The sequence below is a fragment of the Enterococcus sp. AZ179 genome, assembly GCF_050498885.1.
GTDB lineage: Bacteria > Bacillota > Bacilli > Lactobacillales > Enterococcaceae > Enterococcus_D > Enterococcus_D entomosocium.
Genome location: NZ_JBMHEO010000001.1, coordinates 2,523,700 through 2,639,042 on the forward strand (window position 1 = coordinate 2,523,700; position 115,343 = coordinate 2,639,042).

Sequence of the window (115,343 nt, forward strand, 5' to 3'; positions counted from 1 at the left end):
ATTATACCCACTTTACATCACCGATCCGTCGTTATCCCGACTTGATCGTGCATCGTTTGATTCGATCTTACAGTGAAGATGTCTCAGAAGCCAACCAAAACAAATGGGCTGAAATCTTGCCGGACATCGCGCTGCACAGCTCCCAAATGGAACGACGAGCAGTCGATGCAGAAAGAGAAGTCGATGCGCTTAAAAAAGCTGAGTATATGGCCGATAAAGTAGGAGAAGAGTTTGACGGTATCATCAGTTCCGTCGTTAAGTTTGGCTTGTTTATTGAATTGCCTAACACGATTGAAGGGTTGATCCATATCAATAATCTGAAGCAAGATTACTTCCATTATTTGGAAAACCATCTGGCACTTGTGGGTGAACGGACAGGCCTGACCTTTAAAATTGGTCAGAAAGTTCGCATCAAAGTCGTAAAGGCTGATCCAGAAACAAGAGAGATCGATTTCGAACTGGTAGCAGCAGAAGAAGTTGAAAAACTGCAAGCACCAAAAGCCAACAAACGTAACAACAATCAAAAAAATGAAGCTAGCCGCCGTGGAAAAAAACAACGAAACCCTGAGAAAAACCAAGGGAAACGCTTTGAGCAATCAGGCAAAGGCAAGCCGAAAAAAGCTGGCAAAGTGAAAAAGAAAAAACCTTTTTACAAAGGAATCAAGAAAAAATAATTGGAGGGATGGCCCGTGCCTAAAGGAGAAGGGAAATTAATCGCCCAAAACAAAAAGGCCCGCCATGATTACACGATCCTCGATACGATCGAAGCGGGGATCGTCTTACAGGGAACAGAGATCAAAGCGATCCGTAACAGCCGGATCAATTTGAAAGACGGCTTTGTACGCATTCGTAACGGTGAGGCATTCTTAGTCAATGTGCATATCAGTCCTTACGAGCAAGGAAACATTTTTAATCACGATCCATTGCGGACGAGAAAACTGTTGCTACACAAAAAGCAGATCGCTCGTCTGATTGGCGAAACAAAAAATACCGGTATGACGATTGTGCCATTAAAGGTGTATATCAAGGATGGTTATGCCAAAGTTTTGATTGGTTTAGCGAAAGGAAAACGCGAATATGACAAGCGGGAATCCTTGAAACGCAAAGATCAAGAAAGACAAATTGACCGAGTTCTTAGAAATTTCTAATTTTCTAAGAACTTCTTTTAGAATCCGATAGAGGTTATTGCTTTGAAAATCACGCTAAATTTGGTAGCATTTAAGGGAAAGCTGTTGATATAACAGGCTTTTTCTTCCACATAGCGACACGAGGATTTTTCAATTAATTTAGGATTTTTGGCATTGTGAGTTTTTTGTCTAATTTTCTTGAAAATGCTTTGAAATTTTCCATTCGTGGTGGTATGATACCGATTGTTATGAGAGGAAACGCATTGTAACACCAGATTTTTTCTGGAGATGACAGGAAAAGAGGTGAGAAAGATTGGAAGATAAATCGCTTATGTTTCATATCGGTCCTATATGGTTTGATGGAACTGTAGCTATGATGACAATCATTTCTTGTATTATTGTTTTTTTGGTGGTCTTTATTTGTACACGTAACCTGCAAATGAAACCGAAAGGGAAGCAGAACTTCATTGAATGGGTCATTGACTTTGTTCGTGGCATCGTGGCGGACAATCTACCAGGATCTCAAGTGAACAACTTTCATTTGCTCGGTGTAACAATGTTTCTTTTTGTGTTTGTGGCAAATGAGATCGGCTTAGTCACAAAAATCGTGACGACAGATGACATTACCTTATGGAAAAGTCCGACAGCAGACCCGTTTGTTACATTGACACTTGCACTTATGGTTATTTCCTTGACACATTTCTTTGGGATCAAGTCGTTGGGCTTCAAAAATTACTTGATCAATTCGTATCTGAAACCGGTGGGCTTTTTATTGCCGCTAAAAATCATCGAAGAATTTACGAATGTCATCACGTTAGGCTTGCGTTTATATGGAAATATATTCGCTGGTGAAGTGTTATTAGGATTGATTGCCAACATGTTTATTAGTCTTGGTTGGTGGTCATTGCCGATCGTGATGCCGCTAGAAATGATCTGGATTGGCTTCTCGCTCTTTATTGGAGCGATCCAAGCTTATGTATTTGTTACATTGACCATGGTATTTATGAGCCACAAAATCGTGGCAGAACATTAATCGAATCGACATACAATTAGGAGGAAAAAAGAATGAACTTTATTGGAGCAGGATTAGCAATTATCGGAGCAGCAATTGGTGCAGGGTATGGTAACGGACAAGTAATCGCAAAAACGATCGAATCAATGGCACGCCAACCTGAAATGTCAGGTCAACTACGTTCAACAATGTTTATCGGGGTAGCGTTAGTCGAAGCTGTACCGATTCTAGGGGTAGTTATCGCGCTGTTATTAGTCTTCCGATAAGACAAGCACGAAAAGGCAGAAACGAACAATTGCACTCGTTTTTGCTTTTTTCTAATGAAACAATGACTTTCAGAAAGGAAGAATCGTTATGCTAAATCAGTTGGTTATAGCGGAAGTTCAAAATCCAATGCTTGGCAATATTATCGTTGTCAGCGGATCAATTCTTCTTTTGCTATTCTTATTGAAACATTTTGCATGGGATGCCATCAGCAGCATGATGCAAAAACGGGAAGATAAAATCGCCAATGATTTGGATTCAGCGGAACAATCACGCTTGAATGCAGCAAAATTAGAAAAAGAACGCCAAGAAAAATTGGCACGTTCTCATTCTGAAGCTGCGGAGATCATCAAGAGCGCCAAAGACAGCGGGGAATTGAGTCGACAAAATATTTTGAGCGAGACCAAAGAAGAAGTGGCTCGTTTGAAAGAAAAAGCAAACTCAGATATCACCCTTGAAAAAGAAACTGCGTTAAAAGAAGTGAAAGATGATGTTGCAGAACTTTCGCTTCAAATCGCAGAAAAAATCTTAGGACGCGAATTGACTCCCGAAAATCATGAATCCCTAATCAATCAATATATCGAAGGATTGGGTTCAGTTAATGAAACTCGATAAATTCACAGTGGGAAAACGCTATGGAAAAGCCTTGTTCGAATTGGCGATGGAAGAACAGCGCTTGACAGAAGTTTACCAAGAATTAATGACCTTGCGTCAGATTTATCAGGAGATTCCAACATTCGGTCAGATCGTGACGGATAACCGCTTGGATCTCCATGAAAAAAGACAATTAGTCGATCAATTGCTGAAGGGCTTTGAAGGCTTGGTCAGAAATTTCTTAGAGATCGTTTATGAATATGATCGCATGGATGATCTATTGCTGATCATTGATGAATACGAACGTCGTTACGATGAATATCAAGGTCTTGTTCTCGGAACGATCACAACGGCTGTTGCTTTGTCAGCAGAACAAAAAAGCAAAATCGAAAAGCAAATCGCCGATAAGCTTGGGTACAAGCAGGCACAATTGAAAGAAACGATCGATCCAACGATTTTAGGCGGTGTCATCGTTGAAGCAAATCATCAAGTGATCGACGGTAGTATTAAGAGCCAACTGGATTATCTGCGACAAAAAATCGGCAGATAAACAAGAGATAAGAGGTGAATCGGATGGCCATCAAAGCAGAAGAAATTAGTGCCTTGATCAAAGAGCAAATTAAAAATTATCAGAACGAACTTTCTGTAGAAGAAATCGGTACTGTCACATATGTTGGGGACGGGATCGCCCGCGCCCACGGTTTAGAAAATGCCATGAGTGGAGAACTGCTTGAGTTTTCAAACGGTTCTTATGGGATGGCACAAAACTTAGAGTCAAACGATGTCGGAATCATCATCCTAGGTGATTTTGAAACCATTCGTGAAGGGGACAAAGTAAAACGAACCGGTAAAATCATGGAAGTTCCTGTCGGCGATGCATTAATTGGCCGGGTAGTAAATCCATTAGGGCAACCAATCGATGGTTTAGGTCCGATCGAAACAGATAAATCACGCCCAGTCGAAGCAGCTGCACCAGGTGTTATGCAACGGAAATCCGTTTCGGAACCAATGCAAACAGGGTTGAAAGCTATTGATGCTTTAGTACCAATCGGTCGTGGCCAACGGGAATTAGTCATCGGTGACCGGAAAACCGGAAAAACAACGATCGCTATTGATGCGATCATCAACCAAAAAGGGCAAGACATGATCTGTATTTATGTCGCAATTGGCCAAAAAGATTCAACTGTTCGTGCACAAGTGGAAACATTGCGGCGTTACGGGGCCCTTGATTACACGATCGTGGTTTCAGCAGGTGCTTCACAACCAGCACCACTGCTTTATATCGCACCTTATGCGGGGGCTGCGATGGGGGAAGAATTCATGTATAACGGCAAACATGTTTTGATCGTCTTTGATGACTTATCAAAACAAGCGGTCGCTTATCGTGAACTTTCTCTACTTCTACGTCGTCCGCCAGGTCGTGAAGCATACCCAGGGGATGTCTTCTACTTGCATTCTCGTTTATTGGAACGTGCAGCGAAATTAAGTGATGAACTAGGTGGTGGATCGATGACGGCATTGCCGTTTGTTGAAACACAAGCAGGGGATATTTCAGCCTATATCCCAACCAACGTGATTTCTATCACAGATGGACAAATTTTCTTAGAAAACGACCTTTTCTATTCTGGTGTTCGTCCTGCCGTAGCGGCTGGATTATCCGTTTCACGGGTTGGGGGGTCTGCGCAGATCAAAGCAATGAAAAAAGTTGCCGGTACCTTGCGTTTGGACTTGGCTAGCTATCGCGAACTAGAGGCCTTTACGCAGTTTGGGTCTGATCTAGATGCTGCAACACAAGCCAAATTAAACCGCGGTCGTCGAACCGTTGAAATCTTGAAGCAAAAACTGCATGAACCACTGGCAGTAGAAAAACAAGTCGTGATTCTTTATGCCTTGACGCATGGATTCATTGATAGTGTACCAGTCAATAAACTATTGGACTTTGAAGCAGAATTATTTGAATATATCGAAGCAAATGCAGCGACGATTTTTGAAACCATTCGGACAACGAAAGATTTGCCAGAAGAAAGCTTGTTAGATGACACCATTAAAGCATTCAAAGATATTTTCATGGCATCCAACGGTTCTCGGGTGACACCCCAAGATAAAATATCGACAATGCAAAACGCATAAAAAGAGGTGAGAGAAAATGGCTGCTTCATTAAATGAAATCAAGCAACGAATTGCCTCAACAAAAAAAACCAGCCAAATCACAAAGGCCATGCAAATGGTTTCAGCTGCAAAATTAACAAAATCTGAAGCTCATTCGAAACAGTTTCAAGTGTATGCCAACAAAGTACGTGAAATCGTTACGCATTTAACTGCGCAGCAGCTTTCCGATCTTGCAGGTTCTGGTCCAAAAGATGGTGTGAACTATAACAGTATGTTGGTTAGTCGTCCGGTCAAACGCACAGGCTACATCGTCATCACTTCTGATGGCGGTCTAGTGGGCGGCTACAATAGTTCCATCTTGAAGCAAATGATGACCATGCTGGATGAAGACCATGCAAAAGAAGAAGAGTATGTCATGATTGCCATTGGTGCAACTGGCGCTGACTTTTTCAAAGCACGGGGCATCAATTTGGCGTACGAGCTAAGAAACCTTTCGGATCAACCAAGCTTTGACGAGGTGCGTAAAATCGTAACATTGGCGACAACGATGTACCAAAACGAAGTCTTCGATGAATTATATGTGTGTTATAACCATCACATCAACTCATTGACTAGCCAATTTCGTGTGGAGAAAATGTTGCCGATTTCCGATCTAGATCCTGAAGAAGCCGAAAGTTATGAACAAGAATACTTGTTTGAACCTTCCAGAGAAGCAATTTTGAATCAATTACTGCCTCAATACGCTGAAAGCTTGATTTATGGTGCGATTGTTGACGCAAAAACAGCCGAGCATGCTGCCGGAATGACAGCGATGAAAACAGCAACAGATAATGCCAAAAATATTATTGGGGACTTGACGATCTCTTATAACCGAGCGCGCCAAGGAGCGATCACCCAAGAAATTACTGAAATTGTGGCGGGGGCATCCGCGTTAGAATAGTTTTAAGAACGAATGGAGGAATACGAATGAGTTCAGGCAAGATTGTTCAAGTCATTGGTCCCGTTGTTGACGTGGAATTCTCTCTAGACCAATCATTACCAGATATCAACAATGCGTTGATTGTTTACAAAAAAGATGAGCAGAAAACAAAAGTTGTGTTAGAAGCTGCCTTAGAACTTGGCGACGGCGTTATCCGTACGATTGCCATGGAATCAACAGATGGCTTACAACGAGGAATGGAAGTAATCGATACAGGCGCCTCCATTTCTGTTCCAGTTGGGACAGAAACCTTAGGACGGGTGTTTAATGTCTTAGGGGACACCATCGATTTAGAAGCACCGTTTCCTGAAGAAGCACCCCGCAGTGGGATCCACAAAAAAGCTCCTGACTTTGATGAATTGTCAACAAGTACCGAGATCCTTGAGACTGGGATCAAAGTTATCGACTTATTAGCCCCTTATTTAAAAGGGGGGAAAGTTGGTCTTTTCGGTGGTGCCGGTGTTGGTAAAACTGTCTTGATCCAAGAACTGATCCACAACATTGCCCAAGAGCATGGGGGGATCTCTGTCTTCACAGGTGTTGGTGAACGGACACGTGAAGGAAACGACCTTTATAATGAAATGAAAGAATCTGGCGTTATCGAAAAAACAGCCATGGTGTTTGGACAAATGAACGAACCACCAGGTGCCCGGATGCGGGTTGCCTTGACTGGGTTGACCTTAGCGGAGTACTTCCGCGATGTAGAAGGACAAGACGTGCTCTTGTTTATCGATAATATCTTCCGATTTACTCAAGCTGGTTCTGAAGTATCTGCCTTACTAGGTCGGATGCCTTCTGCCGTTGGATATCAACCGACACTAGCAACCGAAATGGGACAATTGCAAGAACGGATCACTTCAACAAAAAAAGGATCGGTTACTTCTATTCAAGCAATCTATGTTCCTGCCGATGACTACACGGACCCGGCACCAGCGACTGCTTTTGCCCATTTGGATGCAACAACCAACTTGGAACGTAAATTGACTGAACAAGGGATCTATCCAGCTGTTGATCCGCTAGCTTCTTCTTCTAGTGCGTTAGCACCTGAAATCGTTGGTGAAAAACACTATGAAGTAGCGACTGAAGTACAGCATGCGTTGCAACGTTATCGCGAACTACAAGACATCATCGCTATCTTAGGGATGGATGAGTTGTCTGATGAAGAAAAAACGTTAGTGGCTCGTGCGCGTCGGATCCAATTCTTCTTGTCGCAAAACTTCCACGTAGCGGAACAGTTTACTGGACAACCTGGTTCTTATGTACCAGTTGAAGAAACGATCAAAGGCTTTGCTGAGATTCTTGAAGGAAAATATGATGATCTTCCAGAAGAAGCCTTCCGTAGTGTAGGACGAATTGAAGACGTCATTGAAAAAGCGAAAAAAATTGGCTATTAATTAACCAGCCTTGAAGAAAGAGGGGAACCTCATGGATCAATTTTTAACAGTCAATGTGGTGACACCTGCTGGTTTGGTTTACGATCATCACGCGAAAATCGTGGTTGCACGTACGACAGATGGTGAGATCGGTATTTTGCCGCATCATGCCCCAATCATCGTTCCTTTGACGATTGATGAAGTCCGGGTCAAACGGATCGATTCAGATACTCACGTCGACTGGGTCGCCGTCAATGGCGGTATCCTTGAAGTGCGGGACAATGTTGTCTCCATCGTAGCCGATAGTGCGGAACGTGATCGTGATATCGACGTTTCACGGGCAGAAAGAGCAAAACAACGTGCAGAACGTCAAATCGAAGAGGCCAAACAAGTCGAAGATATCGACCAGCTTCGTCGCGCAACGGTTGCTTTGCACCGCGCCATTAATCGAATCAACGTGTCAAAACATTCCTAAAAAAACAAGGGCATCTTGCCTTTGTTTTTTTTTATTCGAGAAAACGTTTTAAAAACTTTTTAAAGTCTTTTCATGAAGGTTTCAAGAAAGATTATTTTTTATCTTGACATCTTTGTGGTATGATAGGAATGTTCAATTATGAAAAAGGAGCAGGAAGTATGCAAGTGTATGGAATTGATGCAATCATTCGAATCGTGAGTCATTTAGCGTTCATCTATTTAGCATTTTGGGCATTGCAATCTGTGCGGATCGATGCTTTTTTTAAAGCCTTACGAACGACTCAGATACGAATGGTCATGGTGTTTCTTGCGATTGCATTAGGCTACACCGCCAGTACTTTTTTCCTTGAGTTGATTGCGTTATGTCGTAATTTATTTTTAACAGGTTTTTAAGAATTTCATTAATATATGCAAAAACACCGAATATTATGCTATAATTGGCAAGATTTGTGTGAGTCACTGCATTATTTGGAGGGAACATAAATGGAAGAGATGATCGTTCAAGGTGGTAATCGATTAACTGGAACAGTGAAGATCGAAGGGGCAAAAAATGCTGTTCTACCTATCTTAGCGGCAAGCTTATTAGCGGAAGAAGGAACAACGACATTAACAAATGTACCGATCCTTTCCGATGTATTAACAATGAAAGAAGTGATTCGGCATTTAAATGTCGCAATCGATTTTGAAGAAGAAAACAATACGATGACGATCGATGCATCACAAGAGTTAGCGATCGAAGCACCTTATGAGTATGTAAGCCAAATGCGCGCTTCAATCGTAGTCATGGGGCCTTTGTTAGCCCGTAATGGTCATGCCAAAGTGGCAATGCCTGGCGGCTGTGCAATCGGCAAACGACCAATTGATTTGCATTTGAAGGGATTTCAAGCACTAGGCGCTCAAATCATCCAAAAAGATGGATACATAGAAGCGATCGCCGATGAGTTAAAAGGCAATAGCATTTACTTGGATTTCCCAAGTGTCGGCGCAACGCAAAATATCATGATGGCTGCGGTAAAAGCTAAAGGTATCACCATCATTGAAAACGTCGCTCGTGAACCTGAAATCGTCGATTTAGCAAACATTTTAAACAAAATGGGTGCCAAAGTCTTTGGTGCAGGAACCGAAACGATGCGTATCGAAGGGGTCGATCACCTTCATGCGGTGGAACATTCGATCGTCCAAGACCGTATCGAAGCAGGAACCTTTATGGTTGCAGCAGCGATGACCCAAGGAGACGTCATTATTAAAGATGCGATCTCAGAACACAATCGTCCATTGATCTCAAAATTGATCGAAATGGGCGCAGAAGTGACTGAAGTAGCTGAAGGGATTCGTGTCGTTGGACCTGAACAATTGAAGGCAACAGATGTGAAAACAATGCCTCATCCAGGTTTTCCTACGGACATGCAAGCGCAAATGTCTGCTATTCAACTTTTAGCAGCTGGAACGAGTGTTGTGAACGAAACTGTATTTGAGAACCGTTTCCAACATTTAGAAGAAATGCGTCGGATGAATGCTCATGTCAAAATAGACGGCAACGTAGCAGTGATCGAAGGCGGCCATGAATTGCAAGGTGCGCTGGTCTATGCAACGGATTTACGTGCAGCAGCAGCGTTAATTTTATTAGGTCTACGTTCAACTGGTCGGACACGTGTCCGCAATCTAAAATATTTGGATCGTGGCTATTACAAATTCCATGAAAAATTGCAGCAATTAGGTGCTTCTGTGGAACGAGTTTCTGAAGCAGTTGAAGAAACCGTACCAGTAAACGCATAGTAGGAGTAGGAGAGAATAAAGTGAAGTTGAACCGTTACATTCTAACTAGCTTGATAAAAATTCTAATCGTCATATTATTAGCTATTTTATTGTTCTTAGCCGGAACGATGATTGGCTATGGGGTGATTGGCGACGGTAGTCCTTTTAAAGTCTTCTCTCCAAGTCTTTGGAATCATATCTTTGAGTTTATGAAGTAACCCCAAACTAGGACTTATGCCTCGTGCTGAGTCCTAGTTTTTTCTATCTATCTTCACTGAATCGTGATCATAAAAAGAAAGGTTGGCAAGAAATGAGTAAACTTTTGATTGGCTTTGTTCGTTTCTATCAACGTTTTATTTCCCCATTATTTCCTCCTAGCTGTCGTTATTATCCGACTTGCTCAGGATACATGATCCAAGCGATCCAAGTCCATGGCGCAGCCAAAGGAGGTTTGATGGGGGTAGCTCGTATCTTACGCTGCCATCCCTTTGTAAAAGGCGGTATAGATTACGTACCCCAGACGTTTACTTTAAAACGAAATACGCAAGACAAAGTCAAACCAACGTACCGTTATCGGAAAAGTTAAAAGGAATCAACAAAAATGTAAAAAAGGAGCCAAAAAGCCATGATTCGTCCAATCGACTCTAATGAAGCGTATCCTTGGGCGTTGCTGCTGGATGCAGATCCTGAAAAAGCAGTCGTAGAAAGCTATCTATATAATAGCCAAACACTTGTTTATGAAGAAGCTGGAGAAATGATTGGTGTGCTAGTTTATCAAAATCAAGGCAACAACTGGGAGATTATGAATGTGGCCGTTTCTCCAGAAAAGCAAGGAATGGGCATTGGTCGTCAATTGCTGCAAGCTGCCGAAGAAGCGATCCTCAGTCAACACCTTGGGGCAAAACGGCCGATTGTAGTGATCAAAACTGGTAGTCTGCCCTCTGCAGCCCTGACTTTGTACCAAACGCAAGGCTATGTTGAAAAAGACCGGATGGAAAATTATTTCACCACTCACTATGCTGAACCGATTTTCGAAAATGGGCAGCAGTTGATCGATCAAGTTATTTTGGAAAAGCAGCTCTAATCCCATAGAGACAGTCTATGGCGATTTTAGGCTGTTTTTTTTATTGTTCTCGGAAATCGCTTTCTTCAAGTGGGGACTTACGGTAAAATAGATAGTATCAGAATAATAAAGGATTGAGGGAAAAAAATGGCGATTTTAGTCTTTGATATGGGTGGTTCAGCAGTAAAATATGGCGTCTGGGCACAGGATTCTTTGGTGAGTAAAGGCAAATTTACTACACCAAGCACGTGGCAAGAAATGAAAGCCCAGTTGCAGCAAGTAAGAGCAAGCGTAAACGAAGAGATCGAAGGGGTCGGGATCAGTGCTCCAGGTGCAGTCAATGCCCAAGAACGTCGAATCGACGGTATCAGTGCGATTCCTTATATCCATGGGTTTGACATCTACTCTGAACTCGAAGGAGTGTTTGGGGTACCAGTAACCATCGAAAATGATGCTAATTGCGCTGGGATGGCTGAATTCTATCAAGGAGCGGGCAAAGAGTATCAGCAAGCAGCTTTCGTTGTGATCGGAACAGGCGTTGGCGGTACCCTGTTTCAAAATGGTGAGCTAGTCCGTGGGGCACATTTATACGGCGGTGAATTTGGGTTGATGATTTTGGATCAAGGCAAAACATTTTCGCAACTAGGGACAGCGGTTCAGATGGCTTGGCGTTATTGTGATCGAATTGGTGTAGATCGAACCACAATTACCGGCGAAGAGGTCTTTCAACGTGCAGAAGATGGGGATGCCATTGCGATCGAGGAAGTCAATAAATTTTACCGCTATTTAGCGCAAGGACTATTCAGTATTCAATTTGCTTTTGATCCTGAAGTGATCATTATCGGTGGCGGTGTCAGTGCCAAAAATGGCTTGTTAGAAGAAGTGAATCAACGGTTGAAAAAAATGTTGGCAGATCAAGCTTTAAATGATTTTGTCCCACTGATCAAGCTATGTGACTATCGCAACGATGCCAATCTAGTTGGGGCGGCAGCCAATTTTCAAGCATTGTATCCACGAATAGCCGCTAACATCTTGATGTAATGTTTTCAAACGTCCTTTTGACAAAAAATGAAGCAATTCGAAACGATCAAAAAGTAAGCAAAGGAAAAAAAACTTTGCTTGCTTTTCTTTTTGTTCAAAAAAATGAAAAGCGATTCCATTATTGATGGAACAGTGTTTTAAAAACACCATTTTTTCCTAGTAAAAAAAATAAATTCTGAATAGGTGAAATATTCTGATAATTCGTTGACATTTTCCAGATTTTTCAGTATATTGGATAACATATTCAGGGGAAGTGAAGGAGAGGAAAATTATGAAAAAGAAATTTGCGTTTTTGTTTGCGAGTTTGTTTTTGTTAACAGCATGTAGCGCTGGACCAACAGGTGGATCAACGGATGGCAGCGGGGGTGCTGAAGGTGGCAATAAACAAGAGGGAGATACCATCAAGATCGGAACCAACTTAGAGTTGTCAGGAGCCGTAGCTGCTTATGGGACGGCTGAAAAAGAAGGAATCGACTTAGCAGTAGAAGAAATCAATGCTGCCGGCGGTATTCTTGGAAAACAAATTGAAATTATTTCGAAAGATAACAAATCAGATAACAATGAAGCTGCAACGGTAGCAGCCAACTTAGCTACAAATGATAAAGTTGTAGCCATCATTGGTCCAGCAACTTCTGGTGCTACGAAAGCGGCTTTGCCTAACGTGACCAGAGCACAAGTACCAATGGTTACACCTTCAGGTACTGACGATGCGATTACTTATACTAGTGGGAAAGTGCAAGAATTTGCCTTCCGTTCTTGTTTCCAAGATAGCTTCCAAGGAACGATCTTAGCGAAATATGCGGCTGAAAATTTGGATGCATCAAAAGCTGTGATCTTGGGAGACAACTCAAGTGATTACGCAATTGGATTGACGGAAGCATTTAAAGAAAGTTACCCAGGCGAAATTGTCTTAGAAGATAACTTTACTGAAGGCGACAAAGATTTCCAAGCAGTTCTTACAAGAATCAAAGATGTCGACTTCGATGTCTTGTTCATTCCAGGCTACTACACAGAAGCTGGTTTGATCATCAAGCAAGCGCGAGAATTAGGAATTGATCAAGCAATCATTGGTGCCGATGGATTCGGTGATGAAAAAATGGTTCAAACAGCTGGTGCAGAAAATGTCAGCAATGTTTACTATACCGGTCACTTCTCTACCAAAGCACCAGCAAACGACAAAGTTGAGCCGTTTGTGGCAGCTTTCAATGAAAAGTATGGCAAAGAACCTTCTGCTTTTAATGCGTTAGCCTATGATGCAGTTTACATGATCAAACAAGCAATCGAAGATCAAAACTCAGCAGATTCATTGGCAATTGCAGCTGGTTTGTCTGAACTGAAAGACTTTGTCGGCGTGACAGGTGAAATCACAATGGATGAAAATCATAACCCTGAGAAATCAGCAGTTGTTTTAGGATTGACTGACGGCAAGGAAACCTCAGCAGACACTGTGGAACCTTAAAAACCTGTAGTTGTTTGGCAGTGAAAACTGGGACAGACCTGATGTGTTTGTCTCAGTTTCTTTTCTCTAATGAGAAGAACCATAATAAATGATATTGGAAGTGAGTATATGGAAATGATGATCCAACAATTGATCAACGGCTTGTTTCTAGGCAGTATCTACGCCTTGTTAGCGTTGGGTTATACGATGGTGTATGGCATCATCAAGCTGATCAACTTCGCCCACGGAGAAGTTTATATGATTGGTAGTTTTATTGGTTACTTTTTGATCAATCAATGGCAATTGGGCTTTTTCCCAGCGTTATTCATTTCGATGATCGCCAGTGCAGCACTTGGGGTAACGATTGAATTTTTAGCCTATCGTCCTTTGAGAAATTCCACGCGAATTTCGGCATTGATTACGGCAATCGGGGTTTCTTATTTTTTGCAAAATGTCATGATCTTTTTCTTTTCTGCCAATGTGCGCCCGTTTCCGCAAGCAATCGAACGAAAAACCTATTCCATCGGGTTTGTTCAAGTAAGTAATGTCCAGTTATTGATCTTGGCTGTTTCGGTTACCTTAATGATTCTCTTGCAATTGATCGTGAAAAAGACCCGTATGGGAAAAGCGATGCGTGCAGTAAGTGTTGATGCAGATGCAGCGCGTTTGATGGGGATCAATGTTAATCGAACGATTTCCTTTACCTTTGCCTTAGGCTCGGCTTTGGCTGCAGCTGGCGGGATGCTGATCGGTTTGTATTATAATTCCATTGATCCATCAATGGGGGTCGTTCCTGGTCTGAAGTCTTTTGTTGCGGCGGTTCTCGGTGGGATCGGGATCATTCCTGGTGCAGCTTTAGGCGGCTTTGTGATCGGTTTAGTGGAGACAGCAGCGACAGCGCTTGGTTTTTCTGATTACAAGGATGCTTTAGTGTATGTCATTTTAATAATTATATTGTTGGTTCGTCCAGCTGGGATTCTCGGCAAAAATATCAAAGAGAAAGTGTAGGTGGCAGAAATGAAAAAGAATTTACGTTACAACTTAATCTGGCTCGCTCTGGCAGCTATTCTTTATTTTGGATTATTTGCAGCCTACAATGGCGGAATGATTAATCTGTTCTCTGATGCGATCATCGTCAATATCGGAATCAATATCATCTTGGCAGTCAGTTTGAATCTAATCATCGGCTTTTCAGGGCAATTCTCCTTAGGACATGCTGGGTTTATGGCAATCGGTGCTTATGCTGGCGCGATCCTGTCGGCAAGCAATCCAACCTTTGGCGGCTTTTTAACTGGTTTACTGGTGGGGATGCTGGTTTCAGGTGCAGTCGCATTAGTGGTTGGGATCCCGACCCTCCGTTTAAAAGGCGACTATCTAGCGATCGCTACCCTAGGTGTGGCAGAGATCATTCGGATCTTGTTGGTGAACCTACGAGGCTTGACCAATGGTCCTGCTGGAATTTTCGGATTGCCCCAATTCAGTAATTGGCAGATCGTCTTTCTCTTTGCCGTTCTATCGATTCTTGTCGTTTCAAACTTTATCCATAGCGGACCAGGCAGAGCGACTTTAGCGATTCGGGAAGATGAGATCGCTGCAGAGTCGATGGGGGTCAACACAACGAAATACAAGGTAATTGCGTTTGTGATGGGGGCAGTGATGGCAAGCATTGCTGGTACCCTTTATGCCAGCTATCAGCAGTCGGTTTTCCCACGAGATTACGGTTTTATGAAATCGATCGATGTGTTGATCATCGTCGTTTTTGGAGGGCTTGGGAGTACCACAGGAGCGGTTGTTTCGGCAGTAGTGCTAGGAATCTTAAACATGTACTTGCAAGGCTTCTCTGATTTGCGCATGATCATTTATGCATTGGCTTTGATCATCATCATGATCTTTAAACCAAGCGGACTTTTAGGGACCTGGGAATTCTCCGTAAAAGGACTGTTGGACAAATTTAGAAAAAAGGGGGATGACAACGATGCCTCTATTAGAAGTTAAAAGCTTAACGAAAAACTTCGGTGGTTTAGCTGCTGTTTCTCATGTAGACCTCCATCTAGATACCAATGAGCTGGTCGGGTTGATTGGACCAAACGGTGCCGGCAAGACAACGCTCTTTAACCTCCTGACAGGTGTTTATGAGCCTAGTGAAGGCGAAGTGCTTTTTGAGACCCAAGGTAAGCCAAAACGTTTAAATGGCGTGAAGCCTTATAAAATCGCGGATTTAGGCCTTTCAAGAACCTTCCAAAATATTCGCTTGTTTAAAAACTTGTCCGTAATGGATAACGTCTTGATCGCTATGAACAGTAAGCATAAAGAAGGACTACTGACGAGCATCTTGCGTTTGCCAAAATATTACAAAAACGAAGAATCCATGAAGAAAAAAGCCTTAGAGCTGTTACGGATCTTTGATATGGATGGCAAAAGCCAAACGTTAGCGAAAAATTTGCCTTATGGCGAGCAACGCCGTTTAGAGATCGTACGCGCATTGGCTACAGAGCCAAAAATTTTGTTTCTTGACGAGCCGGCAGCGGGGATGAATCCTCAGGAAACAACAGAACTGACAAAGCTGATCTATAAGATCCAAAAAGATTTTCAATTGACGATCCTCTTGATCGAGCATGATATGAGTTTGGTCATGGAAGTGTGCGAACGGATCTATGTACTGGAATACGGGCAAGTCATCGCCCACGGTGAACCAGAAGAGATCAAAAACAATCCACGGGTAATCGAAGCCTATCTAGGAGGAGAAATCTGATGCTGGAAATTCAAAATTTAAGTGTTCACTACGGCATGATCCAAGCAGTTCATGATGTTTCCTTCCACGTCAATCAAGGAGAGATCGTTTCGCTGATTGGTGCCAATGGTGCCGGAAAAACCACGATTTTACGGACGATTTCTGGATTGATCCGTCCTTCAAAAGGCTCCGTCACTTTTGAAGGAAAGCAAATTGAGAAAGAAGCACCGCAAAAAATCGTCGCAAACGGCTTGTCGCAGGTGCCAGAAGGGCGGCACGTCTTTTCCGGTTTGACGGTTCAAGAAAACTTAGAGATGGGCGCCTTCTTGCGTAAAGACAGTGGTGTCAAAGAAGACTATGAACAAGTTTACCGCAAGTTTCCTGTATTGAAAGAACGCCTCTCGCAAGATGCGTCGACATTATCTGGCGGTGAGCAGCAGATGTTGGCAATGGGGCGGGCATTGATGTCAAAACCGCGCTTGCTTTTGCTGGATGAGCCATCGATGGGCTTGGCGCCAATTTTTATCAAAGAAATTTTTTCCATCATTCAAGAAATCAAGCAGCAAGGAACGACTGTGCTGCTGATCGAACAAAATGCGAAAATGGCTTTATCGATTGCTGATCGCGGCTATGTATTAGAAACCGGGAAAATCGTTTTAGAAGGTACCGGAGAAGAATTACTAGCAAGCGATGAAGTAAGAAAAGCGTATCTAGGAGGTTAAATAATGAGCGTAAGTGATTTTATGACGAAGACGGTCATCACCGTCGATTCACAAACACCGATCTTTGATGCAATAGATGTGATGAAGCAGCACGATATCCATCGTCTACCTGTCGTTGATGATGGCAAATTAGTAGGGTTGATCACGGAAGGAACGATCGCTGAAGCAACCCCCTCAAAAGCGACAAGTTTAAGTGTTTATGAAATGAACTATCTCTTAAATAAAACGACAGTCGCTGATATCATGTTGAAAAAAGTGACTACGATTGAACCAGATGCACTATTAGAGGACGCCATTTCCGTCATGCGTAGTGAGAACGTGGGAGTTTTACCAGTCATGGATGATGATGACCTAGTGGGAATCATTACCAACAATGATATTTTCGATGCCTTTTTGAAAATCACTGGCTACCACGATGGCGGAACCCGAGTATCGATCGAGATCACGGATGATCATGTGGGGGTTTTAGCAGACGTGACGAAACTCCTTGCGGATCATCAGATGAGTATTTTGACGATTGTGGTAAATCGGATGGCACTAAAAACAGTTGTTGAGATCCAAGTAGAATCACGGCAAGTCGCAGCAATCGAGAAAATTTTAAGCGAAGCAGGCTATACCGTGACGAGTGCTGTCTTGACGAACCAGAAGTGATCTAAGAAAAAGTAGCTGATCGTAAAGATTGGCTACTTTTTTTATTTCCAGAAGAGATTTTCTTTTTCTTTTGTTGCTTTTCTGTTAAAATAGGAAGGTGCTGTAAAGAAAGAGGTGCAACCATGTCTAAGAAAAATAAAGATATCGAAGTACGTATTGAAGAAACAACAAAAGCCATTCATGGCAAAGACTATACCGTCAATGAATTATTTATCGGAAAAAAACGCATTGGTGAGATTTTAACAACTGGACCAAAAGAATTTCAAAGCTTTTTAGGGGATGAAGATCTAGGTTCGAGCAGAAGCTTAGAAGCTGCCATCGAGATGATTATTCGTCAATGGAATTTACATGAATAATTTCTAGAAAAATTTACTTTTTGCTCTTGCAATTTGTTATCTTTTTCGGTATTATAACTATTGTCAGGTTTGAGAAAAACCTTTTGGAGGAGTAGCGAAGTGGCTAAACGCGACGGACTGTAAATCCGTTCCTTAGGGTTCAGTGGTTCGAATCCACTCTCCTCCACCATTATTGGGGTATAGCCAAGCGGTAAGGCAACGGACTTTGACTCCGTCATGCGTTGGTTCGAATCCAGCTACCCCAGTCAAAGAGATACGTAGAAAAAAACAGCAAGCACTCTTGCTGTTTTTTTGTTATTTAAAAAGAATCGTGTTTTTTTATAAGTACTTAAAGAAACAGGAGGCTGATATGGAAGAAGCCACTTTCAACAAGCTAGTTTCTACGAAATTGAAAAAAGCAATGGTTGCTTTGGGGCATTTCTATGAAACAGGTATGGAGTGGAACGGAAAATCACAGTCGATTCTTTCACAGAAATTTCTTTCAGAGAATTTAAAATATTTGGGCATTTTTGGTTCTGTTTGGTATACTTAGGCAAATCAGTTCCTTTGAGAGAACCATTTTATAGCATGAGAAACGAGCGATGACAGGAATATTGCCGATTTTCGGAAGTGATAACTTTACTAGATGGGGGCTTAACGAAGATGGGAAATGAAACGACTTGGGAGAACACAGACCGCCTTTATCTGTTGTGTCAACCAATCATGCAGGTAAAATCGCTAAGTCAGCAAGAGGTGAATGGCTATGAAGTCTTGCTACGTAGCGAGAAGAACAACCGATTTCCACAGCAAGAATTCAGCACAATGATTCAAACTGAAAGTGGCAATCAGCAATTGATGAGATGGTATGCCAAGGAATTGCGGCGTTTATGCAAAAAAAAGCCGGAAACCCGCTTTAGTGTCAATATACATCCACAACAGCTGCTGTGGCAGTCTACGTGGTCCTTTTTTGAAACGATGGCTGTTTATAAGGCGCAGTTGCAGATTGAATTGACGGAACACCCCGTACGCATACAGCAAGAGTCATTTGATTTGTCTGTAGCCATTGCAAAAATTAAAGCTTATGGTTATGTGATTGCGGTCGATGATATCGGTTGCGGACAAAATACCCTCTCGTTGGTCTTTGCCAATCTTGCCAGCGTTGATTGTTTGAAATTTTCGTTGTTACCGTTTATTCAGCTTGATGAGGAGATTGGCTTCAGCTTTTTGGCTTGTTGGTTGAAGGTTGCCCAAAAATATCAGCTTGAGCTGATCGTTGAAGGGATCGAGAACCGCGAAAAAATGGTCCAGTTGCTTGAGATGGGGGTGCATTTGCAACAAGGATATTTATGGTCTAAAGGAGAGCGATTGTGATGGAATGTTAGAACGAGGCGTGCTTTTGGCGTTTGGTTTGCCGCTGATGATTGCCAGTTTACTGGTGACCGCAGATGTTTTTGTACGAAGTGTGCAAAAAATATCGGTTTCTCGTCCATTTAAGTATTTTATTATTGGTATTCTGACGTTTACGCATTTGTATTTTATTCTTTCTTTCTCAATGAATTCAGTTGGGTTTATCTGTTATCAATACACAACTGCTTTTATTGCGAGTCATTTTTTCTATGGTGATCGTGGCAAGATCTTGATTTTGATAACGCCGTGTATGGTCGTTTTCTATTTACTGTTTGTCGGTTTTTCTGACATTGGCAAAGCCTTTTATTTACCGCTATTAGGTGTCGGTGTCTTTGTCCTTGATTTTCTCTTATCAAAAATCAAGTCGCTGCGTCCGCAACAGCAATTTTATATGATGTATTTTTTGACCTGCCTGCTCTCACCGCGTTTTTCGATGCTAGTCCATCATACGACGACCTATGACTGGGAAGCGATGCTGGCAGTATTTGTTGGTTCTTTCGTGCTGCTAGGAAGTTTCATGTGGTTGCATCGATTGATTGAGGGGCAAGAATACCAAGTACTGGCAGAGTTGGCGAATAGTAAGATCGATGCGTTGACCGGCTGCTTCAACTATGGGACCTATAACCACGATCTGCTTCAAGCCGTTTCACAGAAAAAGACTGTGACGATCGCCATGATCGATCTCGATCATTTCAAAAAGGTCAACGACCGTTATGGTCATATCGCTGGAAATGAGCTGTTGAGAACCTTTGCCACACGGACGACTACTTTTTTAGAGGCGCATTTTGCCGAGACCTATTCCTTTTATCGTTATGGCGGCGAAGAGTTTTGTGTCGTGATCGAAGGGGATGTCAAAGAACAGACCGTAGCTGCGATGACGACGCTGTGTCAAACCATTTCCAGCAGTATGTTTCCTGTCGCCAATTTTGAAAAAGGGACGATGTCTTTGTCTTGCGGCGTTGAAGCGAGCACCGTTTGTCATGGGGATATCTTGGCAGCCGTTGAAAGAGCCGATCAAGCACTCTATCTCGCAAAACAAAGTGGTCGAAACCGGGTGTGCACCTTGCCTGAGACGTAAAAAAATAATGGAAAAATAATTTACACAAATTCACAAAGAATTAAATGTTTATGCACAAAAAGTTAGTAATAATAAAGAAATAATGTTATTTATTTACAAAATATACATTTTGATTATTTTATTTATCTTGAGAATCTTCGCATATCAACAAAAAGATTGAAACTATGTATAATTTCTGGTAAATTATTCTAAATCAAGAGTGATAAAAACTGTCAATAATAAATAGTGATCCTTACTTGATGCTTTGTCCGCTTTTCCAATGAAATGTCTCTGGAATTGTCCCGTCGAATCAGCAAGTAAGGGTTCTTTTTTTTAGAAAGGAAGCACAGGAAATGGCAAATACGCTGGTTGTCAATACACTCGCAAATTTAGGCGCAATTATCATCAATATTTATTTGTTATTCAAAATCAGTGATGGCTTCGTAGGTCAAGGGACATTCAAAACGAAACAGATCGCAGCGGCGATTGCTTGTGAAACCGTGGTGGGGATGCTGATGATGAATTTCTCTTACGTCGTATACGAAACGCGATTTGACCTGCGCTTTTTACTTTACGCTTTTTCCATGAAATATCTGGGGTGGAAGGTGACCGTACCGACGATGGTCAATCTAGCGTTAGGGCGTTTCTTGTTTGAAGTATCAAAATCTTCTTGGCTGAACTTATATCTTACGTTTTTTTTGATGGTGACACTGACATTTCTGCATGCCTGGGCCAAACGGCGATTTACTGACAAACAAGAGTTGTTCCTATCAATAACCTACTTGATCGCTATCTCCTTTCTTTTTGGTTTTTATTTGACGGGTGATATTCAAAAAACGACCCTAATTTATATAGTTTATGGCATTCTCGCCTATACGTTGGCGTTTTTCCTTTATTCGATAGTCAATGATATGCAGCGCATTTTGGCATTGGTCAAAATCGATGATCTTACGCAGTTGAACAACTTTCGTAAATTTCAAGATGACCGCCAACGCCTAGATACGACCGAGGTGGACTTATCGATCGCTTTGATCGATATCGATCATTTCAAAAATTACAATGACCGTTACGGACACCGTGCCGGGGATGTGATTTTGCAAGAAATCGCTCGTATTTTTTCGACCTACTGTACGGCGAGCAATCCGGTCTATCGCATCGGTGGGGAAGAGTTTGCGATCTTGATCCAAGGAGACGCACAGGCTGCTGCTTATCTCCTTGAAAAAATTCAAAAGCGCATCCGTTACCAAGAAATCATCTTGGATGCCGGTGATTCGGTCAGCATCACGTTGTCGATTGGGATCGCACAACGGCAAAGGGGTGAGTTGCTACAGCAAACGCAAGAACGTGCGGATCAAGCATTGTATCGAGCCAAACGCAGCGGTCGCGACCAACTCTGTCTTTACTGATGGGGGTGGCTTCTTTTCTTTTTTTGTTTTCAAAAATACTACCTTAAATGAGGAACGCATATGGAAAATAGTTTAATCATGATTCCTTCGCTAGAACCGGACCACAAACTGCTGGCTCTGGTGGAGAAAATTCGTTTGCATAACCAGCACCTGCCGATTTTGGTCGTGGATGATGGCAGTGGGGCAGCTTATCAGCCTGTCTTTTCGGCATTGGCACAGCAGTTTGGCTGTCAGGTTTTGACCCATCCAAAGAATCTTGGAAAAGGCGCAGCCATCAAAACCGCCCTCACCGAAGTGCTGACAAACCAGCCAGCTGTTGAATTTATGGTGACCATTGATTCGGATGGGCAGCATGAGTATACCGATATGATGGCTTGCTTAGCAAAGGCCCAAGCCCATCCCGACAGTATTATTTTAGGGACCCGATCCTTTGGCAAAGAAGTGCCTTTGCGGAGTAAGTTCGGCAACATTTTGACCCGAAATATCCTACGTTTAGCGACTGGTCTTGCCATCGAGGATTCGCAGACGGGCTTAAGGGTTTTCCCTCGGAAATTCATGACAGATTTGTTGGCGATCTCAGGTGAGCGCTTTGAATATGAAACGCGGATGCTGATCGAAGCCCAGAAACGGGGGTGGCCGATTCTCTCGCAACCGATCGCCACCATCTATATTGAAGAAAATGCCTCTTCCCATTTTCGGGTCTTGGCAGATTCCGTCGCTATCTATAGCGTCTTTTTGAAGTATTTGTTTTCATCTGTGGTCTCCTTTTTTGTCGATGTGATCGCCTATGCGTTATTGATCCATTTCTTGTCTGTCATCGATCTGTCCTCCATCGTGATCGCTTCGTTGGGTGCCCGCTTGATTTCGGCGATCGTCAATTACTACATCAATCGCGAGCTTGTTTTTGGTCAACGGACAAAGAACAGTATGTTGCAGTATTTCTTATTGGTGATCGTACAGATTTTGCTGTCCTCTTTTCTCGTCTACCTGATTTATTTGATCCTACCGATCGGAGATTCTGTGTTGTTAAAAATAGGCGTCGATTGCCTGCTCTTTTTCTTTAGTTACCATGTGCAAAAAAATGTCATCTTTAAGGAGTGATTGAGGTGGAACAAAAACGTTTGCCTTGGGCGAAAAAAGTCGTTTATTTTCTGGCGTTTGTCTTTTCGCTGATCTATTTATCATGGCGGGGGCTGCATACATTGCCATGGCACGAGTCTTGGTTTGCCTTGCTGTTTGGTTTGCTGCTTTGGGGCAGTGAGATCGTATCGAACTTTACGGGCTTGCTGTTGATTTGGAACAAAAACAAAGCAAAGCCCTTTGAAAAACCGGTCGTGCCAGAAGCCGACTATCCGGCGATCGATGTGTTGATTGCTACTCATAATGAAGAAGTGTCGCTTTTATTAAAAACGGTCAATGCGGCAGTTCATATGAAATACCCCGATCCCAAAAAAGTTCACATCTATTTGTCAGATGACACCAACCGTCCAGAGGTCAAAGCACTGGCAGATAAATTTGGCATCGGCTATATCGGATTGATCGGCAATCAGCATGCCAAGTCAGGCAATCTCAATCATGCATTATCAAAAACCAATTCGCCGCTAGTGGCGACCTTTGATGCAGATATGATTCCTTACTCAGATTTTTTGCTGGAAACAGTGCCATATTTTGTGGCAAATCAGCAGGAACGCCGCAATGACCAGACCATCAAACCGTTGGGCTTTGTTCAAACACCGCAAAGTTTTTACAATGCGGATCTTTTTCAGTACAATCTTTTTTCAGAAGCGGCGATCCCTAACGAGCAGGACTTCTTTTCCAGAGAAGTCAATGTTTTGAACAACGCCCATGATACCGCTATTTATACAGGTTCCAATACGGTGATTGCACGAGAAGCGATCGAAGCCGCTGGCGGATTTCCGACGGACACGATCACGGAAGATTTTGAATTAGGCGCCTTGATCAATTGCCAAGGTTATCGCAGTTTATCAACACTGCAGCCAATGGCCAGCGGTCTGTCTCCAATTGATATCCCAAGTGCCTTAAAGCAGCGGATTCGCTGGGGAAGAGGAGTGGTCCAAAGTGTCCACAATCTCCATTTTTTTAAGAATAAGACGTTGTCTTTGGCGCAAAAAATGGTTTTCTTAAACAGCTATTTGTATTGGTGGTCGTTTCTACGACGGCTACTATTTATTTTCGCGCCGATTTTGTACACCGTCTTTAATGTAAGGGTCGTAGAGACCAACTTTTGGGTCTTGCTGCTGTTTTGGCTGCCAAGCTATACGTTCTTGCATTTGGCGATGCAGGATTTGAGCAGTGATATTCGAACGCAGCGTTGGGGCGAGATCCAGGAAACGATTTTTGCACCTTACCTAGTGATTCCTGTCTTTTTGCAAGCCATTGGCATCAAAGAGACCCGCTTCAAGGTGACTAATAAAGCAGCAACTCAGTCTAAAAAAGACTTGTTGTTTGTGGTGCCGCATTTGTTGCTGTTGATTTTGACGATTATCGGCTTAGTGAAGTTTAATTACGGCAAATTCGGCTCAGAGATTTTCTACGGCAGTGTGTTGACCTTTTGGCTGCTGACCCATTTCTTTAACTTAACCTTTGCGGTCTTATTTTATCTCGGTCGCCCGATTTATCGAACGACGGAACGGTTCAGAGCCCATTATCCTGTTGAAGTTTCCGACCAAGACGCCAGCTATTCTTTGATGACAGAAAATATCTCAGAAAATGGCTTGTCCTTCGTTTCTGACGTTCCTCTTTATTTTCCGCCAGATGCGCCGCTGACTTTTAAAATCACCCGTAATGGCTACCAAGCAGAGATGACTGGAAATATTGTCCGCGTCTTTTCTGGAAAAGATCGCTGGGTCTATGGCGTTGCTTTAAACCAGTTGACAGAAAAAGATTACTTAGCCTATCTGCAGATCATTTATGATGGCTTCAATCAAAGCCTGCCGGTTCTGCGGGATCCGTGGATGACCTTCTTTGACAGTCTTTTTGAAAATCTCGGTAAGCATCTGCTGCAAGCCAAACAAAAGCCATTGCCGCCTCAACGAGTGCCCATACTGACCATTGATCAAAAATGGCACTTTGATGAAGGAACCTATGCGGTCACAACATTTGGTTTTGATCAGTTCACGTTGGCAAAAACAGAAGAGGTCGAGATGCCGGTCCATCTAAACTTACCGATCAGTAATCTTGTGCTTCACGCTGAAAAAGCGACGCTTCAGCCAAAAGAAAATCAAGTGATATATCAAGTAAGCAATCTTTCAGAGCTGCGTTCCACAGTAGCCCTCCAAGAATGGGTAGACAGCTTGCTGAGAAAGGAGGCAGACGATGATCGAGATCCTGCTGCGATTTAGTCTATTTGGTTTATCATTAGCTGGCTATGCCTATCTTTTTGTACGAGTTTGTCATTTTACCAAATACATTAGCTGGATCGCTGCCTGCTGTTTGCCGATCCTCGTTCTTTCCTTTGTCGCATATGGTCCCAAAGGATGGTTGATCTGGGGGGCCTGGTTTTTATTTGGTCTTGGCTTACTATTATGCGTTTGGCGTTTTTGGCAGGAGCGCCATCAGGTGCGCTGGGGTTTACAAGAGCCCATCATGCTGTGGTTTTATGGCTATTTTACTTTGTTCGTTTTAACATTGCTTCACAGTCATTTGACCCACTATGACAACTTCTCTCATTGGGCGACGATCGTTAAATTCCTTTATACGCAGGGACAATTGCCAACGGCAACCGATGCCATCATCAGTTTTACTTCCTATCCTTTAGGCAGCTCACTGTTTGTTACTTATACAGCAATCATCGTTGGTTATCATGAGAATGTCTTGCTGATTGGTCAATTGATTTTGATTTTCTGTAGTCTGTATAGTTTTTTTGCGATTATTCGTGATCCGAAAAGAAAGCTGGCTTTTGTCTTGGTCTTCACCAGCATGGCCGTATTCAATTATTTTAATATTGCGATTCGAATGAATAATTTGCTGGTAGACTTCATTCTTCCCGTTTTAACTTTGGCAGGCATCTCCGGGTTATTTTCTTTAAAAGGCAAAGTGCTGCCTTCAATCAGCTACTTTCTTTTGATTGGCGCCTCTCTTGATTTGGTCAAAAATAGTGCCGTCTTTTTTCTGCTGATTTTAGGTGGCTATTTACTAGTCTGCTTATGGCAGGCATCAATTCGTTGGCGGCAACGGCTAGGCTTGATGATTGTAGGATTAGCTGCCATTGGGCTATCTGTCCTGCCGGCGATTCTTTGGAACCTGCATGTCAAAGCGAATTTTCCTAAATCAAAGCATGAAGTCAGCGTGACCGCTTATAAACAGATTTTTGGCGAAAAGGATTCACAGATACTAAAACAGATTACGGATGTTTTTGTCAAAACTATTACGGATATTGCGACGGTTTCCACGCAGGGGATTCTTTTGATCGAAGTCATCCTGTTGGGCAGTTGGCTATTTGTCCGATTTATTATAAAAAAACGCAATCCATTTCTAAAAGAACTGCTGTTGATCGATGGTATTATTGGTCTCTATTACTTGGGTATTTACGCCATGTTCTTGTTCTCGATGCCCACTGATGAAGCACTGTCTTTGGCAGGGTTCGATCGCTATGCTTCGAGTATTGTGATCTTGGCATTAGGTTTGATGACCTTTTTCATGGTCCGGGGCATTGATCATTTGTATCATGAACAAGCGATCGATCGGCGAAACTACCGTAGTTTTGCCAGCTTGACCACAAAAAAAATCTATCAATACAGTACCTTGATTCTGTTATTTTTTGCGACATTGCTGATCCTTTCAGAAAATAATGGCATGCGTTATACCAATCGTGAATATGCTGATTCGATTCCAGCACAGGTTTCAGCCGTTACTGGCGATCACTTTGACCTGAACCAGAAAAAATATTTGGTGGTCAGTACCAACAAAGAAGCAGTAGACAGCTACTTAGTTGGCTATGTCGGCAAATATTACTTGTTTTCACCCAATGTCGATGGCCGAGAGAATTTCCTCTTACCAGATGCAGATTTTCGCACGCTATTAAAGCAATACGATGAAGTCGTCATCTTAGAAGAACACTACACCTTTAATGCCATGACGAAGAAGCTAACAGGCAAGACCTTTGCCCCTGGTGTTTATTCGGTGGCGGAGGTGTTGGGGCAATAGATGAAGGAATTTCTCAAGCGCGTCTCCTTATTAGAGAATCAATAGTAAAAATACCAATGAAACAGACGTATCGTTTGTTCATTGGTATTTTTTTTCTGTTCCCACTGAGTAATATCCTCTATACTATGAAAATACCAAAAGACATGTAAATAATCTGGATTAAACGAAAGGGTACACATGAATAAAAAAACGGCGCAATATTTTCAGTGCCTATGATTTACTGTAATCAATGCAGTAAAAGTAAGTGTTTTCATTTTTTTGAGAAAAAGCTACCATTAGAAATGTAGACGAGGTGAAAGTTTCATGATCAGTGAACGGGAAAAAGCAATTATTCGATATCTCTTAGAGAATGGACCAACAACGGTTGCTAAAATTGGGTTGCATATGTCGCTTTCGCAAAAGACAGTTTCGCAATCGCTAAAGAGAATTGATGAATTTTTGCAGGAAACAGCAATAAGGCTTGTTCGCAAACCTAGAGTAGGTGTATTTCTTGATGGCGATTCAGCTGAAATTCTAAAGTATCTTGATGGGAACGAGGAATCAAACTTACCGACGAGCAAAAAAGATCGTATTCAGTTTCTTTGCTTTGAAATACTGAAACAAAAAACGTATTTTACGCGTCAACAACTGCAAGATGCACTCTACATCAGTAAATCAACTTTAGAAAATGACATGGGGCAGGTAAGCGAGATCTTTCGTCATTTTAACGTTACGATTGAAGTTTTACCGGGGAAGGGTTCCTTTTTGAATTTGTCAGAACAAGAAAAACGTCGTTTAGCATTTGATTTGATCTACTATTTCTGGGGTGGAAATTGGAAAATAACACAAGAGCAGCAACGCTATTTGCATTCGATTCAAGGAATTCCTCAGTTTGTTAATGATTTTATTGACCTGACAAAAATTTCTTTAGTTGATACGCTCTTACAAGAGTATTTGAAAAAAGAACAAATTACGCTTAATGATGCTGCCTATCACTCACTATTGCTTCATCTAATCATCATGATTGATCGGGTCAAAGAGAAGAATTATCTGACTTTCGAAGAAAGAAGCCATCCTTTGATGGAGAATAGAGCTTTTTATCGATTTATCGCATCAATAGAAGAAACGTTTTCTCTGTCGTTGCCAGTTTCGGAAGTTTATTATATTTCGCTTCATATCTATGGGGATTCGTTGATGAAGAAGAATGACTCCGATGATTTTCTTGATGAAACGATACGAAAATTGATTCATGAGACGATCTCCCTACGCAATGAAAGTCTTTTGTTAGGATTGGTATCACATATCAAAGAAGCTATTTATCGCATTCAAAAAGGATTAGTCATTCATAACCCGTTTCTAAATGATGTGAAGAAGAATTTCCCTTTGTCTTTTGAGGAAGCGCTTCGATTAGCTCATGCCTTAAATTGGCAGTTTTCGATTTCGATCCCCGAAGATGAGGTTGCTTTTCTGGCCGTACACATCCAAGTGATGAAAGAACAGCGAGAAGAAAAACAACCGCAGAAAGTGAGTGTCTTATTAGTTTGTAGCAGTGGGAAAGGCACTTCACAACTATTAGCTGCTCGCATTCGGAGAAATTATGAGCAAATCGATATTTCCAGAATTCTTTCTATTCAAGAGTTGATTCAGACCAATATTTATGAGGACTTGATTTTATCGACAGTGGATTTAAAAATCGATTCGATTCCAACAATCAATGTTTCACCTGTACTGAATAAAGATGAGCAGCGAAAAATAGAAACCTTTTTAAAAAATGTCGAAGAAAAGCAAAATGGTTCTTTCAGTCAGTTTGCGAAACTGATTCACGAGGACTTGATTTTTTTAGATCATCATTTTGAAAATTATCAAGAGGTGATTACATTTATTGGTGAGCAGTTGGTTACTCGTGGGTATGTGATCGAGGAAATGATTGATTCTTCCCTAAAAAGGGAACAGCTTTCCTTTACTTCTTTTGGACGATTCGCAACGCCTCATGGGACGCCAGAATACGTGAAAAAATCAGCGATTGTATTTTTACGTCTTAATAATGAGATCCACTGGGGAGAAACAAAGGTGAAATATGTCTTTTTCATCTGTATCAAGGATGAAACTGTACAAGACCTTGAGGAAATCTATGACACGATGCTTAATGTGATGGAATCAGATGAACGAACCTTCCTCCTTAAAGGGACGAAAGATGAATTAAAAAAGTATTTACAAGGGGGAACATAAAATGAATATAGAAACACTACTACCTTTTGAACATATTGTTCTTGGTCTAGAGGCAACCACTAAAGAAGAAGTGGTCCGTCAATTAGCAAAAATATTAGTAATTGAAGGAATCGTTCAATCCGAAAATGAGTATGTTCAATCAGTCATGGAAAGAGAAGATCACTCGACCACAGGAATAGGCAATAATATAGCTATCCCTCATGGAAAAAGTCGTGCAGTTTCTGAACCCGCAATCGTTTTTGCTCGGTTAAAGGCACCATTAGAATGGCAATCTTTAGATGATGAACCGGTAACGGTTGTGATTATGCTTGCTATTCCTGAAGAACATCAAGGAGACACCCATTTACGGATTTTATCAGAAATTGCCATGAAATTGATGGATGAAGACATCACAGAAGCGCTGAAAAGCGAAACAGATAAAGAGATTATCGCGAAATTATTAAGCGAATAAAATGGAGAAAAGGGGAAAGACGAATGAAGAGAAAAATTATTGCAGTAACGGCGTGTGCCACAGGAGTTGCTCATACCTTTATGGCGGCACAGGCGCTAAAAAAAGCAGCAGCGAAACGTGGCGATTTAATCAAGGTTGAGACACAAGGAGCAACAGGTATCGAAAATGAATTGAACGAGCGGGATTGTCAAATTGGGGAAGTCGTGATTTTTGCCGTTGATACGAAAGTGAGAAATGAGGAGCGTTTCAATGGCAAAATGATTCTCAAAGTCCCGGTAGCAGCCCCTATAAAAAACGCAGAAAAAGTAATTGAAGATGCATTAAAGCTGATTGATCAATAAAGAGGAGGAAAATCAGATGAAAAAGTTGGCAAGTGAAATGAAAAATCATGTTTTAACAGGAATATCTTATATGATTCCTCTAGTGATTGCCGGAGCAGTTATCATGGCGATTTCTCGAGTAGGTGGATCAATATTTGGGATTGTCGATATTTGGGACGCCTCTCATGGAGAAAGTGCGAATACGATCATCCGATTACTCCATAGTTTAGATGGATTCGGAGGGATTGCGTTAGGATTGATGTTTCCCGTAATATCGGCATTTATTGCTTATTCGATTTCCGATAAGCTAGGGATTGCCCCTGGTCTTGTTGGAGGTATGTTAGTAAAAGACATTAACGCAGGCTTCTTAGGCGCAATTGTTTCAGGGTTGATCGCTGGGTACATCTGCTTGTGGATCAAAAACCATATCAAACTGCCAAAATCGATGGCATCGGTAGTTCCAGTGTTCTTAGTTCCTGTTTTAGGTACTTTAGTCACTGTCCTACTTGTGAACTATGTGATCGGTACACCATTTGCAGCTATCAATGTGGGCTTAGAGTCATGGTTGAACGGATTGAGTGGCGGAAATGCGATCGTGATGGCGGCAGTTGTAGGGGCAATGGTTGGATTTGATCTTGGAGGGCCAGTAAATAAGGCAGCTGTGACAACCGCGATGGCTTTATTGACAAGTAACGTTTATGCACCAAACACTGCAGCACAAGTGGCGATTATCATTCCGCCAATTGGTTTAGGATTAGCGACTGTTTTTGCAAAGAATAAATACAATAACGAACTAAAAGAAGCAGGAAAATCGTCGATCATTATGGGACTAGTAGGTATTTCAGAAGGAGCGATCCCATTTGCGGTGGAAAATCCACTAAAAGTGATCCCAGTGAATATGATTGGTTCAGCGGTTGGTTCTGCAATGGCTGTAGGTCTAGGAGCTGTCAATACAGCGCCAATCTCTGGTTTTTATGGTTGGTTCACCGTAGAAAAATGGCCACTGTATGTTTTATCGATTGCTACTGGCTCATTATTCATTGCGATTTGTACAAGCTTGCTACGTTCAAAAGATGCGGGGAAAGAAACAGATGCCACGATGGAAGAGTTTGACGAAGCGGCTTGGGAAGAGCAGTGGGAAGCATAGCTATGACAAATGTACACATAGTAAACCACACCCATTGGGATCGTGAATGGTATTTTACTTCGATGGACTGTGTCGTTTTGAGTGACCAATTATTTAGTGATGTACTAAAAGAACTAAAGAGGCAACCGACTGCATCTTTCGTGCTAGATGGACAACTGTCTATTCTGGTCGATTATTTAGAACTCTATCCTGAGCGCTTGACTGAGGTCAAAGAGTTGATCGCCAATGGTCAATTGTTCATCGGGCCTTGGTACACCCAAACAGATGCCTTTTTCGCTTCTGGTGAGTCCATCATTCGAAATGCCATGATTGGTATATTTGATAGCAAAAAATATGGCAGCTATATGCCGATCGGCTATTTGCCAGATACATTTGGTTTTAATGCTCAAATGCCAACCATATTGAACGAAGTTGGACTTGATAACATTATCTTTTGGCGAGGCATCGATTTAGGGGAACAGGTCAAATCCCCTTACTTTAAATGGACGAGTTTAAGTGGGCAAGATTCACTGTATGCGGTGAATTTTCCTCAAGGATATGGTGCACAGCAGCAATTGGAGCCAACGAGCAGTTATGTAGATGGCAGACTCGATAAAGGTGTCGATTTTATTAAGAGCTACGCGAATGAACCTGAAATCTTGATTCCAACTGGAAATGATCAGTTAGGCATTGTTTCTGCCATAGAAGAAAAACTAACGAAAATCAATCAGCTTGGAAAATACAAGTATCAATTGAGCACCTATCCAGCATTTATGGAGATCGTCCGTCAAAAAGAACTGGAAGTTTATCAAGGAGAGTTTCGTGCACCGGTTTTTGCACGGGTTCACAAAACGATTGGTTCTGTACGAATGGATCTGAAACGTGAGATTTTTCGATTAGAAAACAAATTAGTTTTAGAAATTGAACCAATGTTAGTTATTGCGAAAGATTTAGGGATCGAATTAAGCAATCGCTTGCTAATGAAAGCTTGGAAAAAGTTATTTGAATGTCAAGCCCATGATAGTTTGGCAGGCTGTGTATCAGATAGTGTTGCACAAGATATCAGTCATCGATTAAAAGAAATCAGTGAGATTTGTGAGAGCATTGAAAATTTGATTTTAAAAAGAATCAGTGAAGGACTCGCTTTACAAGCCAACCAATTTCTGATTCTTCATCCAACACCAGTGCCATTTCAAGGAGAGAAATTAGTTAAGATCGTATCCAGAACCAACAATATCAAGGTTATTGGAGCTGATTCATCTGTACTTGAAGCAGTGTATATCCCAAGCAGGAAAAATATTATGGAAGAAACTCCGGCTGGCAACCGTTTTATTGAAGAAGAGGGGTATTATCTGTTAACCGTTCAAGTGACCTGTGCCTTTTCAGGCCTTGGTTATCAAGTCCTTACATTTGAAGAGCAAGAGACAACTCCCGAATCGTCTTTAGATCAAAACACATGGATTAGAAATGGAAAATACATGCTTTCCTTTGAAGACGGCCACCTGATTTATTCAGATGGAAAACAACAGATCGTGGATTTCTTGTCGATCATCGATGATAGTAATGCCGGTGATACGTATGACTATTCGCCTATTTTGAATGATCAACCGATCACGCTTCGTTTTTCCAGCTGCAAAGGGAAGCAAGAAACATTGGTTTTGGAAGGAAGTTTACAGCTACCGTATACGATCGAAGAACGGATGAAAGGAATCGCCACCAAAACATTCGCTTATACATTGACCCTCCAACTGACAAAAAATGGTGAGGTAAACGCAAAGCTACGTTTTAAAAATACGCTTTTAAATCATCGGATTCGAGTGAAAGCTCGATTAAACAAGCCGATAGAAAGAGCGGTTGCGGCCATTCAATTTGGCTATCTTGAAAAAAGAAATCAAACACTGGAAAATTGGCAAGAAAAATATGCAGAAAAACCTGTCAATATTGAACCATTTGAAAAACAAGTGGTTGTTTATGATCAAGAGAACGCCCTCGTTTTTTATAGCGAGCAGAGCAAAGAGTATGAATATATCGATGACTCCTTATATGTAACGGTACTAGCTACAACCGACTCTCTAGGAAAACCAGATTTGTTGTATCGACCAGGTCGTGCTTCTGGCGATACAACCAAAAAGGGACATATTATGATGGAAACACCTCTTGCTCAAATGGAAAACTATGAGATGGTCTTCGATTTTTCCCTAAGGGTCGCATCAACAGCTATTTCTGAAGAGTTGTTGGCTACTTGGAAAACTGTTAAAGAACAGCCATCGATTTCTTATCAATTGCAAGATTTGAATTACTTTATTTATCGTATAGACAATAAAATTCAAAAGCGCATTGATCCATTATCTCTGACCGACATGTCTCTTTCTTTGTTGTCTTGCAGCTTAGAACCAGGTGTGGGAGTCAGTGCGCTCCATAATGCTTATTACTCTGAGGGAATCGTTGTCCGTTTCGTCAATTCAACGAACAAAGAGCGTCCTCTTGAGCCCAAAAAATTATTTAATGGGTACGAATATCAGCGAATCAATGCCTTAGAAGAACCGCTTGAAGCGGATCATATCATCCACGCTTATGGAGTAGCAACCTATTTATTAACTAAAAACTAGGAATAAAGAACACAAAATTTGTCGAGAAGGAATTGCTTCTGTAACGTTTTCCTCTACAAGATTTTGTGTTCTCGCTTTTTTACAATATTTAGAAGGAGTTTTTATGTCCGTACAACTTTTATTGCTTGCCTCACTTCCTGCACTAGGATGGGGCTTAATGCCAATCGTCTCTAAATTGATGGGAGGAAAATCAGAGGAACAACTGCTAGGAACAACAATCGCAGCCTTGATTTTCGGTAGTGTATTTGGTTTCTTGAATCAAGTGAGTTATGCCATGGTGCCATTTTTCATCAGTTTATTATCTGGGGTTTTTTGGGCTTGCGGACAATACTTCCAATTTCTCGCTTTGGAGAAAGCGGAGGTTTCTAAAGTAATGCCCGTCTCCGTCGGGACCCAATTATTATTTGTTACATTAGCATCTGGCTTCTTTCTCAAAGAATGGACAGATTTAACGACTGTAATTTTCTCAATCATGGCATTAGGAGTCATTCTAACAGGTGTTTTCCTTGTAACTAAGACAACTCATCAGCAAACAGGCTTAACACAGCAAGTACTTCTTTATCTATGTTGTTCTTCAGCTTTTTTGATGCTATATGTGACAGTCACTGGTCTGTTTCAGATAAGTGGCGCACAGATTTTCTTGCCTCAGGCAGTAGGGATGTTTCTCGGGGGAAGCGTAATTTCCTTGAAAAGTAAGCAACAGTTGCATTTCCGCAAAATAATCCGCAATTTAGGTACTGGTAGCACATGGGTTATCGCGAATACTTCGTTATTCGCTGTATCGTCTTCTTTAGGTGTAGGCGTAACCTATTCATTTTCTCAAATGAGCTTACTTGTTGCTACTTATGGAAGTATTATCCTCTTAAAGGAACAAAAAGTTGGCAGAGAAAAGCAATTTGTAGCTCTTGGTAGCTTGCTCTATATTGTTGGTGTATTAGGGATGAGTTGGTTGAAATAACTTTGCACCTGAGCAATTTTAGTTAGTGATCAATAAAGTAGCAGATAACAGTTTAACCAATAAAGAACTTATCTTAAAAATCAAAGAGTGGGTAACCACTCTTTTTTTTGTTTAGAACATGAATATTTAACTTATGCCACATTTTTTTATTTAAGCAAGTAGCGACATAGAATCATTTTTTCTTTTTTGGCGTATGCCCATAATACAGTTTGTATTTTTTATAGAAAAAAGTGATATTGGTGAAACCTGCTTCAGCCGCACATTGGGTGATTGGTTTGGTGGAGGAAGCAATTAAGTTGTGGGCGAGATTCAATTTCTTTTCGATAATCAATTCGGTCAAATTTTTACTAGTTTCTCGTTTGATCAATGCACTTAAATAGGAAGGAGAATAGTTAAAAAGGGTGGCGAGTTTTGGCAAAGTAACCGTTTGGAAGTTCTCTTCGATATAGGTCAAGATCGCTAGAATGTGCTGTTTTTTTGCCGCTTCTTGCTTGTTGGTCTGATAGTCGAACTCACGTACGAGAAAAGTGAAAAGAATGGCTATTAGATTGCTGATGATTCGTTTACTACCAATGGCTTTTTCATAAGTTTCTTTCAGCATTTCTTGAATCACAGCATGGATCCGATCATCTTTATTGTTCTTAAAGACAATATATTGGTCATGCGCGTGCTTGTCTGACAATGCAGTCAGAACAAAATCAAGCACGACCCCTTCATTAAACTGTTCTCGACTAATCAATTGAGCGAAATAATCCCGCTTGATCAAAAGATTGATCAAAACATCGTCTTCACCAGTCATTTCAATCGAATGGGGAATTCCGGTATCAATCAGACAAATTTGTCCTTTTGTCAGCGTAACTTTCTGATCATCGATCAATTGGGTGCATGTTCCTGAGTAGATATAATTTAATTCGATAAAACTGTGGTTATGATAAGGAACTGGACTGAAGCGGCTTTGCTTTAACAGAGTAAAGTTTTCTTGTTCTTCCATCAGATTATCGAATAAGTAAACTTGTCGGCCATTGATCATCACTTTTTCCAGCTGTTGATAATAGTCAGAAAGGTGATTTGGATGGTCTCTGTGATAGCATTCCCGCTCAGATAACTGAAAAAGCTTTTTTTCCATTTCTTCGGTTGTCATTATGATCTCCTCCTTTCGTAAATCTAAAAATGTGATAATTATCTGCAAAGAAGATGACATTGTTTCAATCTGCAGAATTGCTTATGATACATTTGAAAGCGTATTTATTATGATTTTAAATGAAGTTGAATGAGAAAGAAAGAGGAATTTGTATGAAAAAGATAACGAATTTATTGAACGAAAAATATGATAATCATATTTTTCCGTTTTTATGGATGCATGGAGAAGAGAAGGAGACGATTCAAACTTACATCAATAAAATTTACGAAGCCGGCATCCGATCTGTCTGCATCGAATCACGCCCTCATGAAGAATTTTTGAAAGCGCAATGGTGGGACGAGTTGGCGATCATCATTGAAGAGTGTGAAAAAAGACAAATGACACTTTGGATTTTGGATGACAAGCACTTTCCAACAGGCTACGCCGCAGGAGAAATTGAGAAGAATCATCGACATTTGCAGAAAGAATTTTTGAATTTTCGACAATTTGATTTTGTAGGCCCAAAAAAGAATGCTGGAATTATGTTGGATTGGTGTTTCAATGCAGAGCGACCGAATATTTTGAATTCCGAAGGGGAAACGGTTAACGAGAGTGGCAAATCATTTTTTTCTGCTGAAATCATCAGCGCCGTTGCGGTCAAAAAAACTGGATTTAAGCAGATCAGCGAGGAGGAGTGGATCGACCTTACAGACTCAATGATTGATGAGACATTGTATTGGTCTATTCCTGAAGGAGAGTGGAGTATCTTTGTCTTTTACACGACACAAGAAGGAGGGGAAGCTTCGACACAAGGGTACTTGAATCCTTTGGTACCAGAAGCAACGGATGTTTTGCTGGAAACGGTTTATCAAAGTCATTATCAACACTTTGGAGAGAAATTTGGCACAACGATCCAAGGATTTTTCTCAGATGAACCGCGGTTTGGGAATATCAAGGGTCCTGATGCAGTCCTTGGAAAAGTAGATATGCCATTGCCGTGGCGGTATGATTTGTTGACTTTGTTAGCAAACCAGCTAGCCATATCTGAAACTGAGCTGCGAGGGCTGTTGCCGGCTCTCTATCGTGGTGAATCAAAACAGATGGCTAAGATTCGTTACAATTATATGTCGTTGGTTTCTGAGCTATATAGTCAACACTTTTCTCAGCGGATCGGACGCTGGTGTCGGGAACATAAGGTCGACTATATCGGACATGTGATTGAGGATAACAATGCCCATGCACGTTTAGGCTATGGGGCAGGTCACTTCTTTCAATCGATGAAAGGACAATCGATGGCAGGGATCGATGTCGTTTTGCATCAATTGATGCCGCAACAAAATGACGGATACTTTGAAGCCATGACATCTACTGGCTGGGATGGCGAATTTTTCCATTACGCATTAGGGAAAATGGGGGCATCTTTAGGAAACTTAGACCCTGTGAAACAAGGTCGAACGATGTGCGAAGTATTCGGTGCATATGGTTGGTCAGAAGGAACCAAACTGATGAAATGGCTAACCGATCACATGCTGGTGCGAGGGATCAATCATTTTGTCCCTCATGCTTTTTCAATGAATGACTTTCCTGATGCCGATTGCCCGCCACACTTTTATGCGCAAGGCCATAATCCACAATTTGAGGGCTTCAAACAGCTGATGACGTATATGAATCGTTTGAGTTATCTATTTAGCGACGGGAAACATCAAGCGGATATTGCTGTGCTGTACCATGCTGAAGCGGAGTGGGCAGGCGCTTATATGCCGATTCAAAAAGTTGCTCGTGAACTGATGGAACATCAATACGAATTTGAAATCGTTTCGGTTGAGATGATGCTTGATGCGCAATTTACGGATCAAACGTTTGTCATCAATGAGTATGCCTTTCAAACACTAGTCATTCCATATACTGAGCGAATGTCTGGTCCATTGATCAAAAAGCTGACAGCTCTCGCAGAATCTGGAATTCAAATTATTTTTGTTGAGGAAATGGTGAAAGAAGCCCTTGAACAAACTCTGCTTACCCATGAACTGCGGCTTCTCGCTCGCCTTACGGAAGTAACACCGCTCACAGCACTTACTGATAACGTTGGCTTGAAGGTAGGGGATCGTTTAGAAACATCAAAAGCTCTGCCGTATTTGCGCTACTATCATTATCAGCAGCAGACAGATGAAATATTCATGCTTTTCAATGAAAATGACAGTGAATCGCTGCAGTTTCAGGCTGTTTTTCCTGCTAAGAAGCCTTTAGTTCAATATGATCCAGTAGAAAATAAACTGAAACCTGTGTCATATAAAAATGGCAGCTATGAGATTCATTTAGCACCAGCAGAGAGTATGATTCTTTTTGAAGCTACCTCGGAACAACCATTGCTTATTGATAGAAGCAAACCAGTGAAAGAAGTTCATCTAAACGATCAGCCATGGCAAGTCACTTTCGAAGGAATCGGGAAAGAGCAAGCGGTAGTTGCCTGTCAAAAACAATATTCGTCATTGCCTTTACTGGGAGTCGGTGATGACTTCAGTCGGTTTAGCGGGAAAATCACTTATACCGTGGACTTCCCTAAAGCAGCAGGAGAGGTTTTATTAAGTATTGAAGATGCTTCAGAAGTTGTGACTGTTTCAGTGAACGGTCATTGTGTAGGCACAAGAATCAGTACACCGTATACATTTGAGTTGACGGACCTGCTTCAAGAAACGAATAATTCCATCCAGATTGAAGTGATCAATAATTTAGGTCGCAGTATGAGGGATTATCTTTCACAGTTTGTCCTGTTCGAGCCTTTGGGGATCACTGGCGAAATCAAACTTTTTATTGAGGAGGAGCAAAAATGAACAACCAGCAGTTGGCAACAGAGGTTTTAAAGGAAATTGGTGGAAAAGCCAATATCGAATCGGTGACCCATTGCGTCACACGTCTGCGTTTTGTATTGCATGATACAGATACCCCAAGTAAGGAGACCATTGCTAGTCTTGACGGAGTGATTTCAGTCGTTGAACAGGGCGGACAGTACCAGATCGTTTTAGGAAATCGTGTAAACGATGTCTATGAAGCGGTCCTGCAACAAGTCGGCGAATTAATAGAAGACACTACCCATGAAAAAACAAAAAAATCTCTTTTTGATCAGTTTACCTCCACGATTTCAGGGATTTTCACGCCAGCTTTAGGCGCTATGGCTGCGTCAGGAACGATCAAAGGGATCTTGACGATTTTATCAGTAGCAGGTATTTTGTCAGAAACTTCGGGAACCTATATCGTTTTGTATGCATTGTCTAATGCTTTCTTTTACTTCATGCCAATCTTATTAGGTGCTTCGGCGGCAAATTATTTTAAATTAAACAGCTATGTCGGAATGTTGATTGGGGCATCATTGATCTATCCTACTTTGCTGCCGTATGCGACAGAAGGTAGTTTGACCTTTTTGTCGATTCCCGTGAATATGATGGACTATACTTCTTCCGTTTTTCCGGCAATCATTGCTGTCTGGGTGGCAGCCAAAATCAATGGCTTCGTTCAGAATTGGCCGTTGAAAGATTTGCGATTCATGGTACAGCCTCTTATCGTGTTACTAGTTTCTGTCCCTCTTGCCTTGCTGGTCGTTGGTCCAATTATATCCAACTTATCCAGTCTACTGGCAACGCTTGTTAATAATGTTTATCACTTCAGTCCGGTTTTGGGCGGGCTGGTGATTGGGGGACCATGGATCTTGATGGTCATGTTCGGATTGCATTGGGCATTCATTCCAATTTTTCTTAACAACATGGCGATGCAAGGATTCGATCCTGTGATGGGTCTGCTCTTAGCGAACCAAATGGCAATGGCTGGAGCTGTCGTGGCGGTTGGTCTACGAACGAAAAACGATAAAACGAAAGCACTCGCATACTCAACAGGTCTGACAACCCTGATTGGTGTCAGTGAACCAGCATTGTACGGAGTATTACTTCCTTATAAACGTCCGTTGATCGCTGCTGTCATCGGTGGAAGTTTAGGTGGTGTTATTGCAGGATTTATGCAGACAGTGCAGTATTCTTTTGGTGGTTCAGGATTGTTGGGTATTCCTTTGATTATCAATCCAGCAGGAATCGATGGTGGATTTTATGGTGGGATTGCTTCGCAGGTAGTAGGGCTTGTTGCGGCATTTCTAATCACCTATTTTTGGGGAATTGTAGAACCTGAAAAAAGGAAAGCAGTCAATTCAAAAGAGCCAGTGAATACAAAAATCAATTTTCAAGAAGTCGTTCAAGGAGAAGTCGTTCCCTTAACAGAGGTTCCTGACAAAGTTTTTTCAGAAGGCTTGATGGGGCAAGGGAAAGCAATCAAACCACAATCAAACACCTTTTATGCCCCTTTTGATGGCGTGGTCACTGCTTTATTTCCAACAAAGCATGCGATCGGCTTGACCAGTGATCAAGGCGTTGAACTTTTGATCCATATCGGTGTTGACACAGTAGAGCTAGAGGGAAGGCACTTTACGACCCTTATTGAAGCAAATCAAGCAATCAAAAAGGGCCAGCCGCTGATAAAAGCCGATCTCGCAGCTATCCAAGCAGAGGGATATGCGACCATTACGCCAGTTGTGGTAACGAATGCGTCAGCATTTGAGAAGATCATGAATGAAAAAGAGTCACTTATTGTTGCCAACTAAAACCTTAGATTCAATGAAAAGAAACATGAAATCAGTGAATGATTTCATGTTTCTTTTTTACCGTCCATTCTCCGTTTGTCGATAATCACTAGGTGAAATGCCGACTTTTCTCTTGAATAAACGGCTGAAATAGGCGGTGTTTTCGATGCCGATCGCCAATGAGATCTCTTTGATGGAAAGACGAGAATAGCGCAAAAGGTCTTTCGAGTAAGAGATGCGTTTGCTGATCTGGTACTCGATGGGGGGCAAGCCCATGTATTTGGAAAACTCCTTGACGATTTGATACTTATTGATATGGTACCTTTCCTCCAAAGATTCCAAGGTGATCCCTTGACGGAAATCCTCTTCTAGCTGGTTACGAATCTGCAAAATATAAGGCGGGATCTCACTATCCGAAAAATCGAGATGATATTTTTGCAGGAGCAGTTCATTGAGTAGCTGATGGATCAAAACAGAGCTTTGGAAGGCAGTTTTCGCATTTGGTTCTGGCTGTAACATCAATAAATCTTGTAAGACCAAATGGATCGGATTTTGGCGGCTGCTGGCAGGATTTGTGTGAAAAACTGGACTGCCATTTTTGAGAAATTCATCATAAAACGCTGCGACGTTGGCGCCATATAGATGGATCCAGTCCATTTCCCAGGGCTCTTGACTAACGGTGCGGTAGTACTGATAGTCTAGGCAGTCGATAAAAAACACATCACCTGCTTTTAATTGATAGCTTTTTCCTTTGTAGCGCAATTCACCGCAACCGGACAATGTATATTTGATCAAATAAGAAGGCAGGTTCTCTCGTTCTGTAAAGTAAGGTTTGCTGGCTTTGAAATAGCCGATTTCTTGAATGTAATAGAAAAGTTCACGCTGCTTTTGGGTTGAAGTATTGATGTAACGCAGTGAATCGGTTGACCATGAGTGGTTGGCTTTTTCCCAGTAATCCATCGGATCCTCCTTTTTACCAAGATTGTGCAAGTCTTTATCAAAATTGTGTGATGAAACTCGTTGATTGTCAAGCTAAAATTGAGGCAACAAGAATGAATCAGTAAATTGTAATCGATTTATTTTTAACCAAGATAATGAAAGGTGGAGACCAGTGAACACATTTATCGCAATCGATATCGGCGCATCAAGCGGTCGTCTGATGTTGAGCCGTTGGGAAAATGAGCAGATCACTTTAGAAGAGATCCATCGCTTTAAAAACGGCTTTCGTCCCCTTGAAGGCTTTGACCGCTGGGCGATCGATTATTTGATCCAAGAGATTTTAGTAGGACTGAAAAAAGTGAAACAAGCCGGTATCAATGACTGCTTCGTCGGAATCGACACCTGGGCAGTGGACTACTGTTTGATCGATCAAGCAGGCGAACGTTTAGGCGACCCAGTCGCTTATCGAGATAGTCGCACCAATGATGCGATCGCGGCTTTTGGCCAGCGCTATTCTTTGCAAAAACTGTATGAGAAAACAGGCATTCAGCTGCAGCCCTTCAACACGATTTTTCAATTAGCTACAGAAGAAGCGCAACTGTTGCAAAAAGCCGACAAACTGCTGTTGATTCCAGATTATTTGGGCTACGTTTTTACCGGCAAGATGGTCACGGAAAAAACCAATGCCTCGACGATGCAGCTTCTAAATGCCAATACCCAAACATGGGATGTAGAATTATTAGCTGAGATTGGCGTAACAGAAGGACTGTTCCCACCATTGGTTGATGCTGGAACGGTTTTAGGCACACTGCAAACTCAGAAGTTTCCAGCCTATGATTTGCCACAAGCGACCTTTGTCACTGTCGCTAGTCATGATACGGCGTCGGCGATCATCGGTACACCCGGAGAAGGGTCAGAGTGGGGCTACATCAGCAGCGGGACATGGTCATTGCTGGGGATCGAAACCAAAGTACCCAACGTTTCCCTTGCCGCCTTCGATGAAAATTATACGAACGAATGGGGTGCCCACAACACGATTCGCTTTTTAAAAAATATCATGGGCATGTGGCTGATCCAAGAAGTGGCTCGGCAGCAAGATTATCAGTATTCCTATGCAGAATTGGCGGAATTGGCGCAAGCAACGCCTGCTTTTCAACAGTTTGTCGATGTCAATGATCCTCGTTTTTTGAATCCAGAAAATATGATTACTGAACTGCAAGCGTATTGTCGAGAAACCCAGCAGAAAGTTCCAGAAACCGCAGGGGAACTGGCTCGCTGTGTGTATGATAACTTAGCGCTTTGTTATGCCAGCGAATTGCAAAAGCTGGAACAGCTGACAGGTACGACGAACAAGCTGCAAAAACTGCATATCGTGGGGGGCGGTTCCAACAATCGCTTTTTAAATCAACTGACGGCTGATGCTGCGCAGCTGACGATCGAAGCTGGCCCAAGTGAAGCAACGGCGATCGGCAATCTTTTAATGCAGATGATGAGTGCTGGCATCTTCACGTCGCTGGTTGAAGCACGCCGCGCGGTCAAACACTCATTTCCTTGCAGTGTTCATGAACCACAGCCTTTTGATCACAAGATTTTAAGCAACTATCAACGTTTTATAGAAGGAGAAGGAAAAAATGACAACGATTCAACAGCGTTATGAAGAAGCTAAGACAGCATATGCCAAATTAGGCGTCGACACGGATGCGGTTTTGAAAAAATTAGCCGATGTGAAAATCTCGATGCATGTTTGGCAAGGGGACGATGTCCAAGGATTTTTGAGTGATGAAGCATTATCTGGTGGGATCTCTGTAACGGGGAATTATCCTGGTGCTGCCCATACCCCAGAGGAGTTGCGCCAAGATTTAGAAAAAGCCTACTCTTTGATTCCTGGAAAACACAAATTGAACCTTCACGCCATCTATTTAGACACCGAGGAAGCAGTGGATCTAAATGAATTGGAGCCGAAGCATTTTGAAAAATGGGTTGCTTGGGCGAAGGAACAAGGCTTAGGTTTAGACTTCAATCCAACCTTTTTCTCACATCCCATGTTCAAAGATGGCTTTACCCTTGCTTCACCAGATGAAGAAGTTCGTCAGTTTTGGATCGAACACGGCAAACGTTCGCGTCAAATCGCTGCCTATATGGGGAAAGAAACTGGGCAAGTCTGTGTCAATAATTTCTGGGTGCCAGATGGCTACAAAGACAACCCGATCGATCGTTTTACACCACGGGAACGCTTGATGACAGCATTAGATGAGATTTTTGCTGAAGAATTGCCAGCGGAATACACGGTAGATGCCGTGGAAAGCAAGTTGTTTGGTCTTGGTGCCGAAGCCTACACCGTCGGCTCTCATGAATTTTATATGGGCTATGGCTTGACGCGCGATAAATTGATTTGTTTGGATGCTGGACATTTCCATCCAACCGAGGTGATCTCCAATAAATTGTCTTCATTGGCACTATTTAGCAAAGGCATTTTGCTGCATGTCAGCCGTCCTGTACGCTGGGATAGTGATCATGTCGTGATCATGGATGATGAATTGCAAGAGATTGGCCGCGAATTGGTTCGCAATGACTTATTGCCAAAAACCAACATTGGGTTAGATTTCTTTGATGCGACGATCAATCGGGTCGCTGCGTGGGTGATCGGGACGCGCAATACTCAAAAAGCGTTGCTAAAAGCGATGCTAGAACCGATCGAAGAACTAAAAGCAATCGAATTGTCAGGTGATTTCACCACTCGTTTAGCCATGACGGAAGAATTAAAAGACTATCCGTATGCAGATGTTTGGAATTACTTCTGTGAAAGCCAAGGGGTACCAGCAGGTCTGGATTGGCTATCAGAAGTGAAAGCCTATGAAGAAACCGTCTTAAAAGCCAGAAAGTAGGAGAACGATGAAAAAGATTGATATTTTACAAGCGAATTTTGTACAAGAAATGATGGAAACAACAGCAAATCTTTACCGTTTAGGGTGGGATGAGCGCAACGGTGGCAATATTTCTTACTTATTAACAGAAGAAGAGATCTTGCCTTTCATCGATCCGCAAAGCGTCTTGCGGGAAATTCCCATGATTTTTGATGCTACGGCACTAGCCGGCAAGTACTTTATTGTGACAGGTTCAGGAAAATACTTTAAAAATGTAGCCGCACATCCAGCGGAAAACCTTGGTGTGATTCGGGTCAAAGAAGATGGGCAAACATTGGAATTGCTTTGGGGCTTGGAAAATGGTGCGGTGCCAACGAGTGAATTGCCAAGTCATTTCATGAGTCATATCGCTCGCTTGTCGGTCGATCCAGAAAACCGAATCATCATGCATAACCACGCATCGCATCTTTTGGCCATGAGTTTTACCCATGAGTTGGATGAACGCAGTTTCACGAGGACCCTGTGGCAGATGTGTACGGAGTGCTTGGTGGTCTTCCCAGAAGGTGTTTCCATCATTCCTTGGATGGTTCCAGGAACGAACGAGATCGGCGAAGCAACAGCTGCTAAAATGAAAGAAACCCGTTTGGTACTTTGGCCGCAACATGGCATCTACGGTGCTGGCAAAGATATGGATGAAGTCTTTGGCTTGATTGAAACGGCAGAGAAAGCTGCGGAAGTGTACACCTATGTTAAAGCGCAAGGCCCAATCTTACAAACCATTACAGATGAAAATCTGAAAAAATTGGCTGACGCTTTCAAAGTCACTCCCCGAGCAGGCTATCTTGAGGTATAAGTAATGGTAGAAGAATAGAAAAGGCTCTCAGTCTTTTCTATTTAAACTGTATTGTGAATAAACAAACAAATGGAGGTAGGAAGAATGGCAAATAGAATGATTTTGAATGAAACATCGTATTTTGGAAAAGGAGCGATCGAGAACGTACCGACCGAATTCAAAGCACGAGGGTTCAAAAAAGCGGCTGTGATCACCGACAAAGATTTGGTGGAATTTGAAGTAGCAACCAAAGTGACGAAATTATTGGATGAAGCAGGTGTCGACTATGCGTTATATGATGGGATCGTGCCCAACCCAACGATCCAAAATGTCAAAGACGGCTTAGCCTTTGTCAAAGAAGCCCAAGCCGATTGTATCATTGCGATTGGCGGTGGTTCACCGATCGATACGGCAAAAGCGATCGCAATCATTGCTACGAATCCTGAATTTTCAGATGTGATTAGTTTGGAAGGCGTGGCAGACACGAAAAATCCATGCTTGCCGATTTTAGCGGTACCGACAACTTCTGGGACTGCAGCCGAAGTAACGATTAACTATGTGATTACAGATGAAGAAAATCATCGGAAATTTGTTTGTGTAGATCCTCACGATATTCCTCTAGTAGCCTTTGTGGACAGCGATATGATGATGGGGATGCCGAAGAGCCTGGCAGCTGCAACGGGGATGGATGCCATGACCCACGCCATCGAAGGCTTCATCACCAAAGGCGCTTGGGAAATGACTGACATGCTGCACATCAAAGCAATCGAGATCATCGGGCGCTCATTGAGAGATTCCGTGAATGGCGATCAAGCAGGACGAGAAGCGATGGCACTAGGGCAATACATTGCCGGTATGGGCTTTTCAAACGTCGGCTTGGGCTTAGTCCACGGCATGGCACATCCATTGTCCGCTTGGTACAACATTCCTCACGGAGTAGCGTGCGCGTCTTTGTTGCCAACCATCATGAAATACAACAAAGACTTTACGGGTGAAAAATACCGTGAGATCGCGATCGTTTTAGGCATTGAAGGGGCAGAAACGATGTCACTTGAAGACGTCCGAGATGCTGCTTGCCAAGCAATCGATCAGTTAAGCAAAGATGTGGGCATTCCAGCGACCATTTCTGAATTAGGCGTCAAAGAAGAAGATATCCCAGCCATCGCCAAAGATGCCTTGAACGATGTCTGCACACCAGGCAACCCGCGGGAAACGACTTTAGAAGAGATTATTGAGCTTTATCGTTCGTTGATGTAAAAGCTCAAATCGTTCCTTTCAATGAGCGTGCTTATTTCGCTTGCTGTATAGGCGCTCAAACCTGGATTGCTCCTTAACGACGGTTGAAGGGTTTCGATAAACGGCGTTTTCCTTCTCGTTTCATGGGAACTAGCAGCTTTTCTTATTCCAACAGTTGAATAATGAACATTGATGATAACACTGACTTTGTTACAGCCATTTTGAAAAATGGCTGTTTTTTTTGTCCTTAACGTTGTATTGTAATTCTTATTATTGATCATCTTTGTCCCATGAAGGGGACAAAGAATGATAGAACGCTTACATTTCCTAGTGCTATGATAAGTGTGTAGAAAGGAGAACGGTTACATGACTGTTATGGAACAACGAAAGAGAAAAATCATCCATATTCTTTCCAATACGAGAGAATTTGTCACGGCCGATGAACTATCCGCAGCGCTTCGACTTTCTACAAAGTCGATTTATCGCATCGTAAAAGCAATCAATGAGGATGCCGCGATTGACTATGTGATTCTCTCAGAAAAAGGGAAAGGCTACCGCTTAAGTTTCCATCATCAAGAAAAGTCCCAGAGTCAGAAAGCGGAAATGCCGAATGCGCTGACACCAGTGGAACGCCGGAACAAGGTGATGGAGGAGCTATTGCTTATTTCCCCAAAAAGAAAGAATATTTTTTCCCTGTATCAGCCTTTTTATGTGAGTGAAACGGTCATCAACAGTGATGAGAAATTAATTTCTGAAGCTTTGCAGCGTTTTGAGCTGACGGTTTCCCGCAAAAATAAAATGATCGGGGTGAACGGTGCAGAAAAAAATATCCGTCGTGCATTGCAGGAGTATATCCAACAAACCCGCAATATCCGCTTGGATGATCTGCATGTGACGAATGAGGCGTTCAACCGCTATGATGCGGAGTTTGTTTTGCGACAGCTGAATTTGATTGAAAATCACCTAGGCTTAGTAATTCCTCATCCATACAACATCAATCTTTTTTCTCACCTGTATATCTTATTGCGGCGGTTTCGCAAAGTAGGGAATTCGTTTAACGAGGATATTTTAGATGAGAAAGAGAAACAGCAAATGCAAGAAAACCCAGAATTAGCTACCATCGCCAAAGAGATCATTGGCAATAGCGAACAGTACTTGCATACGAAATTACCGGAAAACGAAAGCTATTATATGTATCAATACCTCGTCTCCTCACGGATGCAAAAGGCCACGGATGAATTAGAGGATCTGTCAGAACAAGTAAAACTAATTTCTAATGCATTTATAGAAAAAATGAGCACTCAGCTGCAGCGGTCATTTGAAGACGAGGAGTTATTCGGTAAATTGGCTCGCCATTTCAAACCAATGATCAATCGGTTGCGACATGGGATCGAAGTCAAAAACAATCTTTTGGAGCAAATCAAATTAGAATACACAGATTTGTTTTTTGCTACCGAAGAGACTGCAAGAGAAATCTGTCAAGTGTATGATTTGCCAGTGCTCACAGAAGATGAAATCGGCTTTGTCACCCTTTACTTTGCTCAAGCGATCGAAGAACATCCCCAACAACTCAAGGTCATGATCGTCTGTACTACGGGAATCGGGACCTCCGAATTATTAAAAGTAAAAGTGCATAAGAAGTTTCGTGAGTTGGCAATCACGGCTGTCCTACCTTCTCGTGATGTGGAATCGGCTTTAAAGCAGCACCCGGATACGGAGATGATCATCTCAACCGTTCAATTAACGATCGATAGTCCGATTCCGGTCGTGATCGTGAGTGCCATGCTGACGATGGAAGACCAAAAACGCCTTGAAGCGATGATTGGGAGGGTGAGAAATGACTAAATTCCCTTTGTCCCTTACTTTAGTTTCAACAGAAGCTGGAGAGACGAAAGTCGATGTTTTAAGGAAGATTGCAGCAGTTAGCCAAACAATCGGGCTGACGGAGAGCAAAACCTTGCTATTTGAAGCTCTGCAAGCCCGAGAAGCGAGCGGCAATACGATGATTACTGAAGATTTTGCGCTACCGCACATTGAAAGTGCTGTGGTGAAAAAAAGCGGAATCGTCCTCGTCAGAGGTGAAGAAGTCCTTTGGCAGGGAACGCTGCAAGCAAAAACGATTTTTGCGATCCTGATGAAGACTAACGAAACAACCGCGGTGAAACAAGCAGTCATCCGTTTAATGAAATGTTTCGCCTATGAAGAAAATCTGCACTTCATTGCAGAAAAATCAAAAGAAGAAATCGAAGCCTTCCTTCTCAACCAACGTGGCTGATAGGAATGAATGGTCAATTCAGTAAGGTAAAAGGTAATCAACTAGAGGAGGAAAACGAATGGATATTTCAACAGTGATTGATCCAAAAATAATCAAAACCAACATGGATGCCGCTTCTAAAGAAGAAGCCCTGCAGCAATTGAGTCAGCTTTTATATACCAATGAGTACTTGACGGATCAGGCAGCATTTTTAAAAGATGTCTATGAGCGGGAAGCAGTCGGTCAAACAGGGATTGGCAATTACATTGCCATTCCCCATGGAAAAAGTGCTCATGTGAAGGAGATCGGCGTAGCAATCGGGGTTTTAAAAGAAGAGATCCCTTGGGAAACGTTAGATGGCAAGGGAGTGAAAGGAATTATCTTATTTGCCGTCGGTGATGACACGGAAGGGGCGCAAAAGCATTTGAAACTACTCTCTTTGTTCGCTCGGAAATTAGGAAATGACGAGGTGACGGCTGCCTTGTTGAAAGCAAAAGAGCCGCAGCAAGTGATTGAAGCATTTCAAGGATAACAGAAAATTTAAGGAGGAATTATTATGAAAATTGTCGGAGTATGTGCATGTACAGTAGGGATCGCTCACACTTATATTGCGCAAGAAAAGTTAGAAAATGCGGCTAAAAAGGCAGGTTACGAGATCCATGTGGAAACACAAGGAACGATCGGCCGTGAAAATGAATTGTCACCTGAAGCGATTGCGGCTGCAGATGTCGTGATTTTAGCAGTTGACGTCAAAGTAGCAGGACGTGAACGATTTGAAGGGAAACGGATCATTCAAGTGCCGACCGAAGTTGCCATCAAGTCCCCAAGCAAATTGTTGGAAAAAGCCAAAGAGGTCGTCCAACAGCAGGCGGTCTAAGCAAACCGAAGGAGGAAGGAAACTATGGAAAAAATCAAAGCATTGAATTTAAAAGGACATTTATTGACAGCCATCTCCTATTTGATTCCGATCGTCTGCGGTGCCGGATTCTTGATTGCCATTGGCATGGCTTTCGGCGGCACCAGTCAGGGACAACTGGTGCCAGGTGAATTTACGATTTGGGATGCTTTAGCTACGATGGGAGGTGCAGGACTCGGGTTGCTTCCGGTGGTCATTGCGACAGGAATTTCTTATGCGATTGCCGAAAAACCGGGGATCGCGCCAGGGTTTATTATTGGTTTGACAGCCAATGCCATTGGTGCAGGTTTTATTGGGGGAATCTTGGGCGGCTACTTAGCTGGATATCTAGTAATTGCTATTTTACGATATATTAAAGTACCAAATTGGGCGAAAGGCTTGATGCCGACATTGATCATTCCCTTTTTGACCTCTTTGATCGGTGGTCTGATCATGGTCTATATTATCGGTACACCGATCACTGCCTTTACGAACTTACTGACGAACGCATTAAATAGCTTAGGCTCCTCTTCATTATTGGTTTTTGGTGCCGTCATCGGCTTGTTGAGCGGCGTTGATTATGGTGGACCAATCAATAAAACGGTCTTTGCTTTTGTTCTGACGATGCAAGCAGAAGGGATCAATGGACCGATCACTGCGTTGCAATTAGTCAATACTGCAACACCAATCGGTTTTGGTTTAGCATTCTTTATTGCAAAATTGTTCGGCAAAAACATCTATACGCCTGTAGAAGTGGAAACGTTAAAATCTGCCGTACCAATGGGTGTGATCAATATCGTTGAAGGGGTGATCCCAATCGTTATGAACGATATCGTCCGAGGGCTGATCGCAACAGCTATCGGTGGCGCTGCTGGCGGGGCTGTTTCAATGGTCTTAGGGGCAGATGCAACGGTACCGTTTGGTGGTGTGCTGATGCTGCCGACTATGACTCGTCCATGGGCTGGGGCAGTAGCTTTGTTGGTAAATATAGTAGTGACTGGGATCACCTTGGCTTTGATCAAGAAAAATGTCACTGAAGAACAAGTAGCCGCGCAAGCAGAAGTGGAAGAAGAAGAAATCGATTTAGATGATATTCAAATTTTCTAAGAAAAGCGATTCAATTGAAAGAAGAATCGTTCCTCTCAGTACAAGACTGATCGAGGAGAAAGGATAAGTCTATGAAAAAAGTTGAATTTTCACCGTCACTGATGACGATGGATCTAGATAAATTTAAAGAGCAAATCACTTTTTTGAATGACCAAGTGGACTCCTATCATATTGATATTATGGATGGTCATTACGTACCCAATATTTCCCTATCCCCATGGTTTATTCAAGAGGTCCGCAAAATCAGTACTTTGCCTTTGTCCGCTCATTTGATGGTCACTGAACCTGCCTTTTGGGTGCAGCAGCTGATCGATATCAACTGTGAATGGATTTGCATGCACGCTGAAGTTTTGGATGGGTTAGCATTTCGTCTGATCGATCAAATCCATGATGCCGGATTAAAAGCCGGGATCGTCTTAAATCCTGAAACGCCAGTATCGGTCATTTTGCCTTATATCGATCGTTTGGATAAAGTCACGATCATGACGGTTGATCCAGGGTTTGCTGGCCAACGCTTTATTGAAGCGGCGTTAGATAAAATTGTTGAACTGCGGGAATTACGGGAAGAATACGACTATCACTATGTCATTGAAATGGATGGTTCCTCCAATCGGAAATCCTTCAAACGGATCGATGAAGCCAATCCAGACATCTATATTGTCGGACGCAGTGGATTGTTTGGTTTAGATGATGACATTGCCAAAGCATGGTCGATCATGGTCGCAGATTATCAAGAAATGACTGGAAAAGTTTTGAGTAGCTAAGCAAAGCCGAAAGCAAAAGAACCGGACGACTCAAGTTGCGGACTGTTAAAAAGAGGAGCATTAGATGCCTCCTAGCCTGTAAACTTTGGGTGTCTGGTTCTTTTCTATTGTGAAAAGGCAGTGAATAGAAACATGCTGGCTGAAGAAAGTGAAGGAGGCAATTTAATTGAAAAAATTATTTGATAAAATCGATCAATTAGGAGTGAACACCCTTCGTACATTAAGTATCGAAGCCGTACAAAAAGCCAATTCAGGACATCCAGGATTACCGATGGGGGCAGCACCCATGGCCTATGCCTTGTGGACGAAACACTTGAAAGTCAATCCAACGACTTCTCGCAACTGGGTGGATCGTGACCGCTTTGTTTTGTCTGCTGGACATGGTTCGGCTCTATTGTACAGCTTGTTGCACGTGTCTGGTTACGATGTGACCATTGAGGATCTAAAAAACTTCCGTCAATGGGATAGCCGCACGCCAGGACATCCAGAAGTCGATCACACAGACGGCGTGGAAGCAACCACTGGACCTTTAGGACAAGGGATCGCTATGGCAGTCGGTATGGCGATGGCCGAAGCCCACTTGGCTGCAACCTACAATCGCGACAAGTATCAAGTCATCGATCACTATACCTATGCCTTATGTGGCGATGGGGATTTGATGGAAGGTGTTTCGCAAGAAGCTGCATCCATGGCGGGTCACATGAAATTAGATAAACTGATCGTCTTGTACGATTCAAACGACATTTCCCTAGATGGTCCGACCTCAAAAGCTTTTACAGAAAATGTCGGTGCGCGTTTTGAAGCGTATGGCTGGCAACACATTCTCGTTGAAGACGGCAATGATTTAGAAGCGATCTCGAAAGCGATCGACGAAGCAAAAGCTGAAAGCGACAAACCAACCTTGATCGAAATCAAGACTGTGATCGGATACGGTGCGCCAAATCAAGGCACCTCTGCCGTTCATGGTGCGCCGATCGGTGCCGAAGGCATTTCTGCAGCTAAAGCGATTTATGGCTGGGAATACCCAGAATTTACCGTACCCGAAGAAGTTGCCGCGCGCTTCAAAGAAACCATGATCGATGAAGGACAAAAAGCTGAAGCCGCTTGGAACGAAACTTTCCATGCCTATGAAGCAGCCTACCCAGAACTTGCGGCGCAATTCAAACAAGCCTTTGCGGGTGAATTGCCAGCAGATTGGGATGCAGCATTACCAAGCTACGAAGTTGGCAGCTCACAAGCTAGCCGGGTATCCAGCAAAGAGATGATCCAAGCCTTATCCAAAGCCGTCCCTGGTCTCTGGGGCGGATCGGCTGACCTTTCTGGTTCCAACAACACGATGGTGGCAGCAGAAAAAGACTTTGAACCTGGCCAATACGAAGGCCGCAACATTTGGTTTGGTGTCCGAGAATTTGCGATGGCGGCAGCCATGAACGGCATCCAATTGCATGGCGGTACGCGAATCTATGGCGGGACCTTCTTCGTCTTCGTTGATTACTTGCGTCCAGCGGTGCGCTTGTCTGCGATCCAGCATGCACCTGTGATCTATGTCTTGACACATGACTCCGTGGCGGTGGGAGAAGATGGACCGACCCACGAGCCGATCGAGCAATTAGCTAGCGTCCGTTGCATGCCAAATGTCCAAGTGATTCGTCCAGCAGACGGCAATGAAACCCGTGCTGCCTGGAAATTGGCCATGACAACAACGGATAAACCAACGGTCTTAGTCTTAAGCCGACAAAATCTACCAGTGATCGAAGGCACGCAAACCGGTGCGGATGAAAATGTCGCAAAAGGTGGTTACGTGATTTCAAAACAAGCTGGTGAAACACCAGCGGGTATTTTGATCGCCACAGGTTCTGAAGTGAATCTTGCGGTCCAAGCACAAGCTAAATTGGCAGAAGAAGGCATCGATGTATCGGTGGTCTCCTTACCAAGCTTTGATTTGTTTGAAGCACAAAGTTCAGAATACAAAGAAAGCGTCTTGCCAAAAGCAGTGAAGAAACGCGTAGCGATCGAAGCGGCTTCCCCATTTGGTTGGGAACGTTACACCGGTTGCCATGGAAAAGTGATCGCGATCGATCATTTCGGTGCATCCGCACCTGGTGACAAAGTCTTAGCGGAATTCGGCTTCAGTGTTGAGAATGTCGTGAATACCTTCAACTCACTATAATCAAAAAACAGGCGATCTTTAGAGGGAACATTCCTTTGAAGATCGCCTGTTTTTGTTTACTAAAGAAGCATGGCCAAATCTGCGCTTAATTTTTCTCTATTGTTAAAAGGAGCCATGAAATCATCTCTCGATAGCAGTCATCAGCGATCGCATTTGGTGTCTGATCAAAGTCATGCTGTTCTAAGTCGAGCCAAAGTGTTTTGGCACGGGGGACTTGTGCAGCGAAAGCTTCGGAGGCGCTGAAGGGAACGTCTGGATCTTTTTTGCAATGAACGACAAAGCAAGGAGGAAAGTCTTTGTAAGCGGCAGCAGGAATCGCCAAGGCTGCCAGCTGTTCCCGATTGCCTAAATAACGCTGCCAGTTGCCATATTGACGGGCGGAAAGGTACAAAGGGAATCGTTTTTCTAACGTGCCGTGGGTGATTGGTTGGCTTTCGATCATAGCTTCGGCGTCGAGTGGCGGGACTTTCGGAAATTGCGTGTAAAAGCGTGCCGGCTGCAAAAATTCTTTATAAAACAACTCTTGGTATCCGTAAAATCGGATCAAGCCTTTTTGCTCCGGATGCTTTGTGCGTGCGGTCAGTAAGGTCGCTAAAAAACCGCCGGCGGAGCGACCGAATAGAATGTACTCATTTGCACCAACGCCGCTGAAGTGCCAGCCCTCTGTCAAAAACCATTCCACTGCCTTTTTTGTATGAAGGTAAATGTCGTTCAGCGCTACTTCGGGAGCCAGTGGATAATCAAAGAGATAAAGGCTAACACCGGCAGCCAGCAATTGGTGGACATAATCCTGCGGAAGGTCTTCCCGCTGACCATAGAGGAAGCCACCACCATGAAAATACAAAAGGCTGATCCGAGGCTGCGCTGCTTTTAGGATCGTCACTTCTAACGGCAAAGTGCCGTAGGTGTCAAATTGGATTTTTTCTGTTTGCGCAAAGGCATTTTTAGGATAAACCATTGTTTTCTTCCTTTCTCTTCTTCGATAGTATAAGGAAGAGTATAGGAGAAGGAAGCGGTTTAGAAAACAGCGTTATGACTAAAAATAGAAACGGTTTTGTCGAAAGTGAACAATGATGTCCTTCAGTAACACGCTTACAATAACCGTATAAATCAAAGGAGGCAGAACAATGGAGTTGAAAAAAGAAGTAGCGGCAATGATCGATGCATTATCTCAGATTGGGAATGATCCAACTGGAGGAATGACTAGACTGCTTTATACCGATTCATGGAAAGAAGCGCAATCATTTGTAGAAAAACAATTAAAAAAAACTGGCTTAACGACGTCCTATGATGCAGTCGGCAATCTCTTCGGCAGAATGGAAGGCAGCCAGTATCCAGAAGAAACGATTCTTTCAGGGTCACATATCGATACCGTCGTCAACGGGGGCACATTAGACGGTCAATACGGGGTCGTTGCTGCTGCTTTAGCGATCAAGTATTTAAAAGAGACCTATGGGCAACCTTTACGCTCCTTGGAAGTCATCTCAATGGCAGAAGAAGAAGGCAGTCGTTTTCCAACCGTTTTTTGGGGAAGTAAAAACTTTGTCGGAGAGGCCAAAAAAGCCGATGTTGAAGCGATCGCAGATTTTGAAGGCAATCGCTTCGTGGCAGAGATGCAACGCCAAGGCTTTGACTTTCGCGACCCACAAGAACCGGTTCGATCAGACATCAAAGCCTTCGTGGAAATCCATATCGAACAAGGCAGTGTTTTAGAAAAAGAAAACTTGCAGATCGGTGTCGTCAATAGTATCGCTGGTCAAAAGCGCTACACCTTTGTCTTAAAAGGACAAGCCAATCATGCAGGCACCACACCGATGGGCTATCGTCAAGATGCTGTGTATGGTTTTGCCAAAATGTGTGCCGCAGTGATCGACCGTGGCTTAGATCTTGGGGATCCATTAGTTGTGACATTCGGTAAAGTTGAGCCAAAGCCGAATACGGTCAACGTGGTTCCTGGTGAAGTGTTGTTTACGATGGATTGTCGCCATACTGATGGGCAGCTATTGGATGCCTTTACTGCTGAAGCAGAACAGATCATTCAAGCGATCGCCAAAGAGCACGACCTGACAGTGGAGATGGACCTATGGATGGATGAACGCCCAGTGCCGATGGACGATACGATCGTTGCCACGGTGGAACAAGCGGTGAAGCAAACCGGCAAACGCTACAAAGTGATGCATAGTGGGGCGGGTCATGATTCCCAAATCATTGCACCACATTTTCCAACGGCGATGCTGTTTGTACCAAGTATTGATGGGATTAGCCACAACCCAGCCGAAGCAACAACTATCGAAGATTTAACAGCTGGGGTAGAAGTTTTAGCAGCTTCCCTTTACGAGCTAGCATACAAAGAATAGAAAGCAGGGACACACATGGGATACAAAAATAATAATACGGGCTATTTAGATGGATTGCTGCAATCACGTGCAGTCATTAGAAAAAATAATTTTGCGATCTTGCCGCATGACGGGTTAGTGAATAATGTCATTCCAGGATTCGAAAACTGTGAATGTTCGATACTCGGCACACCAAAATTAGGGGCGTCTTTTGTCGATTACATCATTTCATTCAAAAAAGATGGCGCCAACCAATTGGGCTTCGGCGGACCAGAGATCGAGAGTTTCTTGTATGTCATCTCGGGCAAACTGGAAGTGAGTGATGGTAAAGAAACCCATACATTGACGGACGGAGGCTATATCTATCTGCCTGCTGGAGAAAAACTGTATATGAAAAATCTCCAAGAAGAAGCGACAGAAGTGTTCTTATATAAGAAGCGTTACCAACCGTTAGAAAATCACCAAGCCTACAAAGTAGTGGGGAATCTTTCAGAGTTGATACCGATCCAATACGAAGGGATGGAAGACGTCCTGCTTTGGGATTTCTTACCGAAAGAGTTGGGTTTTGACATGAATATCCATATCCTTTCCTTTGAACCAGGGGCAAGTCATGGCTACATTGAGACCCACTACCAAGAACACGGGGCGTACTTACTGTCAGGTAAAGGGATGTATAACTTAGACAATGAGTGGTTCCCAGTGGAAAAAGGCGACTATATTTTCATGAGTGCCTATGTACAGCAAGCGGCCTATGGTGTCGGTCGTGATGAACCATTGACCTATATTTATTCCAAAGATTGCAACCGCGATCCGGAAATTTAAAGGAGTTTAGAAAATGGAAGAGACGGTTATTGTACAGTCACAAGAGTTACAGCAATTGATCCAAAAAAAATTAGCGGCTGCTGGTTTGTCTGAAGCGCACGCAGCCATCGTTGCAGAGCATTTGGTCTTTGCCGATGCCAGCGGGATCCACTCTCATGGGGCTGTACGGGTAGACTATTACGCAGAGCGGATCGCTAAAGGTGGAATGAATCGCACTCCACAGATCACGTTTGAAGAGACTGGGCCTAGCAGCGGGATCGTTCACGGTCAAAATGGCGCAGGGCAGGTCGTTGTATTAGAAGCGACTAAGCATGCCATTGAGATGGCCAAACGTTCTGGGATCGCGGCGGTTGGTGTACGGAAAACGAGTCATAGTGGGGCGCTATCCTATTATGTCAAAAAAGCTGCAGAAGCTGACTTGATTGCATTATCTATGTGCCAATCAGATTCAATGGTGGTTCCTTTTGGCGGCAAAGAAAATTATTTTGGTACCAATCCAATCGCATTTGCCGCACCAAGAAAACAGGGGGCACCGGTGGTCTTTGACATGGCAACGACGGTCCAAGCGTGGGGCAAAATATTAGACGCTCGCTCCAAAAATAAAGAGATTCCTGCGACATGGGCCGTGGATGCTCATGGCAAGCCAACGACGAATCCACATCATGTCCACGGCTTACTGCCGATCTCAGGGCCAAAAGGCTTTGGGTTGATGATGATGGTGGATATCTTATCAGGAATGCTCCTTGGGCTGCCTTTTGGCAAGCATGTTTCCTCTATGTACAACGATCTGACGAAAGGTCGCGACTTAGGGCAATTTATTTTGCTGATCGATCCGCAACGCTTTACAGATTTAGACACATTTAAAGAGTCGGTGGAGACGATGGTTGCCGAACTGCATGACATACCGGCTGCTGAACAGTTCCAGCAAGTCTATTATCCAGGCGAGATCAATCAACTAACCTATGAAAAATATATGGCAGAAGGCATTCCCATCGAGAAGAACATTTATCGCTATCTCATTAGCGACACGGTTCATTTTGACCAGTATTCTGGGTCAGATGCCTTTGCACAGACAGGAACAGGAGAGTGAGGAGACCCATGTTACACACTATTATTCAAAAAAACAATTACCAAGATTCCATTGTTTTAATGCTTTTGACCAATCGTCTACTGACGATCGAAGGGATCAACAACGCTTCGGTCATGATGGGCACACCTGCCAATAAGGACATTTTCAAGACGGGTGGTCTTTATACCGAGGAGATGAGCAATGCGACATCCAACGATATGGTGCTCGTTTTAGACATCGAAGAGGAAGAAATCATCGAAACAGTCCTGTCAGAAATCGATGCCTTCTTATCGGACCAAAGCAATAGCGCAGGAGAGGAAACCCAAAGCGTCAAAACTTGGGAAAAAGCCTTAGATCTTGGAAAAGATGCGAAGGTCGCTGTCTTATCGATTCCCGGTACTATGGCAGCACCAGAAATTGAAACCGCATTAGCAGCGGGCAAACATGTATTTTGTTTCAGTGATAACGTTTCATTGGAAGAGGAAGTTCGGCTAAAGAAACTGGCGCATGAAAAAGGACTTCTTTTAATGGGACCAGATTGTGGCACAGGGATTCTCAATGGGATACCAGTAGCCTTCACCAATGCCGTCCGTAAAGGGAAAATCGGTGTTGTCGGCGCTTCGGGTACTGGTATCCAAGAAGTCACCACTATTATTCATAAATTGGGTGCCGGTGTAACACAAGCCATCGGAACCGGTGGACGAGATCTCAAAGAAGCCGTCGGTGGGATCACCATGAAAGATAGCATTCTTGCCTTGGAACACGATCCTGATACGGAGGTGATCGTGGTGATCTCCAAACCACCTGCACCACGTGTCCGAGATGAAGTGTTGGCACTTTTAAGAAGAGGAACAAAACCTGCAGTCACGATTTTTCTTGGGGAAGAGCCAACGGACCACGAAGAAAATCTTTACCGAGCCTACACGCTGGAAGAAGCGGCTCAATTAGCCGTGCAGCTGCTACGCCAAGAACAGATTGGACTAGAGCCAGTGAAAGAGGAAACAGCAGCTGCCACTTTTGGACCTGAACAACAAAAAATCAAAGCTTACTATTCTGGCGGAACATTGGCGTACGAAGCAGCGATGCTTGTTAAAGCAGGATTAAATCTGGAACAAGAAGATACCCATCAGGAAGGGTACATCTTAAAAGCAGCTGGCCATGAGATCATCGATTTAGGTGATGACATTTATACTCAAGGCAAGCCCCATCCGATGATCGACCCAACAAAGCGGATCGAACTGTTGAAACAAGCGGGGGAAGATCCTGAAACGGCAGTGATTTTGTTAGATATCGTTTTAGGGTACGGCTCTCATCAAGATATGGCGAGTGAATTGGCACCGACCATCAAATCATTGAAGGAAGAAGCACAAGCAGCTGGTCGGGAGTTAGCGGTGATCGCTACGATCGTTGGAACTGATTTAGACCCCCAAGATAGCAACGAGCAAGCAGAGATTTTAACCGCAGCTGGCGTGATTTTGTGTCAAAGCAATGCCCAAGCAGTCAAAAAAGCTTTAGCAATGCTCGGCCATCCCTTTTCCCCAATTAGTCGTAAGCTGTTGCCAAAAGCAGTGACAACTGCCGATGGGTTGCCAGAGCCATCTGAAAAGAGCCGCGAATTGTTGTCGAATGACGCGTTCATCAATGTAGGATTGCGTAGCTTTGCAGAAGCGATCCAGACGCATCACGGTCAAGTCGTTCAATATGACTGGCAGCCAATTGCTGGTGGGAACGTAACGTTACAAAAAGCCTTACGTTTCTTAGCACAAGTGTCACTATCAGAGTAGGAGGAAGTTATCGTGTACGAAACTATTGAAGAAGCAAACCAAGCCGTTATTGCCAAGATCGTTGCCGGTTCGCCTTTTTTGTTGGATGTCGTTCCAGCAGTCAGTGTCATTCCAGAATTAGGTGAAGGAAAAGTCCTATTGCACGCAGGACCACCGATCCGCTACGACCAGATGATCGATCCGATTCAAGGCGCTTGTGTTGGAGCGGGACTTTTTGAAGGTTGGGGCGAAACGGAAGAAGAGGTACGTCATTTATTAGCATCTGGGGAAGTTCAACTGATTCCTTGTCACCACGTGCAAGCGGTTGGCCCAATGGGGGGCATCACCTCTGCCAATATGCCGGTTCTCGTGGTGGAAAACAAAACAGACGGCAACCGAGCGTACTGTACGATGAACGAAGGGATTGGGGCAGTTTTACGTTTTGGCGCCTATTCTCAAGAAGTCATTGATCGCTTGCATTGGATGAAAAATACGTTAGCACCAGTTTTAAGTGCTGCACTACAAACAAAACCCGATGGCTTGAACATCAATGTCTTAGTCGCAAAAGCAATCGCCATGGGGGATGAGTTCCATCAACGGAATATCGCTGCTTCGTTGGCGTTCTTAAAAGAAGTAGCACCAGCGATCGTTACCCTTGAAGGATTTGAAAAAGAAAAACCAGAAGTCATTCAGTTTCTAGCAGACACGGATCAGTTTTTCTTGAATATCATGATGGCTTCTTCAAAAGCGGTGCTTGATGGCGCCCGGACGATTGAAGAAGGAACGGTTGTGACAGCAATGTGTCGCAACGGGCATGAATTCGGTATCCGTATTTCTGGTATGGGGGACGAGTGGTTTACCGGTCCTGTCAATACACCAAAAGGGTTGTATTTCTCAGGATTCAGTGAAGAAGATGCCTCTCCAGATATGGGCGACAGTGCCATTACGGAAACCTTTGGTGTTGGGGGAATGGCGATGATTGCTGCCCCAGCTGTGACACGCTTCGTTGGTTCCGGCGGATTTCACGATGCGTTGAAAACCAGCAATGAGATGTTAGAGATCTCCATTGATACCAATCCGAATTTTCCCGTTCCTACATGGGACTTCAAAGGGATCTGTTTAGGGATCGATGCTCGGAAAGTCGTGGAAACAGGGATCTTACCGGTGATCAATACAGGGATCGCCAACAAACAAGCTGGACGGGGACAAATTGGGGCCGGGACAGTGACACCACCAATGGATTGCTTTGAAAAAGCTGTCTTGGCTTATGCAAAAAAATTAGGATTTGAAGAATAACTCAGGGTCTGAAAACGTGAAAAGGAGCAACCTAGCGATGATACAGGCAAAATGGATCGACCAAGCTTTATTTGAACCCGCATTTATCAATGGCACCTGGCTCGTTCACAGTGTGTTTCAGCATAGTTTCAATCTGCAAGATCCTCGTCAGGATCAGCTGATCTGTGTCTCCAAACAAGCGGCTCGCGTGCCCAAAGGAATGATTTTAGCTGCCGACGATTATGCAGCGTTGGCGACCGACTTGCTTGCTGGTACCACTCTTTTGGTTCAGCAACGAGTGATCCATTTTCCGCATCATCGTCTGTCTTTTCAAAAGGCAGCCATGTTTACAACCACCTTCCCAGCTGGCACAGTCCCATTTGATCGAGAACTGTTTTGGTCAACCCTCCAACATGTCACGGAAAAGACGGGGATTCAAGAAGCTGTTTCACAAACCATCAGCAGCAATCATCCGTTTTATGACGCAATCGATCAGCTATGCACGCCTTCATTTAAAGAACAACGTCAAGCAGTCGCTTATTTAGTCGGACGGGGTGTCGGATTGACCCCCACAGGCGATGATATGCTAGTTGGCCATTTACTGGCTCGCCGAGTGATGGGGCAAGAAGATACCCGCTTGGTGGCTTATCTACAAAGAAGGCTGTTGACAGTCAATGATTTGACGACTGACGTCAGTAAACATTATCTTCTGCATGCACTGACAGGCGCATTCAATCAATCGGCGTTATCCTTGACCAGGTGTACCGATTCAGCGGCTTTTTACCAAGTAATCAAAGAGATACTAGCGATCGGTCATACCTCGGGGGCTGACTTTTTGGCAGGGTTTGCTCGCAGTATCAATCAATTTCAAAACAATAGAAATGAGGAATTCATATGGCAAAACGAGTGGTCATCGCTCTAGGGGGCAATGCAATTTTAAAACCGAATCAACCAGCGACCGTAGAGACACAGCTTGCAAATATCCAGTTAAGTGCAGAACAGATCGCTAAAATCGAGAAACTTGACCATCAAATCGTTGTGACGCATGGCAATGGGCCGCAAGTCGGCAATATTTTACGACAAAATGAAGAAGCCAAAGAAGTCGTGCCGCCTTTTCCACTGGATGTCTGCAATGCAGAGTCACAAGGCTTTATCGGTTATTTGATGGAGCAAAGCATCAAAAATAAAATCGATCAAGAAGAACTGACCAGCAATGTCGTGACCTTATTGACTCAAGTGGAAGTGGCAGCGGATGATCCCGCGTTTGAAAAGCCAACGAAGCCGATCGGCTTGTTCTACTCAGAAGAAGAAGCAAAAACAATGGCTGAGGAAAAACATTGGGTGATGGAAGAAGATGCTGGACGTGGGTACCGTCGCGTCGTGCCATCCCCACAACCTGTGACGATCCACGGCGTGGAATCAATGGTTCATTTATTGAATCAAAATACCATCGTGATCGCTGGTGGCGGCGGTGGGATTCCAGTCGTAAAACAAGCGGAAGGCTTGAAAGGGATCGAAGCAGTCATCGATAAAGACCGAACTGGGAAAAAATTGGCAGAACAAGTGGATGCCGATGTATTTATGATGCTGACCGACGTCAGCAACGTTTATATCAATTACGGAACACCGGAGCAAGAAAAATTAACGGGATTATCCGTAAGTGAAGCGCAAGCATATTTTGATGCGGGGCATTTTGCAGAAGGCAGTATGGGGCCGAAAATGGAAGCAGCGATTGCGTTTGCCAAGCAAGGAAAGACGGCAATCATCTGCTCATTGGAAGAAGCAGACTTAGCATTGTTAGGTGAAGCAGGCACAAGGATCGCTGGGTAACACCAGCGATCCAACTGCTTGATTCGCCTATTAGTCGCCTTCTTCGGACAGCTCAAGGGCTAAGCGCAGATCCAGGCTAATGCTAGGATCATGCACGTTTTTTCCTAGTAGCTTTTGGCACTGTTCGATGCGGTATTTGATCGTATTGCGATGAACGAACAAGGCTTTGGCGGTGCGGGTGATCTCACATTGATAATCCAAGTAAGCCCGTAAGGTTTTGCGCAATTCGATGGTGGCATCTTCTTGCGGAAACGCCAATTCTTTGAGGATCGTGCGGCAGAAATAATGGATATCTTCAGGGCTCATTTTTTCAAATAGACTCCGCATTCCCCGTTGATGGTAGAAAGAGACGATGGGAGAATCATGTTGGCCTCTTCGTTCTTCATAAGCAGTCTTTGCTTCAATGTAGGAGCTGGCTAAATCATTGATGCTTTCACAGACACTCCCTACACCAAAGGCCATTCGAAAAGGCAACCGATTGGTCAAAGCATTGGCGGTCTCAATCAAATGGTCTTCTAAGGCATCACACTTATGCTGCACGAAAATCGCAAAGTGATTGCTGCCCTTTAAGCGAAAGAGACAAACATCTTTGATGCGATAAGGCAGTTGTTCACTAAACCACTGATAGACCAAGTCACTTTCTTCTTTTAGGTATTTGTCTTTGTCTTTGGTTTCTTTGGTTGGTTCACAGGCACCATAGATGACACGATAATGGCGGGCTTTGACCAACCCGTAAGTCTTTCCGAGATCTAACCAATCTTTTTGTTCCTGTTTGGAAGATTGCTGGTATTCGATCATCCGTGTTAAAAAGTCACTTTTTAAATCTTCAAAAGATTCTTGCACTTTTTGGTTTTTGTAGAGCATAAACGACAAGACCAATGCTGCTTGTTCCAGCGCAAAATCCGAGACAGGATAAGGAATCGCCTCAGGATTCAAAATGACTAAATAATGGGGGAAATAAGTGGAGGTTTCAATGGCATAATAAGAAATTTGTGACGTTTTTTCATGGAGATCTTTGATAGGGATCGCCCCGCTTTTTTCACCAGTAAAAACCCCTTTCGTTTGTCCTAATTGATGGATGTAGTACTCCGCGGGTTTTGACATGCGGGTGAAATGCTTGGAATGGGCAATCACTTGTTTGAAAGGATTCAACAAAATGATCGGTGTATTGACCATTTGGCCAAAATCAGCGATAAAGCGAGCGATGCTGACATCCTTCATCAAGGAAGCAGAGAACCGTTTTTGGATATCTAAGGCATAACTCAGCTGCTCGGTTTTGGTGTTCCATAGTAAATTCAAAAGCTGGTGCATCAAACGGCCCAGCGGCATCGTGGCAGGTACTTCTACGATGGGGAAACCTAAACTATCGGCGTAGGCGATGACTTCAGGATCGATGACATCCAAAAAACGACCGATCTTGATGCCTAATCCAGCGGCATTTTTGGCTACGAGGGAATCGATCAGTTCAAGCAGTGCTCCTTGATTATCTTTATAAACCATCGCCGTGCTTAAGATAAAGGTATGCTCAGGAATATAGTGTGCGATATCGGGGGTCTCAGTGATTTCGATACTGTCGACGGGAATTTCCGCGGTAATGGGATCTGTCAACAAACGCAAATTGGAAAAGCGTGGTGTAGCAAGCAATTCAGCAACTAACTTCATAGAGAAACTCCTTTTAGAATTGAACAAAACAAACAAAAACATGTCCTTTTTTAGCTTTATTGTACAACAAACTTGGAAACGTTGACAAGGCGTTGGGCAGTGAAATCAAAAAGAGAAATGAGGGGAAAAGATGTATAAAGAGTTAACGATCGCACAACGTACGATCATGACACCTGGGCCTGTAGAAGCACATCCAGCTGTTCTTCAAGCAATGACCAATCGTATTTTGGGACAGTTTGATCCGAATTTTTTGGCGATCATGGATGAGGTCAAAGAAATGATCAAACAACCGTTTGGAACCAAAAACAAAGAGGCATTTGCCATTGATGGGACTTCCCGAGCTGGTTTAGAAGCGGCGCTGATCGCTTTGATCGAACCAGGGGACAAAGTCTTGATCCCCGCCTATGGGCGCTTTGCTTTCTTACTTGGAGAAATCTGTGAACGTGCCCAAGCGCAAGTCAAATATGTAGAAAAAGAATGGACGGCTCCTTTTGCACCCGCAGAGGTCATCAAAGAAATCGACGCATTTCAACCCAAGATCGTGGCGATGGTCCACGGGGAAACTGCCAATGGGCAAATGCAGCCGTTAGCAGAAATCGGGCAGTATTGTCGCGCAAAAGATATTTTCTTTGTCGTTGACATGGTGGCGACTTATGGTGGCGTGGCCCTGTCAGTCGATGATTGGTGTGTCGATTTGGCAATTGCCGGTACACAGAAGTGTTTAAGTGTGCCGTCTGGTCTTTCATTAGTGACCTACAACGATCGAGTCGAAGCCGTCCTTAATGCCCGTTACCAAAAAGAATTAGGCTTGAGCAAAACGGATCGAAACAAGCGGCACATTATGAGTAATTACTTGGATTTGAGTCAATTGCAACGCTACTGGAACAAAGAGCGAATCAACCATCACACAGAAGCGACGAGTATGATCTATGCGCTTCATGAAGGATTACGGATGTTGCTAAACGAAGGCCTCGATGCAGCCTATCAACGTCATTTGACGAATGAAGGGGCGTTGGTCGCTGGACTGGAGGCAATGGGGCTTTCGATTTATGGCGAAAAAGCAACCAAAATGCCGACAGTTACCCCCATCTTTATTCCAGAAGGTGTTGATGGCGAAGCTGTCCGAGAAGAGATGCTTCACTCCTTTGGTGTAGAGATCGCTAGTTCATTTGGTGATCTAAAAGGAAAAATCTGGCGGATTGGAAATATGGGCTACAGCAGCCGCAAAGAAAATATTTTACATGTCCTAGCCGCGTTAGAAGGGGCACTATTGTACCAGCAAGCACCAATTTCTGCCGGCAAAGCGCTCATCGCTGCGTTAAATTACTACCAAAAAACGACTTAAAATTTTAGCACAAATGCACAACGACTGAAAGCGCTTTGTGAAAAATGACAAATGCAATAGTCGGCAAAAAAACGTACACTAAGACTATCTTAAAGCGCTTTCGTTGGCGTGCTTCACAAACTTTACTTGTGTAACTGATGGAGGGAAAAAAATGGAAATCAATAAAGAACGTGGTGGGCTTGCCTACTGGAAACAAATTATTATCTTAATGTGTTCAGGCTGGGTCACTATCTGGATTTATCGCGCTGCGTTATCACCGGTCTATCCGCAAATCAATGAGTCACTTGGTGGCAATATTTCTGATACAGCATTAGGATCGATCGCCAGCTTTTACTTTTTCGGCTATGTGATCATGCAGATCCCTGCCGGCTTTTTAGTGGATAAGATTGGGAAGAAAACAGTTCTGCTTCCGGGATTTGTGGTATTTGCACTGGCAGCTTTACTGATTTCACAAGCCTCTTCAATCTCCATGATCTATACCGGTAGCTTTTTAGCAGGGATCGGCTGTGGATCATTTTATGGTTCCGCGTATTCTTTGACCTCACAGAACATTCCGAAAGAAAAGAAGAGCTTCTCAACAGCGATCGTCAATAGTGGTTCTGCCGTTGGTTCAGGGTTTGGGATGATCTTATCAAGCTTTATCGTTATTCAGATGAATATGCCTTGGCAAACAATGATGTATTTATCCGCTTTCTTGATCGTATGTATGACGATCGCTTTCGCATTGGTGATCCGCAGCAACAAAGAAGACGTAGCTTTCTTGGAGAGTCAAGCAGCAGCTGAAGAAGAAACAACGGATCAGCCGAAAGAAAAAGTTTCCCTTTCGACCTTGTTCTCCCTGCGGATGCTCTTTACGTATGTGTTATATTTTGCGACGTGTTATGCCTACTATATGACGGTTACTTGGCTACCAAACTTCTTAGGAACAGAACGAGGCTTCCAAGGAGTCGCAATCGGATTCTCTTCTTCATTGGTGGCATTTGCTTCGATTCCTGGGGCCTTGTTCTTTAGCCGCTTGGCAGACAAATACATGCATAAAAAAGTTACCTTTATCGTTATTTTAGAAATATTAGCGGCGTTGATGTTATTAGTAACGGTGCAAGCAACAAATTCGACCTTCTTAATGATCGCGTTGATCTTGTACGGGTTCCTTGGAAAACTAGCGGTTGAACCAATCATCATTTCTTGGCTAGGGGAAAATGCACCAAAAGTTGGGGTCGGTACGACATTAGGGGTCTTCAACTTTTTCGGCATGATGTCTTCCGTTATCGCACCAACATTGACCGGATCGATCTCGGATGCAACAGGGTCAAAAGTAATGGGCTTTTATATCGCAATTATTTTGTTGATCGGTGGTACATTCTTATTCTTGACTGTAAACTCTAAGAAAACAGCAAAGTAGAAAAGTGAGGAACAACAGATGAAAAAACGATCCTTAAAAATCAGTTTGACCAACCAAATCATGATTGCAACGGTATTGGGGATTTTTTGGGGCGTTTCCTTTCCCGGTTTAGGTGATCAAATGCAGCTAGTCGGGGACTTCTTCTTGCGACTGATTCAAATGTCTGTGGTCGTGTTGGTCATGGGCTCGGTGATTGAAGCGGTGGGGGGACTTGATCCAAAAGAATTAGGTGGGATCGGCGGGAAAGTCTTCCTCTGGTTTACCGGTTCGACCCTCGTCGCCGCTATTTTCGGTCTCTTGTTCGCCTTGATCCTCAAGCCCGGCGCAGGCCTTGACCAGTCGCTGCTGCAAAGTACAGAAACTGCATTAAGTACCAGCAGTATAGAAGAAGTCATCTTGAACTTTGTTCCACTGAACATTATTCAAGCCATGGTGGAGCAGAATATGATCCAAGTGATTATTTTTTCGCTCTTCTTTGGCCTTGCCTTGAGCTTAATCAAGCATGAAAAAAAGAATCAGCTGTTTCTAGATATGATCAGTAGTTTTAATCATATTTTGTTAAAAATGGTCAGCATGATCATGAAGTTGGCGCCGATCGGGATTTTCGGCCTTGTTGCTTCCTTGGTAGAAGATACCGGCATTCGTGTGTTGGGAATGTTAGCCAGTTTTTTATTGACGTTAGCAGCGGCATCTTTGCTCTTTTTGTTTCTTTGGTTTCTCTTGACGTCGCTCTATTGCAAAGTTTCCTTGTTTCGTTTGATAAAGAATATGTGGCGTCTATCGGTGATTTCCTTTACGACCACCTCTTCTGCTGTTTCATTGCCGTTTCAAATCGAAGATGGCAAAGAACGATTTGGGATCAGTGATCGAATCAATAAGCTCGTGATGCCTCTAGGCATGACCTTAAATAGCAATGGGCTCTCCTTATTTTTAGCCCTGGCAATCGTAACCGTTGCTCAGGCGTACCAGATCCAATTGAGCTGGGGGGATCTTTTGCAAGTGGTCTTGTTGTCCTCGTTGGCATGCTTGGGAACGATCGTCGTTCCAGGCGGCGGATTAGTCACACTGGCTACGGTTTTACCTATGTTAGGACTGCCTAATGAAAGCATCGCCTTACTGGCAGGGATCGATTGGTTTTCTGGGATGTTTCGGACCCTCTTGAATGTTGACCCTGACGTCACGGTGGCGTTGATCGTTGCTCATGATGAAGGAGAACTGGATCGTGCAATCTTCAATGGTGAAAAAGCCCAGGTCAAATTAGCAGAAAAAATCACCGATGGCGTATAAGACCAATCATTCTTGTGATGAAACTTTACTCTTTTTTGGAAACGTGCTACGATTGATTCGTTGATAGACTAAAGAAGCTTCCTGAAATACCGTAAACGGTAAACAGTAGCGGCTGATTTTCCGCTTGTCATTCAACAGACAAATACGACAAAAAGAGGAGGAAAAAACATGACAGCATCGATGAAATTGTGGATTGACCTTTTGAATAGCTAATTTAAATCTATTTCAAAAGTCTAGGCAATCGTGATTTCAAGGGATGAGTGTCCTCTTTTTTCCAATTTCTTATTAAAATCAGGGTATAGCGGTAGGCTATGCCCTTTTTTTGTGCTTGCGTTTTCCTAGACGGGAAGGACAGACTGATGGAACAATTAAGTGTAAAAATAAACAATCTAATCAAAAATTATGGGGCCAAAGAAGTACTGAACATTGAAGAACTGAGTGCCTATCAAACGGATCGTATCGGGATCGTGGGCGCAAACGGGCAAGGCAAGTCTACCTTGCTGAAGTTGATTGCGGGAGTGGTCGATCCTGATTCAGGAACGATCCAAAAAGAAAATTCGTTTCACTATTTCCCGCAAATCGCTGAGGTGACTGAAAAGACAGAGGCCCTTGACTGGGCGCTGTTCGGTCGTTTTTCGATCCCAACAAATGAATTGGCGACACTAAGCGGCGGGGAGGAGACCAAATACCGGTTGGCACAAACGTTATCTTCCTATCAGTTAGGACTTTTGCTCGATGAGCCAACGACCCACTTGGACCAGCAAGGAATTCAAGTCTTGATTGATGAACTGCAGTATTATTATGGCACCCTGATCGTGGTCAGTCATGATCGGTATCTATTGAATCAGCTGGCAACGAAAATCTGGGAAGTCGATCAAGGAAAAGTCACCGAGTATTCTGGTAATTATGACAGTTATCGACAGCAAAAAGAGCAAGCGGCACAGCGTGTTGCCTGGGAGGCTGCGCAGTATCAGCAACAAAAACAGCAGTTGACCCAAGCGATCCAAAAGAAAAAAGAACAAGCGATCAAGAGCAGTCGCATTTCTGAAAAAAAGCGGCAGCAGAACATCCGACCAGACCGTTTGTCGTCATCAAAACAAAAAGACACGGTGCAAAAGTCATTGCAAAAAACAGTCAAAGCCATGGAAAGCCGCTTGGATCAGTTGGAAGAAGTGAAGGGTGTTGCCGGGCAGCAGGTGATTCGTTTTCCAGTAGTCCCTGCAGTGGAGCTGCATAATAAACGACCGATTCGTGGGGAGCAAGTAACCATTCAAAGAGGGGCGAAACGTTTGCTAGACAGCAGCAGTTTCCAGTTTGCTGCCGGGAAGAAAATCGCTATCGTGGGTCCGAACGGTTCGGGGAAGTCGACTTTACTAAAAGAAATCATCGCAGGTGGAGAGGGAATCTATGTATCACCGAAAATCGTCTTTGCGGTCTACGAGCAAATGGGCTATCGAAAAAACAGCACCACACCGCTTTTGACGGAATTGATGGCTCAAACAGACTATCAGGAACCACTGGTCCGCAGTATTTTACACAATCTGGGATTTAGCCAGATTGACGTGATGAAGCCAGTCAATGTGCTAAGCGGCGGGGAAGCGACACGGGTCGAGCTCGCACGCATCTTTACTCAATCTGCCAATGTCTTGATACTTGATGAACCGACGAACTTTATTGATCTACCGACAATCACCGTCTTGGAACAATTGATTCGCAGCTATCGAGGCATCGTTTTGTTCACATCTCACGATCAAGCGTTTATCGATGCCGTCGCGGATGACGTGTATCTAATCGATCATGGGAAATTAACATTGGTTTCTAGTAACTAGCAGCATAGTCGCTTTTATACCTGTATAGAGAAAAACAGCGCGGGAAAGGAAGCGACCGCCCAACGTTCGATCAACAATCGGCCGTTGAGCGGTCACTACAAAACCCGCGCTGTTTTTTTCGCAATCATCGGTATCGCCTAGCTGTTGCTACATCGCTTAATAAATCTTTTTCGTAAAGTATTTTAAGATCAGGGGAGAGATCAAGGTACTCAACAAGACAACGATCACCAAAGGGGAATACAATGCGGACGAAATCAATTGGTTTTGTTGACCAATCTGTAAAATGATCAATGCCATTTCACCTCGGGAAATCATTCCAGCTCCCACCATCCAAGCACTGTTGTTTGAGAATTTCGCGATTTTCGCCCCGACATAGCCGCCGACCAATTTGGTCATGATCGCGACCACGGTAAAGGCAAGAATAAAGAATAATTGCTCATTTAAGCGGGAAAAATCAACTTCTAAGCCAACGCTGACAAAGAACACCGGAATGAAGACGGCGTAACCTAATGCTTCGACACTGTGTTCCACTTCCTCACGAACCTTCGTTTGACTGACAGCGATCCCTGCGAAGAAGGCACCAATGACCGAGCTTAACCCAACGAGGTCAGCAAGATACGCCATTCCTAAGCAGATGATCAGTGACATGATGATCACCGCGGAATTTGCAAATAGCTTTTCTGCAAGTGCCAATAAGAACGGAGCAATCCATTTCACTAATAGAAAAATCAACACAAAATAAATCAATTCTACCAATAAGGTGACCGGCAGTGGTGTTGCTTGGCTGCTTTCGCCGCCTAAAAAGGAAAGGCTAAGACTCAAAACCAACACGACCAAAATATCATCCACGACGGAAGCACCAAGAATCGTCGACCCTTCTTTCGTATTCACCACATTCAACTCTTTCAATACTTCGACAGAAATACTGACTGAGGTGGCAGCTAATACGATCCCGAAAAAGAACGCTTCTGTGGGACTGCTTTGAAAACCGACCCCCGTGGCATACCCGAAGAGCATAGGGAACACGATCCCCAAAAGGGCAACGAGCATCCCTGGACGAAAATAGCGTTTCAATAAAGAAATATCACTTTCCAATCCCGCTAAAAACATCAGCAAAATAACACCAATCTCTGAAAAATCATGAACCAGAATATCTGGATGGACCCAATTGAGTCCTGCGCCTCCTAATAAAACCCCCGCTAACAACTGCCCGATAACAGCAGGAACGCCCATCCGTCTCGCCAGATGCGAGAAGAGGGTCGTCGTGATTAGGATCAAACACAAAATCCCGACAAAATGCATAAAACCTCATCCTTCTTTCCTATAACATACTCCCCTTTAGTATAGCATTCTCTCTTGAATTGAGCCTGTATCAAGCCTTTTTTTATTAAAAGAGTTTCATTAAACCACACGTTTTTTGAGATAAGGAGGAAGCGAAGGCAATCAGAGTTTTTCTGTGCACTCGTCGAAATAAAAAAACATTATTTTCACTTTACTTGTAACAAATTATTGTTCGAGCCAACGGGCAAGCCGTTGAAAAACCATTTGGACTTGCGGCTCCTCGACGTTTTTCAAAAAGTCGTGGGGCAAATCATAGACAGGGACAAATTTGCTTTTAGGCACTTTCTTCAAGCCTTTGCTGTAACGAAAAGGAACTTCCTCATCGGTACTGCTGGCACTGCTGAAAATTGGAGGAAATTGAGCAAGCAGCTCAGGATCAATGGCATAGTCAGAAAGAGCTTCAGCTGTTAGACCATAGATCGTTGTGAGTTCTTGCTGTTGAACCCAATAAACATAAGGCAAATAGCGCTGAAACTGCGGATCATCCCAAACGATCTCGGTTTGATCCAAAGAAGGGACTTGCTCTTTGCTTAAGAGCGGCTGCTGCAAGACTCGTTTGTTTTCAATAAAAGAAAGATCGGTATACCCATAAAAATTGACCAGTTTTTCAGGCAATCTCTGTTGTTCCTTCAGTAATTGCTGGGTAAGCGCCAGCATCAAATAACCGCCAGCTGAGCGTCCGCAGAAACAAAACGGGTTATCTTTAAGCACAGTTGCTTGCAATTCTTGAAAATTTTGCCAGTTCAGCGCCAAAATCTCCGCTAACGAGGAATTGGGCGCCAGTAAATAATCGACTGTGAGGACGCTGTATTGCTGCGCTTGAAATAGTGTGATCAGTGATGCGGGAATGTCTTGGCGGGTTCCATAAACAAAACCGCCGCCGTGAAAATAAATCAGGTATTTCTCCGAAGCCGGATAGAGGGTCACGGAAGCACCGGTGGTCAATTGCCATTCTTTTTTCATTTTGCTTGACTCCTTTTCTGAAGCTCTAATAAATAGGTGCCGATCTCGTAATTGACTAATTGGATCGGACTTGTCAGATCGATCTCTAGTAGCTGTTCGATTTTGCTTAGCCGATAACGAATCGTTTTGGCATGAAGAAACAAGGTTTCAGCCGTATTTTTGTAATTGCGATTCGTGATAAAAAAGGTATATAGCGTTTTGAACAGCTCTTCATTTTCTTCCGAGAGTTGATACAGCTTCGGGGGAATGCTTTGCTGCAGCTTTTCCAGTTGGTTCTCCTTGATAAAGGAACTAAAGATACCTAAGTCGCTATAGGCAATGATCGGCGCCAAATAAAACTGCCGATTGAAGCGGATCGCATCCAAACACTCTGGCAGGATCTCTTTGATCTGTTCCTTGCGTAAGACTTCGCTGACCACCAAGCAGCCATGTTCATCGGCTAGCAGGGCATCATCAAAATATGTCTGCAGCATCTGTTTCGTCACCTGATGGGCGATCGATTGGAAATTATAGAGGATCACCAAATAATTGTGGTGTTCAAAAAAGACGTGGGGTGTTTTCAACGCCCGTAGCTTGTGCAAAACGACGGACTTACGCTCCTTATCTTTAAAGCTGTTGGAAGCAAAGGCGATGCCTTGGTAGAAATCGTAGCGATCCAGTTGCGCTTCTTCTAACAAAAGATCCAGCTCAGCCAAATTGCTAGGAGTGTTTTGCAAGATCGCATCGGCAAGATTGTTCATGCGATTGTAGCGCTCTTTCTTCAACAAATACGCCATTTGGAGGCGTTCATAGATGACGTCGATCACATTTTCAATAATCATGACTTTTGCCTCAGGGATCTGCGAATCTTTCTGATAAACGATCAAGGTACATAAATCATTGTAAGGATTGATGATCTCTACTTTGATGGCAGTCACATATTGATTGTTCTCATGAGAAAATAATTCTAAATATTCGTAGTGGTTCTTGGTAAACTCGACGGTTTTCATGGGTTCTTGTTTGGTCACCACGAAATTCTTAAAGGATTGACCGACGGACACATGCACATCTAAATGGGGGATGCGCAAAGAACAAGGCTTTTCGATCAATTGATAGAACTCTTGCATGATCTGATCGAAAGAAGAGTGGTTGCGCTCGACTTTCATGAAGCGCTGGCGAACTTCGTAATAGGTACGCAGCAGCTGGGTTTGGTGATTCAGCAATGGTTCGTAAACCGCTAGCATGATGGCTTCATAGCTGACTTCTTGCTGTACTTTGATCAAAGGGATCTGATAAGCAAAGCTAAGCTCAATCACCCAATCTGGAATCATAGGAATCAAGCGATCCACTTTGATCACTAAACCGCTGACACCGATTTGCTGCATTTTTTCAAAAAAAACACGCAGTTCCTCAGGCGATTGGTCTTTGAAGGCATAAAAAGAAGTCAAAATCAATTGATGGGCTTTGCTCCATTTTTCGATATCCATCGCTTCCAACACCATAACGGAACCAACGGAATTTGTTAAACCAATGGAGCCAGTCAGGACTTTACTTTTTTCAAAAAGCGGCAGTTCAACCAATTCTTTTAATTTCATAAAATGCTCCTTTTTTCTCTTTTGGATAAAAAGTATAGCATTTTTTTAGAACTTTATCCAATGAAAACGCAAACAAGGCTCGTTAGAATGAGAGTATAAGAAAAGGAGGAGAACAAATGCTGCACACAGTAATCTTAAAGAATAACTACCAAGATTCCATTAACTTAATGCTGCTGACGAATACGATCAATGATCTAGGCGATGTCGAAATGAGTCAAATCATGATGGGGACGGATGCAAACAAAGACATATTAAATAACACTGGATTGCTTTCTAAAGAGGCAGAAGGTGCTTCACCCAACGATATGATGATCGTGGTCGATAGCCAAAACGAACAGATCATGGATCAAGTAATGCCAGCGATCGATTCATTTTTAGCTGATCTTTCAGCAAAAGATCAAGGCAAAGAAACGCCAGCGGCGGCTTCATGGCAAGAAGCCTTGAGCGCAATGCCAGATGCCAATGTTGCATTATTTAGTATTCCTGGGGAATATGGCGCAGCCGAGATGGAAAAAGCGCTAAAAAATGACTTGCATGTTTTCTCGTTTACGGACAATGTCGCTATCGAAGATGAAGTGCGTTTGAAAAAGCTGGCTCATGAAAAAGGCTTATTGATGATGGGGCCTGACTGTGGGACTGGTATTATTTCTAGCATTCCGATTGCCTTCACGAATGTCGTGGCACCAGGAAACATCGGCGTCGTTGGTGCCTCTGGTACGGGGATTCAAGAAGTGACGACGATCATTGACCGATTAGGCGGTGGTGTCGTTCATGCCATCGGGACCGGCGGACGTGACTTAAGCGACAAAGTTGGGGCGATCACTGTCAAAGATGCCATCGTTGCTTTAGAAAATCATGAACCGACAGATGTGATTTGCGTGATCTCGAAACCACCTGCAAAAGAAGTGCGGGATGAAGTCGTTCAATTGCTGCAAAGTATCAGCAAACCTGTGGTAGCGATTTTCTTAGGAGAAAAACCAGAAGCCCATGAAGGAAAAGTCTATTTGGCACATACGCTGGAAGAAACAGCGCGTATCGCTGTTGATCTTGCCAATGAAGAACCCGTCAAAGCGAACTATTTTGAACGCGTGAAATCCCCAGATGTGCCCAAACTCGCTGAAGACAAAGTGGTCAAAGGTCTTTATTCTGGCGGTACATTAGCTGCCGAAGCAGGAATGCTGATCTCCGAAGCCTTGAATCTAGAAGGCCTTGTAAAACAAGAAGGCTATATCTTGCATTCCCACGGCTATGATGTGATCGACCTTGGTGATGATATCTATACCCAAGGCAAACCGCATCCAATGATCGATCCTGAAGTGCGCATCAAAAAAATCGAAGACTATGCGCAAGATGAGCAAACCGGGGTCATTTTATTTGATGTGGTGCTAGGTTACGGCGCGCATACAGATATGGTAGGAGCTTTGTTACCAGCTATCGAAGCTGCACAGCAAACAGCCCAAGCAGCTGATCGCGCGTTGTACTTTGTTGCTACCGTCTGCGGAACTGAAAAAGATCCGCAAAACTACCAAGAAGCAGTCAACCGTTTGAAAGCAGCTGGCGTCTATGTGGCACCGAGCAATGCTCAAGCAGTGCAATTAGCCCTCGCTTTAAAAGGGGCGACTCTTTCTGAAGCAGACAAAACAGTCAATGACTATACTGGTAGCAAGGTTGAGGTGCCGACTGTCAGCGAGAAAGTAATGGAGCTGTTGACCACCAAACCACGGATCATCAATGTTGGCTTGCAAAGCTTCAATGAATCGATCCTGCAATATGGCGGGAAAACAGAACAATTCAACTGGCGTCCTCGTGCTAACGGCAACAAGAAAATGATCCGTATTTTAGACGCGTTAGAAGAATTTGACGAAAAAATCACAGCTGAAAACCAAGCAGTGACGGATAAAATCAAAAATGCCCAACCATTCTTGATCGATGTCGTTCCAGCTAAATCAGTGATCGCTGAATTAAACGAAAGCCAGAAAACCTTGCTGCATGCAGGACCACCGATCCAATGGTCGGAAATGACGGGACCGATGCAAGGATCTTGTATCGGCGCTGCCTTGTTTGAACGCTGGGCGAAGGATGAAGACGAAGCCCGCCGCCTACTCGAAAGTGGGGAAGTCCGCTTTATGCCATGTCACCATGTCCAGGCAGTCGGTCCAATGGGCGGGATCACTTCAGGGAATATGCCTGTCTTTGTGGTTGAAAACCGCCTTGTCGGCAACAAAGCCTACTGTATTTTGAACGAAGGGATCGGTAAAGTCTTGCGATTCGGTGCTTATTCACAAGAAGTCATCGATCGTTTGGATTGGATCAAAGACGTCTTAGGACCAACCATTGCCAAGGCATTAAAACTAACTGAAGAAGGCATCAATTTGAATGTATTGATTGCCCGGTCGATCACAATGGGGGATGAATTCCATCAACGAAATATTGCAGCATCATTGAACTTCTTGAAAGAGATCGCGCCGTTGATCATCCAAACAGAAATCGATGAAAAGCAAAAATATGAAGTGATCAAGTTCTTAGCAGATACCGATCAGTTCTTCTTGAATATCATGATGGCAACCGGCAAAGCCATCGTTGACGGTGCCCGTGTCGATGCCAAAGGAACGATCGTGACCACCATGACGAGAAACGGCGTCAATTTTGGGGTTCGTGTCGCCCAAACAGAAGACCAATGGCATACTGCACCAGTCAATACGCCGAAAGGTTTGTACTTTACTGGGTTTACCGAAGCAGATGGCAATCCTGATATTGGGGACAGTGCCATTACTGAAACCGTCGGTGTCGGAGCAATGGCGATGGTAGCCGCACCAGGTGTAACACGCTTTGTCGGCGCTGGTGGCTTTGAAGATGCGCTAGAAACTTCCAATGAAATGGCAAAAATCTGTTTCGGTCATAATCCGACCTTCTCGATCCCAACATGGGACTTCCAGGGGACTTGTTTGGGGATCGACATCCGGAAAGTCGTTGAAACAGGCATCACCCCAATCATCAATACTGGGATCGCCCATAAAGAAGCAGGTGTCGGTCAAGTCGGTGCAGGGACGGTGCGTGCACCGTTAGGCTGTTTTGAAAATGCCTTGACGGCTTATGCGAAGGATCTGGGGATCGATGTTGACTGAGAAAATCAAAATCAGTGATTATCTAGACCCATTGCAACGATTCGGTCGTACCGGTCGGGTGCATAGCGTGTTTGATCGTTCATTCAATGTGATGATCGGGCAGCAGCTGGTCAATATCAACAACTATCGCAACTATTTGACTGGCTTCGGGGTCTTTTTACCCGATGCATTGTTTGAACAAGTCTTGCCTTTGATTGAAGTCGGCAATCGCGTGCAAGTCCGAGAGCATGGTCTGACCTTTTACAGCACAAAAGGAACATTTTCTCTTTCATTAGAGGAGAAAGAATTGGTTTCGCTGCAGGTGAAGGAGTTATCCTTCACCTCAGCGGAATTGCAGCTTTTGAAAGAAATACTGCTTCAACAAGAACTAGAAACCAAGATTGGGTTGCCAGAAGATGAGAAAACCCAAGCAGTGTTTGCGGCATTGCGGCAGTCTGTCTCAGATTGGGAACCAATCATTGACCACCTGATTGGTCGCGGCAAAGGATTGACACCTAGCGGCGATGATCTTCTCGTTGCCTATCAAGCGATGCTCTATGCCTTGCAGCAGCCAGAAGCCGAAACGTTAGCGCAAGCATTGGCAAAACCGCTGTCTACGACGGATGTCAGCCTTGCATATATTCAAAGTGCCAGTCAAGGATATGTCAATTCTCTGATGCTGCAATTATTCAAAGACTTAAAAAAGCAAAACCCACAGGTGATTGAAAAAGATGTGCAGCAGTTGATGTCCGTTGGTCATTCGTCAGGCAAAGATCTTAGTTTTGGGTTGTTGTTAGCGTTGGAGTCATTGTCACTTGAGGAAAAAGAATAGAAATGGGGAGAAATCATGGAAATCAGTAACCAGAAAGATGCGGTCAAAGTAAGCAATTCTTACTGGAAAAAAGTCGTTGCTATTTTCTTTGTCGGCTGGATTTTAATGTACGCCACACGGACGATCTTCAATCCAATCATGGGTGTGATCGGAGAAGAATTCAATTTAAGCAACACACAACTAGGACTTGCCAATAGTATTTTCTTTTTGACATATGCCGTTGCGCAAATTCCTTTTGGCATCATCGGCGACAAAATCGGTCGCAAATTGGTGATCGCCCTAGGTTTTGTTTTATTGGCGGTGACTACTTACTTCAGTGGGCTAGCCACAAGCTTCGTTTTGTTCTTAGTGATTCGTGCCATTGCAGGGATTGGTCAAGGTGCCTATTACGGTCCGCAATACGCATTGTCTACCGAAGCGATTCCCGACAACAAACGGACCGTCGGAAATGCCATTATCAACAGTGGGATGGCGTTTGGAACGTCTGGCGGGTACTTGCTTTCTAGTAAATTGGTCTTGGATAACGGGGGCCATTGGAGCCAACCCTTCTTCCTAATGGCGTTTCCGACCTTGATTGTCGGTGTCTTGTTCTATTTTGTTTTGAAAGAAAAAGTGATTCGTCCAGAAGATGAAGGACAAGAAATAAAAGAAGAGGGGCCAAAAGAAAAGATTTCCTTGAAGCAGATTTTTTCAAACCGCAATCTCGTGGCAGCCTTTGTTCTATGCTTTACCAGCATTTATGCAAACTTTGTGATTATAACTTGGCTGCCGCAATTCTTGATTGCCGAGCGTGGCTTTGAAGGGGCGAGTGTCGGCTTTATTGCTTCCTTAGTCCCATGGGCATCGATTCCAGGTGCGTTGATTTTTGCTCGATTGAATGATAAAACTGGCGCGACGAAAAAATTAGTCTATTTATTGGTCCCATTGGCGACCCTTTCCGTATTTGCCATTGCCTTTGTAACGGATCGTACCTTATTGATCACTGTTTTGATTTTGTATGGATTGACTGGCAAGCTGGCGCTTGATCCAATCGTCGTGACCTTTGTGACGAAAAACGCACCAAAAGGCGCCTTAGGAACGACCTTGAGTGCCTATAACTTTATCGGGATGTCGGGGTCGATCTTAGCACCTTATGTTACTGGCTTTTTAGCCGATTCTTTAGGATCGATGCAGGTCGGGTTTTACCTGTCTTGTCTATTACTGCTGATCGGATTAGGTGTTTTTGCCGTATTAGCAAAGGAAAATCAGAAGGAGAGCATAAAATGAGTTTGAATGTGATCGCGTTAGGCGGCAATGCTATTTTAGATAAAGACCCTAGTGATGAAGGACAAAAAGCAGTTGTTGCGCAAGCAGCACGTTATATTGCCGATTTTGTCGAAAAAGGGGAAAAAGTCATTGTTTGTCACGGCAATGGACCACAAGTCGGCAACTTGCTGTTGCAGCAAAAAGCCGGGGAAAGTGAAAAAAATCCCCAATTGAAATTAGACAGCTGCGTAGCGATGACCCAAGGAAGTATCGGTTATTGGCTGCAAAATGCCTTGATCAATGAGTTTGCCACACGTCAAGCACATCCATCGGTAATCTCATTAGTCACCCAAGTTCGTGTCGATCCAGCAGATCCATCGTTTGAGAAACCTTCCAAACCAGTCGGACCTTTTTATAGTGAAGAGGAAGCCAATGCTGCGATGGCAGCCAATGGCGGGGTGTATCAAGAAGACGCTGGGCGTGGTTACCGCAAAGTGGTTCCATCGCCGAAACCGCAAGAAATTGTTGAAAAAGAAGCCATCAAAACATTGGTCGATGCAGGTGTGATCACGATTTGTGCCGGTGGCGGTGGCGTACCTGTCGTTCGCAACGATAATGGGTTTACTGGCGTGGAAGCCGTCAACGACAAAGACTTTACCGCCAGTGTCTTAGCAAAAGATGTGCAGGCCAATCGCCTGATTATTTTGACCGGTGTCGACAATATCTACATCAATTACAACCAGCCGAATCAGCAAGCCTTAGGAGAAATCAGTGTGGCACAAGCCAAGGGCTACATCGAGGAAGGCCATTTTGCAACGGGCAGTATGTTGCCAAAAATAGAAGCTGCGATTGATTTTGTTGAAGAAGATGCAGCCAGAACCGCGATTATTACCTCAATCGAAAAGTTAGCTGAACTGGATCAGCATACAGGAACCATACTTCGAAAATAAAGAGGGGATCAAAGTGAAAGCAAAAAAACTACCGATGGTGACGCAGATCGTTATTACCGTTCTTCTAGGGATTCTTTGCGGTTTGTTCTTTGGGCAAGCCGCTTCATTCCTAAAAATCTTGGGCGATCTTTTCTTGCGTCTGATGCAAATGGCGATCCCGTTATTGATCGTTGGACAAATCATTCAAGCAGTTGGGGGGATTGCCCCGAAAGAACTCACTCGTTTGGGTGGAAAAACGATCGCTGTCTTTGGGATTTCCTCCTTATTCGCTGCTGCATGGGGCGTGCTGATGGCGCTCTTCTTTGCTCCAGGCAAAGGGATCGACTTTTCACAAGCTGCCGGCGAACCTCTGCAAGCACAAGAAATTTCTATATCAGAGACTGTGATCAACTTTATTCCCACGAATATTTTCGATGCGTTGAGTAAAGGGTCAATTATTCAAATCATCGTTTTTGGGTTGTTCTTTGGTGTTGCTCTCAATCGCTTTATGCAAAAGAAACCTGAGTCAGCTCTTTATGGGTTGATCGTGGATCTGAATGAGGTCGTCATTGCCATCATTCGTTACGTGATGATCGTGGCACCAATCGGTATTTTTGCTTTGATCGCTTCAACGATCAGCTCCCTGGGCTTGCAGATCATTTTGCCATTAGGCAGCTATTTGCTTGTCTACGGTCTAGCCACCGTCACGTTCCTTGGGCTGTGGCTAGTCTTGTTGACCGTGTATTGTCGGATCAATCCGTTACGATTGATCAAAAATATGAAAAATATGTCGGTCATGGCATTGGCGACAACCTCCTCTGCCATCACGCTGCCGATCGCTATGGAAGAATCCCAGAATAAATTAGGACTCAGTAGCCGCATCACCAATTTGGTATTGCCGTTAGGGATGTCTTTGAACAGCAATGGGTCAGCGATGCATATGGCGATTACCGTCATGACAATCGCCCAAATGTATCAAATCAACTTTGACGGGATCCAAATGGTGACGGTAGCTGTAACTGCGACTTTCGTTTCTTTAGCCAATGCAGTTGTTCCCGGAGCGGGGTTAGTTTCCTTGGCAATCATCATTCCCCAGCTTGGTTTACCAATCGAAAGCATTGCGCTATTTGCTGGTGTCGAATGGTTTGTTGGCATGCTGCGGACAATTTTGAACGTGAACTCAGACGTCTATTCAGCGCTGCTGATCGCTAAGTCAGCCGATGAACTGGATTATCGCGTGTTTAATCAATAAGAGAAGCCGTTGCCAAGCGTGCTTCTCTTTTTCTAAGGAGGAGAAAAGATGGAAGAAATGAGCAGACGTTCTCTGCTGGAATTAGAAGCATTGATGAAAAAGAAACTATTGGCTGCTGGTTTGCCAGAAGCCGCTGCCAGTGAAACAGCGGCGCATTTGACCTTTGCGGATGCTTGCGGGATCCATTCTCATGGTGCCGTGCGGATGGACTACTATGCCGAGCGTTTAGTAAAAGGTGGCATCACGCTGGAACCAAACATGTCTTTTGAAAAAACAGGCGCCGCTACCGGAATTTTCCACGGAGATAACGGCATGGGGCATTATGTGTGCAATGAAGCGATGGCGATCGCCATTCATCTGGCGAAAGAAGTCGGGATCGCTGCAGTAGGAATCGAGCAGACCAGCCATAGCGGGACGATGGCGTATTACGTCAAACAGGCTGCTGAAGCCGACTTAGTGGCGATCGCCATGTGTCAATCGGATCCGATGGCGGTGCCTTTTGGTGGGATCGAAAACTATTTTGGCACCAATCCAATCGCGTTTGCAGCACCACGAGCCAATCATCCGCCGGTGGTTTTTGATATGGCGACGACGGTTCAAGCGTGGGGCAAAATTTTGGACGCTCGCTCGAAGAAGCAGCAGATCCCCGATACTTGGGCCGTAGACGAGCAAGGCTTGCCTACCACCGACCCCTATGCAGTCCAAGGATTATTGCCAATCGCTGGTGCTAAAGGATATGGCTTGATGATGATGGTGGATATTTTAGCTGGCTCGATGCTAGGCTTGGCTTTTGGTAAACAGGTCACCTCCATGTATGCGGACTTGACGGAAAAACGCCGCTTAGGACAATTCCTTCTTGTGATCGATCCATCTCGTTTTACCAACACCGAAACCTTCAAGCAAAGCATCGATCAGATGGTGACTGAGCTGCATGCAATCCCGCCAGTAGAAGGGCAATCACAAGTCTACTATCCTGGAGAGATCAGCCAAATACACTTTGAAAAAGCCCAGCAAGAAGGGGTCATGATCCCCAAAGCGATCATCGATTATCTCGAAAGCGAAACCCTCCATTTTGATCGCTATGGTAGTCAAGATTCCTTTGCTAAATAAAAATCCGCAAAAGGCAGTTGGTTCAGAGGGGGATTGAACCAACTGTTTTTTTGCTGTGTGGAGCAAAGAGAAGTTTTCAGTCAGAAAATCGCACATTATTGGCAGGATCAGACGAATTCTTTGAGTTGGTTCATTTTGTTCAAAGCATTTCTTAAGCCATTCGACCTTTGATTGCTTGTTTTTTGGAATGTGGTAGAATAGGTCGCATAAGTTAAGATCACTCAAGAAATGAGAGAAAAGCGAGGATGCAACGTGGCAATGAATAAAGTGGTTCTTACTGGGAAAATCGCAGAGATGCCTAGTAAAGAAGCGTTTGATGCGGCGGACGATCAGGGCGTACGTTTTGATCTTGTCATTGTGTCTCAATGGCAAAACAGTGAAGAAGTGCACCATGAATGGTTTGCTTGCGTCATTCATGGAAAGCAGGCAGAGACCTTTTTACGGTATACTCAAAAAGGGGCAAGTATCAAAATCAATGGACACTTGCAAGGCTGTCCTTATGAAACACCAGAAGGTCAGAGACTTTGTGCGGCAGAAGTGGTGGTGGATAGCTTCCAAATCTTAGAGTTGGCAGAAGAACCAGCGGCGCCTTTTCCTAAAAAGCGGCCATCGACACTTGATGAAACAACGCAAACAAAGTCGATCCGTAATGAAAAAGATCCCCTAAAAACACAGATGCTGGAGTTTTTAAAAGACAATCGATTATTTTAATGATGAAACATGCGGAAAGCAACGGCTTCTCGCATGTTTTTTTACGTAGAGAAAGTATTGGTAAAATTCAACTATATCTGACTAGCGGTGTTCTTTATTGCTTATCAAAGAGGGGGTTAAATAGAATGGTGATTGTAATAAATGATCGCGAAAGTGAAAATAGTGTTTCACAAAAAGTGCGGATTGGTTTAGAATAGTTGAAACATATCTTGAGAAAAAGTGCGGCGCTTGCCTTGTTCAACTGCTAGATACCGCTTTTTTCTGAAAAAATCGTTAATCAGGGAGGGATGTCGATGGGCAAATCAATTATAGGGATCGCTGCGAATGAAGTGCAAGATGCTGGCGATGTGCTGCATCATTTGCCGATCGCCTACACACCATTAGGGTATGTGCGAGCGATCCAGCAAGCGGGCGGACTGCCATTGCTCGTGCCAATCAGTGAGCCAGCTGCAGCCAAGGACTATGTTTCACAGATCGATAAACTGGTATTAGCTGGTGGACAAGATGTTTCACCCAAGTTTTATGGGCAGGAGACCCATCAGGCAACTGGAAGCGGCTTGTTGGCACGGGATGAGTTTGAACTAGCGCTGATCGATGAAGCGCTGCTGCAAAAGAAACCAATTTTTGCGGTTTGTCGGGGAATGCAGCTGGTCAACGTGGCATTCGGTGGCACGCTGCAGCAAGACATCAGTACCTTCAGTGAGATCATTCATATGCAGGCGCCGATTCCGAAAGAAGTGCCGACCCATGCCATCGTGACGGCTGAAAAAAGCATGTTGGCTCGTGTTTACGGTCAAAAAACAAAGGTTAATTCCTTTCATCATCAAGCGGTGGATCGATTGGCTCGTCCATTGCAAAAGACAGCTTGGAGTCCTGATGGCATCATTGAAGGCATTGAACACGTGGGTCAGCGCTTGTTGGCGGTTCAATGGCATCCTGATTTTGCCTATGATGCGCTTATACAAGAACAAGCGGTTTTCAAGTATGTCGTTGACGTATTGTAAGAAAGAAGATCACGCAAGGAGGAGAAAAATGAAAAAGAAAATGATGGGTATCACTGCTTTCACAGTATTGGTTTTAAGTGCCTGCAGTACCACGAGCCCCACGACGGATTCTGGACAGCAAGAGGAGCAAGGAGCCGTTGCGCAAGAAATTCAAGTGTCAACCGCTGGCGCCTTATCAACCCTTGATAGCGGACAATACACGGATGTCAATAGTTCCGATATGATCGGACAAGTGGCAGAAGGGTTATACCGTCTTGATCAAGAGGGGGATCCTGAGCTTGCGATGTCCGCTGAAGAGCCTACGGTATCAGAAGACGGACTGGTTTATACCTTCACCATTCGTGATGCAAAATGGAGCAATGGCGATCCTGTTACTGCGGATGATTTTGTCTACGCCTTTCAATATGTTGCTAATCCAGAGAATGGTTCTAGTAGCAGTAATCAAATGGATGTGTTGAAAAATGGCAGTCAAGTGCGTCAAGGGGACGCTGAGGTGAGTGAGTTAGGTGCAAAAGCATTGGACCAGCAGACGTTAGAGCTGACATTGGCAAGTCCAATCTCGTATCTGGATCAAATTTTGGTCGGGACACCTTTTATGCCAAAAAACCAAGCGTTTGCTGAAGAAAAAGGTGCCGATTATGGGTTATCAGCGGAAAATTTTGTCGGCAATGGCCCATTCTTGATCGAAGGGTGGAACGGGACCAACGAATCATGGACGTTAACGAAAAATCCTGATTATTGGGATGCTGAGAATGTCCAATTGACCAAGATCGACGTGCAAGTAGTGAAGGAAACGGCGACTGGTGTCAGCCTTTTTGAAACAGGAGAACTGGACTACACCACCTTAACGGATACTTACGCGCAGCAATACCAAAACTCAGCTCAAGCCAACTATGTGCCAAAGGCGCTGGTGGGGTATTTAAGTGCCAACCAAAAACGAGAAGTCACAGGCAATGTCAAAGTACGTCAAGCAATTTTACAAGCCATCGACAAAGAGGCATTTGCCGAAAATATCTTAGGTGATGGGTCCACTGCATTGAACGGCTTTGTGCCAAGCAACTTTGCCAAAGATCCTGAAACAGACCAAGATTTTCGTGAAGAAAATGGCGATTTACTGCCGTACGATTTAACAGCCGCACAAGAGCTTTGGGCACAAGCCAAAGAAGAGTTGGGACAAGACGAAATCACTTTGGAACTGTTGTCAGCAGATACAGCAGCAGCCAAGAAAACCATCGAGTTTGTCCAAGGGCAGTTAGAAACCAATTTGCCGGGATTAACCATCGATGCCAAGTCGATTCCTTTACAAAACCGTTTGGACTTGCAATCCCAAGGTGAATTTGATCTCGTTTTTGGGACTTGGACACCAGATTACGCGGACCCGATCAACTTCTTAGAATTTTATGATTCAACAGGTGGCTTGAATACGTCTGGGTATGCTAGTGAAAGTTACGATCAAGGGTTAGCAGAAGCACGGACGACTTTAGCAAACGACCCAGCTGCCCGTTGGGACTTATTGAAAGAACTGGAAAAACAATTGATCGTTGAAGATACAGCCGTTTTGCCGTTATATCAAGGGGCGGTGGCGTATTTGAAAACAGATCGTTTGCAAGGGGTGCAAGTGTTTCCTTTTGGACGAACAGTATCCTATCGCCTAGCATCTGTCACAGAATAAACAGGTAGTAAGAAAACAGAGGAACTTTTTTTCAACTAAGTGTGCTGATCAAACAGCGTTTGTTGAAGAGAAGGGCATCTGTTTTTTTATTTTAGCCAAAATCGTTGCAACTCTTGGGGTAAAACAGGAATTCGTTTTCAAAAAAAGGTTGTTAAAAAGGGCTGTTTTCACATCTGTGTTTTTAGAAAAGTCAATCTTTTTTAAAGAAAATTAATAAAAGTTGTTGCATTCTCAGAAACTTATCTGTAAAGTGTTAGGTGTAGTCAGCAAAATAAAAAGAGAAGGAGGGATTACGATGCAAAAAGTATTTGATAAAAAAACAACCAAATTGAATAAAGTGAATCCCTCATTCGGTAACCATTAGTGTACAGATAATGTCTATAATAACGACGTTTATGCTCTGTCCTTTTTCCGAAGGGACAGAGCTTTTTTGTGTACTTTTTTAGAATGTGAGGGATAAAACATGAAGTATGTATTAAAACAATTAACAACGTATTTTAAAGAACATAAGGTGCGCTATACCTTCGTATTCGTCTTTATGGTGATTGCTAGTGCGATGTATGTCGCACCAATCTATATCTTGCGCTTATTCATTGATGCGCTGATCCAAGATAATTTTGATTATTCGGTACTGGTCCAATACGTGACCCTCTTTGCCGGAGCTATCTTGTTAGGATATCTGGCCGAATTTGTTTGGACGTTTAATTTATTTATTGGTTCCTACGATTTGCAAAAACAATTACGGGAACAATTGATGAGCCACTTTCTTAAAATGGGGGCGCCGTTTTACCATCGTTTCCGAACAGGCGATTTAATGACTCGTTCCAGTGACGATGTCCAAGTGATGGGGATGACCGTTGGGTATGGACTGATGGTTTTCTTAAATACTAGTTTGTATCTAAGTTTTATCGTAGCGATGATGGCTGGGACGGTTTCTTGGCTATTGACCTTGATTGCCTTGATTCCAATGCCGCTTTTAGCCTATTACATTTTCAAATGGGGCTCACAAGTCGATAAGGCGTTTACGGAAGCGCAGAATTCTGTTTCTGAGATGAATAGTGAAGTGTTGGAGATCATTGATGGCATTCGGGTCGTCCGAGCTTATGGACTAGAAGGAGCTACCACTGAACAGTTTCAAAAGAAAACACTGGAAACAAGAGCAAAAAACAATATCGTTTCTGAGATCGATTCCCGTTTCGGGCCGCTGATTACCATCATCTTAGCGATCAGTTTTGTGATGAGCTTTGGTGTCGGGGCGTTTCTTGTTGCCAACCAAACAATCACCATCGGTGCGATGGTCTCTTTCCAAGTGTACTTGACAATGGTCGTTTGGCCGATGATCTCAGCAGGAGATCTTGTGAATGTGATGCAACAAGGTGCCGCATCCTGGCGTCGGATCAATGAAGTGCTGCAGACGGGTGATGAATTAGAAACTCCTGGTGAAGCCGACCTGCAAGCCATCAATACGATCCGTTTTGAAGCATACCATTTCCAATACCCACAAGCAGCTCGTTATGTGTTAGAAGGACTGGATTTGACGATCACTCGTGGAGAAGTCTTAGGGATCGTTGGGAAGACCGGTAGCGGAAAAACGACGCTGCTAAGACAATTCGGTCACCGCTATCCATACTCTGATCAAGTACCCTTGATTAACGAGCAGCCGTTGACGACCTATCAAACAACAGCAGTGCGCAACCACTTTGCAGAAGTGCCGCAAGAACATACCTTGTTTTCACGAACAATTCGCGAGAACTTGCTATTCGGACAGCCAGATGCTTCCGAAGAAGTGTTGTGGGAAGCACTGGAAGCCGCTTGCTTTAGTGAAGACATCAAGCGGATGCCAGAAGGGCTCGAAACGGTCGTCGGTGAGAAAGGCGTTTCCCTGTCTGGTGGACAAAAACAACGCTTGTCCTTAGCACGGGCGTTTTTACGAAACAGTGAAGTCCTCTTACTGGATGATGCCCTTTCGGCAGTTGATGCCAAAACGGAACAAGCCATCATCACGAATTTGAAAACGATGAAGCAGGCACCGACCTCCATCATCGTGACCCATCGATTGTCCGCCATCACCGAAGCGGATCAAATCATCGTCTTAGAAGACGGACGGATCACACAGCGTGGTACCCATCAGGAGTTGATCGAAACGCCAGGCTGGTACCAAGAACAGTATTACCATCAACAGTTAAAGGAGGACGATACAAGTGTTCTCAACGATTAAGCGTTTGCTCACGTATTTGAGCTATTATAAAAAACAATTTACCGTGGGCGCAATCTTGCTGTTGTTGGCAGCAGCGCTCGAACTGACTTCACCACTGATTGCCAAACAGCTGATCGACCGAGTGATGACACCGGCGGTTGACAGCAGAAACCTAAACACGATGCTTTTGATCCAATTACTCGCTGGGTATTTGCTGGTCAATTTGATTGGTTCCCTCTTTCGTTATATCAGCTTGCTGCAATTGCGAAAAATGTCCAACAGTATTGTCAAAAAAATGCGGGATCAGCTTTTTGACCATATGCACAAATTACCGGTTTCTTACTTTGACCAGATTCCAGCCGGCAAGGTCGTCGCACGGATCACGAATGACACCGAAGTCTTGCGGTCTAATTTCTACGTGATCGTGATCAGTAATTTGTTAAGCAACATTATCCAAATCATTGGTGCGTTTATTGCATTATTTCTTTTGAACCGCACCTTAGGAGCAGCGATGCTGATCCTGATCCCGATTTTAGGAATCTGGCAGCATTTTTACACCAAATATGCCTCTCGTTACAATTTAGCAATGCGGGAATACATCTCACAAATCAGTGGGCAGTTAAATGAATTTGTCCAAGGAATGGCGATAATCCAAGCCTTCCAACGAGAAAAGCAGTTGCAGAAAGAATTTAATGAAACAGTAGAGAAATGGTTCAAAACTGGACGTAAATACCTCTTACTCGATTCAAGTATCGCTTGGGGATTAGGCAATTTGTTGCGAAACTCAACGATCTTGCTTTTGATCACGACCTTGGCCGCCTTTTTCCTTGATGGCCGCTTGGCGATCTCAGCAGGCTTGCTGTATGCCTTTATTGATTACATCAACCGCCTGTATGATCCCATCGAAGGGCTTGTCCAAACCATCACCAATGTGCAGCAATCATTGGCTGCCGGACAGCGGGTCTTTGAGTTTGCTGATCAGCCGGTTGAAAAACAACAAAGTGAGCAGCTGACTGTCACGAATGGCGATGTTTCTTTCCAACAGGTGACCTTTGGCTACGATCCTGAGCAAGCGATCTTGCACGATATCAACTTTGACGTTGCCGCAGGAGAGACCATTGCTCTAGTCGGTCATACTGGTTCTGGAAAATCGAGTATTTTGAACCTGTTGTTCCGTTTTTATGATCCGCAGCACGGAAAAATCGTTGTGGATGGACAAGTGATCGCTGATTTTGATCGTCATAGTTTAAGAGATTCAATGGCGATCGTCATGCAAGATCCCTATCTATTTACTGGAACGATCGCCAGCAACATCGGAATGAACGATCCAACGATCACCGAAGCGATGATTATCGATGCCTTGAAACAAGTCGGCGCTGACTACCTTTTGAGCCGCTACGAAAAAGGCATCCATCATCCAGTCGTTGAAAAAGGCAATGAGTTTTCTAGTGGAGAACGCCAGCTGATCAGTTTTGCCCGTGCATTAGTGTTTGATCCGAAAATCTTGATTCTGGATGAAGCGACGAGCCATGTGGACACTGAAACAGAATCCATCATTCAAAAGGCGATGACCATCTTGCAAAAAGGACGGACGACCTTTATGATCGCTCACCGTTTGTCAACGATCAAACAAGCAGATCAAATCTTGGTCTTGGATCAAGGGAAGATCGTGGAACGGGGAACCCATTCGAGTCTTGTCCAAGGGCAAGGAATCTATCAGCAAATGTATCAAATGCAGGCAGAGCAGCTGTAATCAGCGGTGATTGCCGACAATGTTAACCGTAAAAGAAAATCCTTGAGCCTCCTGCATGGGAAGTGGCTCAAGGATTTTTTATATAATGCGAAGGAGCAGCCAATCATCTATGGGGAGTTGGAAGAGGAGGCCTTCGCTTATATATCACTAGGAAAAGCTGTAAGATGATGCCGTAATTTTGCTAAGAAACGCTCGCCGATCACTGATAACGGGCGATCGTTCTTTTTAATGAGGATGATCTCACCCTCGGACGCGTCGATTAAAGGAAGAAAAGCCAAGCCTTGGCGTTCTGGTTGGGCAACGATCCCCGAGCCGGTTCCATAAAGATCCGTCTGTTGTAATAGCTGGACCATCGTGCCTCGATCGCTGACATGCACCACTTGAGGGCTTTGAGCGAAGTCGATCAAATCTTCTGAGAAGAACGAATAGCGTTCATCTTCTTGCAAAAAGCGTACTTGTGGATAAGGGGCGAGATCTCTTAAGGAAAGCTGCCTTTTTTCTGTCAAGGGATGAGCTGCTCGCAAAAAGACATGGGGGCGAAACCGTCCCAACGCCTCGAAGGACAATTGGGCGCCTTGCAGCAGTCGTTCCAATCCTGCTTGGTTTTGCTCATTCAAATAAAGGATCCCAAATTCACTTCGATATTGTTGCACGTCCGTGATCACCTTTAAGGTCGTGGTTTCTAATAAGCGAAACTGGCGGCAGTCGGGAAATTCCTGCAGCAGCTCACTGAAAATTCCAGCCGTGAAATCATAGTGCTGGCTTGCGATAGCGAAGGTTTGACTCGCTGCTTGCTTGCTGGAAAAACGCGTTTGCAGCTGCGCCACTTGACTCAAGATCGGCTGGGCATGGTCTAGAAATTCCGAGCCTTCGGCAGTCAAGCGGGCGCCTTGATTCGTACGCTCGAAAAGCTGGACCTCCAATTCTGTTTCCAACTCTTTCACGGCTTGGGAAAGACTTGGCTGCGAAAGATACAGCCGTTTGGCTGCTTCACGAAAACTTCCATGGTCAGCGATCGCTTGCACGATGCGCATTTGTTGAATATTCAATTTTTGACCTCCTTTACAAAGATTCAGACGGGGAATGGTCCACTAATCAATAGTAGTCATGTCTTTTCCTTCTATAGTAATAGAAGCTTCTTTAAAAAATACGACGATATTTGCTGCTTATTGCTACTTGTGAAGCGGTCATTGCAATTCTTCAGGAATAAACCAATAACCCGTTTGATTCTCTTCTGCCAGCAGTTCTTTAAAGGCTTCAGAATGATAAGCTGCCACCACTGCCTGTGCCCAGTCACTATCTTTGTTGGCTTTTTTTACCGTTGCCACCAGTTCATATTCTTGCAAAATGTCTTCACTTAATAGGCTTTCCTCTGCAGCGATTCCAGCACTATAAACGATGCTGCCGGGAATCACCGCATAGTCTAAATCTGCTAAGCTGCGGGGGATTTGGGCAGAATCCATCTCGACGATGTCCAGGTCATAAGGATTGTTAGTAATGTTTCTCAAAGTCGCGTCAATGGGCGCCACTTCGGAGTCAAGCTCGATCCAGCCGGCTTTTTGTAGCAGCAACAGGGCCCGGGCACTATTTGACGGATCATTGGGGATCCCGATGGTATCGTTTGCTTCAATCGCTGTTAAACTGTCCTTTCTGCCAGGATACAAGCCGGCTGGAACGGTAGGAATTGGTGTGATACCCACTAAATCGGCATCCGTGTTTTCATTGAAGTTTTCTAAATAGGCGGTGTGCTGATCGACGTTTAAGTCGATCTCGCCATCGTTCAATGCAATGTCCGCTTCCAAGACCCCAGTAAAGCCAATATCCGTCACAGTATAGCCAGCTTCTTCTAAAATCGGTTTGATTCCTTTGAGAAACAGTTCGCTGTAAGGCCCTGGTGTCGTCCCCAATCTGATTTCTGTCTGCTGTTCCTCGGCATTTCCCGTTACTTCTTCTTGATTGCCACAACCGGCAAATAAAACTAAGGACAATAAACCAATGCCCACACCCAATCGAATCTTTCGTTTCATAACTTTTCCTCCTTTTTTATAAAAAAAGCCTTCCCAAAGAATAGTCTTTGGGAAGGACGATCATTTCGCGGTACCACCTTCGTTTGTTTTTTGCTGAAACAAAAAACCTCAGTCAGTTCATCAAATAAACTGCATTGCGCTATCGGGCTTTCTCCGTCGGGGATTGTTCGTCCACGAATGCTCAAAGGTCATTTTCGGATCGTCTTCCTTACTCGTTTCCACCAGTTCCGAGTTCTCTTGAAAGAAAGGGGGGATCGTACTCTTCTTCTCACTGCATGTGTATGAAATTAGTAGTATCTTAGAACAAGATGAGAAAGTTGTCAATTGCTTTCGTGATAGGTGATTCCAATCACTACGCAGTTAGTAGGGGAACAAATGGACAAGGGCAAGAATAGACCTAAAAAGCAGGAAAAGCAGATGAATGGTCGAAATCGCTTGGTTGGGTTAGAATCGAAACACAAAACAAAAAAAGAGGCGAGCAAATGAAATTACTTTTGATTGGACATACCGGCACACTTGGGCAGCTTTTAGTTGAAGGCTTTCAGCAGCTACCAGAGGTGGAGCTGATCACGGCTAGCCGTAGCAGCGGCGATCATCAAGTCGAAATTGCGGATGCAGACAGTGTCAGCCAGCTATTTACAGCCACTGGGAAAGTGGATGCCATTGTTTCCGCTGCGGGAAGCACAGTGTTTAAACCCTTTGAGGAATTGACGCCAGCAGATATTCAACAGTCGGTGGCTTCGAAGCTGCAAGGACAAGTCAACCTTGCGTTGATTGGCCAGCATTTTCTCAATGAAGGTGGCAGTATCACGCTGACTTCTGGAATTATCAAAGACGAATTTATCCCAATGGGCACGCCTTCAGCACTGGTCAACGGCGGTTTAGAAGCCTTCGTGGCATCGGCAGCTTTTGAGATCGGTCAGGGGATACGAATCAATGCAGTCAGTCCCAATGCGCTTGTGGGCTCTTGGGAAACCTTCGCCGATTCTTTCAAAGGCTTTATTCCCGTTGGTGACGCACCCGTTTTTGCAGCGTATCAAAAAGCAGTCTTTGGAATCATGACTGGCAAGACCTTCACCGTTTATTAAGAAAAAGCAGAAGTAGAAAAAAACCGCCAAATCAAAGCTGACTTGGCGGTTTTTGTTCTGCTGAAAAAGAAGTAGCAAGCAGTTAAGAAGAGAGCAATTGGGTTTTCAGCTTGGGCATTTCTGCTTTGAGTTGTTGGCGAGCAAAAGCCAAGTCATTGATCCAAGAAGCAATCGCTTCTTTTTCTAAGAACAGAGGCATTCGATCATGAACTGGTTCAACAGAATCGTTCGCGGCAGTCGTTAGAATGATTGATTCGGTTTCGATCTGATCCTCTTTTTGAAGGATGCGATAAAAACCAGCAGCATAAATCACGTGATCTTGCGAAAAGAGGAACTTTTCCTTTTCATGATTCCATTCATAGAAACCAGACATCGGAAAGACACAGCGATGCTCTTGAAAAGGCTGGCGAAAAGTCGGTTTTTCTTCAACAGTCTCAGAACGCGCATTGATCATCAAATGCCCTTTTTTAAAGCCGGTAAAGCCCCATCTTGTCACACCGGCTACAACTTGTTGTTGTTGATTTGCACCGATGGTTACGACGTGATTGGAGGGGAAAACATCATTGATAGCGACAGTCTGTTGGCGCTTGCGGGCTTTCGCCGCGGCTTCTTGATAATATTCTGACAATTCGCCAGTTGATGGATCAAATAAGTATCGGCCGCACATGGACAGGTCACTCCTTTTTTTGGATTGGCTGGTTCCTTTGTTTCAGTATAAAGACTCAAGGCGTCAAAACCAACTAACTTGCTTCACAGCGTGATTCGACAAGGAAAGGATAGGGACGGTTATGTAAAAAGTTAGTACCGCGAAAAGAGTTGAAAGAAATCAGATAACAAAAAAAGGCAGTCACCTACTGAGGTTGACAGCCTTTTTTATTCTAGTTGGTTAGCCAATTTTTTTAACTCTCCCGCCGATTTTATTTGCGAAACGTTCAGCATCTTCTCTGCAAGTATAGGTCAATGCAATTGTTTTGTCCCGTGTTCTTTTTCCTTCGGCGGTTAGATAACCATGAAAGATTTTAATCGCATACAATCGATAAACACCTCCTTATCCTTCGTAATAATAACAAATTTACCGCTTACATTCAAGAGATATAGTAAAAATTTATTTTTTGTTAGTTATTTTATTAAGAAATTGTTCAAACGCTTAAGAAAAGATTGAGGGATAAAGGGAGGAGGTGTGGAATAGACCAATGCGCATTTGAAAGGAAAGACGAAGGAACCTAGATGTATAAAGTTTCTGCTACTTGCTTTCCAGCATAGAAGAACAAAGAATGAAAGCGATTTTGTTTTGAAATTTAAACAAATAGACCAATCGAGGAATAGCTAAGATAGGTGTCAAAAGTAGAGAAGAGAATCTATTTTCGTTTTTGCGTGTTATTGAGACATTTTCCCCTCAAAAAATGGTTTGTAGAAAGAAACGATGATTCAAGCGCTGCATAAGCACGAAGATTGTTGTTTATTGTGCCGGCAAGTTGCTGGTTTGGGGATTAAAAAAAGCAAAAGTTGTTCTTAAAACACCAGTCTGACAAAAATAGCTTTTGTGAGAAGCTCAACGGGGGCTTAACGATCGTGTGAAAAAATTTAAGGAAGCGATTGACAAGTTTTTTTTGAAGTGGTATGATACCGATGTAATTAGATAACGGTTACAGAAGTGCTGTGACCAAGAGGCGTGTTACTGTAAGAAGGCAAACCTCATATTCCACCAAGGGTGGAGTATGAGGTTTTTTAGTGTTTTTAAGGTGGAGGAAATCATGAAAATAAAGAAGTTTTTAAATAATAATGTTGTCTTACTAAAGAAAGGCAGCAATGAAATTATCGGATTTTCTACAGGCATCAGCTTCAATAAGAAGGTAGGAGATGATGTAGAAGAACAAGATTTTGAAAAGATTTTTGTATTGGATACTCACGCAATGTTGGAACATTTTAGCTATCAATTAGGAAAGTGCGATCCAAAATACGTAGCGATCGTTGCTAAAATCGTGGCTTATGCCAAACAGAATTATCGCTTAGCAGTCAGCGACTATATTTATTTGACTTTGCTGGATCATATTGATTTCACTGTTCATCGTATCAAGCAGCAAATGACTTTTCATAGTCCTTTGCAATGGGATATTCGGCGATTTTATCCCGATGAATATGCCATTGGGGTGTATGCTGTCCAACTTATGGAGCAAGAACTAACGATCGATGTACCAACAGAAGAAGCGATCTCCATCGCATTGCATTTTGTAAATGTCCAATCACAAAAGAAGGATATGGCGGTTACCAATCAAATCGCGAAATTTATAGAAGACGTACTGACGATCGTAAAGTATGAGTACAAACAAAATTTTGATGAGAATAGTTTCCATTATTCTCGCTTTGTCACGCATCTGCACTATTTTGCACAAAATGTGATCAATCATACACTTCCCAGCTATGAAGCGTCGACGCTCTATGCACAAATTGAGAAGATGTATCCGCAAGCGTTTCACTGTGTGGAAAAAATCAAGGTTTATATCAAAAATACGTATGATATCAACATCTCAGAAAATGAAGAAATTTATCTATCACTCCATATCCAGAAATTGACGGAACAAGGAGAAAGGGAGAAAAACAATGGACTATAAACAACTAGCCAATGAAATTTATGAAAATGTCGGCGGTGGTAAAAATATCCAGCACGTGACCCACTGTGCAACAAGACTGCGTTTCACGCTGGCCGACGACAAAAAAGCTGACAGTGAAGCAATTAAACAGTTAAAAGGAGTGACTGGACTCGTTCAGGGAAATGGTCAATACCAAGTGATTATTGGGCCAGATGTATCGAGTGTATACGCTCAACTACCGACGACAGAAACGACGGCTGATCAAAGCAGTAGCGATCAATCGATCATCTCACGACTCCTTGACTTTATCGCAGGCTGTTTTACACCGATGATTGCAATCATAGCAGCTGGAGGAATGCTGCAAGTGGTCCTTTCACTATTGGAGTTATCAGGAATTTTAGCTGCAACTGACGATACGTATCTCGTATTGTATCAAGTATCGCAAGCAGCCTTCTTTTTCATTCCCGTTTATTTAGGAAATTCTGTGGCCAAACGATTGAAAATTGATCCTTTCTTAGGAAGCTACGTCGGAGCGATTTTTGTGATGCCAGGATTGACGGCCCTTCTTAGCCAAGAAGGAGGAATCACATTGTTTGGGTTGCTCGTACCGAATGTGAGCTACAATGCCTCCGTTTTGCCAGTCTTATTAAGTGTCTGGGTTATGTCTTATGTCTATCGGTTCGCCGATCGGATTTTACCGAACAGTGTCAAATTTATTCTCCGTCCGTTGATCGCCATCATCGTGATCACACCGCTGGCTCTATTGCTAATCGGACCATTAGGTGTGACGATCGGCAACTATGTGTCACAGTTTTTGAACTACTTAACAAACAATTTTGGTCCGTTAGCGGTCTTGTTTATGGGTGCCTTTGCTCAATTGCTAGTAATGACGGGCATGCACACGACGTTGACCCCTATTTTATTAACTTCTTTGGCGACGTACGGGTATGATGATTTGATCGTCCCTGGTATGCTGCTTGGATTGGCTGCCGAAGCAGCGATTTGTTTAGCGGCTGGAATCAAAGCTAAGGATACGGAATTTAAACAAGTGAGTTTTTCATCAGCAATTACTGCCTTGATGGGTGTGTCTGAACCTGCTTTGTACGGAGTAACCTTACGTCTGAAAAAACCGATTGTCGGAATGATCCTGGGGGGTGCTGCTGGGGGACTTTATTTTGGTTTGATGAAAATCAATACGCCAGTAGTCATTGCTTCATTTGTGGCGCTTCCTTCATACAGCAGTGTGTTTCATGCGCTGATCGGCTCGTTGATTACTTTTGCGATTGCCTTTGCTTACACCTGGGTCATGGTCAAAGATGCAGATTTTCCTAATAATAATCAGCCGCAAGCAGTCAAATCTGGAGCGCAAGATGTGACACCCAAAGCAACTGATGTTTCTTCTGAAACGAAGAAAGAACAATCAGCGATTGAAAAAATTGTATTATCACCTTTAAAAGGAACTGCCGTTCCATTGACAGAAACCAATGATCAGGCGTTTGCTTCATTGGCATTAGGTAAAGGAATTGCTGTTAAGCCACAAGATCAACAGGTGATTGCCCCATTTACGGGACAGGTTTCTGCCGTTTTTCCAGGAAATCATGCGATTGGACTTACCAGTACCGAGGGGATTGAACTTCTGATCCACATCGGTATTGATACGGTGAATATGCAAGGAAGTGCCTTTGAACGACTAGTCAATGAAGGTGATCAAATCACTATGGGAGAAACGTTATTGCACTTTGATTCAGAAAAAATCGCTCAGGCAGGGTATGAAGATACCGTTATGATCACTGTTACCAATACGGCAGACTTCTTAGATGTTGTGGCACTTGCCCAACATCAAGAAATTAAAGCTGGCGATCAGTTATTAGCCATTTTTTAACCATTAGAAAGAAGAAAGGATGATAGCAATGAGTTTCCCAAAACAATTTTTATGGGGCGGCGCTTCGGCGGCAAACCAATATGAAGGCGGCTATAATGAGGGCGGAAAAGGGCTCGCTTGTGCTGACTTGATCAGCGGTGGCAGCCATACGACTTCTCGGAAAATCACAGCAAAAATTGAAGAAGAGTTGTTGTATCCAAGCCACGAAGCAACTGATTTTTATCATCATTATCAAGAAGATATTGCATTGTTTGCAGAAGCTGGATTTAAAGCTTTCCGCATGTCTATCAACTGGACCCGGATTTTTCCCAAGGGCAACGACACTGAACCGAATGAAGAAGGCCTGGCCTTTTATGATCGTGTGTTTGACGAGTGTCGGAAGTACGGGATTGAACCAATTGTAACCATTGCTCATTTTGATGTTCCCGCATATTTGAGCCAAGAATACAATGGTTGGGCGAGTCGTGACGTGATCGACTTTTATGCGAGATATGCGGCGGTGTTGTTTGAACGCTATCACGAAAAAGTAAACTATTGGATCACTTTTAATGAAATCAACACGGCCACCTTAAGTATCGGAAACTTTTTATCACTGGGACTGCAAGTTGGTGAATCTGAATTTATCAATCAGCCGGATAATCTACAGCAACGCTACCAAGCCCTGCATCATCAATTTGTTGCCAGTGCAAAGGTTGTCGCTTACGGACATGAGCATTATCCAGACCTGAAAATCGGCTGTATGATTTCTTATATGCCACGCTATCCTTATACTAGCCATCCAAATGATGTATTACTAGCCAAACAAGAAGAAAATATGCACTCGAAATTTTGTGGCGATGTGCAGGTCACAGGGAAATATCCTTATTATGCAAAGAAATATTTTGCTGATCATGGCTTTGCAATCGAGTTTGCACCAGAAGATCAAGCGATCCTAGCTAAGGGAACAGTGGATTACTACACGTTTAGTTACTATCTAACACTTTGTGTCTCTGCAGATGAGAAAGTTACCAAAAATGGACACAGTATGATTGGCGGTTCAGGCGTAAATAATCCTTATCTAGAGCAGACGGAATGGAATGCGATGATTGATCCAGTAGGATTGAGAATTGCGTTGAATGATATTTATGATCGCTACCAACTGCCATTGATGATCGTGGAAAATGGGATCGGGGTTTCAGAAACTGTTGCTGAAGATGGACAGATTCATGATGATTATCGCATCGATTATTTAGAAAAGCATATTGCTGAAATGGAGAAAGCCATCGATGATGGTGTCGAGTTGATTGGTTACACGATTTGGAGTGCCGTTGATATTGTCAGTGCTTCTACAGGAGAAATGAAAAAAAGGTATGGCATCATTTTTGTGGATAAATATGACGACGGGACAGGGACTTTAGATAGAAAGAAAAAAGACAGTTTCTATTGGTATCAAAAAGTGATTGAACGAAACGGCTTATGATTAAATACTCCAGTACTTGCGGTGTACAAGTGCTGGAGTTTTTTTGCGTATCAATTTCAGCGCGTACAAAACAAAAACCACGCGTAAAACACGCGTGGTCCATATCAGGGGTTCATGTTAGTTGCCCCGATAAACAAATCGTCCATCAAATACGGTGGCTTCAACGGTCGTTTGAAGCAATTCTTCGGCAGTTAAAGGCAAGATGTTTTGTGACAAAATACAAAGATCGGCTAAACAGCCAACTTCTAATCGACCGATATCTTGCCGACTCAAGGCTTTGGCGGCGCCTGCGGTGTGGGCATAGAGGGCATCGGCGATGGTGATTTTTTCCTGTGGCATCAATCCGCCTGCTGGCTGGCCATTTTTTTCTTGCCGAGCAACCGCATAATACAGCGAGTCTAAAGGGGTCACGTCGATCACGACCGGCGTATCAGTCCCAAAAGCCAAGGTGGCACCTTGTTCTAGAAAGGATTGAAAAGGAAACATTTGACTGGCACGTTGAGGTCCTACTTCTTCATCGAGGGTCTCATAACCGACTAATAAATGGCTAGGCTGTACGGAGAGTACCAGTTGTTCTTGGCGAACTAGTGGCAGATCAGCGGCATCCATCACTTCCAAGTGTTCCAAGGTATTGGCTTTTCCTTTAGAAAGCGGGTGAGCAGCAGCACTTTCTTGATAAAAGAGGAGTGCTTGTCGAATCGCTTCATCACCGATGGTATGGATGCGCATCGGCCAGTCTTGCTGGTTGGCTTGTAAAATAAAGCGGCGCATCCGTTGGACATCGATCAACGGCATCCCGACATCACCGGCAAAATACGGTGTTTCATATTCCGCTTTTAAAAAAGCCGTGTGCGTACTCGTCACGCCGTCAAAAAATTGTTTGACGCCGCCCATCTGTACTTTTTCGGAGCGATACGTACGGTAAGTTTCTTTTAGTTGCGTGATGTCTTCTCGCATGGCTGGATAAAAGACAGCGCGCAGGGTCGCTTCTGCTTCCGTTTGTCGATAAAGAGTGGGATAGACTAGATCGTCCCAGCTTTCTCCTGTCAAGGCAACATCGCCGATCGTCGTGATGCCGTATTGATTGAGCTGCTTCATATAGGTCAGAAAAGCAGCAGGGCTTTGCGCTTGGAACGACTGTAAGACCTTTGCTAAATAATGAATGGCGATCGCTTCTAAAAAGCAGCCGCTTAATTGTCCGCTGTTTTCGTCAAGCAATGCCTCCCCGCTGATCCCCGTTGGCAAGTTCTCAGGTGTGATCCCTAAAGCAGCGATCCCTTGGCTATTCAACCAAATGCTGTGGGCATCACCGGAAATCAGCATGACAGGCGTGTCGGCACAATAGTTGTCGATCGAATCTTTCGTTGGGTAGACTTGCTGACCGAAATCACTGCTGAACCAGCCGATGCCGATTTTCCATCCATGTGTGATGGGCAGCGCGGGCACTTGCTGGGCAACGGCTTCTTCTGTCACTCCCGTAAGATGGGTCAGTGCCCCTTGATGGAGTAATGCGGAAAGATAAAAATGAACATGAGCATCAATAAAGCCCGGGATGATCATTTGTTCTTTGAGATCAATGACCTGGGTGTCTTCAGCAAGTGTTGGCAGCGCTGAAAGAGGACCCACAGCCGTGATTTTCTGGTCTTCTATCAGGAGAAAGCCCGCAAAAGTCGTTTTCGTTTTGGTATCAAAGATGTGTTCAGATTTTAGTAATAGTGACAATTATAATCCCAACTTCCATTCAAGGAAAAGGTCGTTGTAAAGCTCAACCGCTTCTTTTCCTAAGTATTCATAATGTTCCATTTGTTCCATCGCACTTGGCTCAGGGTAGAAAGCTTTGTCAGCAGTCAGTTCAGCCGGCAGCATGGCTTTGGCCGTTTCACTCGGCGTGGCGTAGCCTACGTATTCGGCATTTTGTGCGGCATTTTCTGGGCGGAGCATAAAATTGATGAAGGCGTAGGCTCCTTCAAGATTACCAACGGTTTTCGGAATCGCAAAATTGTCCGTCCAAATCGCACCGCCGTCATTGGGAACGATATAGGTGACGGCAGGATTTTCCTCCATCACATAAGCGGCATCGCCCGAATACCCGATTCCTAAAGGGGCATCGTTGTTGATCATCAAGGTTTTGATCTCGTCGGTCAAAACTGCTTTGACATTGGGGCGGATACTTTCCAGCTTCTTCAAGGCTTTGGCGACTTTGGTCGGGTCTTTTTCATTTTGGGAAAGACCGAGCGTCTGTAACGCGATTCCTAAGGTTTCGCGAGCACCATCCACCATCAATACATCATTTTTAAATGCAGGGTTCCATAAATCCCCCCAGCCATGGATCGAAGAAACATCGACTTCTTCAGTATTTGCCATGATCCCGATCGTGCCCCAAAAATAGGGGATCGAGTAGGTATTGTCCGGATCAAAGGTTTGGTCCATCAAAAAAGGCGACAGATCTTCCGTTCCCGTCAATTTCTGATGGTCTAAAGGCACTAACAATCCTTCTTCGATCATTTTCGGAATGATCGATTCGCTAGGGAAAACCAAATCATAGCGCGAGCCGCCTTGTTTGATTTTCGTTTCCATCGCTTCGTTGGAGTCAAATGTATTATAAATCACTGAGTAACCAGTCTCAGTTTCGAATGTTTTGATCAATTCGGGGTCAATATATTCGCCCCAATTGTAAATAATCACTGTATTTTTGTCGGACGACGTTGCTGCCCCCGATTCTTTCGTTAACACCGAAGCACCGAAAAACAGCAATGCGGTGATGCCGATCACACCGCCAAAAAATACCCACAACCTTTTCAATTCATCAATTCCTTCTTTCTTTACAATTTCGTATTTCTTGATTAGCGTAATTGATTTTTAAAGAAAAGGCAATAAAAAAATGAAGAAAAAATAAACCCGTTTCTTTCAAGGCTTAGCAGGAGGAATGGCCAGGTGGCTGCGGCAGTTTCCAAACATATCATTTGTCAAATTTCTTCCTTTTGCCTAAGCTAGGGAAGTGAGAAATCAAGGGATGGAAAAACAGGAACCTCTCTTTGATGAAGAATGAATGTAAGGAGTGAAGCATCAATGGAAACACGTGCTGTCGTTATTGAAGCCTATGGTGGAAAAGACCAATTAAAAGAAGCAACGGTCCAATTACCAGAATTAAAAGCAAATCAATTATTAGTCAAAGTTGCCGCAACATCCATCAACCCAATCGATTGGAAATTAAGAGAAGGCTATTTGAAACAAATGTTTCCATGGGACTTCCCAATTATTTTAGGATGGGATGTCGCAGGGGATATCGTAGAAATAGGCGCTGACGTGACAGAATTCAAAGTTGGTGATGCAATCTATGCCCGCCCTGAAACGACTCGTTTTGGGACGTATGCTGATTATGCCATCGTGGATGCTGAGTTAGCAGCGATTAAACCAGAAAACCAAAACTACGCAGAAGCAGCTGCAGTGCCATTAGCTGGTTTGACTGCTTACCAAGCGTTGTTTGAACACGGTCGTTTAAAAGAAGGGGAAAAAGTCTTGATCCATGCCGGAGCAGGCGGAGTTGGTACCTATGCGATCCAACTGGCCAAAGCAGTTGGCGCTTACGTCATCACGACGGCTAGTCCACGTAACCATGAGTTATTGCAAAAACTTGGTGCCGATGAGATCATCGATTACCACACGACAGATTTTGAAGAAGTCTTGCAAGACATCGATTTGGTCTTTGATACGATGGGGGGCGACACCCAGAAGAAAAGTTTCACTGTCTTAAAACCTAAGGGCCGTCTGATCTCGATTTTGAGTATTGAAGACGAAGACTTGGCAAAAGAAAAAGACATCTTCGCCAAAGCAGTTTGGTTACGAACCAACGGCAAACAATTGGCAGAATTGACAGAGCTGATCGAAGCAGAAAAAGTCACCAGTATCATCGGTGCAACCTTCCCATTGACAGCACAAGGAATTTACGATGCCCACGCATTGAGTGAGACACACCATGCAGTAGGTAAGATCGTTATTGAAAATCAAGACAATTTCATCAGCCAAGACGCAGAATAAAGGAGGCTGAACCGATGCGCTTATGGCATGAAGCACTGATACCTGCTTTGCCCCGGCAGCAGCTGTTAGGCCAGCATCGTGAAGCAGCAGCCTTACGAGGGTTAGGCTGGGGCAAGAAGCACGCAACGGTCGATTACGTTTTTACTCATCCACCCTATAAATTGGTTCAATACCATCAGTTAGTGCTGGATGAAATGACCCGTCGAGGCTATCGGCCAGCACCTGAATGGTACGATCCAGCGTATCGTGGCAAAAATCTGCCGCTGGAACCATTCGTTCAAGCAGTCCCTTTGACTACGCCGATCTATCCAGAACATGATGAAGCATACTTGGAAGAATGCTTAGTGAATCTCCATAGTAAGGGGATCTATCTTTAAAGACCAAACACTTTCCTGAATTTTTGTTCGGGAAAGTGTTTTTTTCGCTTTAAAATCGTTAACTTACAAAAAGTAAGCATATTGTTCGCAACTTTTTTTGTTCCTTGTTATAGTGAGAACAGAGAATCAGTAATGAGAAATGAGGAAAAGAAAATGACCATCAATCACAGAAATCTTGAATTTGGGTTAGATACTTTTGGCGATCTAGCCTTTGATGATACAACGAAAGAACGGATCAGTTACAGCGAATCGTTGCGCAATATCGTAGCGGAAGGAAAATTAGCCGATGAAGTCGGCATCGATGTCATTGCCTTAGGGGAGCACCATCGGGAAGAATATTCGATCTCAAGTCCTGATACGGTACTAGCGGCTTTAGCAATGGTTACCAAAACCATCAAATTAGGTACCGGTGTAACTGTCTTGAGTTCGGATGATCCCGTGCGGGTCTACGAACGGTTCGCGACTGTTGATGCGTTGTCGAACGGTCGCGCACAAATCATGCTGGGACGAGGCTCTTTTACTGAATCATTCCCTCTATTCGGCTATGACTTGCAAGATTATGAAGAACTATTTGAAGAAAAAACAGCAATGTTCAGTGAATTGAGAAAAGGCAAACCATTAACTTGGGAAGGCAAGTTCACGCAATCCTTAAAAAATGCCGACGTTTTTCCAAAAATCGAGGGGCATCAATTAGATACCTATGTGGGTGTCGGTGGAACCCCTGAATCGATCATTCGTGCCGTCCGTTATGGGTTTCCCGTTATGTTAGCGATCATCGGTGGTGAACCTGCTCGTTTTGCGCCCTATGTTGATCTGTATAAAAAGGCAGCGCAGCAATTGGGACAACCGATTCTGCCAATCGGCATGCACTCCCATGGTGTGATCGCCGACACCGACGAAGAAGCCTATGAAATCGGCTGGAACTACATCAAAAAGAGCATGGACAAAATCGGTCTTGATCGCGGCTGGCCAGCCATGAGCAAAGAGCGCTTTGACTTTGAAGTCGAACATGGTTCTTACTATGTAGGCAGTCCAGAAACCGTGGCGCAAAAAATCGCCCGTATGATGCCGCAAGTCGGTGTAGAACGCTTTGATCTGGTTTACGGTACAGGCGGACAGCTGCAAAAAGACCGTTTCAAAACGATTGAATTGTATGGAACCAAAGTGATTCCACGGGTAAAAGAATTGTTGGCAGCAGGTGATGGCAATGCCTAAAACCATCGGAATTTTAGGCGCAGGTAAGTTAGGCTTAGCGCTCGCAAATCTTGGTGCCAAGGCGGGCTATCGGGTTTTGATCGCCAGTACGAAGCCAGCAGAAAAAATCGCCTTATCCGTTTCTGTGTTGGCTCCGGGAGCAATCGCAAAAAATGCCGCTGAAGTGATGGCGGAAGCCCAAACGATCATTTTGGCAATTCCGTTGAGTAAGTACCAACAGCTGCCGGCAGAAGCTTTGGCTGGTAAGCTAGTGATCGATGCCATGAATTATTGGTGGGAAGTCGATGGCAAAGAAACAGAATACTCATCCATCGAGCAGACTTCTTCGGAACGTGTGCAACGCTATTTTTCCCAAAGTAAAGTAGTCAAAGGATTCAATCATATGGGGTACCACGACATCCAAGAGGAATCCTTGCTGACGAGAACGGCTGCTCAAGGAACTACCAAAAAAGCCATCGCCATTGCTGGTGATGACCAAACCGCCCTCGATCAGACAGACGAAATCGTTGCCGCTTTCGGTTTTGATCCCTTTCCTATCGGTGCTTTAGCTAATGGCATCATGTTAGAACCCGGCAGCCCTTTCTTCGGAGCCAATCAAAACAAAGAGGGATTGACGGCATTGATGAAGGAGTTTTGGAGCAGTGAGAAAGGGCAAGCGTTTCTGGCGCGTCCTTCCGCTGTGAGTAACAAGCAGCAGGCTTCGCAGTAAAAGAGCCGCCTCCATGTACGACTGGATACGATAAAAACAACCCTCTTCTCAAAAAAGAAGAGGGTTTTCCCATCCAGTCAAATCAGCACGTGGTCGCTAAAAAATACAATGTGATTGCTACGATTGTGATTCGTAAGCAGTGGTTGTTACGTTTACGTCTCTGCCAGACGTTCCATAGTGTACATATCAGCCTGTACCTGCTTTGTGCTCGCCTTTGACACCCACCCATATTGATTAAAGATCGACCAGCCAGTTGGTTTGTTGGATCTTTCCATCTAATTCTCGCAGCTGCTTGGCGGTCGCATTCAATTGCTCCGTTAGCGTTTTTGTATCGATCGTACGCACCAGTCGAATTTCGTTGCGACCTATTCGGGGAGCTGCTTTGGTTTCATCCAGTGCTTGCGTTAGCAGTGCATGCTTGCGGCGCAGCTGTTCTCGCTGTTCTAGTGCTTCCATCAGCAATAACGCACTATCTGCTAAAGAGGCAGTCGCATTTTTCCGATTGATGGCAACGACTAATTCTGAATATTGTTGATTGATCTCATCGTATTCCTTGAACAATTCTGTGATACTACGATCCAAGGTATCGCCTTCTTGGACTAACACACTGCTAGAGATCTCGTTACGTAATTGAAACAGACGATTGTTCAAATCCCGTCTTAAAAGTAACGCTTCTGCTAATTTCATTTTGGCACACTCCTTTTTACAAATGAGAACAGCTTATCTAGTTCTTATCCTAGAGAAGAACGTGATGAAAGGCAAGCAAGATGCAAAAAAAGGTCTGCCAGAAAAATCATAAAAAACTGAATATTCGCAATTCTTGTTGACTTCCAAAAACACCAATAGTATACTTTATAACAATCATGAAATAGACAAAAAAACGTCATTTACCTGTTTTTTAGATAAAAAGAAAGACGATGAAGAGAAGAGTAGCTTTGGAATCTGTTAGAAGAGAACCCGGATGGTGAGAAAGGGCAGCAGAAAAAAAGTGAAGATGAGCTCTGAGTGATCTGATTTGTTCACGCAAATCAGACGGAAAGCAGCCGTTATCGTGCCAAGTATCTTAGCGTACTGTTGAGGTGCCATTTGTGAGGATGGTGCGAAAAAGGGTGGTAACACGAAAATCTCGTCCCTTTGTTTGTCAAAATTGATAAGCAAAGGGATGAGGTTTTTTCTTTTTATCGATGAATGCGTTTTTTGCCGTCATGAAAAACACTTGCGTTGGTTGCGCAATCACATAGGAGGAAGAATGGAAATGATCTGGAAGAAGCGTTTATTGGTTGCAGCAGGAGTGATTGGGTTGACCCTTTCCGGCTGCACGACAACAGGAAATACCGAGGGATCAGAGGCTGAAACTAACGGAGCGCCGAATCAAGCGATTGCGGTGAGTCTACCGGCTGAGCTGACGACTCTCGATACGACTCAAACGACGGATAAAGCAACATTTACCATCGTTCAACATTTATTCGAAGGGCTTTACCGTTTCGATGAAAACAGTGAACCAGTTCCGGGCTTGGCAGAAGGAGTCGAAATCAGTGAAGATGGCAAAACCTATACCTTTACCTTGCGAGAGGATGCGAAGTGGAGCAATGGCGAAGCGATCACTTCAGCTGACTTTGCTTATGCGTGGAAAAAGTTAGTCGATCCAGCAACGATGGGACCTAACGCCTATTTGTTAGATAATGTAGTTAATAGTAAAGACATTCGTGAAGGCAATGCTGATATAGAAACGATTGGTCTGGAGACCCCAGATGACGCGACCTTTATCGTGCAGTTGGAGCAGCCACAGCCATCCTTTTTATCCTTGATTTCCATCGGCTGGTTGGCACCGCAAAACCAAGCCTTTGTTGAAGAAAAAGGTGATACCTATGCTCGTACAAGTGAAGATTTGCTGTATTCTGGTCCCTTTACCTTGACCGATTGGCAACAGACTGGGGATGAGTGGACATTGGTGAAAAATGACCAATACTATGATGCTGATGTCGTTCAATTGGAGGAGATCAAAGGCTCCACCATCAAAGAAGAAAATACTGGGATCCAATTGTTTGAAAGCGGCGACCTGGATTTGCAAAAAATCAGTGGGATCTACGTTCAACAATATGGAGACAATGAAGAGCTAGTTACGCAAAATGATGTTGCGAACTTTTTCTTAGACTTTAACAAAACGGCCAACGATGCCTTGGCAAATGTTCATGTGCGTAAAGCGATCGCGTTGGCGATCGACAAAGAAAGTCTCGTGGATAATGTGTTGAACGATGGAGCGAAAGTTTTAAACGGGCTGGTCCCCACCGGCTTAGCTACGAATCCAAATACTGGCGAAGATTTTCGAGCATATAGCGGTGATTACAACTTGTATGATTTAGAGGCGGCCAAGGAAGAGTGGGAAAAAGCCCAAGCGGAAATTGGCGAAAGTACGACGTTGCGTTTATTAGTGACAGATGATGACAATGGTCAAAAAATCGGGGAGTACTTGCAAAGCCAACTGCAAGAAAACTTGCCAGGCTTGTCGATCTCCATCAACAAACAGCCACGTGCCAGCTTGAATCAATCAAGAGCAAATAGTGATTACGAGCTTTCCGTTTCTGGCTGGATCGCTGGAAGTAGTGACATGGATATGTTCTTTATCTTATACAAAAATGGCGCTTCCTTTAACTACGGCGGCTATGTCAACGAAGAATATACGGCATTGACGGAAGATGCTCGCACTGTTCATGCCAATGACCCCGATCAATATTTTGAAGATTACAAAGCGGCAGAAGAAATTTTGTTGGAACAAGATGCTGCGCAAGTCCCTCTATACCAGAGTGCTTCAAATTATCTGATCAAATCAAATGTAAAAGACATCCAATTCCCAGCCTATGGCGCGCATTTCTTTTTCCGCACCGCCTATGTCAGTGAATAAGGAGAAAAATAGCTGAATGAAGAGCGCATGTTTATTCGATGAACATGCGCTTTTTGCAACAAAAAAAGCAGTTCAGAAAGCTGAACTGCTAAATGCGGAAGATGGGAGTTGAACCCACACGAGATAAACTCACACGCGCCTGAAGCGTGCGCGTCTGCCATTCCGCCACTTCCGCATAAGATAAAGATAATCCTTTCTAGGAAGAAATGCAAGTCCAATCTCACAAAAAGGAGCCCGCCAGCGGGAACTGGCGGGATAGGAGTAAAAATGAAAAAGTGTTAGGGTTGTTTGTTGGTATGCATTTATAATAGCGTGTAAATGTGAAAAAAAATTGACGAATCAAACAGAATTCTGAGAAGAAATCGCCAAGAAAAAGTGAAACTAGATAAAACAATCAGAAGACAAAAAGGAGCCCGCCAGCGGGGACTGACGGGATAGGAGTAAAAATGAAAAAGTGTTAGGGTTGTTTGTTGGTATGCATTTATAATAGCGTGAAAATGTGAAAAAAGTTGACGAATCAAACAGAATTCTGAGAAGAAATCGCCAAGAAAAAGTGAAACCATGTAAAACAGTCAGAAGACAAAAAGGAGCCCGCCAGCGGGGACTGGCGGGAAGGAGTAAAAATGAAAAAGTGTTAGGGTTGTTTGTTGGTATACAAGTATCATACCGAGAAAATATGAAGAATTTTCGAGCGAAATTTAGGAATTGCGTGAATCTTTTGACAAATTATGCCTTCTGTTTGAATTTTTTCTTAAAAGAGAATTGACAAAAGGCACAAGCTTTGATAATTTAAATGAAACAAAATGCAAACGCGATGAAAAAGAAAGTAGAATCAAGGAAGTTGTCTAGCAGAGAGTTCCGGTAGGTGGGAAGGAACGACAACGAATGATTTGAAAATGACTTTGGAGCGGATTTTCTGACTAATTAGGAAAATACGGTTGCCCCGTTAACAAGCGACAGTCTCCGAGTGTTTTCGGGTACTGAATGAGGTGAAGCCTGTGAAGGTTTTGCAGATTAAGGTGGTACCGCAGGTGATGCCCTTAGCTTTGGCTAAGGGCTTTTTTTTTGTCTGCACGGTCAGCTGTTTCAAGCGCAGGTTTTGTTAAAAAGGAGAAAGGTTGTTGGGAGGAGAGAAAAATGCACAAATTAGTGGTTCAAACCGATTTTGGTTTGCAAGATGGAGCGGTTAATGCGATGTACGGGGTAGCTTATCAAGTGGCACCAGAGCTGGTCATTGCTGATTTGACTCATGAGATCGAGCCATACAACATTCATGATGCCAGCTATCGTCTGCTGCAAAGCGTCACCTATTGGCCGGCAGGAACGGTCTTTGTTTCAGTGGTCGATCCTGGCGTAGGGTCTGATCGACGAAGTGTGGTTGCCAAGTTGGCGACCGGACAGTTGGTTTTGACACCAGATAATGGCACACTGACCTATTTAGCGACTTATATCGGAATCACTGAACTACGGGTGATCAATGAGGCAACTGAGCGGTTGGTAGGATCAGCCGAAAGCCATACATTTCATGGTCGGGATGTTTATATGTATAACGCCGCGCGTCTCGCCAGTGGCGCCATCAGCTTTGATGAGCTAGGAACACCCGAACCTAAAGAAGCGATCCAAGTCTTTGTCATTGAAAAGCCAAGCCAAACAGCAGAAACGATCACTGGCACGATCGATATTCTTGATATTCGTTTTGGTTCGTTGTGGACGAATATTCCCCATACGTTCTTTAAGCAATGGCAGGTACAGTACAATGAGCCGCTGCTCGTCAGTATTTATTACCAAGATACGCTGCGTTATCAAGAAGAAGTGCGTTTCGGACGCTCTTTTGCGCAAGTGTCGGAAAATGAACCTGTCTTATATGTCAATTCCCTATTGAATATTGGTTTAGGGCTCAACTTGGCTTCATTTGCTGAAACCTATAAAATCGGGACTGGCACGAATTGGAAAATTACCCTCAAAAAAAGGAGAAATGAAAAATGAATCAATCAAAATTTACAGTAAAACACATTGTTGCTATCGGAATCGGTGCTGCCGTCTTTTTCGTCTTAAAACGTTTTGTCACGATTCCGACTGGTTTTCCAAATACAGATATCGCCACAGCCTATCCTTTCTTGGCATTATTAGGCGTTGTCTACGGTCCAATCGTGGCTGGTTTAGCGGGCTTTATCGGCCATGCCCTAGGAGATTTGACGACTTATGGTCCGTGGTGGTCTTGGATCGCCGCCTCTGGGATCTTAGGGGTGTTCTTCGGACTTTTGACTCGTTGGATTCCAATCCAGCAAGGAACCTTTGGCGCTAAAGAAATTCGGACCTTCTTGATTGGTGAATCGATCGCAAATTTGGTCGTCTGGGTGATCATTGCCCCAATCGGTGATATTTTGATCTATGGCGAACCAGCGAACAAAGTCTTTGCGCAAGGAGTCATTGCGGGATTGACCAACGCAGTCGTAACTGGGATAATCGGAGTGATCCTGCTAAAAGCCTATGCCCAAACCAAAACCAAAAAAGGCAGCTTGAGCAAGGAATCCTAAACAAAGAAATGTGTGAAGGCTAAAAAATGAAACAAAAAATCATTCAATTTACGAATTTTTCTTTCCAATATGATGCACAAGCGGAACCGACCTTGAAAAACATCGATCTAACGATCTATGAAGGAGAAAAAGTCCTGATCGTCGGTGCTAGCGGTTCTGGCAAAAGTACATTAGGAAAATGTTTGAACGGTTTGATCCCGCAAAATGACGAAGGTAGTAGTACCGGAGCATTGACGATCGGTACCAATGCCTTTGGGCAAGCTTCCATCTACGAGCTGTCTTTGACCGTCGGCACGGTGCTGCAAGACACCGATAGCCAATTTGTAGGCTTAACCGTAGCAGAAGATATCGTGTTTTCCTTGGAAAACGATCAGCGTAGTCAAGCTGTGATGCAGGAGGCGCTGCGCGTTTGGGCAGAAAAGACCGACTTAATGGATCATTTGGCAAAAAAACCGCAGGAATTATCGGGTGGCCAAAAGCAGCGTGTTTCAATGGCAGGTGTTTTGATCGATGAAACACCGATTCTACTATTTGATGAGCCCCTAGCCAACTTAGATCCGCAAACAGGTGTGGAAGCCATCAAAATGATCGACCAGCTGTATCAAGAGAAGCGTTTTACCACCATCATCATCGAACATCGCTTAGAAGAAGTGTTAGCCGCCGCTGTCGATCGCATCATCGTGATGGAAGAAGGCCGCATCATTGCCGACAGTACACCGAATGAACTATTAAAAACGGACATGCTGCAGCAAGTCGGCATTCGTGAACCACTGTATTTAGCCGCCTTAAAAAAAGCGGGGGTTCCTGTGACCGATGCTGCTGATTTTGTCGCGATAGAAGCATTTGCATCACCTGAGATTGCCGAAAAACTGACTAGGTTTCAAAAGGAATATCCGAAATCGGCACTTCCTAGCCAACAGCCGCCGTTGTTGGAAGCGAAGAATTTATCGTTTTCTTACCAAGTGGGCAAACCAATCTTGCAGGCACTGGATTTTACCATCCATCAAGGAGAAATGATTAGTTTGGTTGGGCATAATGGCGCAGGAAAATCGACCTTGTCCCATTTGATTACCGGCTTTTTGACACCGACTTCTGGCAAGTTGCTTTGGCAAGGAACAGACATGGGCAATGATTCCATCAAAGAACGAGCGCAAAAAATCGGGTATGTTTTGCAAAACAGCAATCAAATGCTGTCAAAAAACTTCCTGTTTGACGAAGTTGCCTTAGGCTTGCGCAACCGAAATGTCCCAGAGGCTGAAATCACAGAAAAAGTTCATCAGACCTTGAAAATTTGTGGTCTTTATCCGTTTCGCTCATGGCCATTGTCGGCACTAAGTCATGGGCAAAAACGCCGAGCCGCCATTGCAGCGATCCTCGTCTTAGATCCTGAACTCATTTTATTGGATGAGCCGACAGCGGGACAAGACTATCGCCATTACACCGAAATGATGCAATTTTTACAGGAGTTGAACCTGCGGGGATTAACGATTGTTATGATCACCCACGATATGCACCTGATGTTGGAGTATACACAGCGGACGATCGTTTTGACGCAAGGAACGATTTTGCTGGACGCACCGCCAGAAGTTGTTTTAGCAGACAAACAAGTGGTGAGTGCCGCGAACCTTAAAGAAACTAGCTTGTATATACTGGCGACCCTTAACCAGTTGACAGATCCCGCCGCTTTTACTGCCGCCTTCATTGCCAGCGAGAAGGAGGGACACGATGGAGAGTAATCTAATCGGCTATCTTGACCGCAAAACGTGGATCCACCAATTAAGCGGTGCCGCAAAACTGATTTGTTTTTTGCTGCTATCCGTTATCGGGATGATCTCTTATGATACGCGTTTTCTTATTGGACTGGCATTGTTTTCGGTCTTTCTATTTGCCAGTGCTGGAATTCGCTACCGAGATATCGCTTTTGTATTAAAATTTATCATCTTCTTTTCGATTTTGAATTTGGTGGCGGTCTATCTTTTCGCTCCAGAATACGGGGTGGAGATCTACGGGACGCGCCACGTGATTTTCGAAGGGATCGGTCGGTATACATTGACCCAAGAGCAAGTGTTTTATGAGTTGAATCTGTTGATCAAATATTTTGTCACGATTCCGCCAGGGTTGATTTTCCTGTTTACCACTAATCCAAGCGAGTTGGCGTCCAGTATCAACCGCATCGGGATTTCCTACAAGATCGCCTATGCAGTCGCACTGGCTTTGCGTTACATCCCTGATATTCAAGAGGATTTTCGAACCATTGCCAAAGCGCAGCAAGCACGGGGCGTGGAGCTTTCTAAAAAAGCACCTTTGCGCAAACGAGTGGCAGGCAATGTCGCGATCGCGATTCCTTTGATTTTTTCCAGCTTGGAACGGATCGACCATATTTCTGCTGCCATGGAGCTAAGAAGGTTTGGCAAGCATAAGCAGCGTACCTGGCTGAAAGCTAAGCCGATCCAAGGCAAAGATCTCTTGGCGATTGCTGTCGTTTGCTTGATCGTGGCGCTTGGATTGTTCTTGATGGTCCTTAATGGCGGACGCTTCTACAATCCGTTTCGTTAACAAATCAACACATGAAAACTTAAAAAAACGGACTCATTGTCAATAATGAAAGTGGGACGGATGAATCAACTCTGATTCATCCGGTCCCATAAATGATCGAGACAAAAAACGCAGGACAGTCAGTCAATTGACTTTAGCGAGTGCTACATTTGCTAAAGCCAGTTGCTGCTAGGTCTGCGTTTTTTTGCCGATAAAAAAAGGAGCCCGCCAGCGGGGACTGGCGGGATAGGAGTAAAAATGAAAAAGTGTTAGGGTTGTTTGTTGGTATGTATTGATAATAGCGGGAAAATGTGAAAAATATCGGAAGAGAAAGCAATAGAAGTGTGTCAATCTGTTGATGATTTTCGTAAAACATTCCAGCGGAACCCTTTTAGATCTTTGATTGACGGAAACACGAAATAAGGCTACACTGATGGCATCAAAGCAGTACAAGGAGGGGACAGGATGGATGCCATTACGATCAACGGATTAAGCAAACAATACAACAAGAAGTACGCCATCGAGAATGTATCATTGCAAGTGGCAGAAGGAGAGATTTTTGGCTTTATCGGACCAAATGGTGCGGGAAAATCAACGACCATCAAAGTATTGTTGAATTTTATTAAACCGGATGCAGGGCATGCGGCGATTTTTGGACGAGATTGCCAACAAGCAGCCAAAGAAATCAAGACGTTTACTGGATATGTTTCCAGTGATGTACGGTTTTATTCAAAAATGACGACAGCAGAATTGCTGGCATTTACGGCAGATTTTCATCAAGTCAAGCAGCCAAAAAAAGAGATTCAGAATTTGATGGAGCTTTTTCAAATTGATCCAAACAAATCGATCGCAGAACTTTCTTTGGGCAACAAGAAAAAAGTCGGGCTTGCGAGCGCCTTGATTGCACAACCGAGAATGTTGATTTTAGATGAACCGACCAATGGCTTAGATCCCTTGATTCAAAAACGGCTGTTTGAAGAGCTCCTTAGAAGAAACAAACAGGGGATGACGATTTTTCTATCTAGCCATGATTTGCATGAAATTCAGACCTATGCCCATCGGACCGCCTTTATTCGTGAAGGACAGATCATCACCGTGAAAGAACTGAGTGAGGAAGAAAATTTCGGCAAAGTTGTAACGCTCACGAATGAGGGGAGCCTCTCATTAGCCGGCTTGGAAAACGTGCAAGTTCTTGCTCAGGAATCACACACCTTGCGTTTTTTCTATCAAGGGGACATGAATCAGCTGGCACATTTTTTAACCAATCCTGCCATTAAAGAGTTCACGATCGAACACCCAACCCTTGAACAGCAATTTATGCTGCTCTATGAAGGAGGTTCTCAAAAATGACTTTAATGAAAATCGACCTTAAAAATACCTTCAAAGGCTGGCTGGTCTGGACGATCCTTTTTGCAGCAATCATTTTTGGATTTACGGCTATCTATCCTCAAATGATCACGCCAGAAATGAAAACGTCCTTAGACCAGATGTTGGGCTCTTTCAGCCCAGAATTACTAGGCATCTTTAACATCCAACTGACAGGACCCTCAAGCTTGGTTTCACCGACAGGCTTTTTCGGGTACTACTTTCAATACTTATTTATCGCCGCGTGTATTTATGGGATGCTTTTAGGCTTGAACAGTCTGATCACTGAAGAATCAGAAGGAACGATCGAGTATTTATATGCTCAGCCTATTAGCCGCAGAGAAATCGTTGGGTGGAAGTTCCTCGCCCGATTGTTGCTGCTGACTGGCTTTTGGCTGATTGCCTATGGCAGTAGTCTGGCCTCGTTTGCTCTATTCAAACTACCAGGAGACGACCTGTCCTCTTTTATAGAAGAAATCAGCAAAATCTTCGTTGCCGAGTATGGTGTCTTAGTCTTCTTCCTCTGTCTAGGTTTCTTTTTATCCACGATCTTGCGTTCCAGCAAACAAACCGCAAGTGTCGGCTTAGGCTGCGTGTTCGGTCTGTATTTGCTCGGCATCGTGGGGGAACTCTACGATAAATTGGAATGGCTGGCAGGACTTTCGCCTGTGCGGATGGCATTACCCGTCCAACTCATGGATAACGGCGCCACATCAGTCCTATGGGTCCTGCTGATCGGTGTATTGTGTTTCTTTGGCACCTTTTACCGTTACGAGCGCAAAGACTTGCAGGTCTGAGCACAACAATCAAAAGACAAAAAAAGAGCCTGTCAGCGGGGACTGACAGGCAAAGGAGTAAAAATGAAAAAGTGTTAGGGTTGTTTGTTGGTATGCTTATATAATAGTCTCGAAATGTGAAAAAAGTATGACGAAGCAGGCACGTTTTTGCGAAAAAATCATTGCGAAAGTTAAGAAAGCCTAAAGTGCCCCTTCACCAAAAGGCTTGAAGGGACACCCAGAACCTAAAATCACTCCGAAGCAGCAGGCGGTTCATGCTGTTTCGGAGTGATTTTTTAGTTAAAGCTACTTGCTCAAATCAAGGCTATCGACATTGAAGGTGTCGCCATGTGCTAA

101 protein-coding genes, 3 tRNA genes and 2 other annotated features (2 of these 106 only partly in view) are annotated in these 115,343 nt (G+C 43.8%); of the genes, 88 read left to right on the top strand and 16 right to left on the bottom strand.

All coding sequences use genetic code 11. The features are described from left to right. From rnr to IGI88_RS12095, 38 genes are all read left to right on the top strand, one after another. On the top strand, window positions 1-674 hold the end of the coding sequence (gene rnr, locus IGI88_RS11910; RefSeq protein ID WP_429960555.1) for a ribonuclease R. 1,687 nt of this gene lie to the left of the window's left edge; the window shows 674 of its 2,361 coding nt (coding positions 1,688-2,361); its start codon lies beyond the left edge, outside the window; the stop codon is at window positions 672-674. 15 nt (window positions 675-689) lie between these two features. Next, the gene (smpB, locus tag IGI88_RS11915) at window positions 690-1,148 is read left to right on the top strand and encodes an SsrA-binding protein SmpB (protein WP_008380870.1); all 459 of its coding nucleotides are present in this window, start codon (window positions 690-692) and stop codon (window positions 1,146-1,148) included. 292 nt (window positions 1,149-1,440) lie between these two features. Further along, window positions 1,441-2,160, top strand: a complete 720-nt coding sequence (gene atpB, locus IGI88_RS11920; protein WP_008380872.1) for a F0F1 ATP synthase subunit A — start codon at window positions 1,441-1,443, stop codon at window positions 2,158-2,160. Between the two features lie 32 nt (window positions 2,161-2,192). After that, window positions 2,193-2,405, top strand: a complete 213-nt coding sequence (gene atpE, locus IGI88_RS11925) for an ATP synthase F0 subunit C (RefSeq protein WP_005228705.1) — start codon at window positions 2,193-2,195, stop codon at window positions 2,403-2,405. Window positions 2,406-2,493: 88 nt separating this feature from the next. Then, the gene (atpF, locus tag IGI88_RS11930; protein ID WP_005228706.1) at window positions 2,494-3,018 is read left to right on the top strand and encodes a F0F1 ATP synthase subunit B; all 525 of its coding nucleotides are present in this window, start codon (window positions 2,494-2,496) and stop codon (window positions 3,016-3,018) included. Continuing rightward, entirely contained in the window at window positions 3,005-3,547 is a 543-nt protein-coding gene (locus IGI88_RS11935) for a F0F1 ATP synthase subunit delta (protein WP_016619750.1), read from the top strand. The genes atpF and IGI88_RS11935 overlap by 14 nt, the downstream gene beginning before the upstream one ends. 23 nt (window positions 3,548-3,570) lie before the next feature. Continuing rightward, on the top strand, window positions 3,571-5,127 hold the full coding sequence (atpA, locus tag IGI88_RS11940; protein WP_008380876.1) for a F0F1 ATP synthase subunit alpha: 1,557 nt from the start codon (window positions 3,571-3,573) through the stop codon (window positions 5,125-5,127). 16 nt (window positions 5,128-5,143) lie between these two features. Then, complete coding sequence (locus tag IGI88_RS11945; protein ID WP_005228710.1) at window positions 5,144-6,046, top strand: F0F1 ATP synthase subunit gamma; 903 nt, start codon at window positions 5,144-5,146, stop codon at window positions 6,044-6,046. A gap of 26 nt (window positions 6,047-6,072) precedes the next feature. Beyond that, window positions 6,073-7,479 carry a F0F1 ATP synthase subunit beta gene (atpD, locus tag IGI88_RS11950; RefSeq protein WP_005234377.1) on the top strand — a complete coding sequence of 469 codons (1,407 nt, stop codon included), beginning with the start codon at window positions 6,073-6,075 and terminating at the stop codon, window positions 7,477-7,479. 31 nt (window positions 7,480-7,510) lie between these two features. After that, window positions 7,511-7,933 (top strand): F0F1 ATP synthase subunit epsilon, encoded by a 423-nt coding sequence (locus tag IGI88_RS11955; RefSeq protein ID WP_005228716.1) that lies wholly within the window; start codon window positions 7,511-7,513, stop codon window positions 7,931-7,933. Between the two features lie 158 nt (window positions 7,934-8,091). Further along, window positions 8,092-8,325 (top strand): DUF1146 family protein, encoded by a 234-nt coding sequence (locus IGI88_RS11960; protein ID WP_008380880.1) that lies wholly within the window; start codon window positions 8,092-8,094, stop codon window positions 8,323-8,325. A 90-nt stretch (window positions 8,326-8,415) separates the two neighbouring features. Continuing rightward, window positions 8,416-9,708, top strand: a complete 1,293-nt coding sequence (murA, locus tag IGI88_RS11965) for a UDP-N-acetylglucosamine 1-carboxyvinyltransferase (protein WP_008380882.1) — start codon at window positions 8,416-8,418, stop codon at window positions 9,706-9,708. Window positions 9,709-9,728: 20 nt separating this feature from the next. Beyond that, window positions 9,729-9,905, top strand: a complete 177-nt coding sequence (locus tag IGI88_RS11970) for a DNA-directed RNA polymerase subunit beta (RefSeq protein WP_005228723.1) — start codon at window positions 9,729-9,731, stop codon at window positions 9,903-9,905. A gap of 92 nt (window positions 9,906-9,997) precedes the next feature. Beyond that, window positions 9,998-10,273 (top strand): membrane protein insertion efficiency factor YidD, encoded by a 276-nt coding sequence (gene yidD, locus IGI88_RS11975; RefSeq protein ID WP_008380886.1) that lies wholly within the window; start codon window positions 9,998-10,000, stop codon window positions 10,271-10,273. Between the two features lie 39 nt (window positions 10,274-10,312). Then, window positions 10,313-10,771 carry a GNAT family N-acetyltransferase gene (locus IGI88_RS11980; protein ID WP_005234382.1) on the top strand — a complete coding sequence of 153 codons (459 nt, stop codon included), beginning with the start codon at window positions 10,313-10,315 and terminating at the stop codon, window positions 10,769-10,771. A gap of 126 nt (window positions 10,772-10,897) precedes the next feature. Then, a complete protein-coding gene (locus IGI88_RS11985; RefSeq protein ID WP_429960556.1) occupies window positions 10,898-11,791 on the top strand; it encodes an ROK family protein in 894 nt (297 codons plus the stop codon). Between the two features lie 271 nt (window positions 11,792-12,062). Continuing rightward, window positions 12,063-13,250, top strand: coding sequence for an ABC transporter substrate-binding protein (locus IGI88_RS11990; protein ID WP_139960541.1), 1,188 nt, complete (start codon window positions 12,063-12,065; stop codon window positions 13,248-13,250). A gap of 108 nt (window positions 13,251-13,358) precedes the next feature. Continuing rightward, window positions 13,359-14,237, top strand: coding sequence for a branched-chain amino acid ABC transporter permease (locus IGI88_RS11995; RefSeq protein WP_008380893.1), 879 nt, complete (start codon window positions 13,359-13,361; stop codon window positions 14,235-14,237). A 9-nt stretch (window positions 14,238-14,246) separates the two neighbouring features. After that, window positions 14,247-15,224, top strand: a complete 978-nt coding sequence (locus tag IGI88_RS12000; RefSeq protein ID WP_005228744.1) for a branched-chain amino acid ABC transporter permease — start codon at window positions 14,247-14,249, stop codon at window positions 15,222-15,224. Continuing rightward, a complete protein-coding gene (locus IGI88_RS12005) occupies window positions 15,205-15,981 on the top strand; it encodes an ABC transporter ATP-binding protein (RefSeq protein ID WP_429960557.1) in 777 nt (258 codons plus the stop codon). The genes IGI88_RS12000 and IGI88_RS12005 overlap by 20 nt, the downstream gene beginning before the upstream one ends. Further along, window positions 15,981-16,682: an ABC transporter ATP-binding protein gene (locus IGI88_RS12010; RefSeq protein ID WP_005234392.1), complete on the top strand. Its 702-nt coding sequence runs from the start codon at window positions 15,981-15,983 to the stop codon at window positions 16,680-16,682. Before IGI88_RS12005 ends, IGI88_RS12010 begins: the two co-directional genes overlap by 1 nt. A 3-nt stretch (window positions 16,683-16,685) precedes the next feature. After that, a complete protein-coding gene (locus IGI88_RS12015; RefSeq protein ID WP_429960558.1) occupies window positions 16,686-17,333 on the top strand; it encodes a CBS and ACT domain-containing protein in 648 nt (215 codons plus the stop codon). A gap of 122 nt (window positions 17,334-17,455) precedes the next feature. After that, window positions 17,456-17,689, top strand: coding sequence for a DUF2969 domain-containing protein (locus IGI88_RS12020; RefSeq protein WP_005228752.1), 234 nt, complete (start codon window positions 17,456-17,458; stop codon window positions 17,687-17,689). A gap of 85 nt (window positions 17,690-17,774) precedes the next feature. Then, window positions 17,775-17,858 (top strand) — tRNA-Tyr (locus tag IGI88_RS12025). A gap of 4 nt (window positions 17,859-17,862) precedes the next feature. Next, window positions 17,863-17,934, top strand: a tRNA-Gln gene (locus tag IGI88_RS12030). Between the two features lie 104 nt (window positions 17,935-18,038). Then, entirely contained in the window at window positions 18,039-18,221 is a 183-nt protein-coding gene (locus tag IGI88_RS12035; RefSeq protein WP_086297747.1) for a hypothetical protein, read from the top strand. A 110-nt stretch (window positions 18,222-18,331) separates the two neighbouring features. Beyond that, window positions 18,332-19,039, top strand: a complete 708-nt coding sequence (locus tag IGI88_RS12040) for an EAL domain-containing protein (protein ID WP_005234399.1) — start codon at window positions 18,332-18,334, stop codon at window positions 19,037-19,039. Window positions 19,040-19,043: 4 nt separating this feature from the next. Further along, a complete protein-coding gene (locus IGI88_RS12045) occupies window positions 19,044-20,153 on the top strand; it encodes a GGDEF domain-containing protein (RefSeq protein WP_313151540.1) in 1,110 nt (369 codons plus the stop codon). Window positions 20,154-20,485: 332 nt separating this feature from the next. Beyond that, window positions 20,486-21,538: a GGDEF domain-containing protein gene (locus tag IGI88_RS12050; RefSeq protein WP_429960559.1), complete on the top strand. Its 1,053-nt coding sequence runs from the start codon at window positions 20,486-20,488 to the stop codon at window positions 21,536-21,538. Between the two features lie 60 nt (window positions 21,539-21,598). Beyond that, window positions 21,599-22,639, top strand: coding sequence for a bifunctional glycosyltransferase family 2/GtrA family protein (locus tag IGI88_RS12055; protein ID WP_005225347.1), 1,041 nt, complete (start codon window positions 21,599-21,601; stop codon window positions 22,637-22,639). After that, window positions 22,636-24,900, top strand: coding sequence for a glycosyltransferase family 2 protein (locus tag IGI88_RS12060; RefSeq protein WP_429960560.1), 2,265 nt, complete (start codon window positions 22,636-22,638; stop codon window positions 24,898-24,900). The genes IGI88_RS12055 and IGI88_RS12060 overlap by 4 nt, the downstream gene beginning before the upstream one ends. After that, complete coding sequence (locus IGI88_RS12065; RefSeq protein WP_429960561.1) at window positions 24,875-26,704, top strand: lantibiotic ABC transporter permease; 1,830 nt, start codon at window positions 24,875-24,877, stop codon at window positions 26,702-26,704. The genes IGI88_RS12060 and IGI88_RS12065 overlap by 26 nt, the downstream gene beginning before the upstream one ends. A 303-nt stretch (window positions 26,705-27,007) precedes the next feature. After that, window positions 27,008-28,912, top strand: a complete 1,905-nt coding sequence (locus IGI88_RS12070) for a BglG family transcription antiterminator (protein WP_429960562.1) — start codon at window positions 27,008-27,010, stop codon at window positions 28,910-28,912. A gap of 1 nt (window position 28,913) precedes the next feature. Then, complete coding sequence (locus tag IGI88_RS12075; RefSeq protein WP_005234407.1) at window positions 28,914-29,363, top strand: PTS sugar transporter subunit IIA; 450 nt, start codon at window positions 28,914-28,916, stop codon at window positions 29,361-29,363. Between the two features lie 23 nt (window positions 29,364-29,386). Continuing rightward, on the top strand, window positions 29,387-29,704 hold the full coding sequence (locus IGI88_RS12080; protein WP_005234408.1) for a PTS fructose transporter subunit IIB: 318 nt from the start codon (window positions 29,387-29,389) through the stop codon (window positions 29,702-29,704). Continuing rightward, a complete protein-coding gene (locus IGI88_RS12085) occupies window positions 29,694-30,830 on the top strand; it encodes a PTS fructose transporter subunit IIC (RefSeq protein ID WP_420656963.1) in 1,137 nt (378 codons plus the stop codon). The genes IGI88_RS12080 and IGI88_RS12085 overlap by 11 nt, the downstream gene beginning before the upstream one ends. A 2-nt stretch (window positions 30,831-30,832) precedes the next feature. After that, window positions 30,833-33,418 (top strand): alpha-mannosidase, encoded by a 2,586-nt coding sequence (locus IGI88_RS12090; RefSeq protein ID WP_429960563.1) that lies wholly within the window; start codon window positions 30,833-30,835, stop codon window positions 33,416-33,418. 103 nt (window positions 33,419-33,521) lie between these two features. Continuing rightward, entirely contained in the window at window positions 33,522-34,376 is an 855-nt protein-coding gene (locus IGI88_RS12095; RefSeq protein WP_086297714.1) for a GRP family sugar transporter, read from the top strand. A 172-nt stretch (window positions 34,377-34,548) separates the two neighbouring features. Here IGI88_RS12095 and IGI88_RS12100 read toward each other — a convergent pair whose 3' ends face one another. Next, complete coding sequence (locus IGI88_RS12100) at window positions 34,549-35,517, bottom strand: AraC family transcriptional regulator (RefSeq protein ID WP_008380931.1); 969 nt, start codon at window positions 35,515-35,517, stop codon at window positions 34,549-34,551. Between the two features lie 152 nt (window positions 35,518-35,669). Here IGI88_RS12100 and IGI88_RS12105 point away from each other — a divergent pair, with 152 nt between their 5' ends. Further along, window positions 35,670-38,327, top strand: coding sequence for a glycosyl hydrolase (locus tag IGI88_RS12105; protein WP_429960564.1), 2,658 nt, complete (start codon window positions 35,670-35,672; stop codon window positions 38,325-38,327). Continuing rightward, on the top strand, window positions 38,324-40,138 hold the full coding sequence (locus IGI88_RS12110; RefSeq protein ID WP_061053121.1) for a beta-glucoside-specific PTS transporter subunit IIABC: 1,815 nt from the start codon (window positions 38,324-38,326) through the stop codon (window positions 40,136-40,138). The genes IGI88_RS12105 and IGI88_RS12110 overlap by 4 nt, the downstream gene beginning before the upstream one ends. A gap of 57 nt (window positions 40,139-40,195) precedes the next feature. On the opposite strand, the gene IGI88_RS12115 is transcribed toward IGI88_RS12110, so the two are convergent. Next, window positions 40,196-41,077: an AraC family transcriptional regulator gene (locus IGI88_RS12115; protein WP_429960565.1), complete on the bottom strand. Its 882-nt coding sequence runs from the start codon at window positions 41,075-41,077 to the stop codon at window positions 40,196-40,198. Window positions 41,078-41,228: 151 nt separating this feature from the next. Between IGI88_RS12115 and rhaB the strand changes: the two genes are divergently transcribed. The 11 genes from rhaB (at window position 41,229) to tkt (ending at window position 53,178) form a co-directional block, all read left to right on the top strand. Continuing rightward, window positions 41,229-42,713 carry a rhamnulokinase gene (gene rhaB / locus IGI88_RS12120; protein WP_429960566.1) on the top strand — a complete coding sequence of 495 codons (1,485 nt, stop codon included), beginning with the start codon at window positions 41,229-41,231 and terminating at the stop codon, window positions 42,711-42,713. Then, window positions 42,688-43,941: an L-rhamnose isomerase gene (gene rhaA, locus IGI88_RS12125; protein ID WP_016612607.1), complete on the top strand. Its 1,254-nt coding sequence runs from the start codon at window positions 42,688-42,690 to the stop codon at window positions 43,939-43,941. The genes rhaB and rhaA overlap by 26 nt, the downstream gene beginning before the upstream one ends. Before the next feature lie 7 nt (window positions 43,942-43,948). After that, window positions 43,949-44,773, top strand: a complete 825-nt coding sequence (rhaD, locus tag IGI88_RS12130; RefSeq protein ID WP_005234418.1) for a rhamnulose-1-phosphate aldolase — start codon at window positions 43,949-43,951, stop codon at window positions 44,771-44,773. 84 nt (window positions 44,774-44,857) lie between these two features. Continuing rightward, entirely contained in the window at window positions 44,858-46,009 is a 1,152-nt protein-coding gene (fucO, locus tag IGI88_RS12135; RefSeq protein ID WP_034878410.1) for a lactaldehyde reductase, read from the top strand. Between the two features lie 345 nt (window positions 46,010-46,354). After that, a complete protein-coding gene (locus IGI88_RS12140; protein WP_429960567.1) occupies window positions 46,355-47,833 on the top strand; it encodes a BglG family transcription antiterminator in 1,479 nt (492 codons plus the stop codon). Further along, on the top strand, window positions 47,826-48,263 hold the full coding sequence (locus IGI88_RS12145; protein ID WP_429960568.1) for a PTS sugar transporter subunit IIA: 438 nt from the start codon (window positions 47,826-47,828) through the stop codon (window positions 48,261-48,263). Before IGI88_RS12140 ends, IGI88_RS12145 begins: the two co-directional genes overlap by 8 nt. A 58-nt stretch (window positions 48,264-48,321) precedes the next feature. After that, on the top strand, window positions 48,322-48,774 hold the full coding sequence (locus IGI88_RS12150) for a PTS sugar transporter subunit IIA (RefSeq protein WP_429960569.1): 453 nt from the start codon (window positions 48,322-48,324) through the stop codon (window positions 48,772-48,774). Between the two features lie 24 nt (window positions 48,775-48,798). Beyond that, window positions 48,799-49,119: a PTS fructose transporter subunit IIB gene (locus IGI88_RS12155; RefSeq protein ID WP_008380953.1), complete on the top strand. Its 321-nt coding sequence runs from the start codon at window positions 48,799-48,801 to the stop codon at window positions 49,117-49,119. 24 nt (window positions 49,120-49,143) lie between these two features. Further along, complete coding sequence (locus tag IGI88_RS12160; RefSeq protein WP_194193172.1) at window positions 49,144-50,244, top strand: PTS fructose transporter subunit IIC; 1,101 nt, start codon at window positions 49,144-49,146, stop codon at window positions 50,242-50,244. Window positions 50,245-50,315: 71 nt separating this feature from the next. Further along, window positions 50,316-51,008 carry a D-allulose 6-phosphate 3-epimerase gene (gene alsE, locus IGI88_RS12165; RefSeq protein WP_429960570.1) on the top strand — a complete coding sequence of 231 codons (693 nt, stop codon included), beginning with the start codon at window positions 50,316-50,318 and terminating at the stop codon, window positions 51,006-51,008. Between the two features lie 166 nt (window positions 51,009-51,174). Next, window positions 51,175-53,178, top strand: coding sequence for a transketolase (tkt, locus tag IGI88_RS12170; protein ID WP_429960571.1), 2,004 nt, complete (start codon window positions 51,175-51,177; stop codon window positions 53,176-53,178). An 85-nt stretch (window positions 53,179-53,263) separates the two neighbouring features. Here tkt and IGI88_RS12175 read toward each other — a convergent pair whose 3' ends face one another. Next, window positions 53,264-54,136 carry an alpha/beta hydrolase gene (locus IGI88_RS12175; RefSeq protein WP_429960572.1) on the bottom strand — a complete coding sequence of 291 codons (873 nt, stop codon included), beginning with the start codon at window positions 54,134-54,136 and terminating at the stop codon, window positions 53,264-53,266. A gap of 169 nt (window positions 54,137-54,305) precedes the next feature. Here IGI88_RS12175 and allC point away from each other — a divergent pair, with 169 nt between their 5' ends. From allC to arcC (IGI88_RS12210), 7 genes are read left to right on the top strand one after another with little or no spacing between them, the layout of a single operon-like run. Continuing rightward, entirely contained in the window at window positions 54,306-55,535 is a 1,230-nt protein-coding gene (allC, locus tag IGI88_RS12180; RefSeq protein WP_275626557.1) for an allantoate deiminase, read from the top strand. A 15-nt stretch (window positions 55,536-55,550) separates the two neighbouring features. Continuing rightward, entirely contained in the window at window positions 55,551-56,336 is a 786-nt protein-coding gene (gene allE / locus IGI88_RS12185; RefSeq protein ID WP_086297689.1) for a (S)-ureidoglycine aminohydrolase, read from the top strand. Window positions 56,337-56,349: 13 nt separating this feature from the next. Further along, entirely contained in the window at window positions 56,350-57,426 is a 1,077-nt protein-coding gene (allD, locus tag IGI88_RS12190; RefSeq protein ID WP_005234452.1) for an ureidoglycolate dehydrogenase, read from the top strand. An 8-nt stretch (window positions 57,427-57,434) separates the two neighbouring features. Continuing rightward, on the top strand, window positions 57,435-59,189 hold the full coding sequence (gene fdrA / locus IGI88_RS12195; protein ID WP_008379230.1) for an acyl-CoA synthetase FdrA: 1,755 nt from the start codon (window positions 57,435-57,437) through the stop codon (window positions 59,187-59,189). A gap of 12 nt (window positions 59,190-59,201) precedes the next feature. After that, window positions 59,202-60,464: a DUF1116 domain-containing protein gene (locus IGI88_RS12200; protein WP_005234461.1), complete on the top strand. Its 1,263-nt coding sequence runs from the start codon at window positions 59,202-59,204 to the stop codon at window positions 60,462-60,464. Window positions 60,465-60,501: 37 nt separating this feature from the next. After that, window positions 60,502-61,365 (top strand): DUF2877 domain-containing protein, encoded by an 864-nt coding sequence (locus tag IGI88_RS12205; RefSeq protein ID WP_086332612.1) that lies wholly within the window; start codon window positions 60,502-60,504, stop codon window positions 61,363-61,365. Continuing rightward, complete coding sequence (gene arcC, locus IGI88_RS12210) at window positions 61,338-62,273, top strand: carbamate kinase (RefSeq protein WP_008379225.1); 936 nt, start codon at window positions 61,338-61,340, stop codon at window positions 62,271-62,273. Before IGI88_RS12205 ends, arcC (IGI88_RS12210) begins: the two co-directional genes overlap by 28 nt. Before the next feature lie 30 nt (window positions 62,274-62,303). Here the strand turns inward: arcC (IGI88_RS12210) and IGI88_RS12215 are convergent, their stop codons facing one another. Next, entirely contained in the window at window positions 62,304-63,935 is a 1,632-nt protein-coding gene (locus tag IGI88_RS12215) for a PucR family transcriptional regulator (protein ID WP_016613699.1), read from the bottom strand. Window positions 63,936-64,065: 130 nt separating this feature from the next. Between IGI88_RS12215 and IGI88_RS12220 the strand changes: the two genes are divergently transcribed. The 4 genes from IGI88_RS12220 to abc-f all read left to right on the top strand — a co-directional run bounded on the left by IGI88_RS12220 (window position 64,066) and on the right by abc-f (window position 69,798). Further along, complete coding sequence (locus IGI88_RS12220) at window positions 64,066-65,280, top strand: pyridoxal-phosphate-dependent aminotransferase family protein (protein ID WP_005234468.1); 1,215 nt, start codon at window positions 64,066-64,068, stop codon at window positions 65,278-65,280. A 151-nt stretch (window positions 65,281-65,431) separates the two neighbouring features. After that, on the top strand, window positions 65,432-66,682 hold the full coding sequence (locus tag IGI88_RS12225; protein WP_016613697.1) for an MFS transporter: 1,251 nt from the start codon (window positions 65,432-65,434) through the stop codon (window positions 66,680-66,682). An 18-nt stretch (window positions 66,683-66,700) separates the two neighbouring features. Then, complete coding sequence (locus IGI88_RS12230; protein WP_008379218.1) at window positions 66,701-67,969, top strand: dicarboxylate/amino acid:cation symporter; 1,269 nt, start codon at window positions 66,701-66,703, stop codon at window positions 67,967-67,969. A 359-nt stretch (window positions 67,970-68,328) separates the two neighbouring features. Further along, a complete protein-coding gene (gene abc-f, locus IGI88_RS12235) occupies window positions 68,329-69,798 on the top strand; it encodes a ribosomal protection-like ABC-F family protein (RefSeq protein ID WP_429960573.1) in 1,470 nt (489 codons plus the stop codon). Between the two features lie 156 nt (window positions 69,799-69,954). Here the strand turns inward: abc-f and IGI88_RS12240 are convergent, their stop codons facing one another. The 3 genes from IGI88_RS12240 to IGI88_RS12250 all read right to left on the bottom strand — a co-directional run bounded on the left by IGI88_RS12240 (window position 69,955) and on the right by IGI88_RS12250 (window position 73,676). Further along, on the bottom strand, window positions 69,955-71,100 hold the full coding sequence (locus IGI88_RS12240; RefSeq protein WP_005234488.1) for a cation:proton antiporter: 1,146 nt from the start codon (window positions 71,098-71,100) through the stop codon (window positions 69,955-69,957). Window positions 71,101-71,304: 204 nt separating this feature from the next. Continuing rightward, complete coding sequence (locus IGI88_RS12245) at window positions 71,305-72,102, bottom strand: alpha/beta hydrolase (protein WP_016613692.1); 798 nt, start codon at window positions 72,100-72,102, stop codon at window positions 71,305-71,307. Next, window positions 72,099-73,676, bottom strand: coding sequence for a PucR family transcriptional regulator (locus tag IGI88_RS12250; protein WP_016613691.1), 1,578 nt, complete (start codon window positions 73,674-73,676; stop codon window positions 72,099-72,101). The genes IGI88_RS12245 and IGI88_RS12250 overlap by 4 nt, the downstream gene beginning before the upstream one ends. A 116-nt stretch (window positions 73,677-73,792) precedes the next feature. Here IGI88_RS12250 and fdrA (IGI88_RS12255) point away from each other — a divergent pair, with 116 nt between their 5' ends. The 11 genes from fdrA (IGI88_RS12255) (at window position 73,793) to IGI88_RS12305 (ending at window position 89,485) form a co-directional block, all read left to right on the top strand. Next, the gene (gene fdrA, locus IGI88_RS12255) at window positions 73,793-76,801 is read left to right on the top strand and encodes an acyl-CoA synthetase FdrA (RefSeq protein ID WP_429960574.1); all 3,009 of its coding nucleotides are present in this window, start codon (window positions 73,793-73,795) and stop codon (window positions 76,799-76,801) included. Beyond that, complete coding sequence (locus tag IGI88_RS12260; RefSeq protein ID WP_429960575.1) at window positions 76,791-77,612, top strand: DUF2877 domain-containing protein; 822 nt, start codon at window positions 76,791-76,793, stop codon at window positions 77,610-77,612. The genes fdrA (IGI88_RS12255) and IGI88_RS12260 overlap by 11 nt, the downstream gene beginning before the upstream one ends. A gap of 15 nt (window positions 77,613-77,627) precedes the next feature. Continuing rightward, window positions 77,628-78,878: an MFS transporter gene (locus IGI88_RS12265; protein WP_008379204.1), complete on the top strand. Its 1,251-nt coding sequence runs from the start codon at window positions 77,628-77,630 to the stop codon at window positions 78,876-78,878. After that, on the top strand, window positions 78,875-79,807 hold the full coding sequence (gene arcC, locus IGI88_RS12270) for a carbamate kinase (RefSeq protein ID WP_429960576.1): 933 nt from the start codon (window positions 78,875-78,877) through the stop codon (window positions 79,805-79,807). The genes IGI88_RS12265 and arcC (IGI88_RS12270) overlap by 4 nt, the downstream gene beginning before the upstream one ends. A gap of 13 nt (window positions 79,808-79,820) precedes the next feature. Next, complete coding sequence (locus IGI88_RS12275; RefSeq protein ID WP_429960577.1) at window positions 79,821-81,038, top strand: dicarboxylate/amino acid:cation symporter; 1,218 nt, start codon at window positions 79,821-79,823, stop codon at window positions 81,036-81,038. Between the two features lie 48 nt (window positions 81,039-81,086). Continuing rightward, a complete protein-coding gene (gene allD, locus IGI88_RS12280; protein ID WP_218193368.1) occupies window positions 81,087-82,148 on the top strand; it encodes an ureidoglycolate dehydrogenase in 1,062 nt (353 codons plus the stop codon). A 228-nt stretch (window positions 82,149-82,376) separates the two neighbouring features. Then, window positions 82,377-82,859, top strand: coding sequence for a single-stranded DNA-binding protein (gene ssb / locus IGI88_RS12285; RefSeq protein WP_016621453.1), 483 nt, complete (start codon window positions 82,377-82,379; stop codon window positions 82,857-82,859). A 293-nt stretch (window positions 82,860-83,152) separates the two neighbouring features. Continuing rightward, the gene (locus IGI88_RS12290; protein ID WP_016621451.1) at window positions 83,153-83,863 is read left to right on the top strand and encodes a gamma-glutamyl-gamma-aminobutyrate hydrolase family protein; all 711 of its coding nucleotides are present in this window, start codon (window positions 83,153-83,155) and stop codon (window positions 83,861-83,863) included. A gap of 28 nt (window positions 83,864-83,891) precedes the next feature. Next, a complete protein-coding gene (locus IGI88_RS12295) occupies window positions 83,892-85,535 on the top strand; it encodes a peptide ABC transporter substrate-binding protein (protein ID WP_429960578.1) in 1,644 nt (547 codons plus the stop codon). A 463-nt stretch (window positions 85,536-85,998) separates the two neighbouring features. Then, window positions 85,999-87,753 carry an ABC transporter ATP-binding protein gene (locus IGI88_RS12300; protein ID WP_005234510.1) on the top strand — a complete coding sequence of 585 codons (1,755 nt, stop codon included), beginning with the start codon at window positions 85,999-86,001 and terminating at the stop codon, window positions 87,751-87,753. Further along, entirely contained in the window at window positions 87,737-89,485 is a 1,749-nt protein-coding gene (locus tag IGI88_RS12305; RefSeq protein ID WP_008379188.1) for an ABC transporter ATP-binding protein, read from the top strand. The genes IGI88_RS12300 and IGI88_RS12305 overlap by 17 nt, the downstream gene beginning before the upstream one ends. Window positions 89,486-89,622: 137 nt before the next feature. Here the strand turns inward: IGI88_RS12305 and IGI88_RS12310 are convergent, their stop codons facing one another. Both IGI88_RS12310 and IGI88_RS12315 read right to left on the bottom strand, forming a co-directional pair. Further along, window positions 89,623-90,534, bottom strand: a complete 912-nt coding sequence (locus IGI88_RS12310) for a LysR family transcriptional regulator (protein ID WP_005234515.1) — start codon at window positions 90,532-90,534, stop codon at window positions 89,623-89,625. Between the two features lie 138 nt (window positions 90,535-90,672). Continuing rightward, on the bottom strand, window positions 90,673-91,512 hold the full coding sequence (locus IGI88_RS12315; RefSeq protein ID WP_429960579.1) for a MetQ/NlpA family ABC transporter substrate-binding protein: 840 nt from the start codon (window positions 91,510-91,512) through the stop codon (window positions 90,673-90,675). Between the two features lie 49 nt (window positions 91,513-91,561). Next, window positions 91,562-91,793 (bottom strand) — a binding site (T-box leader). A 201-nt stretch (window positions 91,794-91,994) separates the two neighbouring features. On the opposite strand from IGI88_RS12315, the gene IGI88_RS12320 reads away from it, so the two are divergent. Continuing rightward, a complete protein-coding gene (locus tag IGI88_RS12320) occupies window positions 91,995-92,600 on the top strand; it encodes a short chain dehydrogenase (RefSeq protein ID WP_086294786.1) in 606 nt (201 codons plus the stop codon). Between the two features lie 82 nt (window positions 92,601-92,682). Here the strand turns inward: IGI88_RS12320 and IGI88_RS12325 are convergent, their stop codons facing one another. Together IGI88_RS12325 and IGI88_RS12330 are read right to left on the bottom strand one after the other, a co-directional pair. After that, window positions 92,683-93,267: an SOS response-associated peptidase gene (locus IGI88_RS12325; RefSeq protein ID WP_005234526.1), complete on the bottom strand. Its 585-nt coding sequence runs from the start codon at window positions 93,265-93,267 to the stop codon at window positions 92,683-92,685. 219 nt (window positions 93,268-93,486) lie between these two features. Then, window positions 93,487-93,633 carry a hypothetical protein gene (locus tag IGI88_RS12330; RefSeq protein ID WP_005234527.1) on the bottom strand — a complete coding sequence of 49 codons (147 nt, stop codon included), beginning with the start codon at window positions 93,631-93,633 and terminating at the stop codon, window positions 93,487-93,489. Window positions 93,634-94,354: 721 nt separating this feature from the next. Here IGI88_RS12330 and IGI88_RS12335 point away from each other — a divergent pair. The 3 genes from IGI88_RS12335 to IGI88_RS12345 are packed head-to-tail and all read left to right on the top strand — an operon-like array spanning window position 94,355 to window position 98,532. Then, window positions 94,355-95,212, top strand: coding sequence for a PRD domain-containing protein (locus IGI88_RS12335; protein WP_034872360.1), 858 nt, complete (start codon window positions 94,355-94,357; stop codon window positions 95,210-95,212). After that, the gene (locus IGI88_RS12340; protein ID WP_429960580.1) at window positions 95,202-97,073 is read left to right on the top strand and encodes a beta-glucoside-specific PTS transporter subunit IIABC; all 1,872 of its coding nucleotides are present in this window, start codon (window positions 95,202-95,204) and stop codon (window positions 97,071-97,073) included. The genes IGI88_RS12335 and IGI88_RS12340 overlap by 11 nt, the downstream gene beginning before the upstream one ends. A gap of 28 nt (window positions 97,074-97,101) precedes the next feature. After that, complete coding sequence (locus tag IGI88_RS12345; RefSeq protein WP_429960581.1) at window positions 97,102-98,532, top strand: glycoside hydrolase family 1 protein; 1,431 nt, start codon at window positions 97,102-97,104, stop codon at window positions 98,530-98,532. 117 nt (window positions 98,533-98,649) lie between these two features. Here the strand turns inward: IGI88_RS12345 and IGI88_RS12350 are convergent, their stop codons facing one another. Next, window positions 98,650-100,254: an amidohydrolase gene (locus tag IGI88_RS12350; protein ID WP_429960582.1), complete on the bottom strand. Its 1,605-nt coding sequence runs from the start codon at window positions 100,252-100,254 to the stop codon at window positions 98,650-98,652. Continuing rightward, complete coding sequence (locus tag IGI88_RS12355) at window positions 100,255-101,334, bottom strand: ABC transporter substrate-binding protein (RefSeq protein WP_429960583.1); 1,080 nt, start codon at window positions 101,332-101,334, stop codon at window positions 100,255-100,257. A gap of 267 nt (window positions 101,335-101,601) precedes the next feature. Here IGI88_RS12355 and IGI88_RS12360 point away from each other — a divergent pair, with 267 nt between their 5' ends. The 4 genes from IGI88_RS12360 to IGI88_RS12375 all read left to right on the top strand — a co-directional run bounded on the left by IGI88_RS12360 (window position 101,602) and on the right by IGI88_RS12375 (window position 104,871). Further along, entirely contained in the window at window positions 101,602-102,570 is a 969-nt protein-coding gene (locus IGI88_RS12360) for an NADP-dependent oxidoreductase (protein WP_429960584.1), read from the top strand. 14 nt (window positions 102,571-102,584) lie between these two features. Then, window positions 102,585-102,947 (top strand): TIGR02328 family protein, encoded by a 363-nt coding sequence (locus IGI88_RS12365; RefSeq protein ID WP_420658029.1) that lies wholly within the window; start codon window positions 102,585-102,587, stop codon window positions 102,945-102,947. A 153-nt stretch (window positions 102,948-103,100) separates the two neighbouring features. Then, window positions 103,101-104,162, top strand: coding sequence for an LLM class flavin-dependent oxidoreductase (locus IGI88_RS12370; RefSeq protein ID WP_015509212.1), 1,062 nt, complete (start codon window positions 103,101-103,103; stop codon window positions 104,160-104,162). Further along, entirely contained in the window at window positions 104,155-104,871 is a 717-nt protein-coding gene (locus IGI88_RS12375; protein WP_429960585.1) for an NADPH-dependent F420 reductase, read from the top strand. The genes IGI88_RS12370 and IGI88_RS12375 overlap by 8 nt, the downstream gene beginning before the upstream one ends. Before the next feature lie 234 nt (window positions 104,872-105,105). Here the strand turns inward: IGI88_RS12375 and IGI88_RS12380 are convergent, their stop codons facing one another. Beyond that, the gene (locus tag IGI88_RS12380) at window positions 105,106-105,558 is read right to left on the bottom strand and encodes a DIP1984 family protein (RefSeq protein WP_005234539.1); all 453 of its coding nucleotides are present in this window, start codon (window positions 105,556-105,558) and stop codon (window positions 105,106-105,108) included. Window positions 105,559-106,120: 562 nt separating this feature from the next. On the opposite strand from IGI88_RS12380, the gene IGI88_RS12385 reads away from it, so the two are divergent. Next, a complete protein-coding gene (locus tag IGI88_RS12385; RefSeq protein WP_086373195.1) occupies window positions 106,121-107,773 on the top strand; it encodes a peptide ABC transporter substrate-binding protein in 1,653 nt (550 codons plus the stop codon). 93 nt (window positions 107,774-107,866) lie between these two features. On the opposite strand, the gene IGI88_RS12390 is transcribed toward IGI88_RS12385, so the two are convergent. After that, window positions 107,867-107,948, bottom strand: a tRNA-Leu gene (locus IGI88_RS12390). A 630-nt stretch (window positions 107,949-108,578) separates the two neighbouring features. Further along, window positions 108,579-108,818, top strand: a binding site (T-box leader). 92 nt (window positions 108,819-108,910) lie between these two features. Between IGI88_RS12390 and IGI88_RS12395 the strand changes: the two genes are divergently transcribed. The 6 genes from IGI88_RS12395 to IGI88_RS12420 all read left to right on the top strand — a co-directional run bounded on the left by IGI88_RS12395 (window position 108,911) and on the right by IGI88_RS12420 (window position 115,007). Next, a complete protein-coding gene (locus IGI88_RS12395) occupies window positions 108,911-109,759 on the top strand; it encodes an SAM hydrolase/SAM-dependent halogenase family protein (RefSeq protein WP_429960586.1) in 849 nt (282 codons plus the stop codon). Continuing rightward, window positions 109,756-110,310 carry an ECF-type riboflavin transporter substrate-binding protein gene (locus IGI88_RS12400; protein ID WP_005234545.1) on the top strand — a complete coding sequence of 185 codons (555 nt, stop codon included), beginning with the start codon at window positions 109,756-109,758 and terminating at the stop codon, window positions 110,308-110,310. Before IGI88_RS12395 ends, IGI88_RS12400 begins: the two co-directional genes overlap by 4 nt. Window positions 110,311-110,336: 26 nt before the next feature. After that, the gene (locus IGI88_RS12405) at window positions 110,337-112,046 is read left to right on the top strand and encodes an ABC transporter ATP-binding protein (protein ID WP_429960587.1); all 1,710 of its coding nucleotides are present in this window, start codon (window positions 110,337-110,339) and stop codon (window positions 112,044-112,046) included. Continuing rightward, entirely contained in the window at window positions 112,036-112,866 is an 831-nt protein-coding gene (locus tag IGI88_RS12410; protein WP_005234547.1) for an energy-coupling factor transporter transmembrane component T family protein, read from the top strand. Before IGI88_RS12405 ends, IGI88_RS12410 begins: the two co-directional genes overlap by 11 nt. Before the next feature lie 444 nt (window positions 112,867-113,310). Beyond that, window positions 113,311-114,195, top strand: coding sequence for an ABC transporter ATP-binding protein (locus IGI88_RS12415; protein WP_016621435.1), 885 nt, complete (start codon window positions 113,311-113,313; stop codon window positions 114,193-114,195). Next, entirely contained in the window at window positions 114,192-115,007 is an 816-nt protein-coding gene (locus IGI88_RS12420) for an ABC transporter permease subunit (RefSeq protein WP_061054435.1), read from the top strand. Before IGI88_RS12415 ends, IGI88_RS12420 begins: the two co-directional genes overlap by 4 nt. Window positions 115,008-115,292: 285 nt before the next feature. On the opposite strand, the gene ypfJ is transcribed toward IGI88_RS12420, so the two are convergent. After that, window positions 115,293-115,343 carry the 3' portion of a KPN_02809 family neutral zinc metallopeptidase gene (gene ypfJ / locus IGI88_RS12425; protein WP_429960588.1) on the bottom strand. It continues 840 nt past the right edge of the window, so only the last 51 of its 891 coding nucleotides appear in the window; its start codon lies off the right edge, out of view — the gene reads right to left on this strand; its stop codon occupies window positions 115,293-115,295.

Coding starts and splice junctions, on each gene's coding strand:
- atpE (WP_005228705.1), top strand. CDS start 2,193: ATGAACTTTATTGGAGCAGGATTAGCAATTATCGGAGCAGCAATTGGT.
- atpF (WP_005228706.1), top strand. CDS start 2,494: ATGCTAAATCAGTTGGTTATAGCGGAAGTTCAAAATCCAATGCTTGGC.
- IGI88_RS11935 (WP_016619750.1), top strand. CDS start 3,005: ATGAAACTCGATAAATTCACAGTGGGAAAACGCTATGGAAAAGCCTTG.
- atpA (WP_008380876.1), top strand. CDS start 3,571: ATGGCCATCAAAGCAGAAGAAATTAGTGCCTTGATCAAAGAGCAAATT.
- IGI88_RS11945 (WP_005228710.1), top strand. CDS start 5,144: ATGGCTGCTTCATTAAATGAAATCAAGCAACGAATTGCCTCAACAAAA.
- atpD (WP_005234377.1), top strand. CDS start 6,073: ATGAGTTCAGGCAAGATTGTTCAAGTCATTGGTCCCGTTGTTGACGTG.
- IGI88_RS11955 (WP_005228716.1), top strand. CDS start 7,511: ATGGATCAATTTTTAACAGTCAATGTGGTGACACCTGCTGGTTTGGTT.
- IGI88_RS11960 (WP_008380880.1), top strand. CDS start 8,092: ATGCAAGTGTATGGAATTGATGCAATCATTCGAATCGTGAGTCATTTA.
- murA (WP_008380882.1), top strand. CDS start 8,416: ATGGAAGAGATGATCGTTCAAGGTGGTAATCGATTAACTGGAACAGTG.
- yidD (WP_008380886.1), top strand. CDS start 9,998: ATGAGTAAACTTTTGATTGGCTTTGTTCGTTTCTATCAACGTTTTATT.
- IGI88_RS11980 (WP_005234382.1), top strand. CDS start 10,313: ATGATTCGTCCAATCGACTCTAATGAAGCGTATCCTTGGGCGTTGCTG.
- IGI88_RS11985 (WP_429960556.1), top strand. CDS start 10,898: ATGGCGATTTTAGTCTTTGATATGGGTGGTTCAGCAGTAAAATATGGC.
- IGI88_RS11990 (WP_139960541.1), top strand. CDS start 12,063: ATGAAAAAGAAATTTGCGTTTTTGTTTGCGAGTTTGTTTTTGTTAACA.
- IGI88_RS11995 (WP_008380893.1), top strand. CDS start 13,359: ATGGAAATGATGATCCAACAATTGATCAACGGCTTGTTTCTAGGCAGT.
- IGI88_RS12000 (WP_005228744.1), top strand. CDS start 14,247: ATGAAAAAGAATTTACGTTACAACTTAATCTGGCTCGCTCTGGCAGCT.
- IGI88_RS12005 (WP_429960557.1), top strand. CDS start 15,205: ATGCCTCTATTAGAAGTTAAAAGCTTAACGAAAAACTTCGGTGGTTTA.
- IGI88_RS12010 (WP_005234392.1), top strand. CDS start 15,981: ATGCTGGAAATTCAAAATTTAAGTGTTCACTACGGCATGATCCAAGCA.
- IGI88_RS12015 (WP_429960558.1), top strand. CDS start 16,686: ATGAGCGTAAGTGATTTTATGACGAAGACGGTCATCACCGTCGATTCA.
- IGI88_RS12020 (WP_005228752.1), top strand. CDS start 17,456: ATGTCTAAGAAAAATAAAGATATCGAAGTACGTATTGAAGAAACAACA.
- IGI88_RS12035 (WP_086297747.1), top strand. CDS start 18,039: ATGGAAGAAGCCACTTTCAACAAGCTAGTTTCTACGAAATTGAAAAAA.
- IGI88_RS12040 (WP_005234399.1), top strand. CDS start 18,332: ATGGGAAATGAAACGACTTGGGAGAACACAGACCGCCTTTATCTGTTG.
- IGI88_RS12045 (WP_313151540.1), top strand. CDS start 19,044: ATGTTAGAACGAGGCGTGCTTTTGGCGTTTGGTTTGCCGCTGATGATT.
- IGI88_RS12050 (WP_429960559.1), top strand. CDS start 20,486: ATGGCAAATACGCTGGTTGTCAATACACTCGCAAATTTAGGCGCAATT.
- IGI88_RS12055 (WP_005225347.1), top strand. CDS start 21,599: ATGGAAAATAGTTTAATCATGATTCCTTCGCTAGAACCGGACCACAAA.
- IGI88_RS12065 (WP_429960561.1), top strand. CDS start 24,875: ATGATCGAGATCCTGCTGCGATTTAGTCTATTTGGTTTATCATTAGCT.
- IGI88_RS12070 (WP_429960562.1), top strand. CDS start 27,008: ATGATCAGTGAACGGGAAAAAGCAATTATTCGATATCTCTTAGAGAAT.
- IGI88_RS12075 (WP_005234407.1), top strand. CDS start 28,914: ATGAATATAGAAACACTACTACCTTTTGAACATATTGTTCTTGGTCTA.
- IGI88_RS12080 (WP_005234408.1), top strand. CDS start 29,387: ATGAAGAGAAAAATTATTGCAGTAACGGCGTGTGCCACAGGAGTTGCT.
- IGI88_RS12090 (WP_429960563.1), top strand. CDS start 30,833: ATGACAAATGTACACATAGTAAACCACACCCATTGGGATCGTGAATGG.
- IGI88_RS12095 (WP_086297714.1), top strand. CDS start 33,522: ATGTCCGTACAACTTTTATTGCTTGCCTCACTTCCTGCACTAGGATGG.
- IGI88_RS12100 (WP_008380931.1), bottom strand. CDS start 35,517: ATGACAACCGAAGAAATGGAAAAAAAGCTTTTTCAGTTATCTGAGCGG.
- IGI88_RS12105 (WP_429960564.1), top strand. CDS start 35,670: ATGAAAAAGATAACGAATTTATTGAACGAAAAATATGATAATCATATT.
- IGI88_RS12110 (WP_061053121.1), top strand. CDS start 38,324: ATGAACAACCAGCAGTTGGCAACAGAGGTTTTAAAGGAAATTGGTGGA.
- IGI88_RS12115 (WP_429960565.1), bottom strand. CDS start 41,077: ATGGATTACTGGGAAAAAGCCAACCACTCATGGTCAACCGATTCACTG.
- rhaA (WP_016612607.1), top strand. CDS start 42,688: ATGACAACGATTCAACAGCGTTATGAAGAAGCTAAGACAGCATATGCC.
- rhaD (WP_005234418.1), top strand. CDS start 43,949: ATGAAAAAGATTGATATTTTACAAGCGAATTTTGTACAAGAAATGATG.
- fucO (WP_034878410.1), top strand. CDS start 44,858: ATGGCAAATAGAATGATTTTGAATGAAACATCGTATTTTGGAAAAGGA.
- IGI88_RS12140 (WP_429960567.1), top strand. CDS start 46,355: ATGACTGTTATGGAACAACGAAAGAGAAAAATCATCCATATTCTTTCC.
- IGI88_RS12145 (WP_429960568.1), top strand. CDS start 47,826: ATGACTAAATTCCCTTTGTCCCTTACTTTAGTTTCAACAGAAGCTGGA.
- IGI88_RS12150 (WP_429960569.1), top strand. CDS start 48,322: ATGGATATTTCAACAGTGATTGATCCAAAAATAATCAAAACCAACATG.
- IGI88_RS12155 (WP_008380953.1), top strand. CDS start 48,799: ATGAAAATTGTCGGAGTATGTGCATGTACAGTAGGGATCGCTCACACT.
- IGI88_RS12160 (WP_194193172.1), top strand. CDS start 49,144: ATGGAAAAAATCAAAGCATTGAATTTAAAAGGACATTTATTGACAGCC.
- alsE (WP_429960570.1), top strand. CDS start 50,316: ATGAAAAAAGTTGAATTTTCACCGTCACTGATGACGATGGATCTAGAT.
- IGI88_RS12175 (WP_429960572.1), bottom strand. CDS start 54,136: ATGGTTTATCCTAAAAATGCCTTTGCGCAAACAGAAAAAATCCAATTT.
- allC (WP_275626557.1), top strand. CDS start 54,306: ATGGAGTTGAAAAAAGAAGTAGCGGCAATGATCGATGCATTATCTCAG.
- allE (WP_086297689.1), top strand. CDS start 55,551: ATGGGATACAAAAATAATAATACGGGCTATTTAGATGGATTGCTGCAA.
- allD (WP_005234452.1), top strand. CDS start 56,350: ATGGAAGAGACGGTTATTGTACAGTCACAAGAGTTACAGCAATTGATC.
- fdrA (WP_008379230.1), top strand. CDS start 57,435: ATGTTACACACTATTATTCAAAAAAACAATTACCAAGATTCCATTGTT.
- IGI88_RS12205 (WP_086332612.1), top strand. CDS start 60,502: ATGATACAGGCAAAATGGATCGACCAAGCTTTATTTGAACCCGCATTT.
- arcC (WP_008379225.1), top strand. CDS start 61,338: ATGGCAAAACGAGTGGTCATCGCTCTAGGGGGCAATGCAATTTTAAAA.
- IGI88_RS12215 (WP_016613699.1), bottom strand. CDS start 63,935: ATGAAGTTAGTTGCTGAATTGCTTGCTACACCACGCTTTTCCAATTTG.
- IGI88_RS12220 (WP_005234468.1), top strand. CDS start 64,066: ATGTATAAAGAGTTAACGATCGCACAACGTACGATCATGACACCTGGG.
- IGI88_RS12225 (WP_016613697.1), top strand. CDS start 65,432: ATGGAAATCAATAAAGAACGTGGTGGGCTTGCCTACTGGAAACAAATT.
- IGI88_RS12230 (WP_008379218.1), top strand. CDS start 66,701: ATGAAAAAACGATCCTTAAAAATCAGTTTGACCAACCAAATCATGATT.
- abc-f (WP_429960573.1), top strand. CDS start 68,329: ATGGAACAATTAAGTGTAAAAATAAACAATCTAATCAAAAATTATGGG.
- IGI88_RS12240 (WP_005234488.1), bottom strand. CDS start 71,100: ATGCATTTTGTCGGGATTTTGTGTTTGATCCTAATCACGACGACCCTC.
- IGI88_RS12245 (WP_016613692.1), bottom strand. CDS start 72,102: ATGAAAAAAGAATGGCAATTGACCACCGGTGCTTCCGTGACCCTCTAT.
- IGI88_RS12250 (WP_016613691.1), bottom strand. CDS start 73,676: ATGAAATTAAAAGAATTGGTTGAACTGCCGCTTTTTGAAAAAAGTAAA.
- fdrA (WP_429960574.1), top strand. CDS start 73,793: ATGCTGCACACAGTAATCTTAAAGAATAACTACCAAGATTCCATTAAC.
- IGI88_RS12260 (WP_429960575.1), top strand. CDS start 76,791: ATGTTGACTGAGAAAATCAAAATCAGTGATTATCTAGACCCATTGCAA.
- IGI88_RS12265 (WP_008379204.1), top strand. CDS start 77,628: ATGGAAATCAGTAACCAGAAAGATGCGGTCAAAGTAAGCAATTCTTAC.
- arcC (WP_429960576.1), top strand. CDS start 78,875: ATGAGTTTGAATGTGATCGCGTTAGGCGGCAATGCTATTTTAGATAAA.
- allD (WP_218193368.1), top strand. CDS start 81,087: ATGGAAGAAATGAGCAGACGTTCTCTGCTGGAATTAGAAGCATTGATG.
- ssb (WP_016621453.1), top strand. CDS start 82,377: ATGAGAGAAAAGCGAGGATGCAACGTGGCAATGAATAAAGTGGTTCTT.
- IGI88_RS12290 (WP_016621451.1), top strand. CDS start 83,153: ATGGGCAAATCAATTATAGGGATCGCTGCGAATGAAGTGCAAGATGCT.
- IGI88_RS12295 (WP_429960578.1), top strand. CDS start 83,892: ATGAAAAAGAAAATGATGGGTATCACTGCTTTCACAGTATTGGTTTTA.
- IGI88_RS12300 (WP_005234510.1), top strand. CDS start 85,999: ATGAAGTATGTATTAAAACAATTAACAACGTATTTTAAAGAACATAAG.
- IGI88_RS12315 (WP_429960579.1), bottom strand. CDS start 91,512: ATGAAACGAAAGATTCGATTGGGTGTGGGCATTGGTTTATTGTCCTTA.
- IGI88_RS12320 (WP_086294786.1), top strand. CDS start 91,995: ATGAAATTACTTTTGATTGGACATACCGGCACACTTGGGCAGCTTTTA.
- IGI88_RS12325 (WP_005234526.1), bottom strand. CDS start 93,267: ATGTGCGGCCGATACTTATTTGATCCATCAACTGGCGAATTGTCAGAA.
- IGI88_RS12335 (WP_034872360.1), top strand. CDS start 94,355: ATGAAAATAAAGAAGTTTTTAAATAATAATGTTGTCTTACTAAAGAAA.
- IGI88_RS12340 (WP_429960580.1), top strand. CDS start 95,202: ATGGACTATAAACAACTAGCCAATGAAATTTATGAAAATGTCGGCGGT.
- IGI88_RS12345 (WP_429960581.1), top strand. CDS start 97,102: ATGAGTTTCCCAAAACAATTTTTATGGGGCGGCGCTTCGGCGGCAAAC.
- IGI88_RS12360 (WP_429960584.1), top strand. CDS start 101,602: ATGGAAACACGTGCTGTCGTTATTGAAGCCTATGGTGGAAAAGACCAA.
- IGI88_RS12365 (WP_420658029.1), top strand. CDS start 102,585: ATGCGCTTATGGCATGAAGCACTGATACCTGCTTTGCCCCGGCAGCAG.
- IGI88_RS12370 (WP_015509212.1), top strand. CDS start 103,101: ATGACCATCAATCACAGAAATCTTGAATTTGGGTTAGATACTTTTGGC.
- IGI88_RS12375 (WP_429960585.1), top strand. CDS start 104,155: ATGCCTAAAACCATCGGAATTTTAGGCGCAGGTAAGTTAGGCTTAGCG.
- IGI88_RS12380 (WP_005234539.1), bottom strand. CDS start 105,558: ATGAAATTAGCAGAAGCGTTACTTTTAAGACGGGATTTGAACAATCGT.
- IGI88_RS12385 (WP_086373195.1), top strand. CDS start 106,121: ATGGAAATGATCTGGAAGAAGCGTTTATTGGTTGCAGCAGGAGTGATT.
- IGI88_RS12395 (WP_429960586.1), top strand. CDS start 108,911: ATGCACAAATTAGTGGTTCAAACCGATTTTGGTTTGCAAGATGGAGCG.
- IGI88_RS12400 (WP_005234545.1), top strand. CDS start 109,756: ATGAATCAATCAAAATTTACAGTAAAACACATTGTTGCTATCGGAATC.
- IGI88_RS12405 (WP_429960587.1), top strand. CDS start 110,337: ATGAAACAAAAAATCATTCAATTTACGAATTTTTCTTTCCAATATGAT.
- IGI88_RS12410 (WP_005234547.1), top strand. CDS start 112,036: ATGGAGAGTAATCTAATCGGCTATCTTGACCGCAAAACGTGGATCCAC.
- IGI88_RS12415 (WP_016621435.1), top strand. CDS start 113,311: ATGGATGCCATTACGATCAACGGATTAAGCAAACAATACAACAAGAAG.
- IGI88_RS12420 (WP_061054435.1), top strand. CDS start 114,192: ATGACTTTAATGAAAATCGACCTTAAAAATACCTTCAAAGGCTGGCTG.